This is a genomic window from Kribbella sp. NPDC048928 (genome assembly GCF_043197975.1).
Taxonomy (GTDB): domain Bacteria; phylum Actinomycetota; class Actinomycetes; order Propionibacteriales; family Kribbellaceae; genus Kribbella.
Genome location: NZ_JBICUC010000001.1, coordinates 713,151 through 827,459 on the forward strand (window position 1 = coordinate 713,151; position 114,309 = coordinate 827,459).

Sequence of the window (114,309 nt, forward strand, 5' to 3'; positions counted from 1 at the left end):
GCGTCTATCTCTTCGGTGACGGCAGCTTCCGGATCAACCCGATCGACGGCGCCGACGTCGCCGCGGCCGCGGTCGATGCCCTCGACGCCGCCGCGCACGAGGTGGAGCTGGGCGGGCCCGAGATCCTCACCCACGAAGAGATCGCCAACGAGGCCTTCAGGGCCGCGGGGACGCCGCCGCGCATCAGGCACATCCCGACCTGGGTCATCACCGCCGGCCTCACATTGCTGCGGTGGGTGACGCCGCTGCGCGTGCACGGGGTCATCGAGTTCCCGCTCACTGTGCTCACCCACGACGTACTCTCCCCGGCGGTCGGGCGGCACCGGCTCGCCGACCACTACAAGGAAGTACGACCTACTCGATGACCACCTGGGCGGTGTCGAACGCTACGTACCCGGTGAAGTCGTGGCCGACCGTCTCGATCGCCGACCGTTTGGGATGCGGGTAGCACCACGCAGCGTCGACGTACTCGCGGTGCGGCGTCTCCACGCTGTAGTACCGGGCCGGTCCCTTCCAGGGGCAGACGTACGGCGTCGGGCTGTCCTTCAGGGTGCCGATCGTCAACGAGTCCGGTGGGAAGTAGCGGCTGCCTTCGATCGAGATGATGTGTTCGGTGTCCGCCTCGGCGAGGAGTACGCCGTCAATGGTCGCTCGCACTGTGGTCCTTTCGGTCGGATTCGGGGGTGTTCGTGGCGTCGTCGACGGTTCCCAGGAGGTAGTGCGTCAGCGGCGAATGCTCGTTCACATGCTCGATCGGCTGCGTGGGAAGCCCGCGGCCTTCCAGCTCGTCCCAGGTCGAGTCGGCGATCCGCCACAGCCGGCGCGCGATCCGCCCGGCGAGGCCCGCATGCGGTGAATTGGGGTGCGGTCTGGTCGCCGAGCTCCACTGCCGCTTGGCCAGGGACCGGGCTACGTCCACGGCACCATCAGCTCCGTCAGCACTGTGCTGCTGCTCCAGGCTGGACACGACGTCGGCCTCGAACGATTCGTGCTCGGTCAGCAGCCGTTCGGCGTCCCGCCAGGTCTCGGCGATGCTGATGTTCAGGAAGCGCGCATCCCCGTACGCCCTGCCCTTGAGCACCCGCAGCGCCTGCTCGAACCTCTTGAGATTCTCAACGAGGACCGCGGTGTCGATGTCGGCGGCCGCTCTGGAGGCGGGGAGCAGTACGTCGGCGACGGCCGCGGCATGCTGCGCGGCAACGGCCGTGAACTGGTCCAGGACGCGGCGTCTCGCGAACCCGTCGACCTCAGGATCCTGAGCGCCGGCCGCGAGCTCCCACAGGCTCGAGTGTTGAGCGTGCACCAGTTGCTGCAGCGGGGCGGACCTGGAGCGGGGCCGGATCGCCGGGTGGGACGGATCGAGTACGACCAGGTACGTCGGATGGCCCTGGAGGAACCGCTCGACCGCCGGGCAGTAGTTGGTGATGCGGACCTCTTCGGCGATCAGGTCGTCGAGGACCGCCTGGATCAGGGCCGTACCGAGACCCCGGCCACGATGAGCCGCGGTGACCTCGGTGTGGCCCAGGACGCGCTGTTCACCGAGGACACGGAAGTCGAGAGTTCCGGCGGTCGTACCTTCCAGGAGGAGCTCGTACCGTCGCAACTCCTCGTTCTCGACCACGCTCAACTCACGCTCGGCGTCATACATCAGGGTTCTCATTCGCAGTGCGGTCCTTCCGTGCGCGGTCCTGCCGATACGGCCTCACGAGATTTGGTGTCGGCAGCGGCGCGCGGACTTACCCGCCTGCGGACGTTACTGCGAGGTACACTCCCCCGATGAGAGAGCAGCGCTGGAATTCGGCACCGATCGTTGCTCGGCCTCGATAGGCTTTTGGTGTGTCCGAGACAGTGAACGAGCTGGATCGCCGCCTGACCGCGCGCGGCGCGGCCACGCGAGCCCGGATTGTCGCCGCTGCCGACGAGCTGATGGCTCTCAAGGGCGCCGCCGCGACCACCTTGGACGAAGTGACCGCGGCGAGCGGGACGAGCAAGTCACAGTTCTACCGGCATTTCGGCGACAAGTCCGCCCTGGTCCAGGCGGTGATCGCACTGCGCGGCAGCCGGGTGCTCGAGCGCGAGGAGCAGTACCTCCGCAGGGTCGATTCGTTCAGCGGCCTCGAGCGGTGGTGCCGGGCGATCCTGCAACGCGTCACAGCCCGCCGTGGAGCGCGGGGCTGCGACCTGGGCTCGCTCTCGACCGAGCTCTCCGACCAGGACGAGGCCGCCCGGATCGACCTGGACGCCCACCTGACGACCTGGATCTCGCTGCTGACCGCCGCACTCGGGCGGATGAAGGCCAACGGGACCTTGTCCGACGACGCCGATCCCTCGACGCTGGCGACCGGCATCATGGCCGCGCTGCAGGGCGGCTACGTTCTCGCCCAGGCGGCACACGATCCCGGGCCGATGCGGATCGCCCTCGAGCTGGCGATGGACTCCGTCCGGCTGCGCACCACGGCGCCCGCCAAGTAGCCACGGCCCGGTTCAGGCCGCGCCTAGAAGATCGCCGTACTCCGGGTTCAGCTCGACGAACCGGCGGACGACGGTGCAGTAGTTCGACACCTTCACGGATCTGGTCCGGATGTCGTCGAGAGCGCGGCCGACGAGCACCCACGATAGGCCTCGTCCCCGGTACGTCGGCTCGATCACGGTGTGCGTGATCGCCAGGTGCGAACCGATCACGTGGTAGATCAGCAGCCCGGCCTGCTCACCGTCGACCAGGAGTTCGTAGTACTCGTCGTCGGCGTGGTGAACGACGCGCACCTCCTCCTTGCCGGCAGCTGTCTCCGTCGCCGTGTCGTCGATCGTCAGCAGATCGGCCAAGGGCGCGGACCAGCCTGCGCCGAACGCCTCGGCGGGCAGACCGGCGCGCCAGGTGAGGCCGGATCCGGCCTGATTGCGGAACCGCAGAACCAGCTCCCAGGCACTCTCGGTGTCCGCGATCTCCGGCGTTGTGGACAGCCGTACACGCACGCTCCTCGGCAGCGAGTTGAGCACCACCGGCTGGGTCCGCAACGACAGCACCGTACGCCCGTCCTCCGACCGCACACCGCCCGCAGCGTCCGCCTGGGCACTGCCCGTCTGCGCAGCGTCCGTCTGGGTGCTGCTCCAGCCGGCCAGCATCACGACATCGCCGTCGACACCGCCGAACAGCTCCGCGGTGACGCCGAAGTCGACCTGCCGGCCGTCAGCAATCAGCTGCTCGGCCGGACCTGTCACCGTCAGCTCACCACCCGCGAGGTGGAAGCCCGATTCCGTAGACATAACTCGTCAGTGTCACGACCGCCGCCGGACCTTTCCTCGACGAGCCGACATCATCGCGGCGGGCGCAGTACCGCGAACGGGTCCGTCACAGTCAGCTCGCGGGCCACGAACTGGTAGACCGTCGCGGGCCGTCCGCCGGACTGCCCGTGCGCGGCGGTGCGCTCGGTCGCGCCGATGACGTGCCGCCGGGTGAGGACCCGCGTCAGGTTGGTCGCGCTGAGCTCGTACCCCAACGCGGCACTGAAGAGGTCGCGCAACTCCGCGATCGTGAACTCGGGCGGAGCCAACGCGAAGCCGATGTTCGTGTACGAGAGCTTCGCGCGCAGCCGCGCCACCGCCGCGTCGATGAAGAAGTGATGGTCGAACGCCGTTCGCGGCAGCTCGTCCACCCGGTGCCAGGCCGTGTCCGCAGGCAGGTTCGGCTGTACGTCGGAGGGCACCAGCCCGAGGTACGCCGTCGCGAGCACCCGCGCCCGCGGGTCGCGATCGATCGCACTGTGAGTCGCCAACTGCTCCAGATGAGCGACGTCGCGGACGTCGACCTTCGCCGCGAGGTGACCGGTGATCGCCTCGCGGAGCCGTTCCGTGGGCTGGACGCCGCCCCCGGGCAGCGCCCAGCGGTGCCGGAACGGGCTCTGCCCGCGCCTCCACAGCAGGACACACAGCTCGCCGTCCCGGACCGACAGCACCACAGCCAGCACCTCGTGCGGATAGCTGGGAACGTTGACCGGATCACTTTCCTTGGCGACGGGCATGCCGCCGATGGTAGCGTGATCCCTAGTTATCGCCTGTTAGGCGAAAACTTGCCGAACCGAAGGAGCAGCCCATGTCCGTCGCCGAGCAGACCGCGACGATCTGGCAGGACGAGGTGCGCCGCCTGGCGCGGGAGCGCGACGCCGTCATCCTCGCCCACAACTATCAGGAACCCGCGATCCAGGACGTGGCCGACCATGTCGGCGACTCGCTCGAGCTGTCCCGGATCGCCGCCACCACCGAGGCCTCGACGATCGTCTTCTGTGGCGTGCACTTCATGGCGGAGACCGCGAAGCTGCTCAGCCCGGACAAGACCGTGCTGATTCCGACCGCCCAGGCCGGCTGCTCGCTGGCCGACACGATCGACGCCGATCAGCTGCGCGCCTGGAAGGCCGAGCACCCCGGTGCCGCGGTGGTTGCCTACGTCAACACCAGCGCCGCCGTGAAGGCGGAGGCCGACGTGTGCTGTACGTCGTCGAACGCGGTGGCCGTGGTGGAGTCGATCCCGGAGGATCAGCCGGTGCTGTTCCTTCCGGACCAGTTCCTCGGCAACCACGTACGCCGGCAGACCGGCCGCGACAACGTTCACGTCTGGATGGGTGAGTGCCACGTGCACGCGGGGATCACCGCGGCCGACCTGCGCGCCCAGGTGGAGGCCGATCCGTCGGCGCAGGTGCTCGTGCACCCCGAGTGCGGTTGCGCGTCGTCGGCCGTCTGGCTCGCCGGCGTCGGTGATCTCCCGGCCGACCGGACCCGGATCCTGTCCACCTCCGGAATGCTCGCCGCCGCGCGCGACATGACCGCGAAGACCGCGCTGATCGCGACCGAGATCGGCATGCTCCACCAGCTGCGCAAGGTCAACCACGAGACCGACTTCCGGCCGGTGAACCCGAAGGCGTCGTGCCGCTTCATGAAGATGATCACGCCCGAACTGCTGCTGCGCTGCCTGCGCGAGGGCCGCGACGAGATCCAGCTGCCCGCCGACGTCGCCGAGCGTGCCCGGCAGTCCGTCGAGCGGATGGTTGCCATCGGCAAGCCCGGAGGTGCTCGGTGAGACGATCCGTCGACGTTGTCGTGATCGGCAGCGGCGTGGCCGGTCTGTCGGCCGCGCTTGGCCTCGCGGCCACCCGGGACGTAGTCGTCCTCAGCGCCGGTTCCGGCAGTACGCCTTGGGCACAGGGCGGGATCGCTGCCGCCTACGGTGCCGACGACCCGCTCGACCACGCCCACGACACCGAGATCGCCGGCGCTGGATTCTGCGATCCACGCAACGTCCGCGCATTGGTCGAGGAGGGCCCACAGCGTCTGGCGGAGCTGATTTCCCTCGGCGCCAGGTTCGACCGGGACAGCGACGGTTCGTTGTCGCGGACCCTCGAAGGTGGTCACGATCGCCCCAGGGTCGTGCACGCGGGCGGCGATGCCAGCGGTGCCGAGGTCCATCGGGCGCTCCACGACGCCGCACAACTCAGCGGTATCGAGACCGTGTCCGGGCGGGCCATCGGCCTGATCAAGTCCGCCTCCGGGCAGATCGCCGGCGTTCTCGTCGAGGAGGACTCCGGCGTCAGCCAGATCGACGCTCGCGCGGTCGTACTCGCCACCGGCGGGATCGGGAACGCCTACCTGGCGAGCACCAACCCGTCGAGCGTTCGTGGTGACGGCCTGGCCCTGGCGTTAGCGGCCGGGGCGTCGCTGGTCGACATGGAGTTCGTGCAGTTCCATCCGACCGCGCTCTTCACCGGTGATGTCAGCGGTCAGATGCCCTTGGTCACCGAGGCGGTCCGGGGCGAGGGCGCCGTACTGCGCGACTTCCAGGGCCGCAGCATCATGGCCGACGTGCATCCGCGCGCCGATCTGGCCCCGCGGGACATCGTTGCCCGCGCCATCGAGGCGACGATGCGCCGCGACGGCCGCGAGCACGTCTGGCTGGACGCCCGGTCGATCCCGGTCGAGACCATCCGCCGGCGGTTCCCGACCGTCCTGGAGTCCTGCCGGCAGATCGGCGTCGACATGCTGCGCGAGCCGATCCCGGTCACTCCCGCCGAACACTTCCTGTGCGGCGGCATCCGGACGGACCGCAACGGTGCAACCGATGTGCCCGGCCTGTACGCCATCGGCGAGGCAGCGGCCACCGGTGTTCACGGAGCCAACCGGCTGGCCTCCAACAGCCTCCTCGAGGGACTCGTCTTCGGGCGGCGTGTTGCTGCGGCGCTGACCCTCGACCTCCCGGCAGCAGCGTCGTACGGTAAGCCGAGCTCACTGACCGTGGGCGAGGACCGCGAGCCGGAGCGGATCCGCGCGATCCTGAGTGAGTACGCGGGAATCCGCCGCGACGGTGCCGGACTGCAGATCGCCACGGACGAGCTCGACACCGTTGGCGACGGCGCGCTGGCGACAGTGGCACGCGCGGTCGTCGCGGCAGCGATCACCCGGGAGGACAGTCGCGGATGTCACTGGCGCTCCGACTATCCCCGTACCGATGACCGCTGGGACTCGCATCTCGTCATCCGCCTCGACGACGACGGCCGCCCAGCTGTCCGCCGGCTCCTGCACGCGGCCGCATCCTGAGCGGTCAGCGGGACGCGCGCAGGAACTCGCGATTCAGCCGGGCGATGCTGGCGAACGGGATCCCCTTCGGGCAGGACTGCACGCATTCGCCGGTGTTCGTGCAGCCGCCGAATCCTTCCTCGTCCATCGCGGCAACCAGACCGAGCACCCGTTGCTCGCGCTCTGGTTGCCCCTGCGGCAACACGTTCAGGTGCGCGACCTTCGCGGACGTGAACAGCATCGCGGACCCGTTCGGGCAGGCCGCGACGCATGCACCGCAGCCGATGCAGGTGGCGTTGTCGAACGCGAGCTCGGCGTCGTGTTTCGGCACCGGCACCGCGTGCGCGTCCGGAGCACTGCCCGTCGGCGCGGTGATGTAGCCGCCGGCCTGGACGATCCGATCGAGAGCTGACCGATCCACCACCAGGTCCTTCACCACCGGGAATCCCGTCGCCCGCCAGGGCTCGACGTCGATCACATCACCATCGCGAAACGCCCGCATGTGCAGCTGGCACGTGGTCGTCTGCTCCGGACCGTGTGCGCTGCCGTTGATGACCACGCCGCAAGCACCGCAGATGCCCTCGCGGCAGTCGTGGTCGAAGGCGATCGGCTCCTCGCCTTTGGTGATCAGTTCCTGATTCAGTACGTCGAGCATCTCCAGGAACGACATGTCGGGGCTGATGTCCTGCACGACGTACGAAACCATCCGGCCGCGCTCTTCAGGACCCGATTGGCGCCAGATGCGCACGGTCAGCTTCACGTGTAGCTCCGTTGGGTGGGGTGGACATGGTCGAAGGTCAGCTCTTCCCGGTGCAGTACGGGGCTTTCTCCGTACTCCCACGCTGCGACGTGACTGAAGCGTTCGTCGTCGCGCAGCGCCTCACCGGTGGCGGTCTGGTGCTCTTCACGGAAGTGCCCGCCGCACGACTCCTCACGTACCAAGGCGTCGAGCAGCATCAGCTCGGCGAGCTCGAGGAAGTCGGCGACCCGGTTGGCCTTCTCCAACTCCTGGTTGAGTTCCTCGCCGTCCCCGGGGACGCGGACCTCGCGCCAGAACTCCGCGCGGAGCTCCGGGATCCGTTCCAGCGCCTTGCGCAGACCGCTCGCGTTGCGAGCCATGCCGCAGTGGTCCCACAGCAGCAGGCCCAACTCGCGATGGAACGAGTCGACCGTCCGCGTACCGCCGACCGAGAGCAGCCGGTCCAACCGCGCTCGTACCTCGCGCTGGGTCTCGAGCACCGTCGGATGTTCCACCGGAACTGCTTCGAAGGTGTTGCTGCCGATGTAGTCGTTGACCGTGGTCGGTACGACGAAGTACCCGTCGGCGAGGCCCTGCATCAGCGCCGAAGCCCCGAGCCGGTTGGCGCCGTGGTCGGAGAAGTTGGCCTCCCCAACGACGAACAGGCCGGGAATCGTGCTCTGCAGGTCGTAGTCGACCCACAGGCCGCCCATCGTGTAGTGGATCGCGGGGTAGATGCGCATCGGGACCTGGTACGGATCTTCGGCCGTGATCCGCTGGTACATGTCGAACAGGTTCCCGTACCGGGCCTCGATCGCTTCCCGCCCGAGCTCCTGGATCGCGTCCTCGAAGTCCAGGTAGACGCCCAGACCGCCGGGCCCGACCCCGAAGCCGGCGTCGCACTGGTTCTTCGCCGCCCGTGAGGCGATGTCGCGGGGAACCAGGTTCCCGAAGCTGGGGTACAGGCGTTCGAGGTAGTAGTCGCGCTCGTCCGCCGGGATCTGGCCGGGCGGCCTCGGGTCGCCCTTGACCTTCGGCACCCAGATCCGGCCGTCGTTGCGCAGCGACTCGCTCATCAGCGTCAGCTTCGACTGATGGTCACCGGAGCGCGGGATGCAGGTGGGGTGGATCTGGGTGAAGCACGGGTTGGCGAAGTACGCGCCGCGGCGGTGCGCGCGCCAGATCGCGCTCGCGTTCGATCCCTTGGCGTTGGTGGACAGGTAGAACACGTTGCCGTACCCACCGGTGGCCAGGACGACGGCGTCGGCGAGGTGCGTGGTGATCTCGCCGGTGATCAGGTCCCGGGCGATGATCCCCCGCGCGCGGCCGTCGACGACGATCAGGTCCAGCATCTCGGTCCGGGCGTGCATCTCGACACGTCCGGCATCGATCTGCCGCGACAGGGCCTGGTACGCACCGAGCAGCAACTGCTGGCCCGTTTGACCACGGGCGTAGAAGGTCCGCTCGACCTGTACGCCGCCGAACGAGCGGGTGTCCAGCAGGCCGCCGTACTCGCGCGCGAACGGCACTCCTTGAGCGACGGCCTGGTCGATGATCTGCGCGGAGAGCTCCGCGAGCCGGTAGACGTTGCTTTCGCGCGAGCGGAAGTCGCCGCCCTTGACCGTGTCGTAGAACAGCCGATAGACGGAGTCGCCGTCGTTGCGGTAGTTCTTGGCCGCGTTGATGCCGCCCTGGGCCGCGACCGAGTGCGCACGGCGTGGCGAGTCCTGGAAGCAGAACTGCGTCACGTGGTAGCCCTGCTCGGCCAGCGTCGCGCCGGCCGACGCACCGGCCAGACCGGTGCCTACGACAACGATCCGATGCCGGCGGCGGTTCGCCGGATTCACCAGCTTCGCCGCGAAGCGCCGTTCGTCCCAGCGCCGTTCGAGAGCCACGTCCGGCGCCTTCGCGTCGGAGACGGGACCACCGACAAGATGGCTTACCACGGTCTCACCTCACCAATCCGGTCATCACACCGAGCGGGACCGCCAGGAATCCGACGGTGATCACCACAGCCACCAGCGGGCCGAGATTCCCGACCCAGCCACCGGTTCCGCCGCCGAAGCCGAGGGTCCGGGCCGCGCTCGTGATGCCGTGGTTGAGATGCAGCCCGAGCATCAACAGCGCGACGATGTAGATCAGGTTGACCCACCACACGCTGAAATCGGCGACGACGTTGTGGTACGGATCACCCTCGACGAAATCGCGATTGGCAACCCCAACGGTCAGATCCAGCACGTGCCAGACCACGTAGACGGCCAGCGTCGCGCCGCCCCAACGCATCGTGCTCGGGGCAAAGCTCCGCAGGCCCCGTCCTCCCCGCAAGCTCAGTCGCCGCCCGTGGACGTACCCGACCCGTCGTGCCCGGCGATCCCTCGCGGTCAACTGCACCGCCGCGACGACATGCAGGACCACCGCAAGGAGCAGCCCGCACCGCAGGATCCACAAGAACACGCCGAACGGCAGCACCGGTTCGCCGATCCTGCGCAACCAGGCCGCGTACTCGTTCATCGCATCGGCGCCGAGGAAGACCTTGAGGTTGCCGAGCATGTGCGCGAACAGATAGCCGACCAGCACCAGGCCGGTCACCGCCATCACGGCCTTCTTCCCGATCGTCGAGGCCCAGAAACGACCGGCCGGTGTCCGCGTTCGTGGAGCTAGCTCTGTTGGCACATGGTTGACGGTAAGACGGCAACCGACCAGAGGGCAAAGACAGAATCAGTCTCATCGTCAGAGGCAATGCCTATGATGGAGCGGTGCAACTCCACCAGCTCGCCTATTTCGTCGCGGTCGCCGACACGCGGCATTTCACCCACGCCGCCGAGCTCCTGCGGGTCGCGCAGCCATCGGTCTCTCAGCAGGTACGGGCCCTCGAGCGCGACGTCGGCGCCGAGCTCTTCCACCGGATTCGGGGCAACCTGTCGCTGAGCGAGGCCGGCGAGACGCTGCTCCCGATCGCGCGGCGCATCCTGGCCGACACGGACGCGGCGTATCAGGCGGTGCGGGAGCTCGACGAGTTGGGCCGCGGTCGCGTACGGCTCGGTGCCACCCCGAGTCTGTGCACCGGGTTGTTGCCGACCGTACTGGCCGGGTTTCGGGAGGCTCGTCCCGGGATCGAGCTGACCCTGCGCGAGAGTGGTTCGCGGGATCTGCAGACCGATGTCGCCGAGGGGTTGCTCGACCTCGCGCTGATCGTCGACTCCCGCCGGCGGGACCACGGCCGGCTCGCGACACAGCCGTTGTTCGTCGAGGAACTCGTGGTGATCTCCGCCAAGCACCGGCCGGCGCCGGTGCGCCGGGCGCGGATGAAGATCCGGGACCTCGAGGACCGGCCGCTGGTGATGTTCCGCCGTGGGTACGACCTGCGGGACGCGACCGTGGATGCCTGCCGTGCCGAGGGATTCGAGCCCTCGTTCGCGATCGAGGGCGGCGAGATGGACGCCGTACTCGAGTGTGTCGAAGCCGGGATGGGCCTCGCTGTCGTACCGAGCACCGTCGCGAAGGACAGGTTCCGCGTCACGCGCTTCGAAGCCCCCGGCCTCGACCGCGTCGTACGGCTCACCTACCGCGAAGAAATCACGCCCTCCAAGGCCACCCTCGCCCTCCATCAGGCAATCACCGACCACGTAAGCACCACCGGATCCCTCCCCCGCGGAACCCGCCCCCTGCTAAGCCGCGCCACTCCCGCCCCCTTCAGGGATGCAGCCCCACCCACCACGCCACCCCGGCGCTAACCTCGACCCGGCAGCGGATGTCCGCTCGGCTTGTGGCTTCTCCACTCGTATGCCAATGGAGAAGCCACAACGCCGGTGGATATCCGGCCCTGTGGAGTGGGCGCGCTGGGCGGGCACGCTCGGGGTATGTGGAGAGAGATGGTGGGTATGACGGAGGCGTTGGTGGTGCGGGCGGTTGCTGGGGTTGTGCTTCGGGACGGTGACGGGCGCGTGCTACTGATTCGCCGCGCGACCGAGAACACCTGGGGCCTGCCCGGCGGCGGGCTCGAGCCGGGTGAGACCTGGCACGACGCCGCCGTACGCGAGTGCCGCGAAGAGACCGGGTGGAATGCACGCATCGACGGGCTGCTCGGCGTCTACAGCGATCCCGCGACACAGATCCACCGCTATCCCAGTGGCGCCCTACGACACTTCGTCGGCGTCGTCTTCCTCGCCACCGCCCTCCAGCACATCGCCGAACGCGACCACGAGGCCACAGAACTGCGCTGGGTCACCCAAGCAGACCTACCCGAACCCCTCTTCGCCCCAGACATCCCAGTCCTGACCGACTACTTCAACCCCGACCAACCGGTCCCGTTGATCAGCTGATCGCGGTGGAGATCAGGATCATTTGGTTGGTGGTTTCTTGGGTGGTGGGTTGCCAGCCGCGGGCTTCGAGGTCGTACTGGAGTTCGGGGGCTGTCCAATACCGCTTCGAGATGGTGAAGGTACGGCCGTCGTTGAGTTCACGGCGTTCGGCGCGGGCGGGTGTGGGCTCTGCCGGTTCGGGCGGGTATCGCGTGCTGTCCACCAGAAACACGCGGCCACCAGGTCGGAGCGCCGTCCGCACAGTTGACCAGAACGCTTCCAGGCGTTCGTCGGGAACGTGCGAAAGCCAGTACGTGAACACCACAGCGTCGTACGTCGCGGGTGGTGGATTCCACTCGAACAGGTCGGCCACGACGTGTTCTACCGGCGCTCCCGCAAGACGCGTCCGATTGAGCTCGATCATCTCCGGCGAGGCATCGACAGCCGTGACCTGATCGGCGTACTCGACGAGGTGCCGCGTCCACAGGCCGGTGCCGCAGGCCAACTCGAGCACCCGCCCGGTCGGAGCGAATTCGTGCAGCGCCGCCTCGGCCTCCGCGACGTCCTCGAACCAGCGCCTTTCCAGGTCGGCCGGCAATGTGTACCGCCCACGACGCTGCCACCACTCGTCGTACTCCCCGGCCCTTGCCTGGTAGTACGCGACCTGCTCCGCCAGCAACTCGTCCACAACCAGCCACGATAAGTCAACCCAGCGTCAGGCGCCTCGGACGAGGCGGTTTCCCAGGTCTGAGCGGTGGTAGAGGACTGAGCGGCCGTGGCGGGCGGAGGTTAGGAGGCCGGCGGCGCGCATTGCCCGGAGGTGCTGGTTCACGGCGGTGGTGGTGACGTCGAGGCGGACGGCGAGCTCGGTCGATGACATCGGCGTCTCGAGCAGTCCGAGGAGATGCGAGCGGGCGCGGCCGATCAGGCCGACCAGCCCGGTCAGGGTTGCCGGCGCGGTCCCGGTCTCCCAGAGCGTTCCCAGGCCCCGGGCCGGATACATCAGGTGCGGCGGCTCGTCTGGCGAGATCGGCGTGGAAGCCCTTCTGCTGAACAGCGACGGCACCAGCGTCAGCCCGCGACCGGCGGCCGATGCTCGATAGTTGAGCTCGGTACGCAACTGCACCCGTACGACCGTGCCTTCGAGGTGGACGTGCGGGTTGACGCCGGCGAACATCGCCGCGAGGCCGGACTGCGCCGTCACCCGCCCGCGGTAGACGACGTCGGCCTCGAGCACGGTCCGCATCCGCGCCCAGTACGGCTCGAAGCAGGTGTCCCAGTACTCATGGAGCGCAGCCAGCATCCGCTCGAGCACCCGGCTCGGCCTGCCCCGAAGGACCGCGGGCAGCGCTAAGGGGTGCACCTCCGCCAGATCGGCGCGTACGACGTCGGCCGGCGCACGCGCGACCGCCGCGAGCTCTTCGTCGACGCGGCCGAGTGGGGTGTACGGCCGCGGCGTGAGGAAGTCCGGCACCCAGAGCACGTCGTTCGTCAACGCGTCGAGCAACTCCAGGTCGAGCCCGGCGCGTGCCACCTCGGTCGCCCGCAGCCAGGGCAGTTGCAGTGGGAACCGGCCGGGATCGCGCAACGCCCGCAGGGACAGGACGAGTTCGTTCAGCGGGGAGATCGCGAAGCGCACCTCGCCGAGGTCGATCGCCCCGAGCTCGTACTCGATCATGAAGCAAAACACTACATCGATGGCATCGCCCTGCGTCCCGATGCGACAACTGCGGAGTGCCTGAACTCCTCCGCGATCCCGTCGAGCGCGCGCTCGCGTCTGCCGTGGCAGCGATGTCGCTGTCGCGCGGAATGTTCTTCGCCGTCAGCGCCCTGTACTTCACCCGCGGCGTCGGGCTCTCCGCGACCACCGTCGGCCTCGGGCTCACTGTGGCGGGTGGGGTCGGCGTGCTCGCGTCGTACGTCGGCGGGCGGCTGAGCGACCGGTACGGCGCGGATCGGCTGCAGCAGTGGGGACTCGCAGCGAACGGGTTGTCGTTGCTGGCGTACGCACTGGCCGGCGATGTCGTCACGTTCTTCCTGGTCGCGGCCTGTGTCTCGGCCTCCCGCGGTCTGCAGAGCACCGCCCAGATGACGATGCTGGCCCGCTGGTACGTCGGCCCGGAACGCGTAGCCGTCCGCGCCCGCCTGCGCGTGGTAATGAACGTCCTGATCGGCGCCGGCAGCCTGCTCGCGGGTCTGGCACTGCTGGTCGACACGACCGCGGCCTACCGCCTGACGGTCGTTCTGGTCGGCGTGATCACGGTCCTAGGCACGGTTCCGCTGATCGGCCTGCGGCGCCGGGTCCCCGACCTCGCGGCACGAATGGATGCGGCCGCAGCACCCGGCGCGCCCCGCGGACGCTCGCCGCTGCAGGATCGGACGTACGTCACCGTGACCGTCCTGAACGCCCTGATCGCGATCCACTTCGGACTGACCTCGGTCGGCATCCCACTGTGGGTGGCCGACCACACCGATGCGCCGACCGTGCTCGTCTCGGTGCTCCTGCTCGTCAACACCGCGTACGTCGCCCTGTTCCAGGTCCGCGCATCCCGCGGTACGCAGAACCTGCGCACCGCCGGGCGAGCTGCACGTCGCGCGGGGCTGCTCCTCCTCGTCGCCTGCCTGCTCTTCGCCACCGCGGGCCACCTCGGCGCCGCAGCCGCAACAGCTGTCCTGGTGCTGGCAGCGATCGCGTCCTCTGCCGGCGAAACGCAAGGCGAGGCCGGCAGCTGGGGCATGGCGTTCGAACTCGCCGACCCGGCCCGCGCGGGCGCGTACCAAGGGCTCAGCCAGACCGGGTTCGCCCTCGCGCTGATGCTCGGCCCGGCGGCGGTCACGAGCACCGCGATCGATCACGGCACACCGGGCTGGATCGCGCTCGGCGCACTCTTCGCGGCCGCCGGCGCCGCGACCGCCGCGGTCGCCAAGCACGCCGTCACGCACCGACGGCAAGAGGAGTTCAGCAGGCGATGATCGGGTGATACTGGGCGGATGGATGGGGACATGGTTCAGCAGCCGGACGGCTTCGAGCAGACGCTGGGGCGAGCGATAGACGTACTGCGAGACGGGCAGGCCGTCGTGGTGGCCAACCCGAGTCCGATGACGTACGGGGTGGTCGCGCAGGACGCCCGTACGGTGAATGTCTTCAAGGGACGCCCCGCCGAGCAGGCCGTCGGGATCTCCGTGCATTCGCCGGCCACGCGCAGCGAGCTGTTCCGCGTTCTGGACCTGCCGGAGGACGCGATCGTGATGGTCGATGTCGCGCTCGGCGAGCGGATCTCCGTTCTGGCGCCGGTGCGCGCGGACGTGGTCGTACCCGAGTGGCTGGCACCGGCTGTGCAGGACGGCTGGGTGGTGTTCTTCGACGGGTCGTGGGCTCCGTTGGCGGCGATCTGGCAGCGTTTTCCAGTGCTGTACGGCAGCAGTGCGAACCGCAGTGGCCACGCGCCGGCGGCGACCGGGGGCGAGGCGCGCGCGCATTTTCCGACGGCCGCTGTCATCGTCGACGCAGACCACCTCCGGACCCCGAGCAAGCTGCACGGCGCGAGCACCATCATCCGGGTCGACCCCACCGGCGAACCAACGCTGCACCGCCCAGGCATCCAGGACCGCGCAACCGGCCCAGAGCCCCTCCTCACCCACCTGAACCAGGCACGTACTTCGGTTTAGCTGTGCGCAGTTGCTTCAGTAAAGCGACGTCGCGGGCGTGGGTCGGGGTCTCGACCAGGATCGGCACGCCCCGCAGCGCAGGCGCCGCCAGAACGGCTTCCGCCCCGGCGAGGCCGATCGCACCGCGCCCGACGGACTCGTGACGATCGCGCCGCGACCCGAACGGATCCCGGCTGTCGTTCAGATGAATCAGCCCGATCCGCCCTGCGCCCAACGCCGCAGCGATCCGCTCCACCCCCTCGGCAACCGCCACCGCGCTGGTCAGATCCTCCCCAGCCGCATGCAGATGACAAGTGTCCAAGCACAGCCCGATCCGCGCGTCCGCCAGCGCATCCAGGTACTCGATGGAGTTGTCGAACGTCGACGCCGCCGCCGCACCAGCGCCGGCCGTTGGCTCGATCAACAACTGCACCTCGGCCGATCGATCAACGACCGGCAGCACAACGTCACGCAGCCCGCCGAGCACCGCCGTACGTCGAGACTCCGACACCAACGCACCGGCATGGACCACAACAGCCCCGGCGCCAAGCGCCGCTGCTCTCTGCATCGTCAACTCGAGCATCGCCGTCGACCGCTCCACCACGAGCTCCGACGGCGAACACAGATTGATCAGATGCGGCGCATGCACCACGACCGGCAACTCCCGCTCGGCACAGGCAGCGCGGAAGGCGTCATCGCTCGCCGGATCGATCGCCGCCGGGGTCCAACTCCGCGGATTACCCGCGAAGAGCTGGATGATCTCGGCACCAACCGCATCGGCCTCCCCCACCCCGACCTTCACCAGCCCGCCGGCCACCGCCACGTGCGAACCGATCCGGGAACGCGCAACCGTCCCGCTGGAGTCCGCCGACCCCGACCGCTGCAGCCGCTGATGCATGCCGACCGTCCCATCACTCGTTGACTTCGACGTACAGAACGCTCGACATCCACCATCTCTTCCACCTCGCGACGCACCGTTACAGCGCTTTTCGCGCAAGAGTTTGCCTGCTGGTCAAGCGGGCAAGTGGGTCTTAGGCTGGGGACGGTTCGACAGGCTGCGCCGGTGCTTCGCAGGCTGCGGGAGGTTGGGCTCACCGCTTGAAGGGCGGCGGACGTGGGTCTAGAAGACGGGGTCCGTGGGGCGGCCGCGGGTGCAACGACGACGCGGTTGCTCGGGCGCCGAGCCGAACGCGCCGCGCTGGACGCCGTTGTCGCGGATCTGCGGGGCGGCGCGAGCCGGACCCTCGTGGTTCGCGGCGAGGCCGGCGTCGGAAAGACGGCGCTGCTGGACTATCTGGCGAGTTCGGTCGCCGAGGTCCGGATCCTGCGCGCGGTCGGTGTCGAGTCCGAGATCGAGCTGCTGTTCGCGGCGCTCCATCAGCTGTGCTCGCCGATCATCTCCCGGCTGGACCGGATCCCGGAGCCGCAGCAACGCGCGCTCGCGACGACCTTCGGTCTGGCACCAGGCCCCGCGCCCGATCGCTTCCTGGTCGGCCTCGGCGTCCTGAGTCTGATCTCGGACCTTGCCGCGGAGCAACCGGTCCTGGTGATCGTCGACGACGCCCAGTGGCTCGACACCGCGACCGCCCAGACGCTCGGGTTCGTTGCCCGCCGACTGGGCGCCGAAGCGGTCGGTCTGGTGTTCGGCGTTCGCGAGCAGCGTGTGGAGCTGCACGGCCTCCCCGAGCTCACCGTCGACGGTCTGCCGGACGACGATGCTCGCGCCCTGCTCGGCTCGACGGTCGAGTTCCTGCTCGACGGCCCGATCCGGGACCGGCTGGTGGCCGAGACCGGAGGCAATCCCCTCGCGCTGCTCGAGCTGCCCCGCGGCCTCACCGCCACGCAGCTCGCGGCCGGCTTCGGTCTCGCCGGCGGTCTCGGTCTCCCGACGCGGATCGAGCAGAGTTTCCTGCGCCAGGCCGAGGTTCTGCCCGCGCCGACCCGGCAACTGCTGCTGGTCGCGGCCGCAGAGCCGGAGGGAGATCCGGTCGTCGTACGGCGGGCCGCGGACCAACTCGGAATCGCCGCCGACTTCGCGGAGATCGCCACCCTGCTGACTCTGGGCGAACGCGTCATCTTCCGGCACCCCCTGGTGCGATCCGCTCTCTACGGGGCCGCATCCGCCATCGAGCGTCGCGCGGTTCATCTGGCCCTCGCGAAGGCGACTGACGGGGCGGCCGATCCCGATCGGCGCGCGTGGCATCTCTCGGCTGCAGCCGTCGGACCGGACGAGGACGTTGCCGTGGCGCTGGAGCAGTCGGCCGAGCGCGCGCAGGCCCGCGGTGGCTTCGCTGCGGCAGCGGCCTGCTTGCAGCGGGCGGTCGCGCTGACGGTCGATCCTGGGCGCCGTACGCAACGCGCGATGGCCGGTGCCCACGCGAGCCTGCGAGCCGGTGCGTTCGCGACCGCCTCGATGTTGCTCGCCACGGCCGAGGCCGGTGAGCTCGACGATCTCGGCCGCGCCCAGATCGATCAGCTGCGCGCGGAGGCGGCGTTCTCGCAGCAGCGCGGCCGGGACGCTCCGGGATTGCTGCTCCGCGCCGCGCAGACGCTCGAGTCGCTCGATGCGCGGACGGCGCGGGACGCCTATCTGGACGCGTGGAGCGCCGCGCTGTTCGCGGGCCGGCTGGCCCGGACCGTCGGATTGCGCGAGGTCTCGGCGGCCGCCCGAGCGGCTCCGCGGCCCGAGGGCGGTCCGCGAACTTCCGACGTACTGCTCGACGGTCTGGCGATGGTGGTCGTCGAAGGGCGCCGGGATGCGGTGCCGCTGCTCCAGCAAGCCGCGACGACGTTCGGCGGGCCGGACATCTCGGCCGAGGAGGCGCTGCGCTGGGGATGGCTCGCCACCGCTGCAGCCGCGACCGCGTGGAACTTCGAGGCCTGTTTCAGGACCGCGAGCCGCCAGGTCGAGGCAGCGCGCGGAGCCGGTGCGCTGGCCGTACTCGTCGTCGGCGTCAACGTCCTCGAACAGGTGGCCGCGTTCGCGGGCGACTTCGACGAGGCGACGTCGCTGCGCGCCGAGGCCGACGCCGTACGGGACGCGACCGGCACCCATGTCGCGCCGTACGGGGCGCTGGTGCTGGCGGCGTTCCGCGGAGCTGAGGACGAGGCGTTCGAGTTGATCGAAGCCACGATCAGCGTGGCGACTGCCGAGGGCCAAGGCACCGCGGTGCAGTACGCCCGCTGGGCCAAGTCCGTGATCCTGAACGCCCTGGGCCGTCACGACGAGGCGCTGGTGACGGCCCGGCTGGCCAGCGAGGACACGCCTGAGCTGTGGGTGTCCGTGTGGGCGCTCAGCGAACAGATCGAGGCGGCCACCCGGACCGGGCACGCGGGCGAGGCAGCCGCGGCGCTCGTACGGCTGCAGGCCGGCACGCAGTACAGCGACGAACCGTGGGCGCTGGCGATCGAAGCGCGGGCGCGCGCCCTCGTCGAGAACGACAACGCCGGCGCCGATGCCGCGTACCGCGAGGCGATCGACGCGCTGACCGGCACCCGGCTCCGCCCGGACCTGGCCCGTGCCCACCTGCTGTACGGCGAATGGCTGCGCCGGAAGGGCCGCCGGATCGACGCCCGGACGGAGCTCCGGACCGCGCACACGATGTTCGCCGCGATCGGCATGGAGGCGTTCGCCGAGCGGGCCCGCCGGGAACTGCAGGCGACCGGCGAGATCGTCCGGAAGCGGGCCCAGGTCGCGGTGGCCGGCGAATCGCTGACCCCGCAGGAGCGGCAGATCGCGCTGCTGGTCCGCGACGGCCTGTCGAATCCGGAGGTCGCCACGCGCCTCTTCCTCAGTCCGCGTACGGTCGAATGGCACCTGAGCAAGATCTTCGGGAAGCTCTCGATCACCTCCCGCCGGCAGTTGCGCGACGTGCTCTTCCAACCCGACTACGGGGTCGCGAGCGGCTAGATCACTGGGGCCAGGGGTGGCACACCAGGGTGTGACACGGGCGCGATCCCCACGCCGTCGCGGGAAGCTGGCCGTATGACGAGCAGACAGGCGGCTGTCGAGGCGCACTGGCGGGCTTCGGAGGACGGCGACATCGAGGCCGAGCACGCGCTCTACGCCGAGGACGCCGAGCTCACGTATCCGCAGTCCGGCGAGCGGTTCCGTGGTCGCGCAACCATCGCGGCGCAGCGCGGTGGTCATCCCGCCGACCGGCATTTCACGGTGCTGCGCATCGTCGGCCGTGACGACCTCTGGGTCAGCCAGTGCACGATCACGTACGACGGCGTACCGACGTACTCGGTGTCCGTCATGGAGTTCGCGGGCGATCAGGTGGTCCGCGAGACGCAGTACTTCGCGGACCCGTTCCCGGCACCGCCGGGGCGGGCCGCGCTCGCCGAACCGACACCAGGCTGAGGTTTCGACGATGAACTTCCGGAGCCGGCGGACCGACGCCACCCGATCGCGGTCGGCCGGGACCTTGCGGGCGTCGCTCGGACCGGATCGCGGGCCGGTGATCGTGCCGGTCGACGTCGACCGGCTGGTGCTCGACTGGGCAGCGGCGGAGGCCGCGGCGCGGGGGTCCGAGCTGCATGTCGTACACGCGTTCCGGTGGGCCCAGCAGGTCGATGCGGGCGGCTACCCCGTCGTGGATCTTCGGGCGCGGATCGAGGCCGAGGCCTTCGTGGCTGCGACGATCCGCCGGGTGCGCCGGACCATGCCGTCGCTGCGGATCAGGGCTTGTGTGTACGCCGGCCGGCAGACCACCGCACTGATCAACGAGGCCCGCAACACCGTCGACGCCCTGGTCGTGCTCAATCACGCGCCCGGACGGATCCCGGCGCGACGGCTGCTTCGCCGTACGTCGGCGTCGCTCGCGGTGGTCTGCCTGTCGCCACCCGGATTCGTTGCGCGGGCGACCGGTCAAGTGGTCGTCGGCGTCGACGCGACCGGTGGGCCCGCTTCCGTGCTCGGCTTCGCGTTCCGTGCCGCCCGGCGACGTGGCATCGGCCTCACGGTCATCCACGCGCTCTCGTCGCCGGACGTGGAGGAGATCGAGGACACGGTCCGGATCTGGCAGACCGCGTACCCGGAGGTTCCGGTCCGGTGGAGCATCGACACCGGCACGGTCGACAGCCTCCTGCTCGCCGAGTCCACCGGCGCCGCCCTGACCGTACTCGGCCCCGACCGCCACCACTGGCTCCACCGCACCCTGAAAGGCTCCCCCACCAACACCATCCTCCGCCTGAACCGCGGCCCCCTCGTCATCGTTCATCCGCCCGCCCTGTAATTTATCAAGCGGGAATTAAAAATAGCCTCTTGACAAATTATCCGCCGCGGTCGAACCTGCTGTCGTCACGGTCTGCCGGTTCGTCACTGTGGAGGTCTGAACGCCATGCCTGAGTTCGATTCCCAGCGGTTGTCACGAAGGGCCCTGCTCGGGGCCGGCGCGGCGCTCGGATTGTCGGCGACGCTGCCCGGGTGCTCGAACACCGGGCGCGGCGGCGCCTCCGGATCCAACGACTCGGCCGCGAAGGCAAAGGTCCGCCCGACGTACCAGCGCTACGCCGGCGTGCAGGCCGACCTGCCCGGCGCCCAGTACGGCATCCCCGACGGCTTCGTCCGCTACCCCGCCGACCCGGTGCAGGCGATCACCGAGCCGCCGGGCGACGGCAAGCCGATCCAGGTGCTGACCAGTACGAACACCCCGATCCCGCCGAAGCTCACCCAGAACGCGTACTGGCAGCAGCTCAACAAGGAGGTGGGCTCGCCGGTCGAGGTGAGCCTCACACCGTCGGTGGACTACGACGAGAAGTTCGCCACGGCCGTTGCCGGAGGCAAGCTCGGCGACATCTTCTCGATCGGCAACGTGCCGCAGAAGCCGCAGCTGCTCGCGACCAAGGCCGTCGACCTCACGCCGCACCTGTCCGGCGACAAAATCAAGAAGTACCCGTACCTGGCCAACCTGCCCGCGACCAGCTGGAACGCCTGCATCTTCGACGGCAAGCTCTACGGCGTCCCGATCCCGCGCGGCGCGATCAGTTCCGAGGTGCTGTACGCCCGCAAGGACATCCTCGACGCGCAGGGCCTGCCGGCCGAGCTGAAGAGCGCCGACGACTTCGTCCGGCTCTGCAAGGCGCTCACCGACAAGCGCAAGAACCGCTTCGCCCTGGCCGATCTGCCGACCGGGTACGTACGGAACATGTTCGGCATCGCGAACAGCTGGAAGGAGGCCGACGGCAAGCTCGTCAGCGCCTTCGAGGATCCGGCCCAGGAGGAGGCGCTCGCGCTCGTCCAGCAGCTCTGGAAGTCGGGCTACATCCACCCCGACGCGTTCACCAGCCAGAACCAGGACCGGAAGACGCGCTTCGGGAACGGTACGGGTCCGCTCGTCCTGGCGACGTTCAGCGGCTGGCCGACGTACCTGCAGACGATGGCGGACGACGCGGAGATCGCGATCATCCCGCCGCCGGCGCACGACGGGTCCGGCGTCGGTCACACCTTGTTGGGCGCTCCAACGCTGCAGGTCACGGCGATCAGCAAATCGGCCGAGTCCCGGGTCGAGACGATGCTGGCGTACCTGAACTACCTGGCCACGCCGTTCGGCACCAAGGAGTACCTGTTCCGCAAGTACGGCATCAACGGCATCGACTACCAGCTGACCGACGGCAACCCGATCCTGACCAAGAAGGGCTTCAGCGAGACGCAGCTGGCCCTGGGGTACCAGGCCGACGGGCCGTGGGCGATCTTCCTGCCGGAGCGCAAGGGCAGCACCGAGGCCTGTTTCGACGCGATGAAGGAGGTCTGCCCGCAGGCGCTGGCCAACCCCGTCGACGGCATGTACTCCGAGACCAGCAACCGCAAGGGCTCGCAACTCAACCGCGATCTCAACGCGGTGTCCGACGACATCATCCAGGGCCGCAAGCCGGTGTCCGACTGGGCGGCGGCCGTCAAGAAGTGGAAGAGCGGAGGCGGCGACAAGATCGCCGATGAGCTGTACGCCGAATACAAGTCGTCCCGCTGACCGCCACGCCGGCCGGGTCCGTCCAGGAGGAGCAAGTCCCCATGAGTCGACCGAACATCGTCTACTTCCACACCCACGACACCGGGAGATACATCGAGCCGTACGGTGCGCCGATCCGGACGCCGCGGCTGCAGGCGTTCGCGGAAGAGTCGGTGGTGTTCCGGAACGCACACTCGGTCGCGCCGACCTGCTCGCCCAGCCGGGCCGGTCTTCTCACGGGGCAGTGGGCGCACAGCGCGGGCATGCTCGGCCTGGCCCATCGCGGTCACAGCCTCACGGACTACAACCAGCATCTGGTCCACACGTTGCGCCGCAACGGGTACACCTCGGCGCTGGTCGGTGTACAGCACGAGGCGAGCGGTCCGGGCGCGGCGACGAAGATCATCGGGTACGACGAGCAGGTGCCGACCGCCGACGAACTGGCGCCAGCTCGTCGTGATGCGGCGGTGGAGTATCTGCGACGTCGCCACGATCAGCCGTTCTTCCTCTCGGTCGGGCTGCTGGAAACGCACACGATGAAGGGCGCCGAGTGGTTGTTCGGGCACCCCGGTGGCGACGAACGCTGGACCGCCCCCGCGCCGACGATGCCGGATGCGACGGTCACGCGGCGGGACATGGCGTCGTTCCACGCGGCCGCGGCACAGGTCGACCAAACGCTCGGTGCGGTGCTGGACACGTTGCAGGACGAGGGGCTGGCCGACAACACCGTCGTACTGGTGACGACCGACCACGGTCTGGCGATGCCGGGGATGAAGTGCACGCTCGGAGCGACCGGGACCGGCGTGATGATGATGCTGCGCGCGCCTGGGTTGCCGGGCGGTCTCGCTGTCGACTCACTGGTCAGTCAGGTCGACGTGTTCCCGACCTTGTGCGCGCTGCTCGGCATCGACGAGCCGGAGTGGTTGCAGGGGCAGTCCCTGCTGCCGACGATCGACGGCCGGTCGGTACGCGCGGAGACGTTCGCGGAGATCACCTATCACGCCGCCTACCAGCCGCAGCGGGCGATCCGTACCGACCGCTGGCTGTACATCCAGTCGTTCGACGACCAGAACCGGCAGAACCTCAACAACGTGGACGCCTCGGGCAGCAAGACCCTGTGGGTGGACGCCGGCTGGGCGGACCAACCCGCGCCGCGCACCCGGTTGCACGACCTGATGTTCGACCCGCACGAACGGCACAACCTTGCCGGCGACCCGAGGACCGCGACGGTCGAGGCCGACCTGGCGCAGCGCCTCAACCGCTGGATGATCGACACCGACGACCCACTCCTGCGAGGATCGGTGGCGCCTCCACATTAGTATTGGAGGGTGGCTTCCGGCGCGGTGCGGACTGAGCTGATGGTGCGTCAGCGGAACGCGACGGCCTCAGCGATCATGCGTGCGATCGTCCGCCAGGGCCCGCTCGGCCGGAAAGGGCTCGCGGCGGCGACCGGGGTCACGTTCACCACGATCACCAAGGCCGTCACGGAGCTGATCGAGCTCGGGGCGCTGACCGAGTCGGCGCGGCTGCGGCCGCAGGGCGCGGGCCGTCCCGTCGTGCCGCTCGACGTACCCGACAAGCAGCGACTCGTGGTCGGGGCCCACCTGCATCCGGAGAGTACGTCGTGTGGGGCGTTCACGCTGCGCGGCGAGCGGATCGCCTGGCGGACGGCGCCGGCCAAGGGCCGCAACCAGCACGAGCGGATCGAGGAGGCTGCCCGCCTGGTCGATGACGTCGTGACCGAGGCGGGTGCGGCGGCGGTCCTCGGGATCGGGGTGACGACGCCGTGGGCCGAGGTCCACCACGGGCAGCCGCCCCCGCTGGTCGCAGACGTCAACCACGACGAGCTGCGCGCCGGGCTGCAGGAACGACTGCCTCTCCCAGTACGGGTCGAGCCGAACGTTCGCGCGCTGGCCGTCGAGCACTACTGGTGGGACGGCGCCGGCGACGACGTACTCACCGTGCTCGTCGGACGCTCGATCCGGGTCGCGCAGATGCGTCGCGGCGAGCTCGTCTGGGACGGGCCCGATGCGGGCGGGCTGGTGTCGCACATCGTCGTGCCAGGATCGGATTATCCGTGCGACTGCGGGCAGGTCGGCTGCGTCAAGGCGACCTGCACCGACGATGCCCTGCTGCGGCGGGCCGTCGACGCCGGCATACTCCCGCCCGGCGCTTTGCAGCGCGACCTCTACCCGGACGAGGACACGGACCAGTTGCGAGCGCTGAGGCAGTCCCGTGCGCAGGACCTCGGCCGGGTGGTCCCGCTGATCATGAGCCTGGTCGCACCGGCCGAGACCACGATCCGCGGCCGGCTGGGCACCCGCGACGAGATCGCGGCCTGCATCGAGGCGATCCGCGCACGGCACCGCGAGCTGGTCGGCCGCGAGGCGAGCGTCCGGTACTACGAGGACAAACGCGCCTTCAACTGGCCGCACGCCTCAGCAGCGCTCGCCCTCGACCGCTACCTCGAGTCCCCCCTGGAGCACGAGCTGGACCGGGCATCACGCGCTGAGGCAATCGGTCAGCGCAGCGGAAAACCCTGGGTGTGAAGGGCTTGGCGGAGATGTTCGCGTCCGTTGAGTCCGGCAACGGTCCCGAAACGCTTGGCGACCCGATCGATCCAGCCGGTGGGCAGGCCTTCCGTGGTGTAGAACGTGTTCAGTACGGTCTCGTACGTCGCGACGTGGGCGGCCTGCGGGACCAGGTCGTACTGCTCATGATGCAGCACTGCCTCCTGCGGAAGGCGTGGTTTTACGGCTGTTTCGGCCAGATCGTCCGGATGGCCAACGGTTAGACCGAACACCGGGAAGACGTGTGGTGGCAGGCCGAGCTCGGCCGCGACCTCGAGCGGGCGGTTGCGGATCGCGCCGACGAACACGGTGCCGAGCCCGAGCGACTCCGCGGCGAGCGACGCGTTCTGGGCGGCGAGTGCGACGTCGACGAACGCGAGGACGGCGGCCTCGACGAAGTCGGCGCCTTCGGCCGTGGCCGAGGCGAGCTCGGTCGTCACCTGCCGCGCTCTGGCCAGATCGGCCAGCCAGACCAGGAAGAGCGGCGCATCCTCGATGAACTGCTGCTCCCCCGCGAGCTCCGCCAGCCGGGCCCGTCGTCCGTCCTCGCGGACCGCGACGACACTCCACAGCTGCAGGTTGCCCGAGGTCGGGGCCGACTGAGCCGCCGCGATCAGTGCGGTGAGCGTGTCGTCGGAGACCGGGTCGGGACGGTAGCTGCGCACCGAACGGTGATCCAACTGTCGCGCGATCACCTCGGACCACACGGCGGGCGGTTCGAACGGGAGCTCGGCGCCGTAGCGGAGCCGGAAAGAGGTGGCGGTCATCGTTCTCCTCAGGTGACGATGGCGAAGGCGTCAGGACCGTTGTGCGGTGCCGTGGATGCCGTACTGATCGATGCGGGCCAGATCCTCGTCGGTTAGCGGCGGGAAATCGAGAGCGGCGACGTGGTGATCCAGTTGGGCGGTGGAGCTCGCGCCGATCAGCGCGGTGGTGATCTCCGGACGGCGCAGCACCCACTGCAGGGCGAGCTGCGCCAGCGACTGGCCGCGGTCGTGGGCGAGCTTGTTGAGCGCGCGGGCCCGCTCGCGGTACACGTCGTCGAGCTGCTCCGGCTTGAGGAACGCACTGGCCGCCGCGCGCGCGTCGGGCGGGATCGTCCCGTCCAGGTACTTGTCCGTCAGCAGCCCCTGCGCCAAGGGGCTGTAGGCAACCAACCCGAACCCCTCCGCCGCCGCGACGTCGAGCAGCCTGCTCGTCTCCGGCGTCCGGTCGAAGATCGAGTACCGCGGCTGATGCACGAGCAGCGGCACGCCGGCGCCCCGCAACAACCCGGCCGCTTCGCGCGCGCGATCGGCGGGATAGTTCGACACACCGACGTACAGCGCCTTGCCCTGCTGAACGGCGCTCACCAAGGCGCCGATCGTCTCCTCCAGCGGCGTCGCCGGATCGAAGCGGTGATGGTAGAAGATGTCGACGTACTCGGTGCCCAGGTCGCGCAGGCTGTGGTCGAGCGAGGCCAGCAACGACTTGCGCGATCCGCCTTGCAGGTAAGGGCTCGGGCCGATCGGGTTGCCGGCCTTGGTGGTCAGGATCAGCTCGTCGCGGTACGGCGCCAGGTCGGTCCGCAGGACCCGCCCGAAGAACTGCTCCGCGGCCCGATGCGGCGGCCCGTACCGGTTCGCGTTGTCGAAATGTGTGATGCCCAGGTCGAACGCGTGCAGCACGATCTCGCGCTGCCGCCCGTACGGATAGTCGGTCCCGAACTTCTGCCACAGTCCCAGCGACAACGCCGGCAGCATCAGCCCCGACAGCCCGGCCCGCCGGTACTGCAGCCGTTGATAACGCTCGTCACTCGTCACGCCGCCAATTGTGGCCGAAAGTCGACCGCATCACTGAACTATGTCCAGCATGCGACTGCGTACCGAGCCCCGATGTTAGGTTGACGGCGTGAAGCCCGCGCAGCCCAATCAGTCGTTGATCGACGGACTGGCCTGCCTGCAAGCACTCGCTGCCCTCGGGCAACCGGTCGGCTCCCGGGAGCTCGGGCGGATGCTCGGACTCGAACCCACCCGGGTGAACCGGCTCCTGAAGACGCTCGCCTTCGTCGGGCTCGCACAGCAGGACGGCAACCGCAAGTACCTCCCCGGCCCCGGCATCCACGCCCTCGCCGCCCAGAGCCTCCGCGGATCCGGGCTCATCCGCCGGGCGCTCGGCCCGCTCGAGTCCCTCTTCGACCTGGACCTCCAGGTCGCGATGGGCGTCCTCTGGGGCGACCAGGTCTGCTACCTCTACCTCCACAGCCCGGGCGAGAGCGCAGCCGAAGGCATCGCCCAATCGTCGCTCTACCCGGCAGCCTGGTCGGGCCTCGGACAGGCCCTGCTCGCCGACCTGGCCGACGACGACATTCGATCCCTGTACGCCGACGGCCGGCACCTCGTCGCACCGACCGGACCGTCCGTGACCCTCGAGGGCGACAGCGGCCTACTCGCGCAACTGGCCCAGGTCCGCAAGCAGGGTTACGCGGTCCCGCAAACCCTGGAGGGCGAGGGCGTCCGCACCCTGGGCGTAACCCTCGACAGCGACCAGGCAGCCATCGGCCTGGCCGGCCGCTTCACCGACCGCCGCATCCCCACCATCCTCCACCGCCTCCAGGCAGCCGCCCGAACAATCGACACCATCACCGCCTGAACCTCCCATTCGGCGCTACAGTAGCACCACTGTGATGCTATCAAAGCACCGATTGTGAGGCTGCGATGAGTCAGATGAGTGTCCCGGGCGCGATCAGTGGCGTTGTGCCCCGGCTGGCCGTGAAGGCCGACCACATCCCCCGCAGTGAGACCGGCATCGGAGCACTGATGCCGTGGGCGGATCGGTTGTGGATGGTCACGTACGTCGCTCACACGCGCAACACCGGTGGTGGGACGGGGTTGTTCTCGATTGATGACGACCTGGAGATCACCAAGCATCCGGCGAGTGTGGTCGGGACTTACGCGAATCGCCTTGTTCACAAGGAGAGTAACCAGCTCTTCATCGGTCCGCACGTGATTGATGTCGACGGCAACGTTCGGACGATCGAGGCGTTGGTCGACGTACGGCTGACCGCTACCGCGCGGCATCTGACGGACGAGGCCGGCAAGGTGTACGTGCTCGGGATGGAGGGTGAGTTCTTCGAGGTCGACGTACGGACCCTCGAGGTCACGCAGTTGTACGACCTGCTCGACGAGCTGGATGTGCACGACTACCCGCACTTCAAGGACATGTACACCCGGCACGGGCGCGTCGTCGTGGTCAACAACTCGTACTATGACAAGGACTTCCTCGCCGGCCACAGCGACGGGCGGCTGGCCGAGTGGGACGGGACGACCTGGACCGTTCTTGCGCGGACGCAGTTCAACACCCTGAGCAGCGCGAACGGCATGGGTCCGGGGCTGTACGCGGTCGGGCAGGATCGTGCTTCCGCACTGTTCCACGTGTTCCTGCCCGACACCGGCTGGAAGGTGTACCGGCTGCCGAAGTCGACGCACACGCAGGACCACGCGTTCACCACCGAATGGCCGCGGATCCGGGAAGTCGAATCCGAGCGGCTGCTCATGGACGCCAGCGGGATGTTCTACGAGCTGCCGTCGCTCACGTACGGGAACGCCGTCTGGGGTATCCGGCCGATCGCCTCGCACCTGCGGATCGTCGGGGACTTCTGCTCCTGGAACGGGATGCTCGTCCTCGCCGGCGACCAGACGACACCGATCGGCGACGCCAACCCGGTCGCCGGGCAACCGCAGGCGAACCTCTGGTTCGGGAAGACCGACGACCTGTGGAGCTGGGGTAAGCCGCAGGGCTGGGGCGGGCCGTGGTGGGAGACGCCGGTCGAGGCCGACGTACCCTCCGATCCGTACTTGATGACCGGCTTCGAACACAAGTGCCTGCACCTCACCCACGACGCCGACAGCGCCGTCGACTTCCATGTCGAGGTCGACTTCCAGGGCACCGGCACGTTCCACCGCTACCGCACCATCACCGTCGCATCCGCCGGCTACGAAGCCTTTACCTTCCCCACCGGCTTCAGCGCCCATTGGATCCGCCTCGTCCCCGCCACCACCTGCACCGCCACCGCCCAACTCACCTACACCTGAGCGAGGGTCAGCCTCTCTCGCGACACGCGGTGGGGTGGCGGGGGAGGCTGGGGCGGCGGACGCTGTTCACGTAAACATTCATCACGTTGAGGAGGGGACATGCGCGGGTCCCGGGTGGTGGTTGGGGTGTTGCTGGCTGCGGTCGGCCTCAGTTTGCTGGGAGTTCCAACGAGTTCTACGGCGGCGGCGACGGATGACTCGTTCCACCCCGGTCAGCCTTGGGTGGACACCAGTGGGAAGGTGATCCAGGCGCACGGCGGCCAGGTGGTCACCGCCAAGGACGAGGACGGGCGGACCGTCTACTACTGGTACGGCGAGGATCGCAGCAACGGCTACTCGGACAGTCCCGGTGTGCACCTGTACTCGTCGCACGACCTCTACCACTGGAACGACGAGGGCCTCGCGCTGCGGGCGATGAGCTCCCGGGATCAGTTCGAGAACGACAAGTACTTCGCCAAGCTGTACAAGCACTACACGCCCGCGCAGAAGGAGATCGTCTGGCGGGACCTGTCGACCAACAGCGTCCGTACGGACGGCTGGGCCACGTTCTCGATCCTCGAACGCCCGAAGGTCATCTACAACAAGGCGACCCACAAATGGGTGATGTGGGTGCACTCCGACGGCCCCTCGTCCCCCACCAGCACGTCGAACTACGCCCGCGCCGAGGCCGGCGTGGCGATCGCGGACTCACCAAGAGGCCCGTTCCGCTGGATCGACTCGTACCGGCTGGATCACGTACCGAGCGACTCGGTCCCGTGGTGCGGCAGCGGCTCGTCCTTCGACCCCGCGGGCGGGATGGCGCGAGACATGAACCTGTTCGTGGACGACGACGGCACGGCGTACATCATCTACTCCTCCGAAGAGAACCGGACGATGTACATCTCCAAGCTGAACAAGTCCTATACCTACCTGTCCGCGTCGCCCGACAACGCCGTACAGGGCAAAGACTTCACCCGTACGCTCGTGTGCAACCAGCGCGAGGCGCCGGCGATGTTCAAATCCGAGGGCACGTACTACCTGCTGACGTCCGGCGCGACCGGCTGGGACCCGAACCCTGCGCACTCCGCGACCTCGCAGAACGTCCTCGGCCAGTTCACCGACCGCGGCGTCCCGATCACCGGCGACGGCGCCGCCACGACGTACAACTCACAGAGCACCAACGTGATCACGATCGACCAGAAGCACAACAAGTTCCTGTTCATGGCCGACCGCTGGACACCGAGCGATCTCGCGAACGCACCGTACGTCTGGATGCCCATGCGCTTCGGCGAAGGCGGCAGCCTCACGATCGGCCCGGACACCGAGTGGTCTCTGAAGGACCTGACCCCGTACACCCGCTGGACCGTCACCAGCACCATCCCGGACCACGTCTGGCTCAACGACACCAGCACCCTGCCAAGCACCGTCACCGTGACGACCGCGCGCGGCACGCAACAGGTCGGAGTCACCTGGGACCCGTCGAGCGTCGCGCAACCGGGCCCGGGGAGCCTGAGCGGCAAACTCACCGACGGTCGGACGTTCACGCGCTCAATCGTTGTGGTCCCCCACAATCTCCGGTACGCAGTGAACGCCGGCGGCACTGCAACAGCCGACTGGACCAGGCTCGCCGCCCAGCAGCCACTGCTCAACTCGTCCCCCGAACAACCGCTCGGCACCGACCCCACGACCGGCACGACCTGGGGCTACACCGGCTCCAGCGCACCGTCCGGCACCGGCGACCTCTACACCACGCTCCGGTACGCGAAGAACCACGAGCCACTCGTCTACACCTTCGGCAACCTCGACCCAGGCACGTACACCGTCCACGCCGGCTACTACGACCCCTGGCCGTGGGCCAACCGCGCCGCACAGGTCACCATCAACAACACCGTCGTCGACCAGCAACGCCTGTTCACCGCAACCGGCGCATCAGCCTCGTACGGCGGCATCCAAGTAGGTGCCGACGGCACCATCACCGTCTCGATCGCCCCAACCCGCTCCCCCGACATCCAAATCAGCTGGCTGATGGTCTCCCGCACCGGCGAGTAGGCCCGGCCAAGTGCAATCGTAGGGTTGCAGGACGACGACGGCTGTGTCAGGATCGACGCATGGACCAAATGACTACTGAAACCGATACCGGACTCGACCGCGTCGAGCGCAGTCTGCCGATCGACGCGTCGGCCGAAGACGTGTGGGAGCTCGTGTGCCGGCCGGGCTGGTGGATCAACGATGGGGACATCGAGCCCGATTTGATGCCGGTGGCAACGAGTGGCGTACAGCTCGTGCGGCACCCACAGCAAGGAAACTTCGAGGTGCACACCCTCCACGCGGACCCGCCTCGCTACCTGTCCTACCGATGGCTCAACGAGAACGCGACCGAAGGAACCACTGTCGAATTCTTCCTCGAGGACCGGGCCGGCGGCATCACCCTGCGCGTTGTCGAGAGCGGTTTCGAGACCTTGGCATTGACGGCCGCCGAGCGCGAGAACACGGTCGCGGAACACCAGGAAGGCTGGGGAATCGAACTGCTGGCCGCGCGTACCTTCGTCGCCGGGGCATGACCAGTCCGGCACCGGCCATCGTCTCGGTCATGTCAGCACTCGCCGACGACACCCGATGGCAGATCCTGACGTCGCTGGGTGACCAGCCGGCCTCGGCGTCCGCACTGGCCCGCCAGTTGCCGGTCAGCAGGCAGGCGATCAACAAGCATCTGGACGTACTGAAAGCGGTCGGGCTCGTCGAATCCCGGACCGAGGGCCGCGAACTGGTCTTCCACGCACTCGGAGGACAGCTCAGCAGGCTCGCCGAAGAACTCGAACGCATCGGACGGGTCTGGGACCGACGGCTCGAGCGCATCCGCCGGCAGGCCGAACGGCCGCGTTCCACCCCCGGCAGCTAGCCATACCCCGACCCCTCAACTATGGGCGTACACGCATGACCGCATGTGCAACTCGACGGTTGCACATGCGGTCCGGATCATCAGAACAGGAAGCGATCCTGAGCGCCATCGGCGCGGCCCGGACCTCGAACCGACAGGTATCCACCTGGCCCTCGCCATCGACGCCGCCGTCATGCTGACCGGCTCGCTCCTTGTCCTGACCGTCCTGCGCACTCGTCGACCGGTGTAGTACCTATGCTGAGCTCATGGTGGAGCCGGTGCGGCGTGGGGTGAAGGGGCATCCTCGGTCGGGGCCGTCTATTGGGGATGTTGCGCGGCTGGCTGGGGTTTCTGCGCAGACGGTGTCACGGGTGTCCACGGGGGCGGATCCGGTGCGGCCGGAGACCAAGGAACGTGTGCTGGACGCGATGCGGCAGCTGGGCTACTCGCCGAACCATGCGGCGCGGGCGTTGCGCCGCGGCAACTTCCGGTCGATCGGGTTGATCGCCCACCAGGTCATCCGTACGGGCGAGTCGAAGACGATCGAGGCGGTGATCGAGGCCGCGCGCCGCGAGGGGTACTCGGTCAGCCTGGTCGACGTCGAGACACCGTCGTCGAGCGATGTCAGCGACGCGGTGCAGCAGCTCAATCATCAGGCGATCGACGGGCTGATCATCATCCGCGCCGAGACCGCGACGCCGACCGCGCTCGCGCTGCCGCCGACGCTGCCGGTGGCCGTATCTGATTCGCGGTTCGTCGGGCACCACCCGGCGATCGGCGCGGACCAGGTCGGCGGCAGTACCGCCGCCGTACGGCACCTGCTGGAGCTCGGGCACACGACCGTCCACCACCTCGCCGGACCGGACGACTCAGGTCCGGCCGAGCTGCGGGCGACGGCGTGGCGACAGGCCCTGCGGGACGCCGGCTGCGAGGTGCCGGCGATCGTCCGTGGTGCGTGGTCGGCGGACTCGGGGTACGAGCTCGGGAAGGCGCTCGCGCAACGCAAGGACCTGACCGCGGTGTTCGCGGCCAACGACGAGATGGCCTGCGGGCTGATCCACGCGCTGCACGAGGCGGGTCGTGAGGTCCCGCACGATGTGAGCGTGGTCGGCTTCGACGACATCGATCTCGCCGCGCACTTCTGGCCGCCGCTGACGACCGTCCGGCAGCAGTTCCAGCAGATCGGCCACGACCTGGTCGACCTCATCCTGCGCCAACTCCGCGAACGTACCCAGTTCACCGACTTCCACGGCACGGTCCCCGCCCCCCTCATCATCCGCCAATCCACCACCCCACCCCACCAACGCCCCTAGACCACCACCCCACCACCGGACCACCTCCGCACCCCAGCGGACCGCCACCACCCCACCCCACCGAACCACCACCCCACCACCGCCCCACCGGACCACCACTGCCCCGCTCGGCCACCACCCCGCCCCTGAACCGACCCGCGCTGAGGGCGAACCCACCAGCTCGGAGGTTGGCCTCTGAGCTGGTGGGTTGCGCCGCTGCATGCCGGGGGGCGAACCCACCATCTGAGGGGTTAACCACGCTCGCGGCTCGACTTCGGGGAACCCGCCGGGGTTGCTCGGAAACAAAGTTGCACCTGGTGCCAAAAAGGTTCCGGAAAGGCGGCGCACATCACGGCCGGCCGGGCTGGCTGGCGTTGAGTGGGGCGGGCCGGCTGTGGGTGGGCGGGCTCGCGGTGGGTGGAGCGGGCTCGCGGTGGGTGGAGCGGGCTCGCGGTGGGTGGAGCGGGCTCGCGGTGGATGGAGCGGGCTCGCGGTGGGTGGGGCGGGTGAGGTGTCTGGACAGGGGTGTGGTTTGGGTACTAGCGTTTCGGCTGGAATGTTTGCGTAAACAGAGGCGGGGTTGTGGCGGAGTTTGTGGTTGGTGGGTCTGAGTTCGTGTTGGACGGACGGCCGTTCCGGATCATCTCCGGCGCGCTGCACTACTTCCGGGTGCATCCGGACTGCTGGGCGGACCGGATCGAGAAGGCCCGGCTGATGGGCCTGAACACGATCGAGACGTACGTCCCGTGGAGCCTGCACAGCCCACGCCCCGGCACGTTCGACACCACCGGGATCCTCGACCTAGCTCGCTTCCTCCGCGAAGTGGCGGCGGCCGGGCTGTACGCGATCGTCCGGCCCGGACCGTACATCTGCGCCGAGCTCGACAATGGTGGCCTCCCGCCGTGGCTGCTCCGTGAGGAGGGCATGGGCGTACGTCGCTACGAGCCGAAGTTCATGGCCGCGGTGACGAAGTACCTGCAGGACGTACTGGAGATCGTCCGGCCGTTGCAGATCGACCAGGGCGGGCCGGTCCTCCTGGTCCAGGTCGAGAACGAGTACGGCGCGTTCGGGGACGACCAGACGTACCTGAAGACGCTGGCCCAGGTGATCCGGAACGCCGGCATCACGGTCCCGCTCGTCACGGTGGATCAGCCCGTCGACGAGATGCTCACCGCGGGCTCGCTCGACGGCGTACTGCGGACCGCGTCGTTCGGGTCGCACGCGGCGGAGCGCCTGGCGGCGCTGCGCCGGCACCAGCCGACCGGTCCGTTGATGTGTATGGAGTTCTGGGACGGGTGGTTCGACTACTGGGGCGGACGGCACCACACGACCAGTGCGGCCGACGCCGCCGCGGAGCTCGACGCGTTGCTCGCGGCCGGGGCGTCGGTGAACATCTACATGTTCCACGGTGGTACGAACTTCGGACTGTCGAACGGCGCCAACGACAAGGGCGTATACCGCCCCACGATCACGTCGTACGACTACGACGCGCCGCTCGACGAGGCCGGCCACCCGACCTCGAAGTACCACGCCTTCCGCGAGGTCATCTCGAAGTACGCTCCTGTGCCCGATGCCGTACCGGCCGCAGCAGTGCCCGCGCCGGAGTTCTCGGTCCCGCTGGCCGATCCGGTCGGTCTGCTCGCCTGTCCCGGAGGCGACTGGTCGGACCACGCGACCGTACCGACGCTCGACGAACTCGATGCGCGACTGGCGATCTTCCGGACCGAGCTGCGGCAGGGCGGGCCGGCGTTGCTGACGTTCGCCGAGGTCCGCGACCGGGTGCAGGTGTTCCTGGACGGCGCACCGGTCGGCATCCTGGAGCGCGAACGTCACGAGCGCGCGATCATGCTCCCGCACACCCGCGGACGGCTCGAGTTGGTGGTCGAGGACCAGGGCCGGGTCAACTACGGGCCGCGGATCGGCGAAGCCAAGGGCCTGATCGGGCCGGTCCGGCTCGGCACGACGGAGCTCACCGGCTGGTCGGTCTGCGCCGTCGACCTCGACCGCCTGCCGCAGCTGTGGCAGTCAGCCGGCCCGACTCCGTCGGCAGTCGGCATCGGACCGACGGCGTGGCGGACAACGATCGAGGCCGACGGGAAGTCCGACCTGTTCCTCCGGACCGATGCCTGGGGCAAGGGTTTTGCGTGGATCAACGGCTTCTGCCTCGGCCGGTACTGGCGCCGCGGGCCTCAGGAGACGTTGTACGTACCCGCGCCGCTGCTCGTCGACGGTCCCAACAACCTTGCCGTACTGGAGCTGGAAGCCCTCGAGTCACCAACCGCCGACTTCAGCGCCGGGCCCTGGCTCGGCTACACCGACCTGTAGTGGAACTCGTTCTTCTCGGTGGTGTCGTACTGCTCGGCGCGTTCGTGCAATGGCTGACCGGGATGGGCTTCGCGCTCGTCTCGGTGCCCGCGCTGGTGATGGTTCTCGGCCCGGTGGACGGCGTCTCGTTCGCGAATTGCGCCGCCGGGGTGGTGTGCGTGCTCGGCCTGTCGCGCGGGTGGCGGCACGTGCGGTTGCAGGCGATGGTTCCGTTGGTGATCGCGGCCGCGTGTACGGCTCCGCTCGGCGCATGGTTCGCGCGCATCCTGCCCGCACCGGTACTCCTGCTGGTGATGGGCGTTCTGGTGACGGCCACCGCCGGGATGTTGCTGAGCGGGTTGCGCGTACGGGCGCTCAAAGGACTCGGCGGTGCGCTGACGGCCGGTGCGACCGGCGGCTTCATGAACACGGCCGCCGGACTGGGCGGTCCGCCGGTCTCCCTGTACGCCGTCAACGCGAACTGGACGATCCGCGAGTTCGTCCCGAACGCCTTGTTCTACGGGGCCCTCGTCAACATCTTCTCGCTGGTCACGCGCGGTGTTCCGCCGCTCACCGGCCACGAATGGCTGGTGGCGGCCGGCGCGCTCCTGCTCGGTGCCGGGCTCGGCGCGGTTCTGGCCGGGCGTATCCCGGACCGGACAGCACGGCTCCTGGTCCTGCTGCTGGCTGTCGCGGGCGGCGTTACTACAGCTTTCAAGGGTTTGAGCGGACTTTGAGAGTTCATGACGCTTTGTCCTGACACGGGTCTGGACGGTGGGTGACCGCCTACAGTCGGGCGTCAGGGTGCCGGTGACGGTATTTCTGGGGGGAGGCCGTCACCGGCACCCGATCAGCCCGGCCAGAAATCGAGCCCAGAGCTCGAGGTCAAAGATCCAGGTCGGCCGCGATGTCCAGCGCGATGACCGCGCAGTCGATCGCGTCCAGGGACGGATCCGGCGTCTCCGGATCACCGTAGATGCACAGGGCTTCGCGGCCGTCGGTGGTGCGGCCCGCGGTCTCCACGTTCCCGTCCTCGTTGTACAGCAGGGCCCAGCGGAGCTCGCTGAGATGCGACAGCGCACGCTCACGATCGGCCGCGTGCAGCGACAGGGGCTTCAGCCCGCCGGCCCCCTCCAGCCGTTCCGACCAGGCCGCCTCGACGAGCGGATCGATCAACGCGTCCACGTCGGTCTCCGGCCGCGGCGCCACCAGGTAGCCGACCCCGGTCAGCGGATCCAGGTACGCCGTGTGGGCAGCGAACTCGACGATCGTGACATCGACGTACCGCGGGCGGCGGTCCTCCTCGGGAACACTCACCGGTCAGGCCGCCTCGACGTCGAACACCCGGTCCAGCCCGGTGCGGCGCAGTACGTCCGTCATCTTCCGGCTCGCGTGCCGGATCACCACACCACCGCCGCGCCGCCGGCAGACCCGATGGGTGTCGAGCAACGCGGCCAGCAGGGTCGAGGAGATCTGGTCGAGGTCCGAAACGTCGACGATCACCAGGCTCGCCCCCTCCATCACCAGACCGCGCAGCCGCCAGCGCAGGGCGGCCGAACTGCCGTCCGCGCCCCCTCCGACGTCATCGCCGGCGTCGCTGTCGGACAACGTCACGATCGCCCGCTGTGGCAGCGGGCTGTGGGCGGTGTCGGTCATGGCGGATCCCCTCCGAAAGTGGTGATACCACTCTGGAGTGCGGACTTTGAGATCGGTGCTGCGCCCAGTTGACGATCAGATGACGCTGGTTCGGGACGCTTCTTTACGATCGGATGACATGGGAGCCCCGAGGCGTACAACCAGCGGCCGACTTGCGAGGATGTGACGATGCCGATGCAGGTCCTGGTCGTCGAGGACGACGACCGTATCCGTACCGTGCTGCGGCTCGCCCTGGAGGACGAGGGCTACCGGGTCGCCGAGGCGGCGGACACGCCCACCGCGCTGGAGCTGGCGCGGGCGGAGCTGCCGGACCTGATGATGGTCGATCTGATGCTCGGCGAGGTCGACGGCTACACCTGCATCCGTGAGGTCCGCCGGATGAGCGACATCCCGATCGTGATCGTGAGCGCCCGCTCCGACACCCACGACATCGTTGCCGGGCTGGAGGCGGGCGCGGACGACTACGTCACCAAGCCGTTCCAGGTCAAGGAGATCACGGCCCGCCTGCGCGCACTGCGCCGCCGGCTGCGGACCAGCGCCGACGCCACGGAGCCGGACATCGTCCTGGATCGGGACTCTGAGCACTACCTCGTACTGTCCACCGCGCGCGGTGCGGCCGTGCTCGACGGGCAGGACGTGCCGCTGACCGTCACGGAGTACCGTCTGCTGGCCGAGCTCGCCCAGCCGACCGGGCGCGTGCTCAGCCGGCCGTCGCTGCTGGAATCGGTGTGGGAGCACGGGTATTACGGCGACGAGCGGATCGTCGACGTCCACATCCGGCGGCTGCGGACGAAGATCGAGCGCGACCCGGGCAAGCCGCAGATCGTCGTCACGGTGCGAGGGATGGGCTACCGCCTCGATCCGCGATGAGGCGCCGGACGCTCGGGCTGCGGCGCCGGTTGACTCTCGCCTTCGGGCTGATGGCGCTGCTCGTCGCGGCCGTGTTCGCCACCAGTACGTACCTGCTGGCCCGCGGGTATCTGCTGGCGCAGCGGGAGCGGGTCGTACGGCATCAGGCCTTCGCAGACGCGGTTTTCGTACAGCGCCGGCTGGAGAGTGCGGGTGCGGACGTGTCGGAGATCCTTACCGCCTCAGGGACGCCGGCCGGCCACACGATCATTCTGCAGTGGCGCGGGCAGTGGTACGCCTCCGCGCTGGACCAGGGGCGGGACGTGGTGCCGGCCGACGTACGGGACCAGGTCTCGTCCGGGCAGGCGGCGATGCAGCGGTTCCGCAGCGCGGACGGGCCGTCCATGGTGATCGGCGTACCGGTGCCGTCGGTGGGTGCGGACTTCTACGAGATCTCGCCGCTCACGGAGCTCGACGGCAACCTGCGGCTGCTCAGCAGCATCCTGCTCGGCGGCGCGTTGCTGGCGACCACGGCCGGCGCCGTCCTGGGCGCCTGGGCCAGCCGGTCCGTGGTGACGCCGCTCAACCGGGTCGCCGTCACGGCCGCGTCGATCGCCGGCGGGGAACTCGACGAACGCCTCGACTCGACCGATGATCCGGAGCTGGCGACGATTGTTGGTTCGTTCAACAGCATGGTCGACACGCTGCAGCAGCGGATCAATCGGGACGCGCGGCTGGCCGCGGACGTGAGTCACGAGCTGCGCTCTCCCTTGACGACGCTGGTCGGCAGCGTCGATCTGCTGAACGCCCGCCGCGACGAGCTGCCCGAACGGTCGCAACGCGTTCTGGATCTGGTCACCGCGGACCTGGAACGCTTCCGCCGGCTGCTCGACGACCTGCTCGAGCTGTCCCGGTCCGATGCCGGTCTGGATGGCCGCCCGACCGTGGTGGTCGACCTCAGGCAGCTGCTCTGTCAGGTGCTCGGCGAGGTCGGTCACGAGCCGGCGATGCTCGACGCGGTGGGTGAGGTGCAGGTGGCCGCGGACAAGGCGCGGCTCGGACGGCTGTTCCGCAATCTCTTCGAGAACGCCGACACGCACGGCGGTGGCCTCACCGGCGTCAAGGTGACGCGGGCAGACGGCGACGTACTCGTACTGGTCGATGACGCCGGCAGCGGGATTCCACCCGAGGACCGGGAGCGGATCTTCGAGCGGTTCGCGACCGGCGCGAACAAGCGCGGCTCGTCGTCCGGGACGGGACTCGGACTGGCACTGGTCGCCGAAACCGCTGCTGCGCATGGCGGTTCGGTCTGGTGCTCGGCGTCGCCGACCGGCGGTACACGCTTCGTCGTACGGCTCCCGGAGGCGTCGTCGTGAGGCGCCTGCTCGTTGCGCTCGCGGCCGTCCTGGTCCTGACAGGTTGCGGGGTGCCGGTGCAGTCGAGCCCGGATCCGATCGAGCCCGAGGCGGTCCCGTCCCAGCTCCGCGGGTCCGGTCACGCATCCTCGCCCCGGCCGAGCACGGGTCCCGGCAGGACGTCGCTGCAGGTCAACTTCGTCCGCAACGACCAGTTGGTCACCCTCCGCCGGCAGGCGCCGCAGACCGCCCGGCTCCAGGCCGTGATCGACGACCTGATCGCCGGACCGAGCGAGATCGAGCAGGCGAACGGCGTCACCACGGCCCTCCCGCCGAACGCCAGCCTGAAGGTGGTGAAGGTCGACGGCGCCCAGGTCGTCCTCGAGCTCGCCGGCGACACCGAAGGCCGCTCCGCCACCGAGAACGTCCTCGCCGTCGGCCAGATCGTCCTGTCCGTCACCGCCCTCCCGTCGGTCGACGAGGTCACCTTCTCCCGCAACGGCGTCCCCGTCGAAGCCCTCCTCGCCGACGGCGCCCTCACCACCGAACCCCTCACCGAATCCGACTACCAATCCCTCCGCGCCCGCTGACCGACTCGCCCCCGGCGGTGGCGGCGGTTTGGTGGGGTGGGATGTTTTGGGGGTGAGTGATCGGTTCAGCGAGCATCGTGGGCTGTTGTATGCGGTGGCGTATCGGATGCTGGGGAGCGTTGCCGATGCGCAGGATGTCGTGCAGGACGCTTGGTTGCGGTGGAGCCGGGTGGATGCCGACAGCGTCGTGGACGCTGAGGGGTACCTCGTACGGGTTACTGCGCGGCTGGCGGTTGACCGGTTGCGCAGTGCGGTCGTACGCCGGGAGTCGTACGTCGGGCCGTGGTTGCCCGAGCCGATGATCACGGCGCCGGATGCGGCCGAGGACGTCGTACGGGCGGATGCGGTGTCGACGGCCGTACTGCTGATGCTGGAGGCGTTGTCGCCGACCGAGCGTGCGGTCTTCGTACTGAACGAGGCGTTCGGCTACAGCTACACCGAGATCGCCGGCATCCTCGATCGTCAGGTGCCGGACGTACGCCAGTTGGCGCACCGTGCGCGCAAAGCGGTCGCCGAGCGGCGCCGACGCTACGACACCGATCGTGCCACCCAGCAACAGGTCACCGAACGGTTCCTCGCCGCCTGCGCGAGCGGCGACGTCGAAGCGCTGATGGCGGTGCTCGCTCCGGACGTCACGCTGATCAGCGACGGCGGCGGACTCACCGGCGCCCCGCGCAAACCGATCTACGGACCGCAGTACGTCGCGCGCGCGTTCGTTGTGCTGTCCGGGCAACGGCCGGCGGACTCGCAGTACGGGATCGAGGAACTCAACGGTGCGCCCGGCATCGTCATCCGCTCCCCCGGCGGACCGGTCCTCGCGATCACATTGCACCTCGTCGACGGCGCCGTCCAGACGCTCCATGTGGTGAGCAATCCGGCAAAACTGACCGGCCTGTCACATCCGGCGTAGCTGTCTCGTCCGTGAGGCACCCCCACGGATCGGAGACGTTGTGTACGCCGCCTACTTGGCCCTGACGCTGTTCGCCGCGGCGCTGACCGGCAGCGCCGCGGTCGCGAACCTGATCGGCCATTCGTACCCGAAGGCCCAGGCCGACAAGGTCCGCGTCGACCACAAATGGATCCTGCCGTTCGGTCTGCTGCTCGGCGCCGGTTCCGTCGGCCTGCTCGCCGGCCTCGCCGTACCGGCGCTGGGCGTCCTCGCAGCGGCAGGGCTCGTGCTCTACTTCCTCGGCGCGCTGACCGCACACCTCCGCGTCCACGACCACAGCCTCGCGCCCTGGTCGCTCTACTTCCTCACCTGCGCTGCCGCCCTTGCGATCACTGTCTTGTACCGATGAACGGGTAGTGGTGCTGCTCGCGGACCGGTTGGCCCGGTCGGCCCGCTTGGCCGATGGTCGCTGACCCGCGCACTACCCGTTCTTCGGTACGCGACGCTCTATGCTGGGCCGATCATGGTGTCGGACGGTGGGGATCCCTCGCGGTTGCGGCAGCTCAACGAGCGCGCGGTGCTCGCTGCGGTGCGGTCGGCCGGGGAGCTGCGGGTTGCGCAGATCGTCGAGCAGAGCGGGCTCGGGCGGACGGCGGTCGAGGAGGTGCTGGCCAGCCTGGTGGATCGGCGCTGGCTGGTCGAGGAGAGCCCGGCGATCCGCGGACGCGGGCGGCCGGCGCGGAGCTACCGGTTCCGTGCGGACGCCGGGTACGTCGTCGGGCTGGACATCGGGGCGTACTCCGTCCGTGGTGTGCTGACGGACCTCGACGGGCGGATGCTCACGAGCACCCGGCGGACCGTGAACCCCGGACTGCCGCGCGCCGAACGTCTTGCCACGGCCGACCAGGTGATCGACGAGTGCGCGAGCGACGCCGGCGTGCCGGTGGCGCGCGTGTGGGCGGTCGGCGCCGGTACGACAGGCATCGTCGACACAACCGGCACTGTGGTCCAGGCCAACGCCATCCCCGACTGGGCCGGCACCAACCTCACCACCCACTTCACCACCCGCCTGACCGTCGCCGACAACGACAGCCAGCTAGCAGCCCTGGCCGAACAACGCCACGGCAAGACCTCTACAGACATGGTGTTCTTGCATGCGGGGCGGCGTACTGGGCTTGCTCTGGTGCTGGACGGGAAGCTCCGACGAGGTGCGTACGGAGCCGCAGCAGACATGTCCGCGTTGCGCGGCGTCGCCTGGGAAGCGGCCCTCGAACACCTCCACGCGGTCGCGCCGACCGACGTACCGATCACCGACAAGGCCGAGCACGCCTTCGCCGCCGCCCGCGCCGGTGACCGCGCCGCCCGGACCGCCGTCCGCAAATACGCCCAGGCGATGGCGGTAGCCGCCGCCACCGCGATCGCGATCGTCGACCCCCGGCTGCTCGTCCTCGGCGGCGCCTTCTCCCAAGCAGCCGACGTACTGCTGGAACCGCTCGAGGCCGAGCTCACCAAACTCTCCCCCCGCGTCCCAGAGGTCCGCGCGTCCGAGCTCGGCGCCCTCTGCGTGGCGCTCGGCGCCGCCACTCTCGCCCTCGACACCCTCGACGAGCGCCTCCTCACCCCTGCCCGCGGGCCCCTCCCGCACCTCGCCGCGCGCAGCATCTGAGTTCAGCCGCCGATCGGTCTTTGTTCAGCAGACCGTTGACGTGCATCCGATCCAGGGGCTTAATAATGTCGGAAACAGGCAATAATGCGCAAGAACGCGCACCCCCTGCCAGGAAGTAGGTTCGCTGTGAACAGTCGGATCCGCCGCCGGACGTTCCTCACCGCCACCGGCGCGCTCGCCACCGCCACCGCCGTCGGCGACGTCGCGTACGCCACGCCGCACGCCGTCGAAGACCATGCCGGGTACGTCGACGTACAACTGCTCAACATCACCGACCTGCACGGCTATCTGCAGCCGACGACACCGAGCCAAGGCAGCGTGATCACCGGCGCCGGTGGCGTCCAGGTGACCGTCGGCGGGGTCGGGTACCTGGCCACGCACCTGAAGCGACTGCGGGAGGGCCGGCCGAACTCGCTCTTCTTCTCGTCCGGCGACAACTTCTCCGGCTGGCCGTTCGAGGTCGACGCGCACGCCAACGAGCCGACCGTCGAGGCGCTGAACGCGATGGGCCTGCAGTTCAGCACGGTCGGCAACCACGAGCTCGACCACTCGGTGAAGTACCTCGTCGACCACATGGAGCACGGCGCGCCGTACCCGGTGAACGGCCGCGACGACAACTTCGTCGACTCCACCGGGCACCGTTTCCGCGGGGCGAACTTCCGCTTCTACACCGCGAACATCGTGCACGCGGACACCGGCCGGACGATCGTCCCGCCGTACAACGTCGAGTGGGTCGACGCCGGCCGCGGCCGCAAGCTGCCGATCGCGTTCATCCACCTCACCGTGATGGACACGCCGACCGGCTCCACGTCGTACCAGCCCGACATGCGTGCGCTGTCCGACGTCGAGCAGGCCAACAAGCTCGCCGCCCAGCTCAAGAAGCGCGGCATCAACGCGATCGTCATCAACATCCACGACGGCGGCGTCGCGGGCAACGACTACAACGCCGGTACGAACCCGTCCGGCCCGGTGTTCCAGCTGGCCGCGAACGCGTCGCCGGACATCGCCGCGATCGTCACCGGGCACTGGCACTGCCGGTTCAACATGATGCTCCCGGACCCGAACGGCGTCCTGCGGCCGGTCGTCGAGGCCGGCAACCACGGCTCGCTGATCAACGAGATCAACCTCAAGCTCGACCCACGCACCGGCGAGGTGATCCGCGAGCTCACCACGTCCACGAACCACGCGAACACCCGCGACGTACCGGTCGACGAGGAACTGCAGTACATCGCCGACTACTGGACCGCGAAGGGCAAGCAGCGCTACGCGACACCGCTCGCGAAGATCACCGGCGACTTCACCCGGACGGCGAACGCGTCGGGCGAGTCGACGATGGGCAACCTGGCAGCGGACTTCGCGTACTGGGACGCGAACCAGCACCGCGACGGGCGCGCGGACCTGGCGCTGATCTCGACCAAGCCGGTGTCCGGTTCGAACGCGCTGACCGGCGACCTGTTGTTTGCCAAGGGCACCAATGCGGCGGACGCGGACGGGACCGTGCTGTTCGGCGAGGCGTGGGGCGCGTTCGGGTACGGCAACCCGATCCTGACCGTCACGCTGCCAGGCACCCAGCTGCATGCTGCATTCGAGGCGCAGTGGCTGCCGCAGGCGAACGGGACCGAGAAGTTCGCACCGTTCGCCGTCTCGCAGAACGTGAGTTACACGTACGACACGACGAAGCCGGTCGGACAGCGGGTGGATCCCGCGACGGTCCTGATCAGCGGCAAGCCGCTCGATCTGAAGCGGAACTACCGGGTCGCCGCGCTCGCTTACACGCTGATCGGCGGTGACGGTACGACGGTGTTCACCGGCTTCACGAACCCGGTCCGCAACGACCGCGACCACGAGGGCTTCATCGCGTACCTGCGCGCGCACCCCGTCCTCACCCCGGCCGCCCTGAACCGCGCCCGCCCCACAAACTGACCGAGGCCGACCGCTGAGCTGATGGGTCGGCTCGCTACAGAGCCGTTCGTCGCAGGGTTCGGAGCAGGTGCCGCAGCATCGCGGCAAACACTGCGAGCCAGGCCGCGAACGCGACCCACAGCTCGGCGCGGCCGATCGCCTCGACCACCGGCAGTTGGTCGGCGCGGCCGAGGTAGATGCCGGCGACGGCGTACATTCCGAGCGGGAACACGATGCTCCACAGCGTCGCGTCGTAGCGCAGCGGGATCCGGTGCCGGACGTGCCGCCACCAGCCGGCCGCGACCAGCGCCGGGATCAGCCAGGTCGCGAAACCCCAGAACACGACCGCCAGGCCGGCGATCAAGTGCCGGGTGACCGACACCATCGGCGTGTCGGCCATCTCGACGATCCGGGCGCCCGCGAGCACCGTGATCGACAGCGCCCCCATCGCCACCCAGTACGGCGCGGTGAGATCGGCCGGCTTGACCTCGTACAGCAGCAGCCGGAGTGCGACGAAGATGCCGGCCGCGCCGTACAGGAAGACGCCCACGGACCACGACACGACGGACAGGACGGAGAGCTCCCGACGGCCGGTGTCGACGAAGGGCTCGACGGTCGCCGCCGCCACGGCCACCGACTGGCTCGCGACCACCCAGACGAACCAGGTGCCGTTCGCGCTCGCGACCCCGGGACGCTCGGTCCGTCCCAGTACGGCGGTCCACGGCACGACGTACCCGAGGACGAGCCAGCACAGACCGCTGACGAACAGCAGGATCAGCGTCACGGTGTGGGCCCCGGCCAGCCCGAGCCGGACGCCGAGCACGTTGATCCCGGCAACGAACGTGAAGAACCCGAACGCCCGTCGCGGATCCAGGAAATCCTCGACCACCGCCGCGCGGTACGCGACGAGCCGCCAGGCGTTCAGGACGAGCAGCACGACGAACGCCGTCGCGCAGAGCACCAGCAGGATCCGGGACAGCACGGTGAAGCCCTCGAGGTTCATGCCGACCGAGACGATGCCGGTCCCCATCACGAGGGCGAAGTACCCAGGCGTGAGGCCGCTGACCGCCGCCTGCACCCGCTCGTTCACCCTGCGAGTCTGTCACGTTTCGTATTTGCCGGTGTATGACTACGGCATGACATCAGCTCCGGGCGGCGTACGGCGTGAGAGTGTGCGCAGCGCCGGCCTCGACGCGACGGTGCAACTGCTCAACGAGATCTACCCGAGCCGGGTCCGCCTGGTCGGCCGCACCCACGACAACGGAACGCTGGCCCTGAACACCGCGGACTACCGCGGCGTCGGCGCCGACCGGTGCCGGATGGAGATGCGGTTCGACGCGCTCACCGACCCGTGGCCGGACCTGAACGCGGTCTGGCTGATCAAGGGCCGGCTCGGCCTCGGGGACCGGACCGGCGAGCACGCCCTGACGGCCGGCGACAGCTTCCTGTACTCGACCAACGACGTCATGCAGTTCCACGCCCAGCCGCTGGAGCTGGTCGTGGTCCGGGTCGGGCAGGCCGACGTCGCCCGGATGGCGTCGCGGCAGTTCGGCGTCGTACCGGCCGACCTGTGGCCGGCCGCCGCCCGGCCGGTGTCGCGGGCGATGAACACGCACTGGCAGGCCCTGTCCGGGTTCGTCCGCAAGACCCTCGCCGCGGCGCCGTCGGTCGCGGAGCATCCGCTGGTCGCCGGGCAGCTGCTCGAGTACGTCGCCGCGTCGATGCTCGCGGTCTTCCCGAACGCCACGATGCAGCTGTCGCACGTGCAGTCGCCGGGTGACGTCGGTACGGCAACCCTGCGCCGAGCGGTCGCGTACGTCGACGGGAACGCCGGCCGGCCGATCACGGTCGAGGACATCGCGACGGCTGCCGGTACGAGTGCGCGAGCGCTGCAGTACGCGTTCCGCCGGCACCTCGACTGCACGCCACGCGAGTACCTGCGCCGCGTCCGCCTCGAACGGGCACACCGGGACCTGCAGGACGCCGGCCCCGGTGAGACGGTCACGGCGATTGCGCTCCGCTGGGGCTTCACCTCGACCGGCTGGTTCGGCCGGCACTACCGCGCTGCGTACGGACGCACTCCCGGCGAAACGCTCCGCCTGCACTGAGTCAGCTGCGGGACGCGAGCACCGAGGCGAGTTCGTGGCCGTAGACCGGGCGGGCGACGTCGCAGGTGTGGGTGAGGTGCCGGGTCCGCAGCATCCGCTGGACCTCGTCGACCTGCACCCCCAAGGTCTCCGCCGCCGTCGACAACGTCAGCCAGCCCTCACGCAGCCGGGCCAGCACGTCCACATCGACCCGGCGCAGAGGCAGCTCCTTGCCGTGCGCCGACAACAGTCCCGCCGAGATCAGCCGCCGTACGCCGGTGAGGCCGAGACCGAGCACCATGCCGGCCTCCGCGACCGACATCCACTGGTCGAGACCTGACTGCACCACATCGGACAGCAACAGCCGTCGATGCGCCCGCGACCGGGCCGGCAGGTGCCCCGCCCGGACCAGCCCGGCCACGCGCTGCGGAGAGACTCCGAGCAACACCGCTGCCTGTGCCGTCGTGATCAGCGGGTCGTCGACCATCACCGGCTCGCCGAGCAACTCGCTCAACCGGGCTCGATACTCCCGAGCCAGTGCCGTCACCGCAGCCCCACCCCCAGTCGCCGACCGGCCGCGTTCCGGTGAAGAACACGCTCCGTGCCTGATTGATGCATGCCCTGTCCAGCAGCACCAGCCCGGCCTTCGCTCCCCGGAGCCCAGCTTCCGATACCGGCGCAGGAACCCCGATCGAGCGGTCAGGACCTCGTGAGGAGCGGAGGGCCGGTGGGGGACGGCCCTCCGCTGTGGGGGTGGTTAGCCAACTGATGGGCCGAGGCCCAGGGACTGCGGGGTGCTGGAGTCGGGGGACGGCTGGTGCAGGCCCTCGTCGAGGGCGCCGTACTCGGTCATCAGGGCGGGGCTGCCGCCCCACGGGGTCTGTTCCTCGGCGATCAGGGTGTTGGTGGTGAGGAGCAGGCCGGCGACCGAAGCGCCGTTCTGCAGGGCGGAACGGGCCACCCGGAGCGGGTCGATGATGCCCATGGCAAGCATGTTGCCGTAGCGGCCCTCGAGCGCGTCGAAACCTTCGTCGACGTCCATCTGGGACGTACGTTCCAGGACCTCGGAGCCCGAGTACCCGGCGTTCGCCGCGATCAGGTACGCCGGTTCGCGCAACGCGCGCCGGACTATCTCGACGCCGGTCTGGTAGTCACCTCGGACGTCGAGGTCGTCCAGCACCGGCGTCGCGTGCAGCAACGCCATCCCGCCACCTGCGACGATCCCCTCCGCCATCGCGGCGCGGGTCGCCGAGAGTGCGTCCTCGACCCGATGCTGCAGCTCCTTCAGCTCCACCGGTGTCGGCGCACCGACCCGGATCACGGCGACCTTGCCCGACAGCGCACCGATCCGTTCGGTCAGTACGTCCTCGTCGACGCCGAACGTCGCGCGGTCCAGCTCGGCCCGCAGCTGGGTGATCCGGAACGCGACGTCCTGCTCGTGCCCGGAGCCGGCCACGATCGCGGTCCGGTCCGCGGTCACCCGCACCTGGTCCGCGCGGCCCAACTGGGCCAGCGTCATCGTCTCCAGGGTGAACCCCGAATGCCGGCTGTACACCGCGCCACCGGTGATCGCGGCGATGTCCTCCAGCTTGTGCAGCCGCCGGTCGCCGAACCCCGGCGCCTTCACCGCGACGCACTGGAACAGCCCGTTGACGTGGTTGTGCACCAGCATGCTGAGCGCCGTACCCTCGAGGCTCTCGGCGATGATCACCAGCGGCCGCGGCTCGCGCATGATCCGGTCGAGCAGCGGCATCACCTCCTGGACCTTGGTGATCTTCTCGCTGCACAACAGGATGTACGGGTTGTCGAGAACGGCCTGCAGGCTGCCCGGGTCGGTCACCATGTACGGCGACAGGTAGCCGTTGTCGAACTCGAACCCCTCCACGAAGTCGACGCCCATCCCGTTCACCGACGACTCCTCGACGGTCACGATGCCGCCGTCGCCGACGGTGTGCAGGGCCTTCGCGATCACCGCGCCGACCAGGTCGTCGTCGTTCGCCGAGATCGCCGCGACGCGGGCGTAGTCCTGCTCGGTAGCGACCGGATGCGCGACCTCGCGGAGCCGGTCGACGAGCCTGCCGACGGCCAGGTCGATCCCGCGTTTGACCAGTACGGGGTTGCCGCCGGAACCGATCGCCGCCATCCCCTCGCGGATGATCGCCTGCGCGATCACGGTCGCGGTGGTGGTGCCGTCGCCGACGATGTCGTTGGTCTTGATCGCGGCTTCCTTGACCAGCTGGGCGCCCATGTTCTCGAACTGGTTCTTGAGATGGACCTCCCGGGCGATCGTCACGCCGTCGTTGGTGACCACCGGCGAGCCGGTGATCTTCTCCAGGATCACGTTGCGCCCCTTCGGGCCCAGCGTCGACTTCACCGCGTCCGCCAACTGGTCGACCCCGGCCAGCAGCAACGCACGAGCAGGCTCTCCGAACCGTAACTCTTTAGACATGAGTTCCCTCCGGAACGGTCTTTTACGGAACAAGAATTGCGCGGCCGCGGATGCGGCCGGCGTCGAGGTCGGCGACCGCATCGACGGCCGCGTCCAGAGGGTAGGTCCGGGTGTGCAGTGTGACCTTCCCGGCCTCCGCGAGCGCCATCAGCTCGGCGAGTTCGTTGAACGTGCCAACGATGTTGCCGACGATGTTCCGCTCGGTGGAGATGATGTCGAGGGTCGGGATCTGCACCTGCCCGCCGTACCCGATCACGAAGTACGAACCACCGCGCCCGGTCATCGCGAAGCCGTCCTGCTCCGCGCCCTGTTCGGCGACGAAGTCCAGGACCACGTGCGCGCCCGCGCCGCCGGTCAGCTCCAGCACCTTCTCCACCTGCTTGCCGTCAGCAACAACTGTCTGGTCGGCGCCGAGCTGCTCGGCCAGCTTCAACGCGTCGGGGTTGCGGTCGACGACGATGATCCGCGCCGCGGTGAGCGCCGCGAGGCACTGCACGCCGATGTGTCCGAGGCCGCCCGCGCCGATCACCACGGCGGTCGTCCCCGGCGGCACCAGCGGCAACGCCTTGCGGACCGCGTGGTACGCCGTGATGCCGGCGTCGGCCAGCGCCGCGACGTCCTGGGGCCGGGTGTTCGGATCCAGCTTCACGCACGCGCGGGCCGACGTGAGCAGGTACTCCGCCATCCCGCCGTCACTGTCGAGCCCCGGGAACGAGCTGTTCTCGCAGTGCATGTCGTCACCCGCGCGACAGGCACGGCACAGCCCGCAGGTCGGTGTCGGATGCAGGATGACCGTGTCGCCGACCTGTACGTTCGTGACGGCCGAGCCGACCTCGTGCACCCAGCCGGCGTTCTCGTGGCCGATCGTGTACGGGAGCGCCGGGTGCATCGCCGCGTCCCACTGACCTTCGATGATGTGCAGGTCGGTACGGCACACTCCGGCGCCGCCGATCTTGACGATCACGTCCAGCGGCCCCTTGACGACCGGTTCCGGTACGTCCTCGACCACTGGTTGCTGGTGGTATCCGTGCAGCCGAACAGCCTTCATCCCTGCTCCTCCTCGCCTGCACCGGACTCGGCGTACCGGTGCCTCAGCATTCCCCGGCAGATGCCGGTGTTGGCCTCGATCCCGGTCCGGGTCAGCCGGGCCAGGCCGAGGTGCCGCGCGGCGTCGGCGCCGGCGATCGGCGTACCGGTACCCACATCGACCAGCAGAGGTGCGTCGGCGTCGGTCCGCAGCCCGAGCTCGGCCCGCCGCCGCAGTAGCCGGTCCAGCTCCGGCGACGGTGGTACGTCACGGATCGTCAGCTCCACCGGGTTGATGCCCGCAGCAACCAACGGCCGGCACACCACGTCGGTGCCGGCCAGTACTGCCTTGCGGACGAACGTCCGGCGCAAGTCGTCCAACTCGTCGGTGGCCTCGCCTGCGAACGAACCGACGAACCCGGCCCGTGCCGCCACCCCGGCGTTGATCTGGGCCGCGGCGAAATGGTCCTCCAGCGCCACGTCCGCGGCACGCACGTTGGGCAGGGCGGTGACTGCGTCGTAGGCGTCGGCGACCATCAGGAAGGCGAAGTTCGGCGCGCAGAAGTACGTCGGCAGCCGCAGCCGGACGACGACGTCGCCGGCGGCCGACACGACGCAGGTCGACACGAAACCCAGCGTCGTGATCGGCTCGTCCAGCTCCGGGTCCCGGACCGCGCCCAGCGCGTCCAGGACCCGGTCCCGCTCAGTCGCCACCGCTGTCATCAGGACACGACCAACTTCGAGTCGTCCTGCGCGGCCGGCGTCGCCTCCTTCAGTTGCAGTTCGTCCGGCACCTTGAGGTCGTACAGCTTGGCGGCGTTCAGCCCGAGGATCTTCTTCTTGCCCTCCACGCCGAGCCGTGGGTAGTCGGCGAACTCCGGCTGGTCGGGGAAGTCCCAGTCCACGAAGCCCTCGATCTGCCACTTCGGCTCCCAGATGCCGTAGTCGCTGCCGAACGTCATCTTGTCCTCGCCGACCCAGAACAGCAGCTCGCCCATCACCTTGGCGAAGAACTGCGGCCGCGCGTGCATCAGACCGCCGATCACGACCGACAGACCGGCGTACACGTTCGGCTCCTGGGTGGCCATGAAGCAGAAGTCCTCGATCCGCGGCAGCCCGACGTGCTCCACGATGAAGTTCAGCTCCGGGAAGTCGGTCGCGGCGTGGTCGACATCGGCGACGTCGAACGCGTCCTTGTCCAGCGGCCAGATCGTCGGGCCCTTGTGGACGTGGATGTTCTTGATCCCGAGCTCCTGCGCCTTCGCCAGGTACTGGTACGCGGCCGGATCGGTGAGCTTGTAGCCACGCGACCCGGCGTTCCACTCGGCCGTGTAGAGCTTGACGCCCTTCGAGCCGTACCGGTCCACGTTCGCTGCCAGCTCGTCCAGGCCGGCGTCGCCGTCGCGCGGGTCGAACCGGGTGTTCATGACGAACATCCCCGGGTGCTTCTCGCCGAGATTCGCGTTCTGCTCGGTGGTGTTGAAGCCCTCGGTGTACCACTCCTTCAGGTACGTCGGCTGGAAGATCGCCACGTCCACGTAGCCGTCCTCGAAGACGTCCTTCATCAGGTCGTCCTGGGTGTAACTCATGAACTTCTCGATCGGCCAGTGGGTCTCCGGCGGGCCGAGACCCTGGTAGGCGTGGAAACACTCGATCCAGCCCTTCGCGTACTGCTCCGCACCCGGCACCCAGTTGTCCGGGCCGGCTTTCCACATGTGCATGTGGCTGTCGACGACGAAGTACTTCTCACCATTCTTCTCGTACACGAAAGACCCCCTGCGGTCAGCTGGAAGCGGTCAGGTCGAAGCCGATGTAGTCGGCGGCGTCCTCGGGGTTGGCGAACATGATGGTCCGGTCGTCGAGGTGCACCATCCGCCCGTAGTGGGTGGACATGTTCTCCTCGAACTCGGCCTGGTCGAAGTACCCGGGCTCCTCGCCGAGCGCCTCGGAGATGTCGTCGTAGACGAACTCCATCTTGCCGATCGCGTCGACGCGGATCATCGACGGCAACGGCGTCACGGTGACGTTGTCGTAGGCCTTCATCACGTCCGCGACGACCACGCCGACCTGGTTGTTCATCAGGGTCACGCCGCACTTGTTGGAGGCGGTGCTGTCGGACTTGAACGGGCTCTCGACAACTGCCTTGAGCGTGGTCACTGTGCCAACTCCTTCGGTTCGGTGAGGCTCAGCGTGCTGAGGATCCCGCTGAACCGGCTCTTCACCCGGTCGAGCCCGTCCTCGAACCGTGGCGGTTTGGCGTCCGGCTGCGACCAGAGCGGCTGCAGGGTGCGGGCCGCGGCGAGCGCCTTCGCGGTCCACGAACTCGCCCAGCCGTCCAGGATCGCCTTGTTGTGGTCGGCGAACTCCTTGTCGCCGGTCAGCAGTTCGAACATCGCGGTGGTGTAGCGCAGGTCCCGTTCGGCGAAGTCGTACTCCGCGGCGCCGACCACCGTCGGCGTGACAAAGTCGCCGTTGCGCGGCGCTGCCTGCTGGACGAGCTGGCTGCGGAACAGTTCGCCGACGAGCGGCTCGAAGACGACGTTCGCGGCGAAGATCGCCTCGCACCAGTCGTCGATCGCGGTCAGCTGCTCGGCGACGTCCCGGACGCCCTGCCAGGCAGGGTCGTTGTTCCAGGTCTCCAGGTGCGCGCTGCCGTCGAAGCCGTCGATCTCCTCCGACAGCGTGAGGTTGTAGAGCGCGAGGTCCTGGGCCGCGCGGATCCGGTGCATGCTGTTCACCGAGATCGCGTTGTTGTGCATGTTGGTCGGCGCCCGCCGGTTCGCGTTCGCGTACAGGTACAGGCCGAGACCGTGGTCGACATGCATCCAGGCGCCGATGTGCTGCTCGACGAACTTCACCCAGTTCGCGTTCCACTGCTCGAAGGCCTTGGACTGCTTGGCGGCCTCGACGTTCTGGGTGACCTGCCGGACGACGTTCGAGTTGTAGCGGTAGAGGGTGAGCTCCCACTCCTCGTTCGGGTCGCGGAACTCGTGCCAGCCGGTGGCCGGCCATTCCTTGACGAACAGGCCGCCGGTACCCGGTCCGCGTTCCGGTGACGGCTTGTCGGAGCCCCACGCCTTGAGCACGGTCCAGTCCATCGGGTAGCCGCCGCGGCCGTCGGCGAAGCCGTACAGCCAGCCCTGGCTGAGGTAGTGCCGCGGATCCGGCTGGACGTCGACCGTGACGTCCTCGTAGTGGCTCTGCTTGCGCTTCTGCGGCTTGTAGTAGTTGTAGTGCCGCAGCGTCGAGTCCGGGAATTCGCGGGCGCCGGCCTCGGCGTCGGTGAAGACCGGCCTCGGCACACTGCGTTCGGTCTTAGGTGAGTCCTGGGTGGTAGTCATCTTGCCTCCAGCACCTTCGAGTCACCGGCGTCGCCGGTCGTTGTGAACTTGTCGTAGTAGATGTGCTTGGTCGCCACGCCGAGCCGCTCCAGCAGCGGAATCGCGGCCTCGACCATCGGTGGCGGCCCGCACACGTAGGCGTCCGCGCCGGCCAGGTTCGGCTCCAGCCGTTTCACCACGTCGGTGATCAGGCCGCTCTCCCCGTCCCACTCGGCGTCCGAGAGCGCGGGTACGTACCGGAACCGCGGCAGCCGCTCCTCCAGCGCCCGCAACTCGTCCTCGAAACACAGGTCGCGCTGCGTCCGCGCGCCGTAGTAGAACGTCGTCGGCCGGTCGATCCCGCGCTCGGCCATCGAGCGCAGCAACGCGAGGATCGGCGCCAGCCCGGCACCGCCGCCGAGGAACACCAACCGGGCGTCCAGGTTGTCCCGGAGGGTGAACACCCCGAACGGCCCGGTCAGCTCCAGCGAGTCGCCGACCTGCAACCGCTGGTCCAGGAACTCCGAGAACACCCCGCCCGGATAGACCTTGATGACGAACTCCAGTTGGCCGCTCTCTCTGCTCGACGTGTTCGCCATCGAGAACGACCTGGTCTGGTCCCCGTCCGGTACGGCGATGTCGACGTACTGCCCGGGGAAGAACTTCAGCTCGCCGGCATCGTCGAGCTTCAGCACCAGGTGCCGCAGGTCGTGGGTCACCGGGGTGATCGCCACGACCTCGGCGGTCCGTTCCTGGATCGGGAGCCCGGAGCGGATCATCTCCTCGTCGTAGTTGAGCAGTTCGATCGTGAGGTCCTCGAAGGCGTGCGCCCGGCACAGCAGCGTGTAGCCCTCGTCCAGTTCGTACTCCGGCAGCGCGAAGGTCGAGTACCGGTCCAGGTCGATGTCCTCACCGTCGAGGACGAACGACTTGCAGGACGCGCACTGTCCTTCCTTGCAGCCGTGCATGAGCATCACGCCCTGCTCGGCCGCGGCCCGCAGGATCGTCTGGTCCTCGTCGACCTCGATCTCGATGCCGACCGGTTCGAACCTCACGACATGTTTCATCAGGCCACACCCGGACGCCCGGCCGGACCACCCTTCACGTAGCGCGCGGCGAACGCGGTCCGCTCGTCGTCGGACATCTCGTTCAGCAGTACGTTCGGGCTCGCCAGCGGCGGGCACTTGCGCAGGTGGTCGAGCGTCCACATCTTGTCCGGGTTCAGGTCCAGGTGCGGCTGCGCGACCATCGTCTTGCCGTCGTCGCGGACGAACCCCATGTCGGAGACCACGTCGGCCCAGTTCCAGCCGTGGTAGAGCGTCTCCCACTCGCGGTGGCCGATCAGCTTGCCCATGTTCGGCGTCTGCCGGCCCTGGTACGTCGGCCGGAACGCGGTCTCGTCGGTCCACTTGCACATCTCGTGGCAGTACGTCCGCCACTGGCCGTCGACCTTGGCCATCACCATGTCCTCGCGGACCAGGCACGGCACCATGCACGTCCAGCAGCGGTGCGGGTACTCGTAGTCGACGTCCTCGAAGACGATCGGCTTGTGCCCGTTCGGGGTCGAGAGCCGGTTGTAGTTCTCCCACCACGCACCGTACTTGTCGTACCAGCCCGGGTACTTGTACTCGAACCACTCGAAGTCCTTGTCGGTCATCGGGTCGATCCGCCAGTAGTTCGCGAGCCAGCCGGTGGCGAAGAACTGCGCCACCTCGTGCACGTACCCCTTGTTCCAGATCTGGTTCCAGGACTCCTCGATCAGGTCGTGCGGGATCTCCAGTCCGTACTTCTCCAGCGGCACCAGGTAGCTGCGGTAGTAGTCGTCGTAGATCCAGCGCCGCCACATCTCGGCGTACGACTCGCGGTCCTTGCGGCGGTCCTTGGTGCCGTACTCGATGAAGGTGCCGATCGCGGCGTCGACGACGCGGTGGTTGTTCCACCAGGCGTAGCGCAGGTCGCGGGCGAGCAGCTGGTGGTTGTCCTCGTCGGCGAGCGCCATCAGCAGCGTCGCGTACCCGTTGCTGATGTGCCGGGACTCGTCGGACTGGACCGAGTGGAACACCGTCGGCAGCAGGTAGTCGCCGTTCGCGGCGGCCTCGGCCGGCATCGCGACGAACAGCGTGTTGGTGAAGGCGGTCTCGGCCACGATCGTCAGATAGATACTGGCCGCGGTGATCGCGTCACCGGTGATGAACCCCTCGGCGAACTGGCGGCCGATGGTGCCGCAGTAGTCGCTCTGGAAGTTCCGCAGGCTGGAGTTGAAGCCCGCCGGGTCGATGTAGTTGTTCATGTACAGGCGTTTGAGGTTCTGCTGGATCGTCGAGTGCCTGACCTCGTCGATCATCTGGATGGCCTGCCCGTTGTGCAGTTCGGGGTTCGGCACCGTACGGAACAGCAGCGGCATCGCCCGGGCGGCCGAGATCTCCGGCAGCGGGATGATGCTCAGGAACAGCTTCTGCCACTCCAGCCAGCGTTCCTGCACCTGGCGGAACATGTTGCCGCGGATCGCGCCGTCCGACGCGCCGTACACCCGGTGGTCCTTCTCCTCCTGCATCGGGAAGTACGACCGCAGCACCTGCTTCAGCGGATCCTTCTTCTGGGCCTTCCGGAACGTGTAGTCGGTTCCGTACTGGGAGACCGGCTCGTGGTACGCCGGTTCCCAGGACAACTCCTGGATCTTTTGGTGGGCCTTCGCCACACTCTGGCGACTCATGGCACTCCTCCCGCTCGTGTAACCGGCTGTCACCAGCAGTACAGCCCGCACGGCAGGAGGCCGGAGGTCTCAAATTGAGAAGCGCGTCAGGACTTCCCGAAGAAGGTCTCGCGGAGCTCCGCGAGCGTGCTGTCCTTCTGCTCCGCGATCCGCTGATCGCCTTGTGGATCAGGCCGAATGCCCAGGCAGCGCAGCAATTCCGCGGCCGGCTCACCGGGATTCCCGGTACTGCCCAGGACCGGGTGCAGGCCGGCGTCGGCGAGCTGCTCGAAGACCAGGTGGACGACGGTCCACGGGTTGTAGGTCTCCTCGTCCATCTGTCCATCACAACCCCGGCCGGCGGCGATCGGTTGTCTCATTCTGAGACCGCACTTGCGGCGGACTGCACTACGCTCGAAGCAACGTCAGGGAGGCAGGCGTGGACGAGCTCGCACCGACGGCCGACGACAACAGCCGGACTGCGACGGCCCGACTGAACTTCCTCACGCTCGACCCGGTCGAGGCGCGCGACGTCCGGCCGCCGATCCTCGCCTCCTGGGTGCGATCCCAACGCTGGAAACTACCCGCCGATCGCATCCAGTTGCCGTACGTCGCCGACCCGGACCTGGATCTCCCGCTCACCCGCAGCGCCGGGCCGGTGCTGCGCAAATTGCACGAGAACCTCGACGGCCAGCCGATCAGCGTCATCCTGACCGACCGCTCCGGCATGGTGCTGCAGCGGCTGACTGCGGACGCCGGACTGGCCCGGCACCTCGACAAGGTCTATCTCGCACCGGGCTTCAGCTACGCCGAGGAGTTCGCCGGGACGAACGGGATCGGGACCGCGCTGGAAGGCGGCGGCCCGATGCACGTGTTCGGTCACGAGCACTACGCCGAGGACCTCGAGGACCTCGCCTGCGCCGGCGTACCGATCAAGCATCCGCTGAACGGCAAGACGATCGGCGCCATCGACCTCACATGCTGGCGCAAGGACGCCGGGTCACTGCTGATGGCGCTCGCCAAGACCACCGCGGAGAACATCCGGGTCGCGCTGCTGAAGGACAGCACGACGCGCGAGCTGACGCTGCTGGAGGCCTACCTGCAGAGTTCCCGCCGGCTCGGCGACCTGGTGATCGCGGTCGACGACGATCTGCTGCTGATGAACACCAAGGCACGCCAGGCCCTCGACCCCGCCGACCAGCGCGCGGTGCTCGGGTACGCCTCCGAGATTCTCGCGCGCCGATCGACCGAGGCGATCCTGACCGAGCTGCCGACCGGCACCTGGGTCCGGATCACCTGCCGTCCGGTCGGCGGCCGGCTCGGAGCCGGGATCATCCAGGTCAGCCCGCAGGCCCGGGGTGCGGACCTGCAGGCACCGGCGCCCGCGCACCGCCCGCCGCCGCGTCCGGTGCTGCCCGGGCTGGTTGGCCGGAGCGCGCCCTGGCTCGGCAGCAGCCGCGACGTGGACAACGCGTGCCGGGCCGGTCAGTGGGTGGTGCTGACCGGCGAGCGCGGTGTCGGCAAGGTCGCGCTGGCGCGGGCGGCGCACCGCCAGAACAACCCGGCCGGTCTGTTCCATCTCGTCGACGCCGGGCGACCGGGCGACAACTTCACCGCCGAACTCGAAGCGGAACTGGCCGACGACGCGGTGCAGGCGCTCGTCATCCGGCATGTCGAGGCGCTCGATACAGCCGGCGTCGCCGGCTTGGTGGAGGCGCTGTACGGCGTCCTCGAGCGGCGGCCGTCCGAGCCGCCCTGGGTCGCGCTGACCATCACCGGCGACGACACCGGGACTCCGGACCTGAGTGAGCTGCTGACGCTGTTCCCATTGACCGTCGAGGTGCCACCGCTCCGTCACCACATCGAGGACGTCCGCGAACTCGTTCCGTACTTCCTCGACCACGTGAGCCATGGTGAGCTGACGTGCGGACCGGACACGATGCAGCAACTGCTGCGCTCCGCCTGGCCCGGCAACACGGCCGAGTTGTGCCACGTGCTGCAGCAGGTCGTCGTGCACCGCCGGCGCGCGGGTGTGATCGTCCCCGCGGACCTCCCGGCCCGTACGCAGGCGGTGAGCCGACGCAGCCTGAGCCAGCTGGAGGCGCTCGAGCGAGACGCGATCATCCGGAGCCTGATCGCCAACGACGGGCACAAGGGCCACGCCGCCAAATCGCTCGGGATGTCCCGCGCCACCATCTACCGCAAGATCCACGACTATGGCATTCAGCCTCCGTAAGTGTGATCGGAGCTGCACCTGAAATCGCCGTTTCTGGCAGATTTGATCAGATTCCTCTTGCCGCGGGGGGCAGCACGGGGTGAGATTGTCGGATGACGGACACGCGAGCCGCCGATTCGGCGCAGGGGCGGGAGTTCTCCTACCGCCCGTTCATCTGGCTGGCGGTCGCGACGTTCTCGATGGGCATCGACGGCTACGTGCTGGCCGGCCTGCTGCCGCAGATCGCCGGCGACCTGAAGGTCAGTGCCGCCGCGGCCGGTCAGCTGATGGCGGTCTTCGCATTCACGGCCGCGCTCGCCGGGCCGGTGCTCGGCACGCTGACGTCGCACTGGGAACGCCGGACGACGATCGCGCTGGCGCTGGGCGTGTTCGTGCTCGGGAACGTGGTGGTCGCGGTCGCGACGAACTACCCGATCGCGATGGGCGGCCGGATCATCGCGGCGCTCGGCGGCAGCCTGCTGAACGCGGCCGTCACCGGGTACGTGATCGCGCTGACGCCGGCCGAGCACCACGGCAAGGCGTTGTCGTTCGTGCTCGGCGGCTGGATGACGGCGACCGCGCTCGGAGTCCCGATCGGGCTGGTGATCGGGCAGTCCAGCTGGCGGTTCCCGATGATCATGGTCGCGGTGGTCGGCACGATCGCGCTGGCCGGGATCATGCTGCGCCTCCCCCGGCTGCATCTGCCCGGTGGGACGCTGGTCGAACGGCTGCGGCCGCTCAAGCAGGGGCGGCTGGTCGCCGGCCTGCTCGTCACCACCGGCATCCTGTGCAGCAGCTACGCCTGCTTCACGTACGCGACGCTGATCCTCGGCCCGCACTTCCATGTGAAATGGGCGATGATCGCGATCATGTTCGGCTACGGCGTGGCGAGCATGGCGGGCAATGCGATCACCGGGCGGCTGGTGGACAAGTTCACCGCGCTGCGCGTGCTGACGGTCGTCCTGGTCGGGCTGTTCCTGAACGCCGTGCTCGGGATGATCGCGTTGATGTTCGCGCCGGCCGTGGTGGCGGCGGTGTGGGGCCTGGTGTGGTTCTTCTCGGCCGGTGTCGGCAACGGTGGTGGCGCGGTGCCGCAGCAGGCCCGGCTCGCGTCGATGGCGCCGGACTCGGCTGCGATCGTGATGGCGCTCAACGGCAGCGCGATCTCGCTCGGCTCGGCGCTCGGCAGCGGCCTGGGCGGCGTCGCCCTGACCGCCGGCGCGGCCGCCAACGGCCTCCTCGGCGTCTCCGCCGTCGTCCTCGCTATCACCGTCACCCTCCACCTCCTGGTGGCCCGCGCCACCCGCACTGCCACCGCCTGAGCGGACCGCCAGGCAGGCAGAACCCCCTGAAACGGGCCCGAAACAGTCCGAAATCGGAACTTCTGCCTGCCTGGCGATCCATTCACCAGCCTCGGCGAGCCGCCTGGAGGCCGGCTTGGAAGCGGGAGGTGGCGCCGAGCTCCTCCTGGACCTGGGCGATCCGGCGGCGGAGCGTCCGGCCGCTCACGCCGAGCTGCCGCGCGATCGCCTCGTCCTTCATCCCGCTCGCGAGCAGATTGATCAGCGTCTGGTTCGGATCGGCGTTCGCGGCCAGCCGCAACGGCGTCGCCTGACCCCACAGCTGGTCGAACAGCACCTGCAGCGCACTCGTCAGCGCCGAGTCGCTGACCACCACCGCTCGCGGCTGCCCCGAACGTGACGAGCCGCCACCGGCCAGCGGCAACATCGCTGTCGTGCCGTCGACGATCAGCAGCTTGACCGGCACCTGCGGCAGCACCCGGGACTGCTCGCCGCGCTCGGCCATCGACCGCAGCCGCTCGACCCACCCCGGATGGTCCAGCACCTCGGCGGCGTAGATCGCGCGAAACCGCACGCCGCGCTCGAGCAACCCGAGCTCGGCGCTCGACACCTGATGGCTGCCGTCGGCGACGTACGGCGGCGTGTCGGTGCCGACCGCCTGCTCGGTGGCGCCCCGGAGCATGTCGTCGATCCGGGCCTCGATCGCGTCCCGCCCGACCGCGATCTCGATCAGCCGCGACGGCTCCGCCTGCAACTGCCCGGCACTGAACTCGCGGGCCAACTGGTCGGTCATCGCGGCCACGCCGTCCAGCGCCGCCCGGCGCTCGCGCACCAGCATCCCGAGCCCGGACCGCGGGTCGACCGGCGCCGGCGCAGCCTCCGACCCGGACCGCACCAGCCCGGCCGCCACCAGGCGCCCGATCGCCGCCTCGATCTCGGCCTCCGGCAGCTCGAGCACCTCGCTGTGCTGACCGACGCCGATCCCCGGATCGCGCAGCAGCTGCCGGTACACCTGCGCGTCGATCCCTGACAGTCCCACTGCTTCCCACTCAGCCACGCCCAGAACCTTAGATGGCCGGGATCGGCGTTTGGCCGAAATGGGCGGCGGACCGGCCGGATCTGGGCTTAGCGTGTCCCAGGAAACGTCGTCTGTCCGAGGAGTGAACTGTGCGTCTGCATCCCGGTCGTCTGGCGGTGGCTCTGGCAGGCACCGTCGCCACTGCGCTCCTGGTCGGTTCCGGAGCCGACGTCGCCACCGCCGATCCGAGCGAACCCGCGTTCGCCCCGCAGTCGATCGTCTGGCCGACGCCGACCGACGGCTACCTGCTCGGCGGCGTCACCTGCGGTCCGGCGACCACCTGTCCGGCCGAGGTCCTCGCCACCCACGACGGCGGCAAGACCTGGTCGACCGCCGGCCGGCTGCACAACGGGCTGGCCAAGAGCGGCGAGCCCGGCCTCACGAGCCTCCAGTTCGCGAACAAGAAGTTCGGCTGGGCGTACGACCCGTTCCTCGAGGTCACGCGCGACGGCGGCAAAAACTGGACGCAGGTCGACCTGCCCGGGGGTGACGCCAAGGTCCTGGACCTGTTCGCAGCCCAGGACGGCACGTACGTCGTCACGTCCGGCTGCGAGATCGGCTCCGGCGTCTGCGACGAGCGCCCGCTCAAGGTGTGGCGCGCACCGGCCGGCAAGTCCACCGGCTGGAAGCAGGTCAATGTCCAGGTGGACGCCTCCGACCACGTCGCGATCGACGCGATCGGCTCGACCGTCTACCTCATGGCGGCCCCGTACATCGGCCCCGGCCGGCTCACCACCATCAGCAACGGCAAGGTCCGCTCGACCACCGCGGTCGCCTGCGCCGAAGGCGGCGACGCCGGCGTCAGCGACATCGCGACGAACGGACCGGGCCGGGTCTTCGTGCTCTGCCTGGCGAACGCCGGCCGCGGCCACTCCGACAAGACCCTGATGGTCTCCGGCGACGGCGGCAGGACCTTCCGGTACGACGCGATCCCCGGCGGACTCGGTCTGGCCAGCCAACTCTCGGTGAACCCGGACGGTGCCGTGATGCTGACGACGCTGACCGCGAGCCTGGTCTACAACCGCCCGGCGCTGTCGAAGGCGTGGCGGATCGACCAGGAGTGGCTGGAGAACAGCGAGCGCATCCACGACCTGGTGCAACAGAACGGTACGACCGCGTGGCTCGTCGAGCGCGACGCCGCGTACACCCAGAACACGCAGCTCTGGGTCAGCCGTGATGCCGGCGCGAGCTGGCAGCAGACGACCGCCCAGATCCACTGAGGAGTACGACCGTGATCTCATTGCGCCGCTTAGCGATCCCGCTCGCGCTCGTCCTGGTCACCGGGACGACGACGGTGGCAGCTGCCGACGTCCAGGAGTCGCCGAAGGTGGTCGCCAGCTGCGACCCGCACGTAGAGCCCGGCGAGTACACCTGCTTCGCGCAGCGCCGGGTGGACCTCGGGTTCCGCAGCCTCGGCAACACTCCGGCCGGCTACGGCCCGTCCGACCTGCAGTCGGCGTACAAGTTGCCGTCAGCAACGGCTGGCAAGGGTCAGCGGGTCTACATCGTGGACGCGTTCGACGACCCGACGGCCGAAGCGGACCTCGCGGTCTACCGCAAGCAGTACGGGCTGCCGCCGTGCACGACCGCGAACGGGTGCTTCCAGAAGCTCAACCAGCACGGCCTGCCGAGCCCGTTGCCGGCGCCGTCGCAGTCCTGGTCCGGCGAGATCTCGCTCGACCTCGACTCGGTCTCGGCGATCTGCCCGAACTGCGGGATCACGCTGATCGAGGCCGACTCCCCCACCAACGACCTGCTCGAGGCCGTGAAGACCGCGGACCGGCTGGGAGCGAAGTACGTGTCGCTCAGCTGGGGCGGGCCGGAGTCGTCCGACCTGACCGAGCTCGACAAGCAGTACTTCGACCCGAACGGCGTCGTGTATGCCGCGTCGACCGGGGACTACGACTACGACGCGGGCGTTTCGTACCCGGCCAGCTCCGCGGCGACCACCGCGATCGGCGGTACGTCGCTGACCAAGGACGACTCGGCCCGCGGCTGGAACGAGAAGGTCTGGAACTCCGGACCCGGTCAGGGCACCGGATCAGGCTGCTCGGCCTTCCTCGGCAAGCCCGCATGGCAGTCCGTGATCCCCGCGGACGTCTGCGGCAAGCGCGCGGTCGCCGACGTCTCGGCCGTAGCCGACCCTGCGACCGGTGTCGCCGTCTACCAGACCACCGGCGGCGCCGGCTGGGCCGTGTACGGCGGGACCAGCGCGGCCGCTCCGATCGTTGCCGCGACCTACGCACTTGCCGGTGACCCTGCACCGGGGTCCCGTCCGGCCAGCTACCCGTACGGGGCCACCGGCAACCTCAATGATGTTGTCGACGGCAACAACGGCGCGTGCACGCCCGCGCCGCTCTGCACCGCCCAGGCGGGCTGGGACGGCCCGACCGGCCTTGGTACGCCGAACGGCCTGCGCGCCCTGACCTCGCCCACGTCCTCGAACCACATCGCCGTGTCGGCGCCTGCGCAGCAGTTCAACGCTGTCGGCGACATCGTCGTCCAGCGCGCCCGCGCAACGGACTCGGGCCGGCAACTCGTCCGGTACGCCGCGACCGGATTGCCCGCGGGGCTGCGCATTGATCCGCTGAGTGGCCTGATCTACGGCCGGCCGACGCAGGCCGGGACGTACTCCGTGACCGTCACCGCGACCGATTCGACGAAGGCGCGCGGAAACACCGTCGTGAACTGGGTCGTCAGCACGCGGCAAGGTGCGCGCGGGGTGGTGAACGGTGACTTCGAGGCGGGTGCCGGCGGATGGACGCAGAGCGCCGACGTGATCCGCGCCGACGGACAGTATGCAAACGGCGGACTCGGGTACGCGTGGCTCGGTGGAACGGGTGTGGAGCACACGGACACGCTGAGCCAGCGCGTGCAGGTGCCGTCGTTCGGCCACCCGGCGCTGAGGTTCGCGCTGCGTGCCGCGGGCGGGACGGGTTCGCTCGACCTGACCGTCGACGGTCGGACCGTACGGACCTTCGCGGCCGGCGGCTCGTCGTACAAGACGCAGTCGGTCGATCTCACTGCCTACCGCGGCCGGGCCGTCACGCTCGCCTGGAACAGCAGCGAGTACGACGGCACCCCGACGACCTTCCTCGTCGACGACGTCACGCTGACTCGCTGACAGTTGCACTGGCGGGTGCACTGTCGGGTGCGCTGACGGGTGTGGTGGGCCGCGTACGACGGAGGACGGCGAGCACGATCACCACGCCCACCAGCAGGAGCGCAGCGCACAACCGCAGGGCGAGCGCGTAGCCATCGTTGAGGGCGCCAACGGTTCCGAGCTCGCCGGTACGGTCGTGTGCCACGGTCCCGAGCGCCGCCAGGCCGAGCGAAGCACCGATCTGCCGCGAGCTGTTGAGGAGGCCGGACGCCGTACCGGCCTCCTCCGGCGCGACCCCACCGGTGGCGGTCGACACGAGCGGCGCGAGGCAGAGCCCGAACCCGGTCCCGACGAAGATCGACGGACCGAGAACGTTCGCCAGGAACGAACCGTCCGTGCTGATCAGACTGAACCAGCCGAACCCGATCGCGGTCAGCAAGGCACCGCCGACGAGCAGATCCCGGGTCGCGAACCGGTATCCGAGCTTGATCGCGACGAACGAACCGACGACGACCGCGAGCGCGAACGGCAGGAACATCAACCCGCTCGCAGCCGGTCCATGGCGTAGCACCTCCTGCAGGTACAGCGACATGAAGTAGAACGACGAAGCCATCGCGGCACCCACCAGCAGGTTGAAGCCGTTCGCGCCGCTGACCGAGCGGTTCGCCAGCAGGCCCAGCCGGAGCAACGGTTCGCGCCGTGTCGTGCGCTCGACGTACACGAAGCCGGCGAGCAGGAGCACCGCGGCCGCGATAGTCACCAGAGTCGTCACCGAACCCCACGGGTGCCGGTCGGTCCGGACGACGCCGAACACGAGCGTCGTCATCCCGGCGGTCGCCAGCAGCCCACCGAGTATGTCCGGACGACCGCCGCGTTGCCCCGGTTGCCCTGCGCGGCCGTCGTGGATCCGCGCGACCATCAGCGCCGCAATCGCGACCATCGGTACGTTCACGAACATCACTGCGCGCCAACTGACGTACTGCGTGAGCAGACCACCGGCCAGTACGCCGATCGCGCCGCCCGCGGCGTTCGTCGCGCTCCAGATCCCGAACGCCCGTACGCGTTCCCGTCCGCTCGGGAACGTCGCGGTGAGCAGCGCGAGCGCGGCCGGCGCCAGCGTCGCGGCGCCGACGCCCTGGACGGCGCGGGCCGCGACCAGGTGGCCAGGTTGCTGTGCGAAACCGCCGGCCAGTGAGGCCAGGCCGAACAGGGCGAGACCGAGCAGCAGCATCCGCCGCCGGCCGTAGCGGTCGGACGCCTTGCCGCCGAGCAGCAACAGGCCGCCGAACGTCAGCGCGTACGCGTGGATCACCCACGCCAGGTTGACCGCGCTGAACCCGAGGCCGCCCGCGATCTCCGGGAGACCGACGTTCACGACCGACAGGTCCAGCGAAACCATGAACTGCACGACGGCCACGGCCGCCAGCGTGAGCCCGGGCCGGACTCCGGTAGACTTTAGGAACATGTTCCGAAAGTAACACACGACCAGCGGGAGGTGTCCAGGAGGAATGATGGGAGCCGTGCCTCGACCCACCTCACCCAAGTCCGCGGCCGCCGGTGGACGGACCGGGCGGCCACCGGTCACGTCCCGGGCGCAGATCCTGGCGGCGGCCCGGCAGCTGATCGACCGGGACGGCTGGGAGAAGCTGACCGTGCGCCGGCTGGCCGCCGAGCTCGGCATCGGATCGACCACGCTGTACCACCACCTCCGCGACAAGGAAGATCTGCTGCTGCTGATGCTGAACGAGTACATCGGCCGGATCCCCCGCCCGGAGCTGCCCGACGACCCGGCCGAGCGCATCGTCGCGGTCGCCGTCGCGGCCCGTGACACGCTCGCCGAGTGGCCCTGGGCCGCCGAGGTGCTGACCGTCGACGGCTTCATGGGCCGGTTCGACGACGACGCCCGGTGGTTCGTCGAGGCGATCCTGGCGGCGGCCGTCGAGAGCGGCTGCAGCCACGACGAGGCGGTCCAGATCTTCCGCCACGTCTGGTACTACACAGTCGGCGAGGTGCTCGTCCGGTCCCGCTCGACCGACGTCCGGCGTCCCGACGGTCAGCCGGTGAACCCGGCGTTTCGCATCAGCCTGCAGGAGTCCCGGCTGCCGCACGTCGCCGCGGTCGCCGACACCTGGTCGGCGCTCGCGGTCGAGGACACCTACGCCGACGGCGTCCGGGCCTTCGTCCGCGGGGCAATGCAGCGGGCATAGGATTCGGTCATGGCCGAAAAGCTGCGGATGGTACTGGCGGCGACGTCGTCGTACCGGGAGATGGTGTTCGCGCCGGAGAGTGTGGCGCGGCTGGAGGCGCTCGGCGAGGTCGCCGTGCTGGACGATCCGGGTGACGCCGATGCGTTGCGCGCGGCGCTGCCCGGGACCGACGTACTGATCACCTCGTGGGGTGCGACGCCGCTCACCGCCGACGTCCTGGACCACGCGGACCGGCTACGGCTGATCGTGCACAGCGCCTCCTCGGTGAAGCACTTCGTCACCGAGGAGCTGTTCCGGCGCGGGCTGCGGATCACGCAGGCGGGGCAGGCGATGGCGGAGCCGGTGGCCGAGGTGTCGCTGGCGTTCACGCTGAGCCTGCTGCATCGCCTCCAGCGGTTCGACCACGCGATGCACGCTGGCGGCTGGCGGGACGGTCCGGATGGCTCCGGTGGTACGGCCGTGCCTCCGCAACACGGCCTGACCGCGTCGCGGATCGGCGTCGTCGGCGCATCCCGCACCGGCCTCGAGTACATCCGGATGCTCGTCGCGCTCGGCGCCGAGACCGTCGTCTACGACCCGTACCTCACCGACGATCGCGCGGCGGAGTTGGGCGTACGGCGAATCGATCTGGACGACCTGCTCCGCACCAGCCGGGTGGTCGCCGTGCATGCGCCGACGCTGCCCGAAACGCATCACCTGATCGGCGCGCGCGAGCTGGCGCTGATGCCGGACGGCGCCGGGTTGGTGAACACCGCGCGCTCGTGGCTGATCGACATGGACGCACTGCTCGACGAGCTACGCAGCGGGCGGCTGGATGCGGCGCTGGACGTGTTCGACGTGGAGCCGCTCCCGGCGGACAGCGCGTTCCGCGGCCTGCCGAACGTCCTGCTCACGCCGCACCAGGCCGCGGCCACGGTGGAGTGCTACTTCGAGATGGGCGCGATCACCGCGAGCGAGATCGAGCGGTACGCCGACGGGCAGCCCCTGCAGTACGAACTGTCAGAGACTGCCCTCGCGCGGATGGGCTGATCAGCAGGTCGCTGCGGATCCCGTACGCAGCGCCTGCCGATGCAGCTGGTCCAGGTGATGGCGGGCCGCGCCGGTCGCGTCGGCGACCACGAGCGAGATGTCGCAGCGCAGGCCGGACTGGCGAAGATCGTCGACGCGCACCAACTCCGCGAGGAGCTGCGTGCTCAGCGAGTCCAGCTTGTCGCGGATGACGTTCAAGTCCGGCCCACTGGTCGGAGCCTGGTCCGGGTGCGCGGCCCAGTACGCCAGCAGCCCACGCTGCACCACCTTGCTGGCCTCGATCTGCGCCTGGAAGAACGCGGCGGTCTGATCGGGGTCGATGCCGAGCTGTACGGCCGATGCACGGACCGACTCGATGATCTGCTGCTCGCGGACCGGGTCCTCGACCGGCTTGCCGCTGAAGTACTTCGAGGCCGCGACGTCGTCACCGACCAGGATCCGCTGGATGACGAGCTCGGTGAGCCCGTCGAACGTCACGCGGGTCCCCTGCACCCCTTCGGCGCGCACAGCCGTGGCCGGCGCGGCGTTCGCCGTCGGCATCAGCAGCACGGACGTGCCGATCGTGGCTGCGGCCACAGCTCCGGTGATCAGCTTTCGACGCACTTGGTCCACCCTCTCCGACAACGGTCCTGAACGGCAGGTGACTGTACGCCGCCGCAGGTGCACGGCCGTTCACTTTCACCAGGTTCGAACCATCCGGCGGGCGGTCCGCACCGAACCACCTGCATGCACAAGGCGCTCGGAGCACTCGGTGGCGTGATCGCGGCCGGTACGGCACTCGCGGTCGGCTACCTCGTCGCGGACCTGACCGGCGGACCGTGGCCGGTCGATGCGGTCGGCGTCCAGATCATCGACTGGTCCCCCGGACCGGTCAAGGACTGGGCGGTGCGCACGCTCGGCACCGCCGACCGCCCGCTGCTGCGGGTCGGCATCTGCACGATCCTCGTCCTGGTCTCCGCCGTCGCCGGAGTCCTCGCGGCCCGCGGCCGCCGCCGGACCGCGGTCGGGATCGCCGGCGGGCTCGGCCTGGTCGGCCTCGCGTTCGCGATCTTCAGCCGGTCCGCGGCCGGCAACACCCTCGACCGGTTGCTGCCGGCAACAGTCACGCTGGTGGTCGCCGTCGTCGCGATGCTGCTGGCCACCCACACACTGCAGACCAAGCCGACGGAGCCGACACCGAACGCGACGACTTCGGAGAGCGTGGCCGAGCAACCGGACGGGTTTGATCGGCGCAAGTTCTTGCTCACGGCATCGGCCCTGGTGGTTGTCGGTGCCGGTGCGGCCGGTGCGTCCCGGTTCGCCGGTGGGTCCGGCCAGGAGCTGCGCGCCCGGGTCCGCGTACCCCGGCCGCAGGACGCCGCAGGCCCGTTGCGGGCGAGTGTCGACGTACCGGGGATCAGCCCGTTCACGACGCCGAACGGCAAGTTCTACCGCGTGGACACGCTGCTGCAGGTGCCGCGGATCGATCCGCGGGACTGGGAGCTCCGGGTGCACGGCCTTGTCGACAAAGAGGTCCGGCTCTCGTTCGGCGACCTGGTCGGGCGCCGGCTGATCGAGCGCGACATCACGCTCACCTGCGTGTCCAACGAGGTCGGTGGGCCGTACGTCGGGAACGCGCGGTGGATCGGCGTACCGATCGCGGACATCCTCCAGGAGGCCGGCGTCCAGCAAGGGGCCGACGCGGTGAAGTCGACGAGCGTCGACGGTCTCACCATCGGCACGCCGCTCGGCGCCCTCACCGACGGGCGGGACGCGATCTTCGCGGTCGCGATGAACGGCGAGCCACTGCCGTTCGAGCACGGCTTCCCGGTACGGATGGTGGTGCCCGGCCTGTACGGGTACGTCTCCGCGACGAAGTGGATCGTGGACCTCGAGGTCACCCGGTTCCGCGACTTCAGCGCGTACTGGACCGATCGTGGCTGGTCCGTGGAGGCGCCGATCAAGACGTCCGCGCGGATCGACGTACCCAAAGGCTTCGCGAACCTCAAGGCCGGGCCGGCGGTCGCGGCCGGCGTCGCCTGGGCGCAGCAGCGCGGCATCAGCAAGGTCGAGGTGCAGGTCGACAACGGCCCGTGGCAACCCGCGCGGCTGGCACCCGTCGACAGCACCGACACCTGGCGCCAGTGGACCTACCGCTGGAACGCGACACCCGGCACCCACAAGCTCACCGTCCGCGCGACCGACAGCAACGGTGATCTGCAGACCGCCACCCAGGCCCCGCCGCGCCCGAACGGGTCGAGTGGCCTGCACAACACAGTCGTGATGGTCACGTGACCTATCCGGCCGGCGATCTGCCCCGAAGTACTCCCGTAACAACAGTCCGCAACCTCCTCAGGAAAGAGACGAAGTCATGTCCAAGAACCTCACCCGCGCCGGCCTCGCCGTCACTGCGTTGGCCCTCGCCCTGACCGCATCCGCCTGCGGTGGTAGCGACGACAACAGCTCGAGCAGCGCCCCGTCGAGCAGCTCCTCCTCGTCCGCGGCCGACACCCCGAGCATGAGCCCGAGCGAGAGCACCAGTGCGGCCGCGACCGGCATGGTCGGCCCGGGCTGCGCCGCGTACGCGAAGGCCAACCCGAGCGGCGCCGGCTCCATCGACGGCATGGCCGCCGCTCCGGTCGCCACCGCCGCCTCCGGCAACCCGCTGCTGAAGACGCTGGTCGCCGCGGTGTCCGGCAAGCTGAACCCGAAGGTCGACCTCGTCTCCACCCTGAACGGTGGCCAGTTCACCGTCTTCGCGCCGGTCGACACCGCGTTCGCGAAGATCCCGGCCGCGACGATCGGCAAGCTGAAGACCGACGACGCGTTGCTCACCAAGATCCTGACCTACCACGTGGTCTCCGGGCAGCTCGACCCGACGGCAGTCGTCGGCAAGCACCCGACCGTGGAGAAGCAGGACCTCATGGTGACCGGCTCGGGCGACGCGCTGAAGGTGAACGGCGCCAACGTGATCTGCGGTGGCGTGAAGACCGCGAACGCTACGGTGTACCTCATCGACTCCGTGCTGATGCCCCCGGCGGCCTGACCCCGTGACCGAGCCCACCGCACTTCCGTGGCCCGCCGGATCGCACTCGCGATCCGGCGCGGTCGCCGACGGCGATCTTCTGGCGCTGACCGCGACCGGCGACACCGCCGCGTTCAGCGCGCTGTACGACCGGGTCGCCCCGTGGGTCTTCGGTCTGGTCCGCCGGATCCTGCGCAACCCCGCGCAGTCCGAGGAAGTGATGCAGGAAGTCATGCTCGACGTCTGGCGGACCGCCAGCAGGTACGACGCCGGGCGTGGCTCGGCGCACTCGTGGATCCTGACCATCGCGCACCGCCGCGCGGTGGACCGGGTCCGCTCCGAGCAGGCGTCCGCCGACCGCACCGAGCAGGTCGGCGCGCGGTCGGCGGAGGTCGAGTTCGACCAGGTGGCCGACACCGTCAGCACCCGTCTGGAGGCCGAGCAGGTACGCCGCTGCCTCGGCACCCTGACGGAGCTGCAGCGCGAGTCGATCGAGCTCGCGTACTACAACGGGTACACCTACCCTGAGGTCGCCCAGCAGCTCGGTGCGAAGCTTCCAACCATCAAAGCGAGAATGCGCGACGGCCTGATCCGGCTCCGCGACTGCCTCGGAACCACGAAGGGAGGCGAGGGGTCATGACGGAACCCGACGTGCACACCCTGACCGGCCCGTACGTCCTGGACGCGCTGCCGGACGACGAGCGGACGCGTTTCGAGGCGCACCTGGGCGAATGCACGTTCTGCACCACCGAGGTCGCCGAGCTCCGCACCGCCGCGGTCAAATTGGCCACCCAGGTCTCGACCCCGCCACCGCCCGCCCTGAAGGCGGACGTGATGGCCGCCATCGAGCATGTCCGCCAACTGCCGCCGGTCGTCCAGGACCAGCCGGTCCAGCCCGCCGCACACCGCCGGTTCGGTCGCCGATCGCTGCTGGCCCTCGCGGCCGCCGCAGCGGTGATCGCCGCCAGCGGTGGGATCGCGATCGACCAGTACCGGGACCGGAACGCGGTCGAGCAGGCCAACCAGCAGGTCGCCGCGGTCCTCACCCAGCCCGATGCCCGCACCGTGCACGGTGCCGTCGAGGGCGGAGGCCAGGCCACGGTCGTCCTGTCCGCGCAGGCGAACCGGTCCGTCGTCGTACTGCGAGATCTCCCGAAGCTCCCGAACGACCGGACCTGGCAGCTGTGGATGATCGACCCGCAGCAGACCGCCCACTCGGTCGGACTCGCCGGCGGCGACCTCACCCGGGTGATTGACGGCTCCACCACCGGAATGGCCGCGTTCGGCCTGACCGTGGAGCCCGACGGCGGATCAGCAAAGCCGACAATGCCCGCCTCCGCGATCATCCCGCTGACCTGACGAAAATCGGTGCTCCGCTCAGCGATGAGTTCTGGTGCCGGCGGCGGTCTGTACTGGTGTGAAGCAAACTTCTGAACGAACCAGAGAACGCTGGGTTCTCGGGCTGACCTCGCTGGGCGCGTTCATGGTTGCGCTGGACACCCTCGTGGTGGCCGCGGCGCTGACCACGATCCGCGCCGACCTCGGCGCGACGTCCGAGCAGCTCGAGTGGACCGTCAATGCCTATGGACTGAGTTTCGCGATGCTTCTGATGACGGCCGCCGCGATCGGCGACCGTCTGGGCCGCCGCCGGACGTACGCGGCCGGACTGGCACTGTTCACGCTCGCGTCGGTCGCCGCCGCGCTGGCCACCTCCCTGCCGTTCCTGATCGCCGCCCGCGCGGTGCAGGGCGTCGGCGCGGCGTTCGTGATGCCGCTGGCCATGGGCCTGCTCGGGGCAGCGTTCCCGCCGGAGCGCCGCGGCCGGGCGATCGGCGTGTTCAGCGGCATCACCGGGATCGCCGTACTCGGCGGGCCGATCATCGGCGGCGCCGTCACCGAAGGGCTGTCGTGGCAGTGGATCTTCTGGATCAACGTCCCGATCGGGGTGATCGCGATCGCCCTGGTCCGCGCGAAGATTCCGGAGAGTACCGGCCCGGTCCGGCGACTCGACCTGTTCGGCGCCGTACTGATCAGTCTCGCGGTCCTCGGACTGGTCTGGGGCACGGTCCGCGGCGAGACCGCCGGCTGGACGAGCGCCGAGGTCCTGGGCGCGTTCGCGATCGGGGTCGTGATGCTGGCCGCGTTCGGGCTCTGGGAGCAACGTACCGACCATCCGATGATGCCGCTCACGTACTTCCGCAACCGCTCGTTCACCGCCGCCAACGCGGCCGGCTTCCTCCTCAGCGCGGCTCTGTTCAGCGCGGTCTTCTTCATGTCGCAGTACATGCAGGCGGTGCAGGGCTCGGCGCCGTTCAAGGCCGGCCTCCAACTGCTGCCGTGGACGGCGACCCTGTTCGTGGTCGGGCCGATCGCGGGCCGGCTGGTGGACCGGGTCGGTGAGCGGCCGCTGGTCGTGATCGGCATGGCGCTGCAGACGGCCGGCATGTTCTGGGTCAGCCAGGGCGCGGACCAGTACTGGAAGCTGATCGCGCCGTTCGTCGTCGCCGGAACCGGGATCTCGCTCGCGATGCCCGCGGCGCAGAGCGCGGCCATGGCGGGACTGCCCCGCGAGGCGGTCGGGATCGCATCCGGGATCTACAGCATGAACCGTCAACTCGGTGGCGCGGCCGGCGTCGCGGTGCTCGGATCGGTGTTCACCGCGGCGGGCGGCTACACCGGCGACGGCTTCAGCCGGGCGCTCGCCGGGTGCGGCGTACTGTCGTTGCTCGCGGCGGTCTCCGGGCTGGCGATCGCTGTCCGCCGTACGAGCACGCCGACCGTCACGAAGGTGCCGAAGAAAGTGGTGGAGGAGGTCTGATGGACCTCGAGGAGGAGTTCGCGCAGCATCGGGCCGAGCTGGTCGCGCACTGCTACCGGATGCTCGGCTCGCTGCACGACGCGGAGGACGCCGTCCAGGAGACGTACCTGCGCGCCTGGCGTGGCCACGCGGACTTCGAGCACCGTTCGACGATCCGGACCTGGTTGTACCGGATCGCCACCAACGTGTGCCTCAACCTCCTGCAGCACAGCAGCCGGCGCGTGGTGCCGTCGGCGCTGGGTGCCCCGGGCAACGATCCGGACGACCTGCACGCCCAGGCCCTCGAGGTGCCGTGGCTGGAGCCGTTCCCGGGCCGGCTGCTCGGGTCGGATCCGGCCGAGGTCGTCGGCGGCCAGGCGAGTCTCCGGCTCGCCGTGGTCGCGGCGATGCAGCACCTGCCACCGCGGCAACGCGCCGTACTGATCCTTCGCGAGGTTCTCACCTGGCCGGCCGCGGAGGTCGCGTCGTTGCTCGACACAACGACCGCCGCGGTGAACAGCTCGCTGCAGCGGGCCCGGGCCGAGCTCGCCCGGCAACGGCCGCGCGAGGACGAGCTGAGCGAACCGCGGGAGCCGCTGCGGCGCGCGCTGCTCGACCAGTTCCAGGCCGCCATGGAGAGCAAGGACCTGGTCCTCCTGGAAGGATTGTTCACCGAGGACGCCCGGTGGGAGATGCCGCCGATCCCGACCTGGTTCGACGGTCGTACCGATGTCCTGCGGCTGCTCGACGCGAAGCTCCGGTCCGGTCCGGGACAACGGGTCCTGGTCGAGACCTCGGCGAACGGCCGGCCGGCGTTCGCGATGTACAGCCTCGGCGCGGACGGCCGGTTCCATGCGCACTCACTGATGGCGCTGACCATCACCGGGAACGCGGTCTCGGCCGTCCTCGCGTTCCACCAACCTGCCTTGTTCCCGGCCTTCGGGCTGTCTCTCGTCCACAGGAGTTCTTGATGTCATCGGCAACTACCTTGCGCGCACTGCACGTTCCCGGCACTCCGCTCGTCGTACCGAACGCGTGGGATGCCGCGTCGGCGCACCTGATCGAGGAGGCCGGGTTCGCCGCGGTCGCCACCAGCAGCAACGCGACGGCCGCGGTCCTCGGCTACGACGACGGGGAGCACGCACCGGTCGACGAGGTCCTCGCCGCGGCCGCGCGGATCGTACGTGCGGTGTCCGTCCCGGTCACGGTCGACTTCGAACGCGGATACCGGCTGCCGCCGGCCGAGCTGGTGGAGCGCTTCCTCGCGACCGGCGCCGTCGGCCTCAACCTCGAGGACTCCGACCCGGCGACCGGGACGATGGCCGACCCGGCCGAGCAGGCGGACTTCCTGGCCGCGGTCCGCGCCGCGGCCGGTGACGCGCTGGTGATCAACGCCCGGATCGACACCTTCATCCGCAAGGCCGGTACGGCCGGCGAACAGCTACGGACCGCGATCGATCGTGGTACGCGCTACCTGGCCGCGGGCGCGGACTGTGTGTATCCGATCGCGGTCGGCGACCTGGACGTGATCGGCACGCTGACCGGGCAACTCGTGGGTCCGGTCAACGTTGCGTACGGCATGGGTGCGAACTCCGTCGCCGACTACGCGAAGCGCGGCGTGGCCCGGATCAGTTTCGGGCCGATGTTCCAGCGGCACCTGTACGGAGTCTTCGCCGGCAGCGTCCTGCCGGCGCTGCTTGCCGATCGGAATCCGTTTTCCCGGTGATTGCGGGTGTGGATCTGCACGGATCGGGTACGGGCGGCTGAGTAGTGGAAGGCAACCATCGAGGAACGGGGAAAGACGATGGGCATGTTCGACAACATGAAGGACAAGGCCGAGGACCTGGCCAAGGAGCACCCGGACCAGGTCAACGAGGGCCTCGACAAGGCCGGCGACTTCGCCAACGAGAAGACCGGCGGCAAGTTCGAGGAGCAGATCGACAAGGGCCAGGACTTCGCCCGGGACCGGATGGGCGACGGCGAAGGCCAGGACGAGAACCAGGACAACCAGTCCTGACGGCAGTCTGAGCACAGCCTGACTCCCGCACGTCCGAGCGGCCACGCACCCCGTGGCCGCCGGCCGTGCGATCCGTAGCGGAACACGCCAGCAGGTCTTCGCCTGCGGCGCTTCCGGACGTACCCTGCTGCTCTGACACAGATGTTGGTGCTTGCAGGGGGGAACTGCATGATGCGGGATTTCTGGCCTGCGCTCGGCGGCGGGCCGGCACGCAGTCCGCTCCGTCGGATACTGATCTGGATCTCCGGTGCGTCGGCCGGGCTCGGTGCCGCGCTGGCGGCGACGATCCCGTTCGAGGGCGCGGAGCTCGTCGACATCTCCCGGCGCGGCGGTGTGCCCGGCGCGCAGCACGTGGCCGTGGACCTCGCGGATCCGGAGTCGTGGCCGGTGGTGGAAAAGGACTTCCGGCAGCGCATCGAGGCGGAAGACCCGGACCTGGTGGTGTTCATCCACACGGCCGGGGCCCAGACGCCCGCCGGGCCTGCCGACCTCGCCGACCCTGCGCAGTACACACGTAGCGTCCTGCTGAACTCGGCCGCCGCGCAGGTCCTCGGGCATTCGTTCCTCGGTGCGCTCTCCGGCTCGGATTGCGAACAGCACCTGATCATGGTGTCGCCGGGTGACGCGTACCGCCCGCAGGTCGGCGAGTCGACCCTCGGCGCCGGCAAGGCCGCGATCGATCAATGGGTCCGGTCGGTCGGGCTGGAACAACAGCGCCGAAGTCCCGGCTGCCGGGTGATCTCCGTGGCGCCCGGCCCGCTCGACAGGTTCGAGTCTCCGGACAGCGTGGCGCGGGCGATCTGGGGGTTGCTGGAGCAGGAGTTGGACAGTGGGACCGTCTTGCACCTGCGGGAGGTCACTTAGCGAGGCGGTGGACCAGTTCGCGCGTCGCCGGGTACAGATCGCCGTACGTTCGGAACAGCTCCTCGTACGTCGTTGCCGTGGACGGGTCAGGGACGACGACGTGATCGGGCTTGGTCCAATCCGTGTTCGGGGGTACTGCGCCGACGCCGATCGCCGCGAGCAGCGCGTCCCCGTACGAGGCCCCGATCGTCTGCTGCGGAACGGTTTGTGCGACGCCGGCGACGTCGCTGACGATCTGCGTCCACAGGCCGCCCTGGGTCCCGCCGCCGACCGCAACGAGGCGTTCCGCCGTGCCGAACACGTCCAGGATCTGCCGCACCCCGCAGGCGATGCCTTCGTACGTCGCACGCAGTAGGTGACCGCGGCCGTGCCGGAGCGTCAGCCCGGCGATCACGCCGCGCGCGAGCGGGTCGTAGATCGGGGTCCGCTCGCCGCTGAAGTACGGCAGCAGCACGAGCCCTTCGCTGCCGGCGGGTACGGCGGCCGCTTCCGCGAGCAGCGTCTCGAACGGGACACCACCCGTGAGGTCCTGCAGCCAGGTGGTGACGGTTCCGGACGTCGCCATCCCGGCGGCCAGCGTGTGCGATCCGCGTTCGACGCCGGACGTCGTCCACAGTCCGCGCACAGTCGTTGGGGCCTCCAACACCTGTACGAAGAACATCGTCGAGCCGTACATCAGCATCAGGTCGCCGGGACGCCGTACGCCGACGCTGAACGCCTCCGCCCACGCGTCGACGGTCCCCGCGATCACCGGGGTTCCTTCGGCCAGACCGGTCCGCGCCGCGGCATCCCCGCGTACGGCACCGATCTGTTCGGACGGCCACACCAGGCGTGGCAGCGCGAGGCCGGGCAGCACCGCCTGCACCCAGTCGGTCGCCCACTCCTGGCGGTGGATGTCGTAGAACGGGTCGCACTGGCTCGCGGTGTGATGGTCGAGCACCCACTCACCGGTCAGTTGCGCGATGACGTACGTATGCGCGCTGAACCAACGGCCCTGGGGTCGCCACGCGTCGCCGGCCTCGCGCCGCAGCCAGGCGAGCTTCGGTCCGATCGCTTGGCTGGACAGGTCCTTCCCGCAGCGTTCGAGGATCGCGTCGGCGCCGAGCTGCTCGGTGAGCTCGGCAATCTCCCGGGTCGACCGGGTGTCGACGCCGTACAGGATCGCCGGACGCCGCGGGCGCAGGTCGTCGTCGGTCTGCACGACGCACGGACCGAGACCCGACACGCAGACCGCGTCGACGTCCGTGGTGTCCAGCTCGGCGAGCACCTCGACGACGTCGCCCCACCAGTCGCGCTCGGGGTCCATCTCGGCCCAGCCCGGCTGCGGCAGGCTCGGGGCGTGGTCGCGGCGGGCGACCGCGACCACCTCACCGTCGAGCGTGCAGCGGACAGCCTTCGTACTGCCGGTACCGATGTCGACGCCGATGACGAAGCTCATCCGGCAATTCTCCAGGTATGCGAAACACCGCGGCGCAGGGACACCTCCTCGCGGCGATCCTGGTGCCGCAGCACGACCGCGGTGTCACTGTCCGCCGTGAGGACGGCGCTCGCAGCTTGGGCGGACCACGTCAGCTCCACGCCGATGCCACCACGGGCCCGGAGCCCGGTGATCGTGCCCTCCGGCCAGGCGTCCGGGAGCGCCGGGAAGATCTCGAGCTCACCGGCGTGGCTCTGCAGGAGCATCTCGGCGATGCCGGCGGTGGCACCGAAGTTGCCGTCGATCTGGAACGGCGGGTGCGCGCAGAACAGGTTCGGGTACAGGCCCGAGCCGTCGCCGACGTAGTCGGTCCCCGAGTCGCCCGCGGGCGTCAGCAGCTCGCGGACCAGCCGGTGGGCGGCCGCGCCGTTGCGAAGCCTGGCCCACAAGGAGATTCGCCAGGCAAGCGACCAACCGGTGCTCTTGTCCCCGCGCAGCTCCAGCGTCCGGGCAGCAGCCGCCGCGAGTTCCGGCGTGCCGTCCGGGGTGATCTGGTCGCCGGGGTGCAGGCCGACCAGGTGCGACGTGTGCCGGTGCTGCGGCTCGGCCTCCGGGAGGTCGGCGAGCCATTCCTGTAGTTGCCCTCGGCCACCGACCGTCGGGTCCGGGATACGCTTGCGGGCTGCCGCGAGCTCGTCGATCAACGGGTCGGTGAGGTCGAGTACGGCGGCGGTCCGGACGCAGCGGTCGAAGAGGTCCACGATCAGCAGCAGGTCCATCGTGGCCGACGTCGTGACCGAGGCGGGCTGTCCGTCGGCGGCGACGAACTCGTTCTCCGGTGACGTGGAGGGCGCGGTACCGAGGGTGCCGTCCGGCAGGTCGATCAGCCAGTCCCGCGCGAACTCGGCGGCGCCGCGGAGCGTCGGCCAGACCTCTCGCAGGTACTCACGGTCGCCGGTGAAGGCGTAGTGGTCCCAGAGGTGACGACACAACCAGACTCCGGCCAACGGCCAGCTCGACCACTTGGGGTTGCCGTCGACCGGGGCGGTCCAGCACCAGGCGTCGGCGTTGTGGTGCGCGGTCCAGCCGTTGGTGCCGTACAGGAGCTCCGCCGTCCGGCGGCCGGCCTGGGCGAGGTTCTGTACGTAGGTGAGCAGCGGCTCGTGGCACTCGGACAGCGAGGTGGTCTCGGCCGGCCAGTAGTTCATCTCGGTGTTGATGTTGACCGTGTAGTTGCTGCTCCACGGTGCCTGAAGCTGCTCGTTCCAGATCCCCTGCAGGTTGGTCGGCAGCCCACCGGGGCGGGAGCCGGCGATCATCAGGTACCGGCCGAAGTTGTAGATCAGCGCAGCCAGCCCCGGGTCGTCCCCGGCCTCGCGCAAGCGGCGGTCGGTCGTCAGGTCCACCTTCGAGGGCAGGGTGAGTACAGATCGCCGAAACAAACTCCGATAGTCGTCGACATGTTCGGCTCGCAGGTCATCCGCGCCGCGGGCGATGGCGGCGTGGACGGCGGTGTCTGCCTGCTGGCGGCAGTCGGCGTGCGTACGGGTCGGTGCCGTGAATGGGTCCTCGTAGCCCGTGGCGGTGGAGAGAACGACCAGGATTTCGGTGGCGTTGGTGACGGTCAGCGACTCGTCGTCGGAGCTGAGCGTGCCGTCGGTGTGCGCCCGCAGTACGACTGCAGCGTTCATCCCGCGGTCGTCGCCGTCGGAGTACTGGATCGGCTCGTCGACATCCCCGTGCGGCGGCGCGACCGACGACGGGCAGGTGACGAGCAGGGCCAGTCCGTTGTCCCCGACCGCTTCCGTGGTCGAGCGAAGCTGCGAGGTCAGGCGGAGCGTCATCGAAAACGGTTGCGCGGCGCCCAGACGTAGGATCAATGCCCGGGCCGGCGCGCTGACGTACACCTCCTGCCAGACGTCGGCATCGCCGACCACGTACTCCGCACGAGCGACCGCCGAGTCCAGATCGAGCCGCCGTCGGTAGCCGCTGACAGCTCCGTCCCGCTCGAAGTCGAGGAGCAGATCACCGAGCGGGAGGTACGACTGCGAGTACCCGCTGTGGAACCCGTGCGCCAACTCCTCCGCCGTCCGCACATCACCACTGGCGACCGCAGACCGCACCCGCTCGAGCGCGGCGGGTCCGACCTCACCGATCGGAGTGGCCAGCCGGCGGGCCGTCTCGGGACTTCCCGACCAGCAGGTCTCGTCGTTGAGCGCGATCCGGTCCTGCCCGGTACCGCCGAACCACATCGCGCCGATCCGGCCGTTCCCGAGCGGGAGCGCCTCGAGCCAGTTCGCCGCCGGAGCGTCGTACGTCAGCTCGGTCGCGGCAGTCATCCGATCTCTCATGCCCAGATCCTCCCCGACCGCCCCTTGCCGCGCGAGCGGGGGTCCGGCTGCTGGTCAGCTGCCCTAGGCGGCTTTGGCGAACTGAGTGGCGTACAGGTCGGCGTACAGACCGCCGTTGGCCAGCAGCTCCGCGTGGGTGCCGCGTTCCTGGATGCGGCCCTCGTCGAGGACCAGGATCACGTCGGCATTGCGGATCGTCGAGAGCCGGTGCGCGATCACCAGCGACGTCCGGCCGACCAGCGCGTTCGCGAGCGCGGTCTGGACAGCTGCCTCCGACTCGGAGTCGAGGTGCGCGGTCGCCTCGTCGAGGATCACGATCGACGGCGACTTGAGCAGCAGCCGGGCGATCGCCAAACGCTGCCGTTCACCACCGGACAACCGGTAGCCACGATCGCCGACCACGGTGTCCAGCCCGTCTGGCAGGCTGTCGACCAGCGTCGCGATCTGCGCGGCCTCGAGCGCCTGGTGCAGCTCGGCGTCGGTCGCGGCCGGACGCGCCAGCAGCAGGTTGGAGCGGATCGTGTCGTGGTACATGTGCGAGTCCTGCGTGACCACGCCGATCGCCGCGCGCAGCGAGCTCTGCGTGACCTCGCGGACGTCGTGCCCGCCGACGAGCACGGCTCCACCCGTCACGTCGTACATCCGGGAGACGAGCGACGACAGCGTGGACTTGCCGGCGCCGGACGGGCCGACGACGGCCACCATCTGACCAGGCTCGACGGTGAACGTCACGTCCTCCAGGACCTCTTCCCCGGTCTCCGCGGACAGCGTCGCAACCGACTCCAGCGAGGCGAGCGACACCTCCTTGGCGGACGGGTAGTGGAACGACACGTGGTCGAACTCGATCGACGGCTCCGCGGTCGCCGGGAGCGCCCTCGCATCCAAGCGGTCGGCAACCATCGGGGCCAGGTCGAGCACCTCGAGCACCCGCTCGAAGCTGACCAGCGTGGTCATGATGTCGACCTGGATGTTGGACAGCGCGGTCAGCGGGCCGTAGAGCCGGTTCAGGTACGCGGTCAGCGCGACGACCGTACCGATTCCGAGCGCGCCACCGACCGCGAGCACACCGCCGACGCCGTACACGAGCGCGACCGCGAGCGCCGCGACGAGAGTCAGCGAGACGCGGAACACGCCTGCGTACATGGATGTGGTGACGCCGATGTCGCGGACCCGGGCGGCCTTGCCGGCGAAGTCCTTCGACGAGTCCTGGGTGCGGCCGAACACCTTGGCGAGCACCGCGCCGGCGACGTTGAAGCGCTCGGTCATCGTCTGCGCCATGGTGGCGTTCAGCTTGTACGTCTCGGCCGTTGCCTCGCGCAACTTACCGGCGAGCAGCCGGGCCGGGATCACGAACAGCGGGAGGGCGACGAGCGCGAGCAGGGTGATCTGCCACGACATCACGAACATCGCGCCGAGCACGAGCGCGACGCTGAGCAGGTTGCTGACCACGTTGGACAGCGTCGAGGTGAACGCCTGCTGGGCGCCGAGGACGTCACCGTTCAGCCGCTGGATGAGGGCGCCGGTCTGCGTACGGCTGAAGAACGCGACGGGCAGCTGCTGGACGTGGTCGAACACGGCGGTGCGCAGGTCGTACACGAGACCTTCACCGATCCGGGCCGAGAACCAGCGTTCGGCAAGGGTGATGGCGCTGTTCGCGAGAGCGAGGACGGCGATCACCAGGGCCAGCCACACGACCACGTTCGCGTGGCCGGGGACGATGCCCTTGTCGATGATCGCGCGGAACAGCAGCGGGGTGACCGCGCCGGTGCCGGCGTCGAACGCGACGAGCACCAGGAAGACGGCCAGATAGCCGCGGTACGGGCGGGCGAAGCCGAGGATCCGGCGGAGAGTTCCCGCCGACAGTTTGTGGTGCCGGACGGAGGAGTCCTTCAGCAGCGAGCGCATCGCGCGCCCGCCCCCGCCTCCCCCACCCGGGATTCCGGAGATCTGCGACATGCAGTTCCTTTCGTCAGGGACCAGATATACTGAGGTTAACTCATTATGAGACAACCTCACAAGATCCCTGTTCATTCCCACGCGTGCGCGACCGAAGCACCCGGACGTGGGCCACTAGGCTCTGCACATGCACGCCCCCGATGACTCGACCGACACCGCCGAGCAGATCGCGGCCCTGCTGGACGGCATCGTCCGGCGGCAGCGGCGGGCCTCCCGGGAAGGCTTCGGGGAGAGCGTCACGCACGGGCAGTTCCGCGTACTGCGGACGCTGGATCAGGCGGATCAGCCGATCCGGCTGAGCGAGCTGGCGGCGCGGCTGGGGATCGTGCCGCGCTCGGCCACCTCGGTCGTCGACGACCTGGAGGCGGCGGGCCTGGTCGCCCGGCAGCCGGACCCGCACGACCGCCGAGCCACCTTGGTCGACCTGACCACGGAGGGCCGCCAGATCCTGACCACCCTCCGCGAGAAGCGCCGCGACGTCATGGTCACCCAACTGACCCGCCTGTCACCGGCGGAACAGCAGACCCTCGCCACCCTCCTCCAACGCCTCGCCGAGGGGTGACCTGGACCGCCACGCAGGCAGAACCCCCCATTTCGGGCCGAAATGAGGGGTTTTGCCCGGGTTCTGCCTGCCTGGAGAACCAGGACCGGGGAGTCAGGCCTTCTTCAGGTGGGCGATGACGCCGTCGATGTCCTCGACCAGGCGGTTGGGGCGGACCATGTGGCCGCCCGGCTCTTCGTAGGCGGTGTACGGGATCTTGGCGGCGTCGAGCGCGGCCTTGAACTCACGCTGGCCGGCCAGCACCTCGCGCTCGTTGGTGAAGTCGAACGGGTCCGGGCTCGGGCTGGTGCCCGCGACCATGAAGATCCGCTTGCCGCGGTACCGCTCGAGGTTCTGCATCGGGTTGTCGTTGGTCACCCGGGTCTCGTCCCAGGCCGGTGCGCCGTAGATCGTGCCGCCGGCCAGGTCGACGGCTGCCGAGGAAACGTTCGCCCAGTGCACGACCAGGCCGTTGTCGCGGCGCAAGCTGGGCGGGCCGGAGTGCGCGCTCACCGAGGCGAAGTGGCCGTAGTACTTCGCCGCGTACTTGAGCGCGCCGAAGCCGCCCATCGAGAAGCCCGCCACCGCACGGCCGGCGAACTCGGCGTACGTGCGGAAGTTCGCGTCCACCCACGGCACCAACTGGTTCAGGTGGAAGCTCTCCCAGTTGTGCGGGCCGGAGTTGCTGCTGACCGGGTTCGAGTACCAGCCGGCCTTGCCGCCGTCGGGCATCACCACGATCACCGGCTTGCCCGCGGTCTTCTCCCGGATGCCCTGGTGGTCGAACTCCATGAAGTCGCCGTTGCCGCCGTGCAGCAGGTACAGCACCGGGTAGGTCCGGCCGCTGGTGTGATAATCGCTCGGCAGCAGGACGTTCACGCCCGGCGCCCAACTGATCTCGGCGGTCTGGAAGCGGTAGTACCACATCCGCGGATCGTCTTCGTTCCGCTCGGTGATGTGCAGGCCGAACCCGTCGCCCGCGGCGTTCGCGGCGAGGGAGGTGGCCAGGATGGTGCCGGCGCCGAGGCCGGCGGCGACGGTCAGCCCGCCGGCGGCCTTCAGCATCGTGCGCCGGGTGGGGCGAGGTGCGCTCACCATGATCTCCTGAGGAGTAAGGGACGAGTACAGATCACCGTCGGTGACGGTGTCGATCTAAGTTAGTAGCATAACTTTGGGGTCAGCCCCGATCGAGGAGGGTTGTGACAGCGAATCCGCCCCGCCGGAAGACCGGCGGCCGGCAGGCACAGATCACCGTCGCGGACATCGAACGCGAGGGGCTGCGGCTCGGCCTGCAGAACCTGACGGTGAACGGCGTTGCCGCCGCGCTCGGCGTCAGCCCGACCGCGCTCTACCGGCACGTCGACGGCAAGCTCGGTCTCGAGGCGCTGGTCGGTGAGGCCCTGCTGCGGGACCTGCAGATCGCCGACGACCCGGAGGACGGCATCAAGGCCCACCTGCTGTCGTTCGCACAGCAGGTCCGCGACTTCGTCCTCGCCCGCCCGGGGCTGGCCGTGTACATGCAGAGCCTGTTCCCGCGCGGCGCCGCCGGGGTACGGCTGCAGCGCGAGGCGGTCGAGGCGCTCGGGCGTCGCGGGTACGGCCCCGGCGCCGCGGTCATGCTGTCCGGCGGCGTCGCCGCGCTCGCGATCAACCTCAGCGCCGCCGAGGAACGACACCGCCCGTACCTCGAAGGCGCGCACCGCCGCGAGCTCGAGAAGGTGTACGCGCTGCTCGCCGCCGACGACGTCCTCGCCCGCGCCCAGGCCGAGCTCCCCCAGATCAGCGGGGAGGCCTACTTCAGGATGGTCATGACCGCCTGCATCCGCGGCCTGGTCAGCGCGGCTGCACCCGCCCGGCCGGTCGACGACATCCTCGGCGAACTCGGCTTCAAGCCAACGCAACCCTGAGCCGATTGAGGACTTCGCGCAATCCGGGCAGGGATCGCACTGGGAACTGGTGGAGTGCGGGCATGCGTACACCGACGACGACCCCGGCACAGGCGGCCGGAATGATCCGCCAGGACCAGGAACTGTTGCTGACTCTGGTCGAGGGCCGGACCGAGCACGAGCTGCGGATGCCGTACGCCGTGAACGACGGCCCGCTCGGCCACTTCTGCGACTCGCTGCACGACCTGGTCGCCCACGTCCTGATGTGGGACGAGATCAATCTCGCCGTACTGACGGACGCCCGCGCCGGCCGCCGGCACTGGAGCCTCGACCCGCGCTGGGAGACCACTGAGATCGGCAGCGCGCTCAACCACGGTGGTGTCGAGGCCGGACGGCGGATCCCGTCCGAGCTGGTACTGCATCGGTTCCACAGCGTCGGCGCTGCGCTGATCGCCGAGATCTCGCAGTACGACGAACGTGCCTGGGCTGATCCGGCGACGGGCGGCGGGTTCGACGGCGGGATCGGAGCGCTGGCGGAGTACGTCGCGACGACGCCGGACGGGTTCTTGTTCGCACACGCGGCGCGGCACCTGCAGCCGGCGACTGTGACGGTGCCAGTGTGACGCGGATCGACAGCCCGGACTTCGGGCCCGAGACCGACGCGTTGCTGAAGCACCTCGCCGACCTGCCCGGCACGCCGGAGCTTGACCCGTACGAGGCGCTGCTGCTCGATCGCGAGGACCTCCCGGATCCGGCTTTGGCCGGCGTACGGGACCCGCGGCCGAGCGTCGAGGACCTGGTGATCGAGCTGCCGGGGCGATCGCTGGAGGCCCGCGTCTACCGGATGCCGGAGCGCCCGCGGCCGATCCTGCTGTGGCTGCACGGCGGCGGATTCGTCGGCGGGCACCTGCGCGACATCGAGTACGCGACGTCCGGGATCGCTGCCGCAGGCAACCTTACGGTGGTCTCGCTCAACTATCGCCTGGCCCCTGAAAACCCTTGTCCAGCAGGGCTTCTCGATGCGTACGAGACTCTCGGGTGGATCCGCGAGCACCTCGTCGGCGACGGGCGGATCGCGATCGGCGGCCAGAGCGCGGGCGCTGCGCTGGCCGCCGGCGCCTGCCTGCTCGCACGGGATGCGGGGACGCCGCCGCCCGATCGGCAGATCCTCTGCTACCCGGTCCTCGACCTGCACCCCGAAGAGGACTGGCACCACTGGTACTTCGGCACCGTCGAAACGCCGCCAACAGATGCCGCAGGCGCCGAAGCCGCGCTGCCCGTGGCCGCTGTGCCGTTGCGGGCCGACTCACTTGCCGGCCTCCCACCTACTCTCCTGCTTGCTGCCCAGCGGGACTCGTTGCGGGCTGACGCGGTCGCGTATGCGGCCCGGCTCGAGCACGACGGCGTACCCACCCAACTCGTCGAGTACGTGGACACCATGCACGCGTTCCTCAACTTCCCCGCCGCGCTCTCAGCCGGACGACACGCAGTCGAACTGATCGCCGCGGACCTGCAGGCGGCGTTCAGTACGCCCTTCAGTACGCCCTTCAGTGCACGCCGCTCATGAGCCGGCGGATCGGCCGGACGCCCAGCACGAGCAGGCCGCCGAGCACCAGTGCGACCCCGCCGATCACTCCGAAGTACGCCGACTCGTGGTCGGCGCTGTAGAACTTCGCGAGCACGCCGGACAACGCCGTACCGAGGGCGACGGAAAGGAAGAACAGGGCAACCATCTGGGTCCGGAACGCCTCCGGCGCGAGCTTGGTCGACAGCGACAGCCCGACCGGCGAGATCAGCAGTTCGGCGATCGTGAAGACGAGCAGGATGCCGGACAGCCCGAGCAGCGGCGCGCTGTTCGGGCCGCCGCCGGCCATCGTCAGGAAAAGCAGGAACGCGACGCCCATCACCGCGAGCCCGGCGCTGAACTTGACCGGTGTCGACGGCTGCCGTGAACCGAGCTTCGTCCACAGCGCGGCGAACACCCCGGACAGCACGATGATCATCACCGGGTTGATCGACTGCACGAACGACACCGGCATCTGCCAGCCGAAGATGTTCCGGTCCAGGCGCTGGTCGGAGTAGATCGTCACGACCGTGAACTGCTGCTGGTACAGCGACCAGAACGCCGCGCTGGCGATGAAGAGTGGGATGAACGCCTGGACGCGGCGCCGCTCGACGTCGCTCAACTGGCTGCTGCGCAGGATCACCGCGAAGTAGATGACCGCGGCGACCGCACTGATCACGGCCACTGCGGTCGCGTACCCCGACGCCGGCAGCACACCGGAGACGAGCAGTACGACGACCACGACGAGCACGGCCGCGGCGACCAGGGCGGTACGGCGGACTGCCTCGCGCGGCAGCGGGTTCGGGACCTCGCGGGCGGCGGCGCTCAGCCGGCGACGTCCGGCGCCGTACTGCACGATGCCGAGGAACATCCCGACGGCCGCCAGACCGAAGCCGTAGTGGAACCCCACGTTCTTCTGCAGCAGGCCGGTGAGCAGTGGTCCGACCAGTGCACCGAGGTTGATGCCGAGGTAGAACAAGGAGAAGCCGCCGTCGCGGCGTTCGTCGTGTTCGCCGTACAGGGTGCCGACGAGGGACGTCGCGTTGGCCTTGACGCCACCGCTGCCGAAGCCGATCAGCACCAGGCCGACCGCGACCCCGCCGATGCCGGGCAGCAGGCCCAGGGCGATGTGCCCGCACATCACGACGATGGCGCTGTAGAACAGGGTGCGTTCGGGGCCGATCAGCCGGTCGGCGAGCCAGGCGCCGAGGATCGTGGACAGGTAGACCAGGCCGCCGTACGCGCCGACGATGCTGGTCGCGGTGCCCTCGTCGATGCCGAGACCGCCGCGGTCGGCGGAGTAGTACAGGTAGATCAGCAGGATGCCCTGCATGCCGTAGAACGAGAACCGTTCCCACAGCTCGACGCCGAAGAGGTTGGCGAGCACCGGCGGGTGCCCGAAGAACGTACGGCCGGTCGGCTCGGTGTCCGTCCCGCTCACAACTGGTTCTCCTAGTGGTCGGGGCCAAGGGTCGGCGCTAGTGGTCGGCGCTAGTGGTCGGCTCGGTGGGTGAAGAACCTGGCCGGGTCGCCGGCGGCCCGCGGGTTCGAGGCCAGCCAGGTGGCGAACGAGTCGGGGTGGCGGTGCTCGAGCTCGTCCAGGTAGGCCCGCCGGACATCGACCATCGCCTGCCGGCGGTCGGCGCTCGCGGCCCGCTGGAGCTGCGTGAAGCTGCGCCGCCAGGCCAGGCAGAGCTCGTCGTCGCTGAGCTCACCGACGCTGCGCACGACGGCGGTGAGGTACTTCGGCAGCGGCAGGTCGGCGACTGCCGAGCTCTCGGCCGAGACCGCCTTCAGCTGTCTGTTGGATGCCTTGGGCAACCGTACCGTACGGCGGCGGTGCGGGGCCGCGGGACGCTCCGGACGGCCGGCGCGCAGCCAGCCGATCACCGGCGGGGAGACGCCGACGACGAGCAGGACCAGCATCACGGTCCGGGCGCCGACCGCGGCGGCGTACCCGCAGATCGCGAGCACGCCGAGCCCGCCGAGGACGGCCCCGCGCGGCACCACCCGGAGGAGGTCTCCGTTCGGCAGGTCGCGGCCGAGGCCGATGCTCAGGCAGACGGCGCCGACCGTGAACACGGCGACCAGGAACGCCGCCAGATTCGTCGCCGGTGACACGAACACCAGCGAGGTGACCACCCCGATCGCGGCAAGCAGGCCCACGGCCGCCCGCCAGATTCGCTCATAGCGCAGCCCGACGTCCACCATGCTCACCCAGTGCCCCATCACCCGGTCCTCCAACCGGAGTCCGACGGCTCCTACCCCAGTGTTACTCGCCGGACGGCTTGAATGAAGGCTGACGTGGCCGGTGGACGAGAATCTCAGTTTCCGGTTCGCAGTTGTTCGGTGATCAGCTGGCCGACCTGATCCAGTTCGATCAGGAAGCCGTCGTGGCCGTACGGCGAATTGATGAGGTGGAGCGGACCGGCCGCCGGGTGGGCTGAGGTGATGGCTCTGGACTGAGACGGTGGGTAGAGGCGGTCGGAGTCGACGGCGGCCACCACCGTCCGCGCCTTCAGGCCGGTCAAGGTCTCGGGCAGGTCGCCGCGGTCGCGGGTGATGTCGTGGGTGTTCATGGCGCGGGTCAGAGCGACGTAGGAACCAGGGTCGAAGCGGTTGCTGAGTTTGTCGGCATGATGATCCAGGTACGACTCGACGGCGTACCGACCTCCGGACAGCGGATCCTCGCCGGGCTGGGCGGCGCGACCGAAACGTGCGGCGAGTTCCGGTTCGGAGCGATAGGTGACGTGCGCGATCCGGCGCGCGATTCCGAGGCCGGCCATGGGTGCACGACCAGTGCCGTAGTAGTCGCCGCCCTGTCGGCGTACAGCAGCGGCCATTCCAGCGCGCGCATGCCACCCATCGAGCCGCCGATCACCGCCGCCCAGCGGTCGATGCCGAGCGCATCGGCGAGCAGCGCCTCGGCAGCAACCTGGTCCCGGACGGTGAGCGCGGGGGAAGCGACTCCCCCACGCCCGCCCGTCCGGGGCCTCGGTCGACGGCCCGGTGGTTCCCTGACAACCACCGAGCACGTTGGCCGCGACGACGTACCAGTCCGCCGGATCGAGGTACCGGGTCAGCCCGTCCCACCAGCCGGGTGTCGGCTGACCGGGACCGGCCGGGCCGACGACGTGCGCGTCGCCGGTGAGCGCGTGACAGATCAGTACGGCGTTGTCCCGGGCGGCGTTCGGCCGGCCCCAGGTCTCGTACGTGATCCGCACGCCGGGAAGCGTCGTACCGCTGTCCAGCTTCAGGTCCCCGACCTCGGCGAACTGCTTCACCAGGCCGGGCCTAGGCCTTGGCCGCCGCGAAGCCGACCTCGAGGTCGGCCAGGATGTCGTCGATGTGCTCGATCCCGACGGCCAGCCGCACCAGGCCGGCGGTCACCCCCGCCGCGGCCAGATCCTCCTCGGCGAGCTGGCTGTGCGTCGTCGAGGCCGGGTGGATGACGAGTGAGCGTACGTCGCCGATGTTCGCGACGTGGCTGTGCAACAGCAGCGCGTCCACGAACCGCTTGCCCGCGTCCACGCCGCCCTTGATCTCGAACGACACGACGGCGCCCGCGCCACGCGGCGCGTACTTCTGGGCCAGCTCGTACCAGGGCGACGACGGCAGGCTCGCGTACGCGACCGACTCCACCTCGTCACGCTGCTCGAGCCACTGCGCGACCTTGAGCGCGTTGTCGACGTGCCGCTCGATCCGCAGCGACAACGTCTCCAGGCCCTGGGCGATCAGGAACGCGTTGAACGGCGACGCCGCCGGGCCGAGGTCGCGCAGCCACTGCACGCGGGCCTTCAGGATGTACGCCAGGTTGCCGAGGTCCGACCCGACGCCGAGGTCACGCGCGTACGTCAGCCCGTGGTAACTCGGATCCGGGTTGTTGAAGCCGGGGAACCGCTCCGGGTCCGCCGCGTAGTCGAACGTGCCGGAGTCCACGATCACGCCCGCGATCGCGGTCCCGTGCCCGCCGAGGTACTTGGTCGCCGAGTGCACGACGATGTCCGCGCCGTGCTCGATCGGGCGGATCAGGTACGGCGTGGCGACCGTGTTGTCGACGACCAGCGGTACTCCGGCGGTGTGCGCGACGCCCGCGACGCCGGCGATGTCGAGGATCTCGCTCTTCGGGTTCGCGATCGTCTCGGCGAAGAATGCCTTCGTGTTCGGGTGAACCGCGGCCCGCCAGGACTCGAGATCGTTGGGATCCTCAACGAACGACACCTCGATCCCGAGCTTCGGGAACGTGTAGTGGAACAGGTTGTACGTCCCGCCGTACAGGCTGGGGCTGCTGACGATGTGATCGCCGGCCTCGGCGACGTTGAGCAGCGCGAGCGTCTCGGCGGACTGCCCGGACGCGAGCAGCAGCGCCGCCGTACCACCCTCCAGGCGGGCGATCCGCTGCTCGACCGCGTCCTGGGTCGGGTTCTGGATCCGGGTGTAGATGTTGCCGAACTCCTTCAGCCCGAACAGGCCGGCCGCGTGGTCGGTGCTGTCGAAGGTGTACGACGTGGTCTGGTAGATCGGCAGCGCACGGGCCTTGGTGGTCGGGTCGGCGGTCTGGCCGGCATGGACCTGCCGGGTCTCGAACGACCAACTGGGTTCGGTCATCTCGTCCTTCTCTCGGGTCACGGTGTGTGATCAAAAGATACTAATTAGATCGACTTACTGGTCTGCATCTCACGGAATGGACGGTTGCAATGCAACCGGTTGCATGGTGGACTCACCGCTATGACCCGCATCGCCATCGCCGGCGCCGCTCACCCGCACGTGGCCTACGCGACCGCGGAGGTCGACCGGTCAAGCGAGTACGAACTGGTGGCGGTCGCCGACCCGTCCCGCGAGACGGCCGAGCGCTGGGCCGGGCCGTACGACGCGAAGGTCTTCACCGACCACCAGGAACTGCTCCGCGAGGTCGAGCCGGACGTGGTGATGGTCGCGGGGATCTACGGCGACCGCGGCCGGGTCGTCGTCGACGCACTGAACGCGGGCAGTCACGTGATCGCCGACAAGCCGCTGTGCACCACGCTCGAGGAGCTCGACGCGATCGCCGAGGCCGCGCACCGTACCGGCCGGCACGTCACGCTGCTCCTGGAGAAGCGCTACTACCCCGTGACGCTCGCGGCCCGCGAGATCGCCGACCGGCTCGGCACGATCCACGGCGTCACGTCGTCCGGACCGCACAAGCTGAACCGCCCGACCCGCCCGGACTGGTTCTTCGAGCGCGAGCGGTACGGCGGCCTGCTCAACGACCTCGCCGTGCACGACCTCGACGTCGCACTCCTCTTCACCGGACTCACCAGCGGCACCGTGAGCGGCGCGATCGTCGACGGCCGGTACGGCGTCGCGACGCTGACCGGACCCGGCGCGCTGATCACCGCCGGAGTGGACTGGATGACGCCGGCCGGATCACCGATGCACGGCGACTACCGGATGAAGCTGACCGGCACCGAGGGCACGGCCGAACTTCTCTGGGCCCGCAACCGTCTCGTCCTCACCACCACCGACCTCGAGCCGCACGACGTCCCACTGCCGGCCGGCCACCGCCCCGCCGAGCTGCCCCTCAAGGCGCTTGCCACAGGCAATGAACCGGACATCAGCACCGAGCGCAGCCTGCTCGCCACCCGGCTCGCGCTGCTCGCCCAGCAATCCGCCGAGACCGGTGGCGCAGCGCTGCCCTGGAACGCCGGCTGAGTGTCGTCCGCAACTGATCGGAGAGATCCCATGCGTTTCGCCATCATCGGTGCCGGTGTGATCGGCGCCGTGCACGCCCGCCTGATCGAAGCGCTCGGCGACGAGGCCGCCCTGGTCGCGGTCGTCGACCGGGACCTCGACCGGGCCGGCAAACTCGTCGAGCAGTATGGCGGGCACGCGTACGCGAGTGCCGCCGAGGCGTACGCCGCGGAGCAGGTGGACGCGGTCGCGATCTGCCTGCCGAGTGCCCTGCACGCGGACAACGCGATCGAGGCGCTGCAGGCCGGCAAGGACGTGATTGTCGAGAAGCCCGTGGACATCACGCTCGCGGCCGCGGACCGGATGATCGAGGCGCAGCGAGCCACCGGCCGTACGGTCGCCGTGATCAGCCAGCGCCGGTTCCAGCCGCCGGTGACGCAGATCCGGTCCGCGATCGACGGCGGTGCGCTCGGCCGCGTCACCTCCGGGATCGCCGAGTCGGCGTTCTTCCGCCCGCAGTCGTACTACGACGGCGACGACTGGCGCGGAACCCTCGCGGTCGACGGCGGCGGCGCCCTGATGAACCAGGGCATCCACGCGCTGGACCTCCTGGTGTGGATGCTCGGCCGCCCGGTCCAGGTCAGCGCGCAGACCGGCCGGCTGGCGCACGACGGCATCGAGGTCGAGGACCTCGCCGGCGCGTCGATCCTGTTCGAGAGCGGGGCGATCGGGCTGCTGCTCGCCAGTACGGCCGCGTACCCGGGCCGTCCGGTGCGGCTGACGATCCACGGCGACCAGGGCACCGCGATCCTGGACGACGACGAGCTGGCGTACTTCTCGGCCGCCGATGCCGAACGCCCCGAGGCGCCGGTCCTCGACGGGCCGGCCGGCTGGGGTGCGACCGAGCTCGCGCACCTCGCGCAGTACCGCGACTTCATCGCCGCCGTCCGCGAAGGGCGCGAACCGGCCGTCACGGCCGCCGCCGGCCGCCGGTCGCTGGCGACCGTGCTTGCCGTCTACGAATCCGCCCGCACCGGGCGCCCTGTCGAACTGGAGAGCTGATGCGCATCGCCTTGGTAGGGACCGAGAACAGCCACGCCGATCACATCGTCCAGCACCTGAACGTCGACAAGCTTTCCGAGACTGCCCGCGTGGTCGCGCTGGTCGGCGACGACGAGCGCACCCGGAAGCTCGCCGCCGCCGGTGGGATCGAGCAGATCGTCCCGACCACGACCGAATTGCTCGGCAGCGTCGACGCGTTGATCATCACGAACCGCGACGGCGCGGCGCATCGCGAGCACGCCGTACCGTTCCTCGAGGCCGGCGTGCCGGTGTGGGTGGACAAGCCGCTGGCTGCCAGTACGGCGGATGCGCGGGCGATCCTCGACGCTGCGCAGCGCGGTGGCGCGCCGGTGACGTCGTACTCCGCGGTGCGGTGGGTCGCGGACGCCGATGCACTCGCGGCGAGTGACGTCGGCGAGCTGCAGGCGGTCACGGTGACCGGGCCGGCCGATCCGCACAGTGAGTACAGCGGGATCTTCTTCTACGGCATCCATGCGGCCGACCTGGCGCAGCGCTTGGCGCCGGGCGAGCCAGGGCCGGTTGAGGTCGAGCGGGTCGGGTCGACGGTTGTCGTGCGGTACCGGTGCAACGACGTGCTCGTCACGCTGCAACTCGTCAAGCCGACGGACGCCGGGCGGGTCCCGTTCCACGCCGAGGTCGTCGGGCGAACGGCGCTCGTGAGCCGCGACGTACAGCTGGACTCGGAGTATGTCGTACCGGGGCTGAAGGTCTTCCTCAAGATGCTGGAGACCGGCGAGCGCCCGCTCGACGACGCGACGATGCTGGCCCCGATCACCGTTCTGGAACAGGTGTGAAGCGACTCGTCGCGGCACTCACGTTGCTGCTCGTCGCCGGGTCGTTCACCCCCGCCGCGGCATCCGAGGTGGCGGTGGTCGCGCCGGAGATCACGATCGACTCGCCGACCGACGGTGCCGGTGCGGACGCCGGTGGTGTCACGGTCCGCGGGCACTACACCCAGGTGTCGGACATCCAGCTGGTTGTCGACGCGCAGCGGACCGTGCCGGCGACGATGGATGCCGCGACCGGGACGTGGAGTGCGAAGGTCTCGCTGAAGGACAGCAACGGGACCGTCGGAATCGCTGCCTACGGCAAGAACCTGGAGACGCTGTACAACCAGTGGTCGCCGTTCGTCACGGTGGACGTGCACAACCCGCGCGCTTCCAGGCCGGTAGTCACGATCACCTCGCCCGCGATAGGTGCGGCGCTGGGCGGGTCCCGGATCATGACCACGATCGCGGTCAGCTCCACTCGTCCGATCCGTCGGGTCGAGGCGCGGGTCAACGGTGGCGCCTGGCGGGCCGCGCAACGGACGGGCAGTGGCTATCGCGTGCAGTTCGCGGCCGCGAAGGGCTTCGCCGGGATCGAGGCGCGTGCGGTCGACGTCACCGGACAGGTCGGGACGTCAGCCACCACGTACGTCGGTGTCGACGGCGCGGTGCGGCCGGTGCAGCAGCGGTACAACCAGGATCGGGCGATGTGGTTGTGGGAGCAGAACTCGTACCCGGCCGTCTTCGACCGGACGGCGCGCGATCAGCTCGGCCGGTTCATGGACGACACCACCACGTACGGGTCGGATCCGATCCGTACGTTGTACGTCGGCGTTGCGGCGTACGAGGGGCGCGACATGCTGAAGGACTCGCGCGGTCAGGTGGCCGCGTTCGTTCGCTGGGCCCGTGGGCGTGGGTATCACGTGCAGGCGGTGATCGCGGGCGGGACCGTGCCGCCGTACCTGGGGGCGCTGCCGCAGTACCAGGACCGCGCCGTCGCCGAGTTCACCAAGGTGCTCGACTACAACCTCGCCGTACCGGCCGACGCCCAGTTTGACGGGGTGAACGTGGACATCGAGCCGTACCTGTTGCCGCAGTGGAAAGCGGCTGGGACGACGCTGCCGGCGCACTGGCTCGATCTGCTGGAGAAGTTCATGCAGTTGCGCGACGCGTCCGGTGAGCAACTGCTCGTCGGCCCAGCGATCCCGTTCTGGTTCGACAGCTCGGACTGCTGTACGGCGATCACCTGGCACGGCCGGACCGCGCCGCTGAGCGACCACGTCCAGGACCTCACCGACTACGTCTCGCTGATGGACTACACCGACACCGCGACCGGGATCATCGCACGCGCTGACCACGAGGTCGCGTACGCCGCGACGATCGGCAAGCCCGGGTCGGTGGTGATCGGCATCGAGACCAAGGACCTCTCCGGCACCGGCGACCCGGAGTCGGTCACGTTCTACGAGGAGGGCCGCGCCTACCTCGAGTCCGAGCTGGACAAGGTCTACGCCGCCGAGGCCACCGCCCCAGGCTTCGCCGGCATCGCCATGCACCACTACGGCAGCCTCCTCGTCCTCCCGAAGTAGCCCTCACGTACCTGCCGCCCCGGCCGTTCCACTCGTATGAACAGCTACGAGCGACGAGTGGCCGGGGCCGACTGGGATGCAGTGACGTCCGAGGTGAACGACCTCGGCTGCGCGCTCCTGCCGCAACTGCTGACGCCGGCCGAGGCGGCGGGCATCGCCGGGATGTACGACGAGGTGCGCAAGTTCCGGGCGACGATCGACATGGCCCGGCACCGGTTCGGCGAGGGACAGTACCGGTACTTCGACGCGCCGTTCCCGGAGGCGGTCGACGCACTGCGGCACGCGCTCTACCCGCGGCTGCTGCCGATCGCGCAGGACTGGTCCGCGAAGCTCGGCCGGGACGCGGAGTGGCCGGACACCCTCGACGAATGGCTCGACATCTGTCATCGCGCCGGCCAGACGCGCCCGACCCCGATCCTGCTGCGGTACGGGGCCGGCGACTGGAACGCACTGCACCGTGATCTCTACGGCGACAAGGTCTTTCCGCTCCAGGTCGTCATCAACCTCAACGAGCCCGGGATCGACCACACCGGCGGCGAGTTCCTCCTCGTCGAACAACGCCCACGAGCCCAGTCCCGCGGTACGTCGACGTTGATCCCGCACGGCCACGGCCTGGTGTTCACAACCCGTGACCGCCCGGTGAAGTCAGCCCGTGGATGGTCGGCGTCCCCGGTGCGGCATGGTGTGTCCGCGATCCGCTCGGGCCGGCGTCACACCCTCGGCCTCGTCTTCCACGACGCGAAATGACTATGCGGCTCTTCTGTCCGATGTGTGGGTGCTGATCACCCGATCCGGGAGCTGCGACAGATGGTCGTGACTCGTAGCCTGGTCCCACGGGCCGCAGGCAGCGCCCACACCTGCGTCATCAGGGTAGGTATCCGCTGCTCTTGGGGGTTCTTCGCTCGCACACCAACAGAGAACCCTCAACGCGAGCGGATATGCGTCAGGACAGCCGACTATCCCTTGACGCCGGTCAGGGTGACGCCTTCTACGAAGTAGCGCTGGAGGACGAAGAAGATCAGGATGATGGGGAGGATTACCACCAGGGAGGCTGCCATCAGGAAGCCCCATTGGGCGGTGTAGGTGGACTGGAAGCCTGCCAGGCCGAGTGCGAGGGTGAACTTGCTGTCGGAGGTCAGGTAGAGCAGCGGGCCGAGGAAGTCGTTCCAGACGCCGATGAAGGTGAAGATCACCACCACCACGACGACCGGCTTCGACAGCGGCATGATCACGCCCCAGAAGACCTTCCAGGGCGTCGCGCCGTCGATGTACGCCGCCTCGTCCAGCTCGTACGGGATGGTCAGGAAGAACTGCCGGAACAAGAAGATGTTGAACACCCCGCCGCCCGCGCCCGCGAACCACGCCGGCACCGTCAGCGGGATGAACGTGTCGAGGGCGCCGACCGATCCCCACATCACGAACGTCGGGATCAGCGTCACCGCGTACGGCAGCATCACGCCGGTCAGCAGCAACCCGAAGACCAGGTTCCGGCCACGCCAGCGCAGCCGCGCGAAACTGAACGCGGCCAGCGCGCAGGTCAGTACGGTCCCGGTGACCACCAGCACCTCGATGATCATCGTGTTGAGGAAGTACCGCGCGAACGGCTGCGACCCGAGCGCACCGCTGAAGTTCGCCCAGGCGAACGGCTTCGGGATCCACTCCGGCGGCGACACGAAGATCTGGTCGTCGCCCATCAGCGCGCTGCGCACCAGCCACGCGAACGGCGTCACCATGATCAGCGCGCCGGCCGCCAGCAGGATCCCGACCGCGGTACGCCGTACCACCGAACCGTCTCGTATCACCGGGCCGCTCCCATCTCGTAGTACACCCATCGGCGCGCGTTCCGGAACAACAGCACGGTGATCACCAGGACGATCACGAACAGCACCCAGGCGAGCGCGCTCGCGTACCCGATCTCGCTGTCGGTGAACGCCTTCGTGTAGAGGTAGTAGATGTAGAACTCGGTCGCGTTGTTCGGCCCGCCCTGCGTCATGATGTACGCCTGGTTGAAGACCTGGAACGTGCCGATCGTGCCGGTGACCAGGTTGTAGAAGATCGTCGGCGTCATGAACGGCAGCGTCACGTGCCGGAAGCGCGCCCACGTCCCGCCACCGTCGATCGCGACCGCCTCGTACAGCTGCCGCGGCACGCCCTGCAACCCGGCCAGGAAGATCACCATCGCGTTGCCGAAGCCCCACGTACTCATCAGGATCAGCGACGGCACGGCGCTGCGCTCGCCGTAGATCCAGCTCGACGTCGGCAACCCGCCCTGGCGGAGCATGCTGTTCAGCAGGCCGAAGTCCGGGTTGAAGATCCAGATCCACAGCACCGAACTCGCGACCGCCGGCACCAGCGTCGGCAGGTAGTAGACCGTCCGCCAGAACCCCTTGCCGCGAACGCCCTGGTTGACGAGCATCGCCACCGCGAACCCGACGAGCAGCGTCAGCGGTACGACACCGAGGGTGTAGTAGGTGGTGACGTTCAACGACTTCCAGAACAGCGGATCGTGCCCGAGCTGCTGGTAGTTGCCCAGACCAATGAATTTGGCCGGTGCGCCGATCCGCCAGTCGGTCAGGCTGAAGAACAGCGAGGCAATCATCGGGCCGATGGTGAAGATCGCGAAGCCGAGGATCGCCGGCGCGGCGAGCAGCAGGCCCCAGCGGCGTTCTGCCCGCATCAGCTGCCGTTGACCGGGTAGGTGCCCTTGAGCAGGCTGCCGTTCAACTGGCCGGCGAGTTTCTTCAGTACGTCGGCAGCCGGCGTCTTGCCCTGCTGGATCACCTGCACCGCCGGGGTCAGCACCTTGTCGATCGCCTCGATATTGCGGAGCTTCTGGTAGAAGTACGGCGCCGAGTGGTTGATCGTGTAGTCGACGCCCGCGGTCCGGTACTCGGCCGGATGCGCGTCGTTCTTCGTCCAGACGTCGATGTCCTTGGGGTCGGTGTAGTACCGCTTCTCCAGCGGCATCCACAGCCCGCTGCTGAACAGGTCGACCTTCGTCGGGTTGTCGTGGAACAGGTACAGCTCGACGGCTTCCTGCTCGTGCTTGGTGCCGGCGAAGATCGCGGTCGCACCGCCGAGCGTGATCGTCATCGGCTTGTCGTACTTCGGCAGCACCCCCATCCCGAACTCGAGCTTGCCCTGGGCAAGATCGAGCAGCGTCCACTGCCCGTCGATCACCATCGCCACGCGGCGGGTCTTCAGCTGCACGGTCGTACTCGGCGCGTTGTTGCCGAGCTGTGCCGGCGTCGGCGCGACGCGGTGCTTGTACATCAGGTCGGCGAGGTTCTGGAACACCTCGATCGCCTCGGGGGTGTCCAGCATCGACTTGCGGCCGGTCTCGTCGGCGAAGTTGATGCCGCGGCTGAGCAGCAACGGCTGGTAGACGGTCGGGCCGAGGCCGGCGGAGACGCCGTACTGCCGGATGCGCTTCGGGTCGAAGCCGTCCTCGTCCGGGTGCTTCCCGTTCTGGTCGATGGTCAGCTTGTAGGCGTTCTGGACGAACGTGTCCCAGTTCCACGCCTTGTCCGCCGCGGCCGGTGGGGTCTCGACCCCGGCATCCTTCAGCGCGGCCTTGCTGTACCACAGCGCCATGATCTCGTTGGCGCTCTGCGTCCCGTACGTCTTGCCCTTGTCCCACCAGAAGTACGTGCCGGGCAGGCGGTTCGCGAGGTCCGGGTACTTGTCGAAGTACGGGTAGAGGTTGACGAGTTTTCCCTGCTCCGCAAGGCGATAGCCCATCGGGGCCTGCATGTAGCAGACGTCGGGCTGCCGATTGCTCGCGACCAGTGCGTTGAGCTTGGTGTCGTAGTCGGCCGGGGTGAACACCGGCTTGACGGTGACACCGGAGTTCTCCTTCTCGAACGCGTCCAGCATGTTCGAGATCGCCTTCTGTTCCGCGGTCGATCCCCAGAACATGAACTGCAGGTTCTTGGACCCGCCGCCGGAGCCGGAGCCGCTGTCCCCCAGCGACTTCCCACTACAGCCGGCCAGCCCGGCGAGTGCGGACAGCCCGCCGAGTTGCAGCGCGCGGCGACGTCCGATGGTTGCTGACATGAAGCCCTCCTCGGGCGGTGAGCACGGCCACCGAAACACGGCGGCAACATGTTTCCTGACAATAGGAGGCGGGCCGAAACTGGTCAAGGGTCAACGTTGTAACAAGAGCGGATCGGCGCACCGGCGGGTATGGTGTGTTTCCGGAAACACGGATCTGAGGAGGTCGATTGAGCCAGGAACGACGGGCAACGGTCCGCGACGTCGCGGCCCGCGCCGGGGTGTCCCCGGGCACGGTGTCGAAGGCCCTGAACGGCACCGGCCAGATCAGCGAAGCCACCCGGGACCGGATCCGCCGGGCCGCCGAGGAGGTCGACTTCCGGCCGAACGCCCTGGCCCGCAGCGTGTTCGAGCGGCGCAGCTACACGGTCGGGATGCTCACCACCGACAGCTTCGAGCGGTTCAGCGTCCCGGTGATGCTCGGCGCCGAGGACGCGCTCGGGGCCGGCCGGATCTCGGTGTTCCTCTGCGACAGCCGTGGCGACCCGATCCGCGAGCGGCACTACGTCGACGTACTGCTCGGCCGCCGGGTGGACGGCTTCATCGTCACCGGCCGCAACTTCAACCGCCGGCCGCCATTGGCCGGCGCCGGCAATGTACCGGTCGTCTACGCGTTGACGCCGTCGGCCGACGACAACGACTGCTCGGTCGTCGTCGACGACGCCGCGTCCGGACAGCTGGTCGCCGAGCACCTGCTGCGGATCGGCCGGACCCGGATCGCGCACGTCACCGGGCCGGAGCGCTTCGACCCTGCGCGCCATCGGCATGCCGGTCTCACCTCGGCCCTGGGCGCCGCGGGTCTCGAGCTGACCGGGATGGCGATGTACGGCGGCTGGACCGAGGCCTGGGGGCGGCAGGCGACGCACATCCTGTTCCGCGAGAACCCGGACATCGACGCGATCCACTACGGCAGCGACCTGCTCGCCCGCGGCGGTGCGGACGCGCTCCGCGAGCTCGGTCGCCGGATCCCGGAGGACGTGGCGATCACCGGTACGGACAACTGGGAGCTGATCGCCGAGGGCGCCCGCCCTCCACTGACGTCCGTCGACCTCCGGCTGGCCGACGTAGGCCGAATCGCCGCCCAACGCCTACTGGACGCCATCGAAGGCCGCCCCCACGCAGGCCTAGAACAAGTCCCGTGCCAACTAGTGGTCCGCGCCTCCACCGACGAGACGGCAGGTTAACCCCTCCCGTTGCCCCTTCATCCCCTTTACACCGCGGACGAAGGGGCCATTTCGGAGGTTCACTACTCAGGTTGCGAGCGGGAGCCAGACCTTCATCGGGCCGAGCTCGCGGTTGCCCCATTGGTAGTACGGCACGGCCGTGATGCGGAGGGCGTCGCCCAACGCGGCGGGTTCGTCGGCGTACAGGCCGGTTGACGGCTGCCACGCGGCGCCCGTCCCGGTGACCTGCGGCGGACCGTCCGCTGCCGGGATCTCGCTCAGCGTCGTCGCGGTCAGCGCCAGGTCGTCGACAGGCGCTGTGTGATCGGCCTGCTCGACCGCATAGAGCAGCGGGCCGCGGCTGATCGCGACCGAACCCCGGATGCCCTCGACGCGTGGATGACCGTGCAGGAGGCGCGGCGACATCGGCAGCGTGAGCACAAGGCGATCGCCCTGCTGCCACGCGCGCCGTACCGTTGTATAGGCGCCGGGCATACCGGGAATCGCCTCACCGTCGGCCACCACAACCTCCGCACCGGCCGCCCAGGAAGGGATCCGCAAGCTGATCGCCGTGTCGGCGCCTTCGTCGACGGTGATCACGATCCGCCCGGAGACCGGGTAGTCGGTGCTCACCGTCAGCCGCAACTCGCCGGCCCGGATCGACCCGGCAGCGTACTGATGCAGCTGCACACCATCCTCGTTGCTCGTAGCAACATAATGCTGCAGGGCAGCGAACGTCCGCATCAGGTTGGTCGGACAGCAACTGGTCCCGAACCACGGCTGCCGGCCGTTGCCCGGAGCCCGCTTGTCCGCGTCATCAGAATCGGCGCGCACCTGCAGCGCATTCACATAGAAGTACTTCGACCGGTCCAGCGAAACCCCTGGCAGTACGGCGTTGTAGAGCTGCCACTCGATGAGGTCGGCGTACCGGGCCTTGCCGGTCGCCAGGAGCAGTCGCCAGCTCCACTGCACGCTCGCGACCGCCGCACAGGTCTCCCCGTACGCGATGTCGTTCGGCAGCTCGTACGGATTGCCGAACGACTCACCGTCCCAGCGGCTGCCGAGGCCGCCGTTCACGTACATCTTCGTGCCGACCATGTTCTGCCACTGGGTCTCGAGCTTGGCGAGCAGGTCGGTGTCCCCGGTCTCGATCGCGACATCGGTCGCACCGGCAGCGAGGTAGATCGCACGCACCGCATGGCCTTCGGGCGTGGTGGTTTCGCGGACCGGGATGCGGTCGGACAGGTACGCAGCCCGCCCCGGGTGGTCGGGTGCGAGGATCGAGCGCCCGTGCGCGTCGACGAAGTACTTGGCCTGGTCGAGGTAGCGCTGCTCGCCGGTCGCCCGGTACAGCTCGACCAGCGCGAGCTCCGCGACCGGATGCCCGCAGAAGCCTTCGCGCTGCTCCGGCCCGATGCCGAACGTACGGTGCAGGTGATCGCCCGCCCGGCGCGCGACGTCGAGCAGCTCGGTCCGCCCGGTGGCCCGGTACTGCGCGACGGCGGACTGGATCATCGCGCCCATGTTGAAGATCTCGTGGTCGAAGTCGAGTTGCCCGTACCGCTCGTCGCGCTGCCCCGACTGCACGAACGTCCCGAGGTAGCCGTCGTCGTCCTGCGCGGCCGCGATCAGCGCGGTCCGGCTCTGCAGCCACTCGGCGAGCCGGGGATCCGTACTCTGATCAGCGTCCCGGCCGGCCTCCCACGCGACCGCCTCAAGCCACTTGTAGGCCTCGCCGTCTTCGTAGTTCGGGCCGTGGTAGTCGGCCCCTTTCACCCCCTCGGCGACGTTCCGGAAGTTCGCCCACTGCTCGTCGAGGTGCTCGGCGCCCTTGGGGATCGACACCGTCGCGTTGGTTGCCTGCAGGTCGCCGAGAAAGCTGCCGGCGAGCTGCACGTCGCGCAACCCGAGCGGACGCAGTGCGGTAGCTGCCACCGGCGCGGCCGGTCCCTGGTCTGTGGTCGTCACCGTCCCATCCTGACAACCACGGAACGGTTCCGGCAACATGTTTCCGAATGTTTCCTAGGATTCGCTGAGATCCTAGGATTCGCTGAGTTGGGTGCAGATGTCCCAGGCCGCCTGCTGGACGAGGGCGGCGGTCTCCGGGTCGAGTCCCTTGACGGGTGCGGTGATGCCGACCGGGTCCTCGTTCAGCAGCGCAATCAGGAAGACGCACGCGCCGAGGTAGCTGCCGGCGAGCGTCGGGTGGCTGTTGTCCGACTCGTGCAGCACCGGTTCGTCGTACGTCGCGAGGAACCGCTCCCAGACCATGCCGACCGGGATCAGCGTGCCGCCGAGCTCGCTCGCGGCTCCGCTGTACGCGTCAGTGAGCGCCTGTTGCGTCTGTGGCGCATTGCTCCGCGCCCAGGTCATGTAGAACGCGGTCCGCGATCCGGCCGCGGTGATCGCCTTCGCGAAGTCGCGGGCGCTGTCCCGGAACCGGGCCGGGCTCTTGATCGGCAGCGTGCTCTGCTCCTGCAGTACGACGACGTCGTAGCCACCGGTCGCGATCGCGTCGAGGGCCTTGCCCGCGTTCAGGTGCTGCCGCAGCGAGGCCCCGCCGGCCGAGATCACCTTGTGGTCGATCTCGATCCCGCGCTCCGCGGCCAGCCCGGTCAGCAGCTTGGGCAGGTTGTTGTTGGACGTGAAACTGTTCCCGACAAAGAGAATCCGCACCCCCGCACGCTACTACCAGCCCCCGGCAACCTGCACTCAATCCGGTTGACCGGTCGCGTACAGGACTGTTGGCTGGCGGGGTGAATGGGCTTCGGATCGTGCCGGTGGGCGACGACGTGACGCTGCTGGACTGGCAGCGGGTGCACAACGAGATCATCCCGACGGCGCCGCTGTCGGTCGACGAGATCCGCGAGCGCCGTACACGGAACGTCCTCGAGGTCGCGTACGACGGCGACGTACTGGTCGGCTGCTCCACCGTCCGCCCGCCGTCCGCCGAGACGTCCGCGGCAGTAGTGATCGCGCGGGTGCTTCCGGCGTACCGGCGGCGTGGTTTCGGCGCGGCGATCTACGAGCACTGCCTGGCGCGCGGGCGGGAGCTCGGCGACGGCATCGAGACGCACATCCTGAGCAGCAACACCGACGGGCTCCGGTTCGCGAAGGCGCACGGTTTCGCCGAGGTCGAAACGTACCTGCTGCCCGGTGACACCGTTCCGTTCGTCGAACTACGGTTGTGACCATGCGTTTTTCCGTGAACATTCCGAACTTCGGGGACTTCGCCGATCCGCGGACGGTCGCGCAGGTCGCGGCGGCCGCCGAGGAGGCCGGCTGGGACGGGTTGTTCGTCTGGGACCACGTGGTGCACAGCAAGCAGCAGCGGCGCGGGCAGGCGTTCGGCGATCCGTGGATGCTGATGACCGCGGCGGCGCTGGCGACGTCCCGGATCAAGCTCGGCCCGCTGGTCACACCGGTCGCGCGGCGGCGGCCCGAGCAGCTCGCCCGGCAGGTCGCGACCCTGGACGGGCTGAGCGGCGGGCGGGTGATCTTCGGCGCCGGCCTCGGCGGGCCGATCGACGACGAGTTCGGCAGCTTCGGCGACACCACCGACCCGAAGGTGCTTGCCGAGCGGCTCGACGAGGGCCTCGACCTGCTGACGGCGTACTGGTCCGGTGACCGCGTCGACCACACCGGCAAGCACTACCGGGCCGACGACGTGGAGTTGCTACCGGCAACAGTCCAGCGCCCGCGCCCGCCGGTCTGGATCGCCGGCTACTGGCCGCGCAAGGCCCCCATGCGCCGCGCAGCCCGCTGGGACGGCGCCGTCCCGCTGTTCCGCAGCGCCAACCACGGCAATGCCCCAGCGGTCGAGGAACTGCGCGACCTGATCGCGTTCCTGGACGCCCAACGCACCGACCAAACCACGCCGTACGACGTCGTCGTCGGCGGCATCAGCCCCACCACCCCCGCCGCCGCCCGATCCCTCATCGCCCCCTTGGCCGAAGCCGGCGCCACCTGGTGGGACGAACGTCAACTCATCAACGGCCAGGACTTCTACCGCCTCCCCCCAGTCCTCAACCGCATCAACCAGGGCCCACCCACCATCTGAGATCGCCTCGAACGAGTACCTCGACGCGGTGCCCGACCTGGCGATCGCGTTGCCGGTCACGACGAAGGACCGCGGCTGGCCTCATCACGTACGGCTGAGCGGCGCCAAACTCACGCTACGCAAGGCCAGTTGGGCTCTGACGGAGCAGCCGCGCGCCATCACCCGTGACCGGGTGAGCCGGTCGGCAGGCCAGGTCGACACCCACTGCCTGGACGAGCTCGACCAGTGGCTGCGTGATTTCCTCGATCTGTACTGAACTTAAACTGCTGGTATGAGTGATGAGTTGCCTGCTTGTTGTGCGCCTTCGCGGGGTGGGGAGGTGCTGCCGCCTCCTGGGGTGCCGGGTGGGCGGGGGGTGCACTTGGTGGAGCAGGTTGTGGTGGCGGGTGGAGTGTTCTCGATGGGGAACGGGAACGGCGACGAGAACGCTGGTGACGGTGAGACGCCGGTGCATCAGGTCGAGCTGGCGGGGTTCAGCATCGACGCGACGAGCGTGACGAACGCGGACTTCGCGCGCTTCGCCGACGCCACCGGATACCGCACCGAGGCCGAGACCTTCGGGTACTCCGCCGTGTTCCATCTCGCGCTCGCCGCCGAGCCGGACGAGGTGATGGGCCCGGCGTCCGGCACCCCGTGGTGGGCCGGTGTCCGCGGCGCCGACTGGCGGCACCCCGGCGGGTCGCGCTCCGATCTCGACGGGCTCGACGACCACCCCGTCGTGCACGTGAGCTGGAACGACGCGACCGCGTACTGCAAATGGGCCGGGCGGCGGCTGCCGACCGAGGCCGAGTGGGAGTACGCGGCCCGCGGCGGCCTCGAGGGCAAGCGATACCCGTGGGGCGACGACCTGCTCGAAGGCAGCGACGACTGGCCGTGCAACATCTGGCAGGGCGAGTTCCCCCGCAAGAACACCGAGGAGGACGGCTTCCTCACCACGGCCCCGGTCCGGACCTTCCGGCCGAACGGCTACGGCCTGTGGCAGATGGTCGGGAACGTCTGGGAGTGGTGCGGCGACTGGTTCGGCCCGCGGTACTACAAGTTCTCGCCCGGCGAGAACCCGGCCGGCCCGTCGCTCGGCGCGGCGCGGGTGATGCGTGGCGGCTCGTACTTGTGCCACGACTCGTACTGCAACCGCTACCGCAACGCCGCGCGCTCCTCGAACACCCCGGACTCCTCGATGGGCAACGCCGGGTTCCGCACCGTCAGTCTGTGACCGGCACCGCCTCCGACGCCCGCAACCCAGGTGTCGTACTGGCCACTGCAGCCACCGCCGCGATGCACAGCAGAGCACCCGAAGCGAGCGACGCGACAGGTGAGGTCAGCTGCGCCACGACACCACCCCGCAGGTTGCCGAGGTCAGGCCCGGCCTGACCGACGATCTGCTCGGCGGCGCTGACCCTGCCGAGCAACTCGGTCGGCGTGTGCAGCTGGACGATCGTGCTGCGGGACACCACAGCCACCGTGTCTGCGGCACCAGCAACCGCCAGGCACACCAAGGCGAGCCAAGGGACCGGCGAGAACGCGAACAACAACAGGGCAATCCCCCACGCCGCCGACCCACACAACATCACCAGCCCGTGCCGCGGCAGCCGGGTGAACGTCCCGGAGAACAACGACGCGGCCACCCCGCCGACGGCGATGGCGGTCAGGAACAATCCGAGCGTCCGTGGGTTGTTGCCGAACCGCTCCGCGTTGATCACCGGGAACAGGCTGATCGGCATCGAGAACACAGTCGCGGCCAGGTCGGTGATCAACGCACCGCGGATCACCGGCGTCGCGGTGATGAACTGCAGCCCGTCCAGTACGCCGCGCAGACCGGGCTTCGCGGACGTCTCGATCTGCATCCGCGGGAGGCCGAGCACGCCGTACAGCGCCGCAAGGAAGCTCACCGCATCGATCAGGTAGCAGACGCCGACACCCCACGCCCCGATGATCAGCCCGCCGAGCGCCGGGCCGAGCAGCATCGCACCCTGGAACCCGATCCGGTTCAGCGCGATCCCGGCCGCCAACTGGTCCCGCGACAGCAACTTCGGCAGGACGGTCCGCGCCACCGGACCGGCGGTCGCGCTGAACGACGACTGGACGGCGATGAGCGCCAGCAGCACCCCGACCGGAACCCGGCCGAACGCCAACTGACCTGCCATCGCGGACGCGACCAGCAGCTGACCGATCGTGGTGACCAGGTAGATCCGGCGCCGCTCCAACCGGTCGACGAGCGTGCCCGCGAACAGCCCGAGCACGATCAGCGGCAGGGCCTGCGCGAGTCCGACCGCGCCGGTCCACGCCGGGCTGGAGGTCTGGTCCCAGACCTGGAACATCACCGCGACGAACGTCAGCTGACCGCCGAACCCGGAGAGCACCTGGCCGATCCACAGTCGCCGGTACGTCAGGACGCGCAACGGCCCGAGGTCGATGAACGCGCCCTTCACCGCAGCTTCTCCGCGATCCGGTCGTGGAAGCTCTTTCGCGCCAGGGCCGCCTCGACGTCCCGGACGACCTGGCTCATCGGGTACGGCAGCTCGGACTCCAGCTCGGCGAGCGCCGCCTCCGTCGCCTGCCACTCCGACGCCAGCAGCTCGACGAGCTTCTTGGACTTTGCGGTCAGCGTGACCCGCTTGCTCCGGGCGTCCGAGCCCGGCACGGTCCGGACCAGGCCGGCGGCGCGCATCCCGGACACCTTCTGGCTGAGCGCCGAGTGCGTCCGCCCGATCGCCGTCGCCAGCTCGGTGATGGTCAGCGGGCCCCGGGCCTGCAGCGTGAGCAGCTCACGGACGTACGCCGGCTTCAGGCCCTTGATCTCGCGGTCGGTGTAGATCCGGCCGATATCGCCGTCCAGCCGCTCCAGCAGCTCGTGCAACGGCCGCCACAGACTCGCCTCAGTGGGATCTTCCATGGCCGGATCATAACAGCACTTATATAAGTACTGTTACATCGGCCTGCCGCCTGCTCCGGGCCGCGATCCAGGCACCGGCGAGGCTCGCGGAGAGCAGGCTGATCACGGCGAGCGCGGCGAACCCGAACCGGGTGTCGGCGTGCCCGGTGACGACCGCCGCGATCAGCATCACGACGACCGTTGCCGCGAGCCCGTAGCCGTTGGCCAGACCGAACGCGTGGCCGACGCGGGACTCGTCCACCGAGGTCATCAGCAGCGAACGGGTCGCGATCCGCGACTGACCGAAGAGGAACGCGCCCAGCAGCACCAGCGCCATCAGTCCCGGTACGCCGAAGAGCGGCTGCAGAACGAGCATCGCACTACAGATCAGAAACCCACCGATGGCGAGTCTGAGATCCCCGAACCGCGCCGAAGATCGTCGATAGACAGCGGCCGCGAGCAAGAACCCGGCCCCACCCAACGCATCCGTGATCCCGAGCACCGCGGCGCCCCGATGCCACTCCCCTACGACCAGCACCGGCATCAGCGCGTTGAACACCGTCACCACGACAAGCCCTTGCCCGAACAGCATCGCCAATGGCGCCAAAGCCAACCCGGAGGATCGCCCAGCAGTTGCCAGGGGCAACTTGACGGACGCCTCCACCGGTCGACCGCGTCCGACTGCGGACACCAGCACGGCGGAGAGCGCGAAGGTGCAGGCGTTGAAGGCGAAGAGGGGTTTGGGACCGAAGTACTGGAGCGCCAGCCCGCCGACCGCGGCGGAGAGCAGCATGCCGGATTGCAGGGCGATCTCGTAGTGGGCGTTGAAGTGACGCAGCTGGTCGGTGGGTACGCGTTCGCGAATCAGCGCGGCACTCGCCGGAGCGAACTGGGCGGCGACGACCGCGAGCGCGAAGTTCGTCGCATAGACCAGCGGCTGCTGGGAGGCGCCGAGCGCGAGGCCGATCGGTAGCGCAAGGGCGGCCGCTGCACTCAGTACGTCGCAGAGCACCCACAGCCGGCGCCGGTCGAAGCGGTCGGCGAGACGTCCGAAGTACGGCGAGAGGACGGCCTGCGGTACGGCGACGGCGATGAAGAGCCAGCCGACGTCGAGCATCGACCCCTGCGCGCGGACCAGCAGCAATGCGGCGCCGAGCAGCTGGATGTTGTTGCCGAGGGACGTGATGAAGGCTGCCGGCAGCAGCAACCGTGGTCGCGAGGTCACGCGCTCAACGTTCGCAGCAAACCCTGACAGCCGATGGCAGCGATCATTTACGCTACCGCCGTTGCGGAAATCTGTTATGGTTCTTTTCGATACTGCAGTAGCGGAAAGGAGTCAGGGATGGTCGGGCGCGGAAGGCCGCGGGACGCCGGCGTCGAGGCCCGCGTACTGGAGGCCGCGATGGCCGAGATGCGGACCCGTGGGTACGACGGGTTGTCGGTGGACCGGGTCGCCGAGCGGGCCGGGGTGGCGAAGACCACGATCTACCGGCGCTGGCCGAGCAAGGCCGAGCTGGTGATGGCGATGATCACCGAGCTGACCAGCGGCGTGCCGTTCGATCCGAGTGGGGATCCGCGCGGCGACCTCACCGAGTTCGTCGCCGGGATCGCCGCCGCACTGGATGCCATCCCGACCACGCTGGTCGCCGACCTGGTCGCGGCAGCCGCCCGCGAGCCGCGCGTCGGCGAAGGCGTCCGTGCCCTCTGGGCCGACCGCCACTCCACCGTCGCCCGCGCCATCGCGCAGGCCCAGGCCGACGGGCTGATGCCCGCCTACGCCGATCCGCGCGTCATCGTCGACCAGCTCGTCGGCGCGCTGTACTACCGGCTCCTCGTCACCGGTGAGCCGATCGATCCCGCCTACGTGAGCCTGCTGCTGCTCAGCACGCTCGGACCGGAGCAGTCATGAAGAAGATTTTCGTTGCCCTCGGCATCCTTGTCGTGGTGGTCGCCGGCTGGACCGTGTTCACGGTCGCACGACCGTTCGTACTGCACACCGAGATCGAGATCGGCGCCTCGCCGGAGCAGGTCTGGAAGGCCCTCACCGACCGCCAGTCCTACCCGGACTGGAACCCGTTCATCGTCTCGTCGACCGGCGAGCTGAAGGTCGGCGAGACCATCGTCAACGTGCTGCGCGACACCAAAGGCAGCGAGACCACGTTCGACCCGAAACTGCTCGCGGTCGTCCCGAACCAGGAACTCCGCTGGATCGGCCGCGTCGGCCCCGGCGCGATCTTCGACGGCGAACACTCCTTCCGCCTCGTCGCACTTCCCAACGGCCGCACCCGCCTCATCCAGGAGGAGAAGTTCACCGGCGCCGCCGTCCCCTTCACCCGCTCGATGCTCACCAACACCATCAAGCCCCAGTTCGAAGCCATGAACCAAGCCCTGGCAACCAAAGCCACCTCTGGACCTAACCCGTAGGCCCCGGCCGCCGGCGGGTTGTTTCACCGGTGGCCTGTTGTAGCAGGCCATCGGCGACATAACCCGCCAGTGGCCCGGGGCGAGGGTTGTTTCTCAGGTGGTTTATCGATATACATGCGGCGTGGACCTACTTCGTCGTGCCGCGGAGGACGAGTTGCGCCGGGACGATGAGTTCCTGGGGCGTGGCGTTCGGGGTGCCGTTGAGCTGGGCCATCAGGAACGAGGTGATCGCGTCGGCCATCGTGTCGTGGCCGGGGTTGACCGTGGAGAGCGCGGGCACCAGGTAGGCCGCCTCGTCGATGTCGTCGAAGCCGACCACCTGGATGTCGTCCGGGACCCGCAGCCCGGCATCCGCGAGCGCCCGCAGCGCGCCCATCGCGACCACGTCCGTCAGCGCGAACACCGCGTCGAACGTGATGCCGCGTTCGCGGAGCGCCCGGATCGCGTCGTACCCGTCCTGCAGCCCGAACGAGCACCGGATGTTCAGCTCCGGATCGACCGGTACGCCGGCGTCGGCATGCGCGGCCACGTACCCGGCGGCACGCAGCGCGGGCATCGTGGCGGAACCGGACAGGTCGCCGCCGATCATCGCGACCCGGCGGGCGCCGTGTGCGAGCAGCTGTGCGACCGCCTGCCGCGACCCGTCGACGTTGTCCATCATCACGTGGTCGAACCGGGACGGCAGCGCGCGCTCCCCGATCATCACGACCGGCGCGTCGGTACGGAGCTGGCCGAGCTCGGCCGGGTCGAGGTCCACCACGCTCAGGATCAGCCCGTCGTACATCCGCAGGCGGGAGAACGCGACCGCGTCCAGCTCGCCCTCCCGGCTGGCGCCGGTCCGCTCGGTGACGACCCGCAGGCCGTGCGCCTCGAAGCGGTCGGCCAGCCGGCCGGCGAGCTGCCCGAAGTACGGGCGTTCCAGCTCGGGGACGGCCAGGCCGACGACGCCCGTACGACCGGCGCGCAGATGCCGCGCGGCCAGGTTGACCTGATAGCCCAGCTCGCCGATCGCCGCCAGCACCCGTTCGCGGGTCTCCGGACCGACCCGCGGCCGGCCGTTGATCACGTTCGACACCGTCATCGTCGAGACGCCGGCGAACCGCGCCACATCGGCCATCGTCACGACGCTCGATGCCTTGCCCATGCCGACCACTGTAAGGACCCAGGAGGGCTCCATGCCTGAAGCACGCGTCGTCATCGACCTCGACGTACCCGGTGCGACCATCAGCCGGCACCTGTACGGTCACTTCGCCGAGCACCTCGGACGGTGTATCTACGGCGGCTTCTACGTCGGCGAGGACTCTCCGATCCCGAACGTCGGCGGGATCCGGCAGGACGTGGTCGAGGCGCTCCGCGCACTGCAGATCCCGAACCTGCGCTGGCCGGGCGGCTGCTTCGCGGACGAGTACCACTGGAAGGACGGCATCGGGCCGAAGGCGGACCGCCCGTCGATGGTGAACACGCACTGGGGCAATGTCGAGGAGAACAACCACTTCGGCACCCACGAGTTCATGGCGTTGTGCGAGCTGCTCGGCGCCGAGCCGTACGTGAACGGGAACGTGGGCAGCGGGACCGTACGGGAGATGAGCGAGTGGGTCGAGTACCTGACCCGCGAGGGCGACAGCCCGATGGTGCGGCAGCGGAAGGCGAACGGGCGCGACGAGCCGTGGCGGGTGCCGTTCTGGGGCATCGGCAACGAGGCGTGGGGCTGCGGTGGCAATCAGCGCGCCGAGGCGTACGCCGACGTGGCCCGGCAGTACGCGACGTTCCTGAAGGACCACGGCGACAACAAGCTGTACCGGATCGCGGCCGGCGCGGCCGACGACGACCTCGCGTGGACCGAGGCGCTACTGAAGGCGGTCAGCTGCCTGGGATGTGGACGCGAGCCGAAGAACATCTTCCAGGCGATCTCGTTCCACTACTACACGGTCGCTGGGACCTGGGAGCACAAGGGCAGCGCGACCGACTTCACTCTCGACGACTACTACCGGACGATTGCGAAGGCGCAGGGCATCGAGCGGGTGATCCGGGCACACTCGTCGCTGATGGACGCGTACGACCCGGAACGGAAGATCGGGCTCGTGCTCGACGAGTGGGGCACCTGGTGGGACGTCGAGCCGGACACGAACCCGGGCTTCCTGTACCAGCAGAACGCGATGCGCGACGCACTCGTGGCGAGCCTGCACTTCGACGTCTTCCACCGGCACGCGGAACGGCTGGTGATGGCGAACATCGCGCAGACCGTCAACGTACTGCAGGCGATGCTGCTCACCGATGAGCAGGGCGGGCTGGTCCGGACGCCGACGTACCACGTGTTCGAGATGAACAAGGGGCATCACGACGCCCGGTCGGTACCGGTGCATGTGGTCGAGCGGCCGACGTACGACCTCGACGGTACGGCGATGGAGCTGGTGTCGGCGTCCGCGTCGGTGAAGGACGGCCGCGGCCTGGTGTCGCTCAGCAACCTGGATCCCGAGGCGACCCTGGAGATCGTCCTGGATCTGCGGGGCGCCGACATCCGGGAGTCGACGGGAAGGTTGCTCGCGGCATCCAAACCGCAGACGTTCAACACGGTGGACGCTCCGGACGCGGTGGCCCCGGTCCCCCTCACGGTGGAACCGGAGCCACGCGGCCTGCGGGTGACGCTGCCGCCGCACTCGTTCGCGACGCTCAGTCTGGCGTTGTGACCCGGATCTGGAATTCGTGGATCCAGTTCGCCGGGTTGTCCGGGTCGAACTGGAGCGTGACCTCGCGCGCGTACCCGTGACTGCGGTACCCGTTGTCCTCGATCCAGCGGGCCAGCGTCTGCATGCTGCGTTCGGCCTCGGCCATGTCGCCGTGGTGGACGATGGTTGCGGCCTGCGCGAGCTCCGGGAGCTCGCGCAGGTCGACCTCGGCCGCCTTGCTGTCGTCGACCGGTACGGCGGCGTGCACGCGGATCGTGTCGTTCTCGGCGTCCTCGTAGTACGCGAGCGGCGACCCGCACGGGTCCAGGCCAGCCGCGCCGAGGCGCTCGAACAGCTGGCCGAACAGCGGCTGGAGCACTGGGCCGATGTCCTCACCGTCGTAGCTGGGTGAGATCGCGGACAGCTCCGCGACCTGGATCGGGGCGATGCGCTTCAGGACGACGTCGTCGGTGGGCATGTGACCTTCCCTTTCGATGAGCCGGAGCCTCGCCTCGACACTCGTCAGCCGGGCCGTACTGCGGGCGAGCTCGTCCTCGAGCTGGGCCTGCCGCAACCGCAGCATCCCGCGCAGCTCCTCGGCCGACAGCTTCGCGTCGACGATCTCACCGACCTGCTGCAGGCTGAACCCAAGTCCCTTGAGCGCAACGATCCGGTTCAGGCAGCTGAACTGGTCGGCCGAGTAGAAGCGGTAGCCGGTCGCCTCGTCGACGACGGCCGGCCGCAGCAGCCCGAGGGCGTCGTAGTGCCGCAGCATCCGCGCCGAAACCTGCCCGAACGCCGCGAAGTCTCCGATGGTGAACATGCCCCCACCTTCCGGCTTGACACAGTGTCAAGGTCAACAGCCGACCTGCACCGAGTATCGCGGGTCAGGAGGTGGTGCGGGCGCGGCGGTCGCGGACGGCGCTGAGGGTGAGGCCGGTGATGACGAGGGCCACGCCGCCGGCGCCGAAGCCGGTGACCAGGGTGCCGCGGCTGCTCAGCCGGGCGTCGCACTGCATCGGCGTGATGCCCTCGTCGGGGCGAAAGACCGAGCCGCAGCCGTCACCGCCGGCGTGCACCGGGCGCACAGCGAGCACCACCCCGACGATCAGCAGGACAGCACCCACCGCGCCGAGGACCTTGCTCAGCACCGGCCGCCCTCTCCGGTACCAGGCCGAACGATCGCCAGGACCGACCACGAATGGTGGGTCAGATCCTCTGCGCGCACGTCTACTCCCTGCCACTCGGTACAATTCGCTCAGCTCGGTGAGATTTGATCAAATCTAACGCAGCTAGCAGCCGGCGCTGAAGTTCGGAACGGCCGGTCGGAGGAATCTTCACAGTGTTCTAACGCACCCAGCCGGTGACCGGTTCAGCCGCCGAGCAGCGCGCGTTCGCGGCGCTCCGCGACCTTGGAACCGGACTCGCGCCGCGCCATCCGGCGCAGTACGACCGGCGCCATCAGGAGGCCCACAACGGCCCAGAGCGTCAGGACGCCGGCCGTCTCGAGGTGCCGCCAGGACTCGCCGACCTCGACCGGCACGGCCGTGGGCGGCAGCAATGCGGACCGCATGCCGAGTCCCATCCAGTACACCGGTGTGAGCTGGCCGATCCACGCCAGCCAGCCGGGCAGCGCGCTGATCGGATAGAAGATGCCGGAGATCGCGATCAGCCCGAGCATCGGCAACTGGATCAGCCCCTGCGCCCGCGCGCTGGTGAAGACCGACCCGAGGATCGCACCGATCGGCAGCGTCGCGACGAGCCCCAGCAGCAGCACCCAGACCAGGGTGAACCAGTGCGCCGACCCGAGCGCGATCCCGTCCACCAGGATCAACCCAGGGATCAACAGGATCGCCAGGTCGACGATCAGCCCGCCCGCAACCGAGACGACCTTGCCGACGACGTACCCACGCACGCCGTCCGGGACCGCCTTCGCGCGCAGCAGCGTGCCGTCCTCGCGATCCGCGGTGAGTTGCTGGCTCATGCTGACCATGCCCATCGCGGCGTTCATCCCGAGGATGCTGGGCAGTGCGAGCGCACCGAGCAGCAGCCCGGTCGAGCCGAAGTCGCGATGCCGGAGGAAGAACAGTGCGACGAGCATCAGCGCGGGCCAGAGGAAATGGCTGAACAGCTCCGCGCCGTTGGTGAAGGACTGCCGCAGCTCGATCAGTCCGCGATTCCAGCCCGCCCTCATGACTGCTCCCGGACCAGTGCGAGGTACGTGTCCTCGAGGGACGCCCGGCGTACTTCGAGTTCGCCGAGCGCATCGCCGTACGTAGAGAACAGGTCGCGGACGTACGCGGTCGAGTCGGTGGTCGACGTACGGAACGGTTGCCCGTCGACCGTCCAGCGCACCTCGTCCTCCCCCGCGATCAGCTGGGTGAGCTGGGCGCTCGTCCCGGACGCGATGACACGGCCGGCCGCGAGGACGAGGATGCGGTGCGCGAGCTTGCTCGCCTCGTCGAGGTCGTGGGTGGTGAGCAGGATCGTGGTGCCCTGCTCGGCGCCGAGCCGGCGGACCAGCGCATGGAACTCCGAGCGCGCCTCGGGATCGAAGCCGATCGTCGGCTCATCGAGGAACAGAACGTCGGGGCGGCCAACGATTCCGATCGCGACGTCGAGCCGGCGCCGTTGCCCGCCGGACAGCGTCTTGACCTTCTGGCCGGCGGACGGAGTCAGGCCGACCGCTTCGAGCAGCTCAGCGGCCGGCCAGGGGCTGCGGTACGGGGTGTAGTACGACGCCAGGTGGTGCAGGAGCTCGCCGGCCCGCCAGTTGCCGTGGTCGCGCCAGGACTGCAGCACGATGCCGATCCGGGACCGCCAGCGCTCGTCGGCGGTGGCCGGGTCGGCGCCCAGCAC

Annotated in this window: 111 protein-coding genes (2 of these 111 running past the window's edge); 62 read left to right on the top strand and 49 right to left on the bottom strand. The window is 69.2% G+C overall.

Annotated elements, in window-relative coordinates:
* Positions 1 to 365: the 3' portion of an SDR family oxidoreductase gene (locus ACGFI6_RS03340; protein ID WP_393114965.1), read on the top strand. The gene continues 487 nt to the left of window position 1, outside the view; the window shows 365 of its 852 coding nt (coding positions 488-852); its start codon lies off the left edge, out of view; its stop codon occupies positions 363 to 365.
* On the opposite strand, the gene ACGFI6_RS03345 is transcribed toward ACGFI6_RS03340, so the two are convergent.
* Positions 355 to 657 carry a DUF427 domain-containing protein gene (locus ACGFI6_RS03345; protein ID WP_393114966.1) on the bottom strand — a complete coding sequence of 101 codons (303 nt, stop codon included), beginning with the start codon at positions 655 to 657 and terminating at the stop codon, positions 355 to 357. The genes ACGFI6_RS03340 and ACGFI6_RS03345 overlap by 11 nt on opposite strands.
* On the bottom strand, positions 641 to 1,660 hold the full coding sequence (locus ACGFI6_RS03350; protein ID WP_393114968.1) for a GNAT family N-acetyltransferase: 1,020 nt from the start codon (positions 1,658 to 1,660) through the stop codon (positions 641 to 643). The genes ACGFI6_RS03345 and ACGFI6_RS03350 overlap by 17 nt, the downstream gene beginning before the upstream one ends.
* 176 nt (positions 1,661 to 1,836) lie before the next feature.
* Between ACGFI6_RS03350 and ACGFI6_RS03355 the strand changes: the two genes are divergently transcribed.
* On the top strand, positions 1,837 to 2,472 hold the full coding sequence (locus ACGFI6_RS03355; protein WP_393114969.1) for a TetR/AcrR family transcriptional regulator: 636 nt from the start codon (positions 1,837 to 1,839) through the stop codon (positions 2,470 to 2,472).
* Positions 2,473 to 2,484: 12 nt separating this feature from the next.
* Here the strand turns inward: ACGFI6_RS03355 and ACGFI6_RS03360 are convergent, their stop codons facing one another.
* Positions 2,485 to 3,264, bottom strand: coding sequence for a GNAT family N-acetyltransferase (locus tag ACGFI6_RS03360; protein ID WP_393114971.1), 780 nt, complete (start codon positions 3,262 to 3,264; stop codon positions 2,485 to 2,487).
* A 50-nt stretch (positions 3,265 to 3,314) separates the two neighbouring features.
* Complete coding sequence (locus ACGFI6_RS03365) at positions 3,315 to 4,019, bottom strand: NUDIX domain-containing protein (RefSeq protein WP_393114972.1); 705 nt, start codon at positions 4,017 to 4,019, stop codon at positions 3,315 to 3,317.
* A 71-nt stretch (positions 4,020 to 4,090) separates the two neighbouring features.
* Between ACGFI6_RS03365 and nadA the strand changes: the two genes are divergently transcribed.
* Positions 4,091 to 5,071 (top strand): quinolinate synthase NadA, encoded by a 981-nt coding sequence (gene nadA, locus ACGFI6_RS03370; protein WP_393114973.1) that lies wholly within the window; start codon positions 4,091 to 4,093, stop codon positions 5,069 to 5,071.
* Complete coding sequence (nadB, locus tag ACGFI6_RS03375; protein WP_393114974.1) at positions 5,068 to 6,582, top strand: L-aspartate oxidase; 1,515 nt, start codon at positions 5,068 to 5,070, stop codon at positions 6,580 to 6,582. The genes nadA and nadB overlap by 4 nt, the downstream gene beginning before the upstream one ends.
* Before the next feature lie 4 nt (positions 6,583 to 6,586).
* On the opposite strand, the gene ACGFI6_RS03380 is transcribed toward nadB, so the two are convergent.
* From ACGFI6_RS03380 to ACGFI6_RS03390, 3 genes are read right to left on the bottom strand one after another with little or no spacing between them, the layout of a single operon-like run.
* Complete coding sequence (locus tag ACGFI6_RS03380) at positions 6,587 to 7,321, bottom strand: succinate dehydrogenase/fumarate reductase iron-sulfur subunit (RefSeq protein WP_393114976.1); 735 nt, start codon at positions 7,319 to 7,321, stop codon at positions 6,587 to 6,589.
* Positions 7,318 to 9,246, bottom strand: coding sequence for a fumarate reductase/succinate dehydrogenase flavoprotein subunit (locus ACGFI6_RS03385; protein ID WP_393114977.1), 1,929 nt, complete (start codon positions 9,244 to 9,246; stop codon positions 7,318 to 7,320). Before ACGFI6_RS03385 ends, ACGFI6_RS03380 begins: the two co-directional genes overlap by 4 nt.
* 4 nt (positions 9,247 to 9,250) lie before the next feature.
* Positions 9,251 to 9,973: a succinate dehydrogenase cytochrome b subunit gene (locus ACGFI6_RS03390; RefSeq protein WP_393114978.1), complete on the bottom strand. Its 723-nt coding sequence runs from the start codon at positions 9,971 to 9,973 to the stop codon at positions 9,251 to 9,253.
* Between the two features lie 83 nt (positions 9,974 to 10,056).
* Here ACGFI6_RS03390 and ACGFI6_RS03395 point away from each other — a divergent pair, with 83 nt between their 5' ends.
* Together ACGFI6_RS03395 and ACGFI6_RS03400 are read left to right on the top strand one after the other, a co-directional pair.
* On the top strand, positions 10,057 to 11,034 hold the full coding sequence (locus tag ACGFI6_RS03395) for a LysR family transcriptional regulator (RefSeq protein WP_393114979.1): 978 nt from the start codon (positions 10,057 to 10,059) through the stop codon (positions 11,032 to 11,034).
* A gap of 147 nt (positions 11,035 to 11,181) precedes the next feature.
* Complete coding sequence (locus ACGFI6_RS03400) at positions 11,182 to 11,622, top strand: NUDIX hydrolase (protein ID WP_393114980.1); 441 nt, start codon at positions 11,182 to 11,184, stop codon at positions 11,620 to 11,622.
* On the opposite strand, the gene ACGFI6_RS03405 is transcribed toward ACGFI6_RS03400, so the two are convergent.
* On the bottom strand, positions 11,615 to 12,289 hold the full coding sequence (locus tag ACGFI6_RS03405) for a class I SAM-dependent methyltransferase (protein WP_393114981.1): 675 nt from the start codon (positions 12,287 to 12,289) through the stop codon (positions 11,615 to 11,617). The two genes, ACGFI6_RS03400 and ACGFI6_RS03405, sit on opposite strands and share 8 nt — an antisense overlap.
* A gap of 27 nt (positions 12,290 to 12,316) precedes the next feature.
* Entirely contained in the window at positions 12,317 to 13,279 is a 963-nt protein-coding gene (locus tag ACGFI6_RS03410; RefSeq protein WP_393114982.1) for a DUF5937 family protein, read from the bottom strand.
* 56 nt (positions 13,280 to 13,335) lie between these two features.
* Here ACGFI6_RS03410 and ACGFI6_RS03415 point away from each other — a divergent pair, with 56 nt between their 5' ends.
* The gene (locus tag ACGFI6_RS03415) at positions 13,336 to 14,574 is read left to right on the top strand and encodes an MFS transporter (RefSeq protein WP_393114983.1); all 1,239 of its coding nucleotides are present in this window, start codon (positions 13,336 to 13,338) and stop codon (positions 14,572 to 14,574) included.
* A gap of 30 nt (positions 14,575 to 14,604) precedes the next feature.
* Positions 14,605 to 15,270, top strand: coding sequence for a Sua5/YciO/YrdC/YwlC family protein (locus tag ACGFI6_RS03420; protein ID WP_393114984.1), 666 nt, complete (start codon positions 14,605 to 14,607; stop codon positions 15,268 to 15,270).
* Here ACGFI6_RS03420 and ACGFI6_RS03425 read toward each other — a convergent pair.
* Positions 15,236 to 16,147 carry a deoxyribonuclease IV gene (locus ACGFI6_RS03425; RefSeq protein ID WP_393114986.1) on the bottom strand — a complete coding sequence of 304 codons (912 nt, stop codon included), beginning with the start codon at positions 16,145 to 16,147 and terminating at the stop codon, positions 15,236 to 15,238. The two genes, ACGFI6_RS03420 and ACGFI6_RS03425, sit on opposite strands and share 35 nt — an antisense overlap.
* 216 nt (positions 16,148 to 16,363) lie before the next feature.
* Between ACGFI6_RS03425 and ACGFI6_RS03430 the strand changes: the two genes are divergently transcribed.
* From ACGFI6_RS03430 to ACGFI6_RS03455, 6 genes are all read left to right on the top strand, one after another.
* A complete protein-coding gene (locus ACGFI6_RS03430) occupies positions 16,364 to 19,159 on the top strand; it encodes an ATP-binding protein (RefSeq protein ID WP_393114987.1) in 2,796 nt (931 codons plus the stop codon).
* A gap of 75 nt (positions 19,160 to 19,234) precedes the next feature.
* Positions 19,235 to 19,612: a nuclear transport factor 2 family protein gene (locus ACGFI6_RS03435; protein ID WP_393114988.1), complete on the top strand. Its 378-nt coding sequence runs from the start codon at positions 19,235 to 19,237 to the stop codon at positions 19,610 to 19,612.
* A gap of 10 nt (positions 19,613 to 19,622) precedes the next feature.
* Positions 19,623 to 20,486 carry a hypothetical protein gene (locus ACGFI6_RS03440; protein ID WP_393114989.1) on the top strand — a complete coding sequence of 288 codons (864 nt, stop codon included), beginning with the start codon at positions 19,623 to 19,625 and terminating at the stop codon, positions 20,484 to 20,486.
* A 105-nt stretch (positions 20,487 to 20,591) separates the two neighbouring features.
* Positions 20,592 to 22,220 carry an extracellular solute-binding protein gene (locus tag ACGFI6_RS03445; RefSeq protein WP_393114990.1) on the top strand — a complete coding sequence of 543 codons (1,629 nt, stop codon included), beginning with the start codon at positions 20,592 to 20,594 and terminating at the stop codon, positions 22,218 to 22,220.
* Between the two features lie 41 nt (positions 22,221 to 22,261).
* A complete protein-coding gene (locus tag ACGFI6_RS03450; protein WP_393114991.1) occupies positions 22,262 to 23,518 on the top strand; it encodes a sulfatase in 1,257 nt (418 codons plus the stop codon).
* Between the two features lie 9 nt (positions 23,519 to 23,527).
* Entirely contained in the window at positions 23,528 to 24,748 is a 1,221-nt protein-coding gene (locus ACGFI6_RS03455) for an ROK family protein (RefSeq protein ID WP_393114992.1), read from the top strand.
* On the opposite strand, the gene ACGFI6_RS03460 is transcribed toward ACGFI6_RS03455, so the two are convergent.
* Together ACGFI6_RS03460 and ACGFI6_RS03465 are read right to left on the bottom strand one after the other, a co-directional pair.
* Entirely contained in the window at positions 24,721 to 25,536 is an 816-nt protein-coding gene (locus tag ACGFI6_RS03460) for an NADPH-dependent oxidoreductase (protein ID WP_393114993.1), read from the bottom strand. The genes ACGFI6_RS03455 and ACGFI6_RS03460 overlap by 28 nt on opposite strands.
* 30 nt (positions 25,537 to 25,566) lie before the next feature.
* Complete coding sequence (locus ACGFI6_RS03465) at positions 25,567 to 26,511, bottom strand: aldo/keto reductase (protein ID WP_393115746.1); 945 nt, start codon at positions 26,509 to 26,511, stop codon at positions 25,567 to 25,569.
* A gap of 148 nt (positions 26,512 to 26,659) precedes the next feature.
* On the opposite strand from ACGFI6_RS03465, the gene ACGFI6_RS03470 reads away from it, so the two are divergent.
* From ACGFI6_RS03470 to ACGFI6_RS03505, 8 genes are all read left to right on the top strand, one after another.
* On the top strand, positions 26,660 to 27,400 hold the full coding sequence (locus ACGFI6_RS03470) for an IclR family transcriptional regulator C-terminal domain-containing protein (RefSeq protein WP_393114994.1): 741 nt from the start codon (positions 26,660 to 26,662) through the stop codon (positions 27,398 to 27,400).
* 65 nt (positions 27,401 to 27,465) lie between these two features.
* Positions 27,466 to 28,842: a hypothetical protein gene (locus ACGFI6_RS03475; RefSeq protein ID WP_393114995.1), complete on the top strand. Its 1,377-nt coding sequence runs from the start codon at positions 27,466 to 27,468 to the stop codon at positions 28,840 to 28,842.
* A gap of 222 nt (positions 28,843 to 29,064) precedes the next feature.
* Complete coding sequence (locus ACGFI6_RS03480; protein ID WP_393114996.1) at positions 29,065 to 30,870, top strand: glycoside hydrolase family 43 protein; 1,806 nt, start codon at positions 29,065 to 29,067, stop codon at positions 30,868 to 30,870.
* A 68-nt stretch (positions 30,871 to 30,938) separates the two neighbouring features.
* Positions 30,939 to 31,382, top strand: a complete 444-nt coding sequence (locus tag ACGFI6_RS03485; RefSeq protein WP_393114998.1) for an SRPBCC domain-containing protein — start codon at positions 30,939 to 30,941, stop codon at positions 31,380 to 31,382.
* A complete protein-coding gene (locus ACGFI6_RS03490; protein ID WP_393114999.1) occupies positions 31,379 to 31,720 on the top strand; it encodes an ArsR/SmtB family transcription factor in 342 nt (113 codons plus the stop codon). The genes ACGFI6_RS03485 and ACGFI6_RS03490 overlap by 4 nt, the downstream gene beginning before the upstream one ends.
* A gap of 245 nt (positions 31,721 to 31,965) precedes the next feature.
* Positions 31,966 to 33,012: a LacI family DNA-binding transcriptional regulator gene (locus ACGFI6_RS03495; RefSeq protein WP_393115000.1), complete on the top strand. Its 1,047-nt coding sequence runs from the start codon at positions 31,966 to 31,968 to the stop codon at positions 33,010 to 33,012.
* Between the two features lie 594 nt (positions 33,013 to 33,606).
* Complete coding sequence (locus ACGFI6_RS03500) at positions 33,607 to 35,316, top strand: beta-galactosidase family protein (RefSeq protein WP_393115001.1); 1,710 nt, start codon at positions 33,607 to 33,609, stop codon at positions 35,314 to 35,316.
* Complete coding sequence (locus ACGFI6_RS03505; protein ID WP_393115002.1) at positions 35,316 to 36,032, top strand: TSUP family transporter; 717 nt, start codon at positions 35,316 to 35,318, stop codon at positions 36,030 to 36,032. Before ACGFI6_RS03500 ends, ACGFI6_RS03505 begins: the two co-directional genes overlap by 1 nt.
* Before the next feature lie 148 nt (positions 36,033 to 36,180).
* Here the strand turns inward: ACGFI6_RS03505 and ACGFI6_RS03510 are convergent, their stop codons facing one another.
* Both ACGFI6_RS03510 and ACGFI6_RS03515 read right to left on the bottom strand, forming a co-directional pair.
* The gene (locus tag ACGFI6_RS03510; RefSeq protein WP_393115003.1) at positions 36,181 to 36,612 is read right to left on the bottom strand and encodes a hypothetical protein; all 432 of its coding nucleotides are present in this window, start codon (positions 36,610 to 36,612) and stop codon (positions 36,181 to 36,183) included.
* A 3-nt stretch (positions 36,613 to 36,615) separates the two neighbouring features.
* Entirely contained in the window at positions 36,616 to 36,951 is a 336-nt protein-coding gene (locus ACGFI6_RS03515) for an STAS domain-containing protein (protein ID WP_393115004.1), read from the bottom strand.
* Positions 36,952 to 37,119: 168 nt separating this feature from the next.
* On the opposite strand from ACGFI6_RS03515, the gene ACGFI6_RS03520 reads away from it, so the two are divergent.
* The 7 genes from ACGFI6_RS03520 (at position 37,120) to ACGFI6_RS03550 (ending at position 44,223) form a co-directional block, all read left to right on the top strand.
* Positions 37,120 to 37,821: a response regulator gene (locus ACGFI6_RS03520; protein WP_393115005.1), complete on the top strand. Its 702-nt coding sequence runs from the start codon at positions 37,120 to 37,122 to the stop codon at positions 37,819 to 37,821.
* Entirely contained in the window at positions 37,818 to 39,176 is a 1,359-nt protein-coding gene (locus tag ACGFI6_RS03525; protein ID WP_393115006.1) for a sensor histidine kinase, read from the top strand. The genes ACGFI6_RS03520 and ACGFI6_RS03525 overlap by 4 nt, the downstream gene beginning before the upstream one ends.
* Positions 39,173 to 39,745 (top strand): GerMN domain-containing protein, encoded by a 573-nt coding sequence (locus ACGFI6_RS03530; protein WP_393115007.1) that lies wholly within the window; start codon positions 39,173 to 39,175, stop codon positions 39,743 to 39,745. Before ACGFI6_RS03525 ends, ACGFI6_RS03530 begins: the two co-directional genes overlap by 4 nt.
* A gap of 52 nt (positions 39,746 to 39,797) precedes the next feature.
* Complete coding sequence (gene sigJ / locus ACGFI6_RS03535; RefSeq protein ID WP_393115008.1) at positions 39,798 to 40,655, top strand: RNA polymerase sigma factor SigJ; 858 nt, start codon at positions 39,798 to 39,800, stop codon at positions 40,653 to 40,655.
* Between the two features lie 40 nt (positions 40,656 to 40,695).
* Positions 40,696 to 41,043: a DoxX family protein gene (locus ACGFI6_RS03540; protein WP_393115009.1), complete on the top strand. Its 348-nt coding sequence runs from the start codon at positions 40,696 to 40,698 to the stop codon at positions 41,041 to 41,043.
* Between the two features lie 114 nt (positions 41,044 to 41,157).
* On the top strand, positions 41,158 to 42,300 hold the full coding sequence (locus ACGFI6_RS03545) for an ROK family protein (protein ID WP_393115010.1): 1,143 nt from the start codon (positions 41,158 to 41,160) through the stop codon (positions 42,298 to 42,300).
* Positions 42,301 to 42,426: 126 nt separating this feature from the next.
* Positions 42,427 to 44,223, top strand: a complete 1,797-nt coding sequence (locus tag ACGFI6_RS03550; RefSeq protein ID WP_393115011.1) for a bifunctional metallophosphatase/5'-nucleotidase — start codon at positions 42,427 to 42,429, stop codon at positions 44,221 to 44,223.
* Positions 44,224 to 44,257: 34 nt separating this feature from the next.
* Here the strand turns inward: ACGFI6_RS03550 and ACGFI6_RS03555 are convergent, their stop codons facing one another.
* Positions 44,258 to 45,292, bottom strand: a complete 1,035-nt coding sequence (locus ACGFI6_RS03555; protein ID WP_393115012.1) for a tellurite resistance/C4-dicarboxylate transporter family protein — start codon at positions 45,290 to 45,292, stop codon at positions 44,258 to 44,260.
* A 46-nt stretch (positions 45,293 to 45,338) separates the two neighbouring features.
* Between ACGFI6_RS03555 and ACGFI6_RS03560 the strand changes: the two genes are divergently transcribed.
* Positions 45,339 to 46,310 carry a helix-turn-helix transcriptional regulator gene (locus ACGFI6_RS03560; protein ID WP_393115013.1) on the top strand — a complete coding sequence of 324 codons (972 nt, stop codon included), beginning with the start codon at positions 45,339 to 45,341 and terminating at the stop codon, positions 46,308 to 46,310.
* A gap of 1 nt (position 46,311) precedes the next feature.
* Here the strand turns inward: ACGFI6_RS03560 and ACGFI6_RS03565 are convergent, their stop codons facing one another.
* From ACGFI6_RS03565 to ACGFI6_RS03610, 10 genes are all read right to left on the bottom strand, one after another.
* Positions 46,312 to 46,836 (bottom strand): helix-turn-helix domain-containing protein, encoded by a 525-nt coding sequence (locus ACGFI6_RS03565; protein WP_393115015.1) that lies wholly within the window; start codon positions 46,834 to 46,836, stop codon positions 46,312 to 46,314.
* 210 nt (positions 46,837 to 47,046) lie between these two features.
* Positions 47,047 to 48,738, bottom strand: coding sequence for a chaperonin GroEL (gene groL, locus ACGFI6_RS03570; protein ID WP_393115016.1), 1,692 nt, complete (start codon positions 48,736 to 48,738; stop codon positions 47,047 to 47,049).
* A 22-nt stretch (positions 48,739 to 48,760) separates the two neighbouring features.
* Entirely contained in the window at positions 48,761 to 49,786 is a 1,026-nt protein-coding gene (locus ACGFI6_RS03575) for an NAD(P)-dependent alcohol dehydrogenase (RefSeq protein ID WP_393115017.1), read from the bottom strand.
* Positions 49,783 to 50,478 carry an iron-sulfur cluster assembly protein gene (locus ACGFI6_RS03580; RefSeq protein ID WP_393115018.1) on the bottom strand — a complete coding sequence of 232 codons (696 nt, stop codon included), beginning with the start codon at positions 50,476 to 50,478 and terminating at the stop codon, positions 49,783 to 49,785. Before ACGFI6_RS03580 ends, ACGFI6_RS03575 begins: the two co-directional genes overlap by 4 nt.
* 8 nt (positions 50,479 to 50,486) lie before the next feature.
* Positions 50,487 to 51,530 (bottom strand): amidohydrolase family protein, encoded by a 1,044-nt coding sequence (locus tag ACGFI6_RS03585; protein ID WP_393115020.1) that lies wholly within the window; start codon positions 51,528 to 51,530, stop codon positions 50,487 to 50,489.
* A 16-nt stretch (positions 51,531 to 51,546) separates the two neighbouring features.
* Positions 51,547 to 51,921, bottom strand: a complete 375-nt coding sequence (mimD, locus tag ACGFI6_RS03590; RefSeq protein WP_393115021.1) for a propane 2-monooxygenase effector subunit MimD — start codon at positions 51,919 to 51,921, stop codon at positions 51,547 to 51,549.
* The gene (locus ACGFI6_RS03595) at positions 51,918 to 53,105 is read right to left on the bottom strand and encodes a hypothetical protein (protein WP_393115022.1); all 1,188 of its coding nucleotides are present in this window, start codon (positions 53,103 to 53,105) and stop codon (positions 51,918 to 51,920) included. The genes mimD and ACGFI6_RS03595 overlap by 4 nt, the downstream gene beginning before the upstream one ends.
* On the bottom strand, positions 53,102 to 54,151 hold the full coding sequence (locus ACGFI6_RS03600) for an NADH:ubiquinone reductase (Na(+)-transporting) subunit F (RefSeq protein ID WP_393115023.1): 1,050 nt from the start codon (positions 54,149 to 54,151) through the stop codon (positions 53,102 to 53,104). The genes ACGFI6_RS03595 and ACGFI6_RS03600 overlap by 4 nt, the downstream gene beginning before the upstream one ends.
* Positions 54,151 to 55,797 carry a hypothetical protein gene (locus tag ACGFI6_RS03605; protein WP_393115024.1) on the bottom strand — a complete coding sequence of 549 codons (1,647 nt, stop codon included), beginning with the start codon at positions 55,795 to 55,797 and terminating at the stop codon, positions 54,151 to 54,153. Before ACGFI6_RS03605 ends, ACGFI6_RS03600 begins: the two co-directional genes overlap by 1 nt.
* A gap of 86 nt (positions 55,798 to 55,883) precedes the next feature.
* Entirely contained in the window at positions 55,884 to 56,114 is a 231-nt protein-coding gene (locus ACGFI6_RS03610) for a hypothetical protein (RefSeq protein WP_393115025.1), read from the bottom strand.
* 101 nt (positions 56,115 to 56,215) lie between these two features.
* Between ACGFI6_RS03610 and ACGFI6_RS03615 the strand changes: the two genes are divergently transcribed.
* Both ACGFI6_RS03615 and ACGFI6_RS03620 read left to right on the top strand, forming a co-directional pair.
* A complete protein-coding gene (locus ACGFI6_RS03615) occupies positions 56,216 to 58,012 on the top strand; it encodes a sigma-54-dependent Fis family transcriptional regulator (protein ID WP_393115026.1) in 1,797 nt (598 codons plus the stop codon).
* A gap of 92 nt (positions 58,013 to 58,104) precedes the next feature.
* Complete coding sequence (locus ACGFI6_RS03620) at positions 58,105 to 59,313, top strand: MFS transporter (RefSeq protein WP_393115027.1); 1,209 nt, start codon at positions 58,105 to 58,107, stop codon at positions 59,311 to 59,313.
* A gap of 82 nt (positions 59,314 to 59,395) precedes the next feature.
* On the opposite strand, the gene ACGFI6_RS03625 is transcribed toward ACGFI6_RS03620, so the two are convergent.
* Positions 59,396 to 60,349, bottom strand: coding sequence for a transcriptional regulator TrmB (locus ACGFI6_RS03625; protein WP_393115028.1), 954 nt, complete (start codon positions 60,347 to 60,349; stop codon positions 59,396 to 59,398).
* Between the two features lie 110 nt (positions 60,350 to 60,459).
* Between ACGFI6_RS03625 and ACGFI6_RS03630 the strand changes: the two genes are divergently transcribed.
* Positions 60,460 to 61,590, top strand: coding sequence for a WD40/YVTN/BNR-like repeat-containing protein (locus ACGFI6_RS03630; RefSeq protein ID WP_393115030.1), 1,131 nt, complete (start codon positions 60,460 to 60,462; stop codon positions 61,588 to 61,590).
* A gap of 11 nt (positions 61,591 to 61,601) precedes the next feature.
* Positions 61,602 to 63,494 carry a putative Ig domain-containing protein gene (locus ACGFI6_RS03635; protein ID WP_393115031.1) on the top strand — a complete coding sequence of 631 codons (1,893 nt, stop codon included), beginning with the start codon at positions 61,602 to 61,604 and terminating at the stop codon, positions 63,492 to 63,494.
* On the opposite strand, the gene ACGFI6_RS03640 is transcribed toward ACGFI6_RS03635, so the two are convergent.
* Positions 63,478 to 64,938 carry an MFS transporter gene (locus ACGFI6_RS03640; RefSeq protein WP_393115032.1) on the bottom strand — a complete coding sequence of 487 codons (1,461 nt, stop codon included), beginning with the start codon at positions 64,936 to 64,938 and terminating at the stop codon, positions 63,478 to 63,480. The two genes, ACGFI6_RS03635 and ACGFI6_RS03640, sit on opposite strands and share 17 nt — an antisense overlap.
* 55 nt (positions 64,939 to 64,993) lie before the next feature.
* Between ACGFI6_RS03640 and ACGFI6_RS03645 the strand changes: the two genes are divergently transcribed.
* Both ACGFI6_RS03645 and ACGFI6_RS03650 read left to right on the top strand, forming a co-directional pair.
* Positions 64,994 to 65,680, top strand: coding sequence for a TetR/AcrR family transcriptional regulator (locus ACGFI6_RS03645; protein WP_393115033.1), 687 nt, complete (start codon positions 64,994 to 64,996; stop codon positions 65,678 to 65,680).
* Positions 65,681 to 65,689: 9 nt separating this feature from the next.
* Positions 65,690 to 66,709, top strand: coding sequence for a hydroxyacid dehydrogenase (locus ACGFI6_RS03650; protein WP_393115034.1), 1,020 nt, complete (start codon positions 65,690 to 65,692; stop codon positions 66,707 to 66,709).
* Here the strand turns inward: ACGFI6_RS03650 and aroQ are convergent, their stop codons facing one another.
* Positions 66,710 to 67,312 (bottom strand): gamma subclass chorismate mutase AroQ, encoded by a 603-nt coding sequence (gene aroQ / locus ACGFI6_RS03655; RefSeq protein WP_393115036.1) that lies wholly within the window; start codon positions 67,310 to 67,312, stop codon positions 66,710 to 66,712. It abuts the gene before it with no gap.
* A 123-nt stretch (positions 67,313 to 67,435) separates the two neighbouring features.
* Here aroQ and ACGFI6_RS03660 point away from each other — a divergent pair, with 123 nt between their 5' ends.
* From ACGFI6_RS03660 to ACGFI6_RS03700, 9 genes are all read left to right on the top strand, one after another.
* A complete protein-coding gene (locus ACGFI6_RS03660; RefSeq protein WP_393115037.1) occupies positions 67,436 to 68,983 on the top strand; it encodes a molybdopterin-dependent oxidoreductase in 1,548 nt (515 codons plus the stop codon).
* Between the two features lie 76 nt (positions 68,984 to 69,059).
* Positions 69,060 to 69,734, top strand: coding sequence for a fasciclin domain-containing protein (locus tag ACGFI6_RS03665; RefSeq protein ID WP_393115038.1), 675 nt, complete (start codon positions 69,060 to 69,062; stop codon positions 69,732 to 69,734).
* 4 nt (positions 69,735 to 69,738) lie between these two features.
* Entirely contained in the window at positions 69,739 to 70,353 is a 615-nt protein-coding gene (sigK, locus tag ACGFI6_RS03670; protein ID WP_393115040.1) for an ECF RNA polymerase sigma factor SigK, read from the top strand.
* Complete coding sequence (locus ACGFI6_RS03675) at positions 70,350 to 71,072, top strand: anti-sigma factor domain-containing protein (protein ID WP_393115042.1); 723 nt, start codon at positions 70,350 to 70,352, stop codon at positions 71,070 to 71,072. The genes sigK and ACGFI6_RS03675 overlap by 4 nt, the downstream gene beginning before the upstream one ends.
* Before the next feature lie 58 nt (positions 71,073 to 71,130).
* Positions 71,131 to 72,531, top strand: coding sequence for an MFS transporter (locus ACGFI6_RS03680; protein ID WP_393115043.1), 1,401 nt, complete (start codon positions 71,131 to 71,133; stop codon positions 72,529 to 72,531).
* Positions 72,531 to 73,481 (top strand): sigma-70 family RNA polymerase sigma factor, encoded by a 951-nt coding sequence (locus ACGFI6_RS03685; protein ID WP_393115044.1) that lies wholly within the window; start codon positions 72,531 to 72,533, stop codon positions 73,479 to 73,481. Before ACGFI6_RS03680 ends, ACGFI6_RS03685 begins: the two co-directional genes overlap by 1 nt.
* Complete coding sequence (locus ACGFI6_RS03690) at positions 73,481 to 74,236, top strand: isocitrate lyase/phosphoenolpyruvate mutase family protein (protein ID WP_393115046.1); 756 nt, start codon at positions 73,481 to 73,483, stop codon at positions 74,234 to 74,236. The genes ACGFI6_RS03685 and ACGFI6_RS03690 overlap by 1 nt, the downstream gene beginning before the upstream one ends.
* Positions 74,237 to 74,314: 78 nt before the next feature.
* Positions 74,315 to 74,527, top strand: coding sequence for an antitoxin (locus ACGFI6_RS03695; protein ID WP_393115047.1), 213 nt, complete (start codon positions 74,315 to 74,317; stop codon positions 74,525 to 74,527).
* Between the two features lie 168 nt (positions 74,528 to 74,695).
* The gene (locus tag ACGFI6_RS03700) at positions 74,696 to 75,391 is read left to right on the top strand and encodes an SDR family NAD(P)-dependent oxidoreductase (protein WP_393115048.1); all 696 of its coding nucleotides are present in this window, start codon (positions 74,696 to 74,698) and stop codon (positions 75,389 to 75,391) included.
* Here the strand turns inward: ACGFI6_RS03700 and ACGFI6_RS03705 are convergent.
* The 3 genes from ACGFI6_RS03705 to ACGFI6_RS03715 all read right to left on the bottom strand — a co-directional run bounded on the left by ACGFI6_RS03705 (position 75,384) and on the right by ACGFI6_RS03715 (position 81,115).
* A complete protein-coding gene (locus ACGFI6_RS03705) occupies positions 75,384 to 76,829 on the bottom strand; it encodes an FGGY-family carbohydrate kinase (RefSeq protein WP_393115049.1) in 1,446 nt (481 codons plus the stop codon). The two genes, ACGFI6_RS03700 and ACGFI6_RS03705, sit on opposite strands and share 8 nt — an antisense overlap.
* Positions 76,826 to 79,159: a glycoside hydrolase N-terminal domain-containing protein gene (locus tag ACGFI6_RS03710; RefSeq protein WP_393115051.1), complete on the bottom strand. Its 2,334-nt coding sequence runs from the start codon at positions 79,157 to 79,159 to the stop codon at positions 76,826 to 76,828. The genes ACGFI6_RS03705 and ACGFI6_RS03710 overlap by 4 nt, the downstream gene beginning before the upstream one ends.
* Positions 79,160 to 79,222: 63 nt before the next feature.
* Entirely contained in the window at positions 79,223 to 81,115 is a 1,893-nt protein-coding gene (locus tag ACGFI6_RS03715; RefSeq protein ID WP_393115052.1) for an ABC transporter ATP-binding protein, read from the bottom strand.
* 127 nt (positions 81,116 to 81,242) lie between these two features.
* On the opposite strand from ACGFI6_RS03715, the gene ACGFI6_RS03720 reads away from it, so the two are divergent.
* Positions 81,243 to 81,677, top strand: coding sequence for a MarR family winged helix-turn-helix transcriptional regulator (locus tag ACGFI6_RS03720; protein ID WP_393115053.1), 435 nt, complete (start codon positions 81,243 to 81,245; stop codon positions 81,675 to 81,677).
* 93 nt (positions 81,678 to 81,770) lie between these two features.
* Here the strand turns inward: ACGFI6_RS03720 and ACGFI6_RS03725 are convergent, their stop codons facing one another.
* Complete coding sequence (locus ACGFI6_RS03725; protein WP_393115054.1) at positions 81,771 to 82,751, bottom strand: alpha/beta hydrolase; 981 nt, start codon at positions 82,749 to 82,751, stop codon at positions 81,771 to 81,773.
* Between the two features lie 104 nt (positions 82,752 to 82,855).
* Between ACGFI6_RS03725 and ACGFI6_RS03730 the strand changes: the two genes are divergently transcribed.
* The 3 genes from ACGFI6_RS03730 (at position 82,856) to ACGFI6_RS03740 (ending at position 85,109) form a co-directional block, all read left to right on the top strand.
* Positions 82,856 to 83,563, top strand: coding sequence for a TetR/AcrR family transcriptional regulator (locus tag ACGFI6_RS03730; RefSeq protein ID WP_393115055.1), 708 nt, complete (start codon positions 82,856 to 82,858; stop codon positions 83,561 to 83,563).
* A gap of 62 nt (positions 83,564 to 83,625) precedes the next feature.
* Positions 83,626 to 84,165, top strand: coding sequence for a hypothetical protein (locus tag ACGFI6_RS03735; protein ID WP_393115056.1), 540 nt, complete (start codon positions 83,626 to 83,628; stop codon positions 84,163 to 84,165).
* Positions 84,162 to 85,109, top strand: coding sequence for an alpha/beta hydrolase (locus ACGFI6_RS03740; RefSeq protein ID WP_393115057.1), 948 nt, complete (start codon positions 84,162 to 84,164; stop codon positions 85,107 to 85,109). The genes ACGFI6_RS03735 and ACGFI6_RS03740 overlap by 4 nt, the downstream gene beginning before the upstream one ends.
* Here ACGFI6_RS03740 and ACGFI6_RS03745 read toward each other — a convergent pair.
* The 4 genes from ACGFI6_RS03745 to ACGFI6_RS03760 form a co-directional block, all read right to left on the bottom strand.
* A complete protein-coding gene (locus ACGFI6_RS03745; protein WP_393115059.1) occupies positions 85,090 to 86,547 on the bottom strand; it encodes a peptide MFS transporter in 1,458 nt (485 codons plus the stop codon). The genes ACGFI6_RS03740 and ACGFI6_RS03745 overlap by 20 nt on opposite strands.
* A 50-nt stretch (positions 86,548 to 86,597) precedes the next feature.
* Complete coding sequence (locus tag ACGFI6_RS03750; protein WP_393115060.1) at positions 86,598 to 87,335, bottom strand: hypothetical protein; 738 nt, start codon at positions 87,333 to 87,335, stop codon at positions 86,598 to 86,600.
* A 95-nt stretch (positions 87,336 to 87,430) separates the two neighbouring features.
* A complete protein-coding gene (locus tag ACGFI6_RS03755; RefSeq protein ID WP_393115061.1) occupies positions 87,431 to 88,390 on the bottom strand; it encodes an alpha/beta fold hydrolase family protein in 960 nt (319 codons plus the stop codon).
* 10 nt (positions 88,391 to 88,400) lie between these two features.
* Positions 88,401 to 89,735: a bifunctional o-acetylhomoserine/o-acetylserine sulfhydrylase gene (locus tag ACGFI6_RS03760; RefSeq protein ID WP_393115062.1), complete on the bottom strand. Its 1,335-nt coding sequence runs from the start codon at positions 89,733 to 89,735 to the stop codon at positions 88,401 to 88,403.
* A 99-nt stretch (positions 89,736 to 89,834) separates the two neighbouring features.
* Between ACGFI6_RS03760 and ACGFI6_RS03765 the strand changes: the two genes are divergently transcribed.
* From ACGFI6_RS03765 to ACGFI6_RS03785, 5 genes are read left to right on the top strand one after another with little or no spacing between them, the layout of a single operon-like run.
* Positions 89,835 to 90,797: a Gfo/Idh/MocA family protein gene (locus tag ACGFI6_RS03765; protein ID WP_393115063.1), complete on the top strand. Its 963-nt coding sequence runs from the start codon at positions 89,835 to 89,837 to the stop codon at positions 90,795 to 90,797.
* Between the two features lie 30 nt (positions 90,798 to 90,827).
* Positions 90,828 to 91,838 (top strand): Gfo/Idh/MocA family protein, encoded by a 1,011-nt coding sequence (locus ACGFI6_RS03770; RefSeq protein WP_393115064.1) that lies wholly within the window; start codon positions 90,828 to 90,830, stop codon positions 91,836 to 91,838.
* Positions 91,838 to 92,653, top strand: a complete 816-nt coding sequence (locus ACGFI6_RS03775; protein ID WP_393115065.1) for a Gfo/Idh/MocA family protein — start codon at positions 91,838 to 91,840, stop codon at positions 92,651 to 92,653. The genes ACGFI6_RS03770 and ACGFI6_RS03775 overlap by 1 nt, the downstream gene beginning before the upstream one ends.
* Complete coding sequence (locus ACGFI6_RS03780) at positions 92,650 to 94,212, top strand: Ig-like domain-containing protein (protein ID WP_393115066.1); 1,563 nt, start codon at positions 92,650 to 92,652, stop codon at positions 94,210 to 94,212. Before ACGFI6_RS03775 ends, ACGFI6_RS03780 begins: the two co-directional genes overlap by 4 nt.
* Before the next feature lie 36 nt (positions 94,213 to 94,248).
* A complete protein-coding gene (locus ACGFI6_RS03785) occupies positions 94,249 to 94,959 on the top strand; it encodes a 2OG-Fe(II) oxygenase (RefSeq protein WP_393115067.1) in 711 nt (236 codons plus the stop codon).
* 209 nt (positions 94,960 to 95,168) lie between these two features.
* On the opposite strand, the gene ACGFI6_RS03790 is transcribed toward ACGFI6_RS03785, so the two are convergent.
* From ACGFI6_RS03790 to ACGFI6_RS03800, 3 genes are read right to left on the bottom strand one after another with little or no spacing between them, the layout of a single operon-like run.
* Positions 95,169 to 96,014: a carbohydrate ABC transporter permease gene (locus ACGFI6_RS03790; protein WP_393115068.1), complete on the bottom strand. Its 846-nt coding sequence runs from the start codon at positions 96,012 to 96,014 to the stop codon at positions 95,169 to 95,171.
* The gene (locus ACGFI6_RS03795; protein ID WP_393115070.1) at positions 96,011 to 96,889 is read right to left on the bottom strand and encodes a carbohydrate ABC transporter permease; all 879 of its coding nucleotides are present in this window, start codon (positions 96,887 to 96,889) and stop codon (positions 96,011 to 96,013) included. Before ACGFI6_RS03795 ends, ACGFI6_RS03790 begins: the two co-directional genes overlap by 4 nt.
* Positions 96,889 to 98,268 carry an ABC transporter substrate-binding protein gene (locus tag ACGFI6_RS03800; protein WP_393115071.1) on the bottom strand — a complete coding sequence of 460 codons (1,380 nt, stop codon included), beginning with the start codon at positions 98,266 to 98,268 and terminating at the stop codon, positions 96,889 to 96,891. The genes ACGFI6_RS03795 and ACGFI6_RS03800 overlap by 1 nt, the downstream gene beginning before the upstream one ends.
* A 167-nt stretch (positions 98,269 to 98,435) precedes the next feature.
* Here ACGFI6_RS03800 and ACGFI6_RS03805 point away from each other — a divergent pair, with 167 nt between their 5' ends.
* Positions 98,436 to 99,449, top strand: a complete 1,014-nt coding sequence (locus ACGFI6_RS03805; protein WP_393115072.1) for a LacI family DNA-binding transcriptional regulator — start codon at positions 98,436 to 98,438, stop codon at positions 99,447 to 99,449.
* Positions 99,450 to 99,515: 66 nt separating this feature from the next.
* On the opposite strand, the gene ACGFI6_RS03810 is transcribed toward ACGFI6_RS03805, so the two are convergent.
* Together ACGFI6_RS03810 and ACGFI6_RS03815 are read right to left on the bottom strand one after the other, a co-directional pair.
* A complete protein-coding gene (locus ACGFI6_RS03810; protein ID WP_393115074.1) occupies positions 99,516 to 101,396 on the bottom strand; it encodes a glycoside hydrolase family 127 protein in 1,881 nt (626 codons plus the stop codon).
* 72 nt (positions 101,397 to 101,468) lie between these two features.
* Positions 101,469 to 102,104, bottom strand: a complete 636-nt coding sequence (locus tag ACGFI6_RS03815) for a hypothetical protein (RefSeq protein ID WP_393115075.1) — start codon at positions 102,102 to 102,104, stop codon at positions 101,469 to 101,471.
* Positions 102,105 to 102,184: 80 nt separating this feature from the next.
* On the opposite strand from ACGFI6_RS03815, the gene ACGFI6_RS03820 reads away from it, so the two are divergent.
* From ACGFI6_RS03820 to ACGFI6_RS03835, 4 genes are all read left to right on the top strand, one after another.
* Entirely contained in the window at positions 102,185 to 102,619 is a 435-nt protein-coding gene (locus ACGFI6_RS03820) for a GNAT family N-acetyltransferase (protein ID WP_393115076.1), read from the top strand.
* A 2-nt stretch (positions 102,620 to 102,621) separates the two neighbouring features.
* Positions 102,622 to 103,488, top strand: a complete 867-nt coding sequence (locus ACGFI6_RS03825) for an LLM class flavin-dependent oxidoreductase (protein ID WP_393115077.1) — start codon at positions 102,622 to 102,624, stop codon at positions 103,486 to 103,488.
* Position 103,489: 1 nt separating this feature from the next.
* Positions 103,490 to 103,744: a type II toxin-antitoxin system PemK/MazF family toxin gene (locus tag ACGFI6_RS03830; protein ID WP_393115747.1), complete on the top strand. Its 255-nt coding sequence runs from the start codon at positions 103,490 to 103,492 to the stop codon at positions 103,742 to 103,744.
* A 108-nt stretch (positions 103,745 to 103,852) separates the two neighbouring features.
* Positions 103,853 to 104,701, top strand: coding sequence for a formylglycine-generating enzyme family protein (locus tag ACGFI6_RS03835; RefSeq protein WP_393115078.1), 849 nt, complete (start codon positions 103,853 to 103,855; stop codon positions 104,699 to 104,701).
* Here the strand turns inward: ACGFI6_RS03835 and ACGFI6_RS03840 are convergent.
* The 3 genes from ACGFI6_RS03840 to ACGFI6_RS03850 are packed head-to-tail and all read right to left on the bottom strand — an operon-like array spanning position 104,691 to position 107,585.
* Complete coding sequence (locus tag ACGFI6_RS03840) at positions 104,691 to 105,917, bottom strand: MFS transporter (protein WP_393115079.1); 1,227 nt, start codon at positions 105,915 to 105,917, stop codon at positions 104,691 to 104,693. The two genes, ACGFI6_RS03835 and ACGFI6_RS03840, sit on opposite strands and share 11 nt — an antisense overlap.
* Complete coding sequence (locus ACGFI6_RS03845) at positions 105,914 to 106,381, bottom strand: MarR family winged helix-turn-helix transcriptional regulator (RefSeq protein WP_393115080.1); 468 nt, start codon at positions 106,379 to 106,381, stop codon at positions 105,914 to 105,916. The genes ACGFI6_RS03840 and ACGFI6_RS03845 overlap by 4 nt, the downstream gene beginning before the upstream one ends.
* 19 nt (positions 106,382 to 106,400) lie before the next feature.
* The gene (locus tag ACGFI6_RS03850) at positions 106,401 to 107,585 is read right to left on the bottom strand and encodes an MFS transporter (protein ID WP_393115081.1); all 1,185 of its coding nucleotides are present in this window, start codon (positions 107,583 to 107,585) and stop codon (positions 106,401 to 106,403) included.
* Positions 107,586 to 107,702: 117 nt separating this feature from the next.
* Between ACGFI6_RS03850 and ACGFI6_RS03855 the strand changes: the two genes are divergently transcribed.
* Entirely contained in the window at positions 107,703 to 108,269 is a 567-nt protein-coding gene (locus ACGFI6_RS03855; protein WP_393115082.1) for a TetR/AcrR family transcriptional regulator, read from the top strand.
* Entirely contained in the window at positions 108,266 to 108,784 is a 519-nt protein-coding gene (locus ACGFI6_RS03860; RefSeq protein WP_393115083.1) for an SRPBCC family protein, read from the top strand. Before ACGFI6_RS03855 ends, ACGFI6_RS03860 begins: the two co-directional genes overlap by 4 nt.
* Before the next feature lie 127 nt (positions 108,785 to 108,911).
* Here the strand turns inward: ACGFI6_RS03860 and ACGFI6_RS03865 are convergent, their stop codons facing one another.
* Positions 108,912 to 109,928, bottom strand: a complete 1,017-nt coding sequence (locus ACGFI6_RS03865; protein WP_393115084.1) for a LacI family DNA-binding transcriptional regulator — start codon at positions 109,926 to 109,928, stop codon at positions 108,912 to 108,914.
* A 31-nt stretch (positions 109,929 to 109,959) separates the two neighbouring features.
* On the opposite strand from ACGFI6_RS03865, the gene ACGFI6_RS03870 reads away from it, so the two are divergent.
* The gene (locus ACGFI6_RS03870; RefSeq protein ID WP_393115085.1) at positions 109,960 to 111,471 is read left to right on the top strand and encodes an alpha-N-arabinofuranosidase; all 1,512 of its coding nucleotides are present in this window, start codon (positions 109,960 to 109,962) and stop codon (positions 111,469 to 111,471) included.
* On the opposite strand, the gene ACGFI6_RS03875 is transcribed toward ACGFI6_RS03870, so the two are convergent.
* The 4 genes from ACGFI6_RS03875 to ACGFI6_RS03890 form a co-directional block, all read right to left on the bottom strand.
* Positions 111,455 to 112,273 carry a MerR family transcriptional regulator gene (locus ACGFI6_RS03875; protein WP_393115086.1) on the bottom strand — a complete coding sequence of 273 codons (819 nt, stop codon included), beginning with the start codon at positions 112,271 to 112,273 and terminating at the stop codon, positions 111,455 to 111,457. The two genes, ACGFI6_RS03870 and ACGFI6_RS03875, sit on opposite strands and share 17 nt — an antisense overlap.
* A 64-nt stretch (positions 112,274 to 112,337) precedes the next feature.
* Positions 112,338 to 112,601 carry a hypothetical protein gene (locus ACGFI6_RS03880; protein WP_393115087.1) on the bottom strand — a complete coding sequence of 88 codons (264 nt, stop codon included), beginning with the start codon at positions 112,599 to 112,601 and terminating at the stop codon, positions 112,338 to 112,340.
* Positions 112,602 to 112,822: 221 nt separating this feature from the next.
* Positions 112,823 to 113,644, bottom strand: coding sequence for an ABC transporter permease (locus ACGFI6_RS03885; protein WP_393115088.1), 822 nt, complete (start codon positions 113,642 to 113,644; stop codon positions 112,823 to 112,825).
* Positions 113,641 to 114,309 carry the 3' portion of an ABC transporter ATP-binding protein gene (locus tag ACGFI6_RS03890; RefSeq protein WP_393115090.1) on the bottom strand. The gene runs 180 nt beyond the window's last position, so the window shows 669 of its 849 coding nt (coding positions 181-849); its start codon lies off the right edge, out of view; it ends in the stop codon at positions 113,641 to 113,643. Before ACGFI6_RS03890 ends, ACGFI6_RS03885 begins: the two co-directional genes overlap by 4 nt.

Coding starts and splice junctions, on each gene's coding strand:
- ACGFI6_RS03350 (WP_393114968.1), bottom strand. CDS start 1,660: ATGAGAACCCTGATGTATGACGCCGAGCGTGAGTTGAGCGTGGTCGAG.
- ACGFI6_RS03360 (WP_393114971.1), bottom strand. CDS start 3,264: ATGTCTACGGAATCGGGCTTCCACCTCGCGGGTGGTGAGCTGACGGTG.
- ACGFI6_RS03365 (WP_393114972.1), bottom strand. CDS start 4,019: ATGCCCGTCGCCAAGGAAAGTGATCCGGTCAACGTTCCCAGCTATCCG.
- nadA (WP_393114973.1), top strand. CDS start 4,091: ATGTCCGTCGCCGAGCAGACCGCGACGATCTGGCAGGACGAGGTGCGC.
- ACGFI6_RS03400 (WP_393114980.1), top strand. CDS start 11,182: ATGACGGAGGCGTTGGTGGTGCGGGCGGTTGCTGGGGTTGTGCTTCGG.
- ACGFI6_RS03410 (WP_393114982.1), bottom strand. CDS start 13,279: ATGATCGAGTACGAGCTCGGGGCGATCGACCTCGGCGAGGTGCGCTTC.
- ACGFI6_RS03420 (WP_393114984.1), top strand. CDS start 14,605: ATGGTTCAGCAGCCGGACGGCTTCGAGCAGACGCTGGGGCGAGCGATA.
- ACGFI6_RS03425 (WP_393114986.1), bottom strand. CDS start 16,147: ATGCATCAGCGGCTGCAGCGGTCGGGGTCGGCGGACTCCAGCGGGACG.
- ACGFI6_RS03435 (WP_393114988.1), top strand. CDS start 19,235: ATGACGAGCAGACAGGCGGCTGTCGAGGCGCACTGGCGGGCTTCGGAG.
- ACGFI6_RS03440 (WP_393114989.1), top strand. CDS start 19,623: ATGAACTTCCGGAGCCGGCGGACCGACGCCACCCGATCGCGGTCGGCC.
- ACGFI6_RS03445 (WP_393114990.1), top strand. CDS start 20,592: ATGCCTGAGTTCGATTCCCAGCGGTTGTCACGAAGGGCCCTGCTCGGG.
- ACGFI6_RS03450 (WP_393114991.1), top strand. CDS start 22,262: ATGAGTCGACCGAACATCGTCTACTTCCACACCCACGACACCGGGAGA.
- ACGFI6_RS03460 (WP_393114993.1), bottom strand. CDS start 25,536: ATGACCGCCACCTCTTTCCGGCTCCGCTACGGCGCCGAGCTCCCGTTC.
- ACGFI6_RS03465 (WP_393115746.1), bottom strand. CDS start 26,511: ATGCTGCCGGCGTTGTCGCTGGGACTGTGGCAGAAGTTCGGGACCGAC.
- ACGFI6_RS03475 (WP_393114995.1), top strand. CDS start 27,466: ATGAGTCAGATGAGTGTCCCGGGCGCGATCAGTGGCGTTGTGCCCCGG.
- ACGFI6_RS03485 (WP_393114998.1), top strand. CDS start 30,939: ATGACTACTGAAACCGATACCGGACTCGACCGCGTCGAGCGCAGTCTG.
- ACGFI6_RS03490 (WP_393114999.1), top strand. CDS start 31,379: ATGACCAGTCCGGCACCGGCCATCGTCTCGGTCATGTCAGCACTCGCC.
- ACGFI6_RS03495 (WP_393115000.1), top strand. CDS start 31,966: ATGGTGGAGCCGGTGCGGCGTGGGGTGAAGGGGCATCCTCGGTCGGGG.
- ACGFI6_RS03515 (WP_393115004.1), bottom strand. CDS start 36,951: ATGACCGACACCGCCCACAGCCCGCTGCCACAGCGGGCGATCGTGACG.
- ACGFI6_RS03520 (WP_393115005.1), top strand. CDS start 37,120: ATGCCGATGCAGGTCCTGGTCGTCGAGGACGACGACCGTATCCGTACC.
- ACGFI6_RS03525 (WP_393115006.1), top strand. CDS start 37,818: ATGAGGCGCCGGACGCTCGGGCTGCGGCGCCGGTTGACTCTCGCCTTC.
- ACGFI6_RS03545 (WP_393115010.1), top strand. CDS start 41,158: ATGGTGTCGGACGGTGGGGATCCCTCGCGGTTGCGGCAGCTCAACGAG.
- ACGFI6_RS03560 (WP_393115013.1), top strand. CDS start 45,339: ATGACATCAGCTCCGGGCGGCGTACGGCGTGAGAGTGTGCGCAGCGCC.
- groL (WP_393115016.1), bottom strand. CDS start 48,738: ATGTCTAAAGAGTTACGGTTCGGAGAGCCTGCTCGTGCGTTGCTGCTG.
- ACGFI6_RS03575 (WP_393115017.1), bottom strand. CDS start 49,786: ATGAAGGCTGTTCGGCTGCACGGATACCACCAGCAACCAGTGGTCGAG.
- ACGFI6_RS03595 (WP_393115022.1), bottom strand. CDS start 53,105: ATGACTACCACCCAGGACTCACCTAAGACCGAACGCAGTGTGCCGAGG.
- ACGFI6_RS03600 (WP_393115023.1), bottom strand. CDS start 54,151: ATGAAACATGTCGTGAGGTTCGAACCGGTCGGCATCGAGATCGAGGTC.
- ACGFI6_RS03605 (WP_393115024.1), bottom strand. CDS start 55,797: ATGAGTCGCCAGAGTGTGGCGAAGGCCCACCAAAAGATCCAGGAGTTG.
- ACGFI6_RS03610 (WP_393115025.1), bottom strand. CDS start 56,114: ATGGACGAGGAGACCTACAACCCGTGGACCGTCGTCCACCTGGTCTTC.
- ACGFI6_RS03620 (WP_393115027.1), top strand. CDS start 58,105: ATGACGGACACGCGAGCCGCCGATTCGGCGCAGGGGCGGGAGTTCTCC.
- ACGFI6_RS03640 (WP_393115032.1), bottom strand. CDS start 64,938: ATGTTCCTAAAGTCTACCGGAGTCCGGCCCGGGCTCACGCTGGCGGCC.
- ACGFI6_RS03650 (WP_393115034.1), top strand. CDS start 65,690: ATGGCCGAAAAGCTGCGGATGGTACTGGCGGCGACGTCGTCGTACCGG.
- ACGFI6_RS03660 (WP_393115037.1), top strand. CDS start 67,436: ATGCACAAGGCGCTCGGAGCACTCGGTGGCGTGATCGCGGCCGGTACG.
- ACGFI6_RS03665 (WP_393115038.1), top strand. CDS start 69,060: ATGTCCAAGAACCTCACCCGCGCCGGCCTCGCCGTCACTGCGTTGGCC.
- ACGFI6_RS03675 (WP_393115042.1), top strand. CDS start 70,350: ATGACGGAACCCGACGTGCACACCCTGACCGGCCCGTACGTCCTGGAC.
- ACGFI6_RS03685 (WP_393115044.1), top strand. CDS start 72,531: ATGGACCTCGAGGAGGAGTTCGCGCAGCATCGGGCCGAGCTGGTCGCG.
- ACGFI6_RS03690 (WP_393115046.1), top strand. CDS start 73,481: ATGTCATCGGCAACTACCTTGCGCGCACTGCACGTTCCCGGCACTCCG.
- ACGFI6_RS03695 (WP_393115047.1), top strand. CDS start 74,315: ATGGGCATGTTCGACAACATGAAGGACAAGGCCGAGGACCTGGCCAAG.
- ACGFI6_RS03700 (WP_393115048.1), top strand. CDS start 74,696: ATGATGCGGGATTTCTGGCCTGCGCTCGGCGGCGGGCCGGCACGCAGT.
- ACGFI6_RS03705 (WP_393115049.1), bottom strand. CDS start 76,829: ATGAGCTTCGTCATCGGCGTCGACATCGGTACCGGCAGTACGAAGGCT.
- ACGFI6_RS03710 (WP_393115051.1), bottom strand. CDS start 79,159: ATGAGAGATCGGATGACTGCCGCGACCGAGCTGACGTACGACGCTCCG.
- ACGFI6_RS03715 (WP_393115052.1), bottom strand. CDS start 81,115: ATGTCGCAGATCTCCGGAATCCCGGGTGGGGGAGGCGGGGGCGGGCGC.
- ACGFI6_RS03720 (WP_393115053.1), top strand. CDS start 81,243: ATGCACGCCCCCGATGACTCGACCGACACCGCCGAGCAGATCGCGGCC.
- ACGFI6_RS03735 (WP_393115056.1), top strand. CDS start 83,626: ATGCGTACACCGACGACGACCCCGGCACAGGCGGCCGGAATGATCCGC.
- ACGFI6_RS03750 (WP_393115060.1), bottom strand. CDS start 87,335: ATGGGGCACTGGGTGAGCATGGTGGACGTCGGGCTGCGCTATGAGCGA.
- ACGFI6_RS03765 (WP_393115063.1), top strand. CDS start 89,835: ATGACCCGCATCGCCATCGCCGGCGCCGCTCACCCGCACGTGGCCTAC.
- ACGFI6_RS03770 (WP_393115064.1), top strand. CDS start 90,828: ATGCGTTTCGCCATCATCGGTGCCGGTGTGATCGGCGCCGTGCACGCC.
- ACGFI6_RS03775 (WP_393115065.1), top strand. CDS start 91,838: ATGCGCATCGCCTTGGTAGGGACCGAGAACAGCCACGCCGATCACATC.
- ACGFI6_RS03785 (WP_393115067.1), top strand. CDS start 94,249: ATGAACAGCTACGAGCGACGAGTGGCCGGGGCCGACTGGGATGCAGTG.
- ACGFI6_RS03795 (WP_393115070.1), bottom strand. CDS start 96,889: ATGCGGGCAGAACGCCGCTGGGGCCTGCTGCTCGCCGCGCCGGCGATC.
- ACGFI6_RS03800 (WP_393115071.1), bottom strand. CDS start 98,268: ATGTCAGCAACCATCGGACGTCGCCGCGCGCTGCAACTCGGCGGGCTG.
- ACGFI6_RS03825 (WP_393115077.1), top strand. CDS start 102,622: ATGCGTTTTTCCGTGAACATTCCGAACTTCGGGGACTTCGCCGATCCG.
- ACGFI6_RS03845 (WP_393115080.1), bottom strand. CDS start 106,381: ATGGAAGATCCCACTGAGGCGAGTCTGTGGCGGCCGTTGCACGAGCTG.
- ACGFI6_RS03855 (WP_393115082.1), top strand. CDS start 107,703: ATGGTCGGGCGCGGAAGGCCGCGGGACGCCGGCGTCGAGGCCCGCGTA.
- ACGFI6_RS03860 (WP_393115083.1), top strand. CDS start 108,266: ATGAAGAAGATTTTCGTTGCCCTCGGCATCCTTGTCGTGGTGGTCGCC.
- ACGFI6_RS03865 (WP_393115084.1), bottom strand. CDS start 109,928: ATGGGCAAGGCATCGAGCGTCGTGACGATGGCCGATGTGGCGCGGTTC.
- ACGFI6_RS03870 (WP_393115085.1), top strand. CDS start 109,960: ATGCCTGAAGCACGCGTCGTCATCGACCTCGACGTACCCGGTGCGACC.
- ACGFI6_RS03875 (WP_393115086.1), bottom strand. CDS start 112,273: ATGTTCACCATCGGAGACTTCGCGGCGTTCGGGCAGGTTTCGGCGCGG.
- ACGFI6_RS03885 (WP_393115088.1), bottom strand. CDS start 113,644: ATGAGGGCGGGCTGGAATCGCGGACTGATCGAGCTGCGGCAGTCCTTC.